Origin of the sequence: Sphaerisporangium sp. NPDC005289 (assembly GCF_040607455.1) — a bacterium.
In the GTDB taxonomy this organism is placed as follows: domain Bacteria; phylum Actinomycetota; class Actinomycetes; order Streptosporangiales; family Streptosporangiaceae; genus Sphaerisporangium; species Sphaerisporangium rhizosphaerae.
Genome location: NZ_JBEXGS010000003.1, coordinates 1 through 114,216, shown reverse-complemented (window position 1 = coordinate 114,216; position 114,216 = coordinate 1). Strand labels below are relative to the sequence as shown.

The following is a 114,216-nucleotide window of genomic DNA, read 5'->3' as shown; positions in this document are numbered from 1 at the left end:
CATCGAGAGCCGCGCACACATCTTCAAGGGGTCTGTTCCAGCGGAGAACCCACGGATCGAGACTGAAGGCCCCGCTACCAGCCGGAATCTCGAAAGTATCCGTATAGATCAGCCAGACCTGATCAGTCGACTGGTCGAAGTGGAACTCGATGTCACCGAACACCCAAATATCTTGGAAGTGCGGCCGTCTCTTCGACATGACCGCATAATCGTCAGGCTCGCCGAACACGTCCCTGATGAACTTGCGCGATGCCCCCAACTCAACAGGACCGAAGCGACCCGACCGGAGCATCGTCAGCAACGAGACGTTCATCATCACAGGTCTCCAGGCAGCATCGATTACAGAGCTCTTCCAAACCTGGTGGCCCTGGTCACCATGGCTTCACGGAGAGCGTAGCGGGATGAGAGAAGGCTCCCGATAAGACAGCAGCGACCAAGATCCGATGCCTAACCGGGAGCCTCGTTGCTGTCTTACCGTGCCTCGATTCCACTGTCCAACCACACCCTGATGCGCCTGGCCGAACTCATCCGCGTTGCGCTGGCGGACGACGTGCACGCCGCCGTCGAGCGCGCATCCCGACTGGCCCACACCATCCTCGACGGCACCCTTATCCCCATCGACCGCCTCGCCGATGAACGGCCGCACTACAGCGGGAAACACAAGCACCACGGGATGAACATGCAACTGCTGGCCGATCCCGCGGGCCGGCTGGTGTGGGCCTCACCTGCGCTGCCAGGCTCCATTCACGACATCACCGCCGCTCGGACGGTCGGCCTGATCGACGCCTTGACCAGCGCAGGCGTGAAGACCTTCGCGGACAAGGGCTATCGAGGTGCGCGCGGCACGATCCGGACGCCGTTCAAGCGGCACCGCCAGCGGCCTTGGTTGTCGCGTGGGCAGCAGGACGTCAACGGGGCCCACGCCCGTATCCGAGCCATCGGTGAGCGTGCTGTCGCGACCTTGAAGTCCTGGAAGGTCCTGACCAAGCTGCGCTGTTGCCCGCATCGAGCGACCGTGCTCGTGCAGGCAATCTTCGTCCTGCAGCTAATCGGAGGGCCGTTGCCCAAGATGAGAAGAGCTCACTGCCTTCTTTTGATGATGTACGTGGCGATGGCGAAAACGACTCCGATCGCGAAAATCTCCTCGCTGTGTGGAAATATCTGCTTCCTGGTGCGCTGAGCGACCGAAGGTGGGGTAGCGGTTGCTGAACTGCGAGCGATCTGTGGTAGAGGGGTGGAGTGTATGAGCGCGACAATGCTGGGGATGGATGCGAGAAAGGTTGATAATGCCAGTATATTGGATAATGGCGGCTCTATGTTTATCACGTAACCAGCGGCGATGGCCGCGGCGCCTGCATAGGAGATTGCGCTTAAGATCTCGAAGGTCGGCGCGGGATTGAGCCGAGGCGGTATCGGGTCGGCTCCAAGGCGTTGACTTCTGCGACGTCTTATCGACAGTTCAATCGTGATCGCCGCGATTATGGCCGTAGGATATGCGACCACCACTGATAGCGGCCATGGATGGAGCGCGTTCCTTGCGTTCAGGTATGCGAGTCCGGTGGCGCCATTGAACACGGCGACGACCAGCGCGGTCGTCCAGACCGTTCCCCTGGAGACCTTGCCCAAGAGCGCGTGATCTTGAGCCGCTCTTGCGTCCTCACCGTCGGTCTTGCGCGTACGTCCGGGCTTTGCGACCGTCTGCGCTCCGAATAACCATGCACCTCCACCGGCAACAGCGACCGCGCCGACTCCCAGGAGAGCGCAGGAGATGAGGAATATGTCCCACGTCCGAGGGATGTCTTTCCCTCCTGAGGTGACCCCGAAGAGGAAGGAGTCCATGGCCAGGATGACGAATGCCGCCCAGAGAAGAGCGAGCGTTCTGATCTTCCGCACGCTGAAGCGCTCTGGCCCGAGCATCATGGTCATGCCTACGAAGGCGAACCCGGCCAGAATGCCCACAAGTTGGGAGTGGGATTCAGCGATCTTGGCCGCATCGAATGGCGCGTTAAGTAGACGACTGTCCGTTTCACAGATGGTCATCATGTAATCAGTATGGATCGCGTTGGGCTGAGATGCGCGAAACGTGCGGCGCTGAAACGTCATTCAGATATGGGATCTTCAGTGGAAACGGTGCATATACCACAAAAGCCGCGCGGGCCGTGCAGCGGTTGGCGCCGGTAATCTGTGCTTCTCGGTATCGGCCGGGCGTTCCAACCGGCGGACGAAGCGTGCATCGATCAAGTGGACCGGGCGGCGGCTGGATCGATCGGGCTGGAAGCGGGGCTCTGGTTGACTTCGCCGGGATCGGGCGCGATCATGATGCGGTCAATTGACCGACAGGTCGGCGCCGTGGTGGTCGGTGGGTGCGCTGGCCGAGCCCGTCTTGTCATGGGCCCGGCCGCATCCTCCGCGTACAGCACGGGTGGTTCTGCGTCGTCGGGTCCATGATCGGACCCGACTCGACCAGGAGAACCCATGTCCGACCACACCCGTGACGCCCGGCAGCCCGAGGCCGGCTATAAGCCTGATCCGGCCGCCGAGACTCAGATGCTCATCGACGCGTTCTTCGTGGCGCTGGCCGATGCCGTCCCCGGCCAAGAGGATCTGATCGCGCGGCTGCGTGCGAAGCACGAGCATCTGCTCACCGCCCAGCGGCACCGCATCCTCGACGAGGCGTCCGCTTACAACCTCGCGCTCAGCCTGGCCGTGCTGGGCGGTTACCAGGAACTCGCACCGCAGTACGGTGACGACGAGCTGCATGCGCTGCTGCGCACGGCGTTCGTCGAGCCGATGCGGGGCACCGTTCAGCAGGCGACCGCCGCCGCGCTGGACACCGCCGCCGACCCGTTCGCCGCGATGGTGGAGATCAGCAGGCTGCGGGAGCGGTACGCCTTCGGCGCCGGATTCACCTTCACCCATCCACGGGACGATGACGGTCACTACGTCGCCCAGGTGGAACGCTGCTACTACCACGACATCCTGTCCGCCAACGGCGCCGCGCATCTCACGCCGGTGTTCTGCGCCTTCGACGCCAACTGGATCGACGTCATCGACCCGGAACGGCACGGCTTCGCGTTCGACAGACCCACCACCATCGGCACCGGCGACCAGAACTGCCCGTTCCGGTTCCGCCGCACCAACACCCCGGCTGAGGACTGACGCCCGGCCGCTCGCTCTTCCTCGATCTCCGCCCGAGGGGGAGCGAGCGGCCCTCGTCAGCGCCCCGCGCCCAGTGGAGGGAGGCTGACGCCCGCACCTGCCCGCACCGCACCGGCTGACAGCGGGCACGCGTCAGCGCCCTGTGGGATCTCTGGCTTGACGGCCTGGTGGCGAGGGACGTCGGACGATGGCTATGTCGCACCAGAGGGTCACGTTCGGACCGTGGTGGGTCGTGCCCCATTCCTTGGCCAGTGCGTTGATGATCTGCAGCCCTCGTCCGCCCTCGGCATCCGGTTCGTCCCGTACGTGGGGTGTGCTGGTCGAGGACCCCTCGTCGGTGACCTCGATGCGAATCGCCGTGTCCGACGACCGGATGGTCAACGTGACCGTGCCGCCGGCCTCTTCTGAATGCGAGTGCCTGAGCGAGTTCGTCACCAACTCGCTCACGGCGAGGACCGCGTCGTCCACCGCTGGATGGTCCTCCCCGAGCAGATCCTGAGTGAACTGCCGTGCCCGCCGCACCGAGGTCCTCGTCCCCACCAGATTGACCGTCGCCGCCCGACCGTCCGCCATCACGTCGCTCCCTCCTCTGTGTGATCGAATGATTACTTACAGCAGAAGATGCGGCATGGAAACTGCAAGAATTGCAGCTCCAACTTCTCCGTTGATCTCGTCCTTCCGGTCGAGGCCGGTGCGCGAGACTGACGCCAAGTCGGAAGGAGTGATGGAGTAGTGGCTCAAGGGCCGAGCGTCCGGCGACGCAGATTGGCGGGTGAGCTGCGAGCCCTCCGGGAACGCGCTGGCCTGACCGGCGATCGGGTAGCCGAGGTCGTCGGTTGGTCGGCGTCGAAGTTGAGCCGCATGGAGACCGCCCGCGTCGGTGTGCGGGCGAAAGATCTACTGCTGCTGTTCGATCTGTACCAGGTGCCCGAAAGCAGGCGAGAGGCGTTGCTGACCCTGGCGCGTACCGATCGCCGCCGGGGTTGGTGGGACATGTACGACTCGATCCCCACTGAGTACGCCAACTACATCAGCCTTGAGGTGGCGGCAAGCGAGATCAAGCGCTATGACTTGCTTCTAATTCATGGTCTGTTGCAGTCCGAGGCGTATGCCCGCTCTGTCATCCGTTCGGGATTGATGTCTCTGGCGCCGGCCCAGGAGGTCGATCGTCGGGTGGAGATTCGGCTGACCCGCCAGGAGACGCTGCGTCGGCCGGATCCGCTGAAGTTGTGGGTGGTGATGGACGAAGCCGCTCTGAGACGGGTCGTCGGCGGGCCTGAGGTCATGCGCGACCAGTGCAAGCATCTCGTGGAACAGGGCGAGCGGCCCAATGTGACGATTCAGGTGCTACCCAACCGTGTCGGTGCGCATCCGGGTGCGGTAGGCGCCTTCTCGATCATGGAGTTTCCTGGCAAGCATGATCCTGCTGTCGTCTACGTAGAGACCATGGCAAGCAGCCTGTACATCGAGGATGATACGGATGTGCACCGATATGGCTTGGTATTTGACCAACTGCGCGCCATGGCGCTCGGTCCGGAGGAATCCCTGGAAATGATCGGGCACATCGCCGAGCAGCTCTAGCCGACAAGACAAGGGGACTTGCGTGTCGCGAACAGCGGAACCGATCATCACTCGAGACTGGCGAAAGAGCAGCTTCAGCGAGGGCGCGAATGGGTGCGTCGAACTCGCCCTCGTGCGGGTACCGGAAGAGGCTGCGCTGTGGAACGAAGAGGGTGGCGAACTTTGCCTCGTGCGCGACTCGAAGAACACGGCGGGGCCGGTGATCGCCTTCAGACCTAGTGTCTGGAGGGCATTCGTCGGCGGCATCAAAAATGGCTGGGCCGATCGGGCGGGGTAGGTCCGCGACGATCCTCGGCGCTTGTCCCTTCCATGGGCGCTCGTCCAAACACCGCTCGAAAGGCGCCTATGCTTCGCCGCACAGGTGAGAGGCTCGCGTTGCCCGAGATGGCGGCCCTTCTGTGCTACCTGGCAGCGGTGGGGGTGCTCACCTGGGTGACCATGGAAGGTCTGCTGGGGGACTCCGCCTACGGATTTGTGCTGATGTTGCTGATGGCCTTCCCCGTGTCGATCGCCACGCTGCTCGTCGAGATTGCCCTGACCCCCATCGTGGAGGCGCAGTCGTACGAGGTCAGGCAGGTCGTCTACTACCTGGAGCTGGCATTACCAGGTGTGATGCTGGCCGTCATTCTGCTCATGCTGCTCAAGAGCGTGCGTAGTCGGGCCGTGGGCCGTGGTCTCGCCTGGTTCGCCGCTGCATGCGTTCTGGTGTCCGGGGTGTTGATCGTTCTCGACGACTGGGAACCGCGCCGTCTGTACGGCTGGCCGCTGCTGGTCTGCGGCCTCGGTATGGCGGCCGGTCTCATCGCGGGGCGTCGAGTTGCCTTGCCCCGAGGTACGGAGAAAGAGTGACCATTCGCGATCGCCGTCGCCGTCCGCAATCTGCCACTTTGCAGGTCCGGAGGAGTGAATGGGTGCCGCAGGACGGTTCACGCTGCTTGAGAGGGTCTGATTCGGCTACTGTGGGTGGCGCATTTCCCGCTCGGGGTCATGAAGTGAAGCCGGGTTAACCTCCGCAGGTGGTGGCCCGGCTTTCGCGTCTCAGGTGGTATGCCGGTTCTCCGTCCACGTGCGGCCGAGTTGCGGCGTGCGAGGTGTCCGTCGCGTACGAGCCGTTTGGCCACGGGTCTGACATCGACGTCTGCGGGGCACAGGTCGACGTCGTCGTTCTCCGAGTCGCGCAACGGGTGGGGCCGCCGGACGCGTCAGTTCCATGAGCCGATTTCGTCACAGGCGGGGCAACCCGGTTCGGCGGTCGATGCGTCACCACGGAGGACAGGCCGGATGGAGTGGCCCCCGGGGTGACGTGGTCGGGGGCCGGTGGGCGGGAGGGCGCGGGTGGCCGATCGGGCGTTGTATGAGGATTTCGTGGTGGCGAGGTCCGATCGGCTGTTACGCACGGCCTACCTGCTGACCCGCGACTGGGGGGTGGCGGAGGACCTGCTGCAGGAGTCCCTGGCCAAGGCGTGGTTCGCCTGGCCGGGCGTGGAGGAGTCCGAGGCGTACGTGCGCAGGGTGCTGGTCACCACCTACACCTCGTGGTGGCGCAGGCGGTGGCGGCGGGAGGTGCCCCGCGACGACTTTCCCGACATGCCCGCCCCGGAGGGGGCCGGCGATCTCGCCGAGCGCGAGGCGCTCTGGCGGGCCGTGGGACGGCTGCCCGCCCGGCAGCGTGCCGTGGTGGTGCTGCGCTTCTACGAGGACCTGCCGGTGGCCGAGGTGGCGCGGCTGATGGACTGCGAAACCGGCACCGTCAAGAGCCAGACGGCCAAGGCGCTGGCCAAGCTGCGCGTGGACGACTCGGTCGTGAAGGAGTTGTACCGATGACCGTACAAGATCTGCGGGACGTCCTGCGCTCCCATGGTGAAGGCCCGGCCCCCGCCAACCCCGTCCGGAACGAGCAGGTCCAGGCACGCATCCGCAGGATACGGCGGCGCAGACGCGCGGTTGCCGCGGGCGCGGCGTTGAGCGCGGTCGCGGTGCTGAGCCTGGTCTTCCTGCCGGGGCGTGCCCAGCCGGGTCCCGACGCGGTGGCGGTCGCCCCGTCGCCAGGCCGGACGTCTACGCAGGGGGCTGGTCCCGCGCAGCGACCGGATCCGCTGCCTGAGGCGTTCACCGCCGCCGACGGCGCCGAGTACCGGCGCCTGGCCGTGGCGGCCGTCGCGGCCGGCGGCTCCAGGAAGGCCACCGTGACGGTGCCGGTCACGGGCGGGCCGCTGGACGTCGCGGCGGCCTGCTCCGGGGGCGTCCGATCAAGTATGGGGGTGCGGATCCGTATCGGCGGCAAGCCGGTGTCCGCGGCCCCCTGGGACCTCCTGCCGTGCGGGAAGGGCAGGCTTTTGGCGCCGCTGACCGTGCCCGGGGGCGCCGGCGAGCGGATCAGGGTCTCCTTCGAGCTGGTCGACCGGCTGGGGGGCTGCGTTGTGGCGAAGGGCTCCTGTGTGCCGCCGGAGAACGGGAAGGTCGCCTTCTCGCTGGCCGTGTACGAGTGGGCGCCGCCCGAGCGCCCGATCGAGCCGCCGGCGCCGCGGGCCCTGCCCGCGCTGCGGGGCTACCGGCTGGCCGACTCCCGGACGGGCACCTGGCCGCGGGACAGGTCACTGGCGTTCGACGTGTTCGGCGATGGAAAGCCGCTCGGCATCGACCAGATCTGCACCGGGGACGTGGCCCCACGACTGTGGTTCACGATCCAGGTGAACGGCCGCCTCGCCTCGCGGGGCACGTGCGCCGTGTGGACGAGCGGGCCGTTCCCGATGGCGCTGGCCGAGCTGGAGGTACCGAAGGGAAGGAAGGCGACCCTCACCGTGAAGCTCAGTATGTCGCCCGAGGCGCCGAACCGCCCGGTCCGGTGGTCGGTCGGCCTCTGGCGCCGCCGGTAGATCGTCAAGAGTCACGGACGTGCGGGGCGGAGGTCATTCGATGACCGGATCGTCCAGTACGTGGGGGAGGACGCGGGCCTGGAAGGCGTCGGGGTCGGGGCTGGACAGGCCGGCCATGGTCACCAGCGCCTTCCACAGCGCCCATCCGCGTGCGCGCCTCCAGGCATCGTCGGACAGGCCGGCCGCCTTGCGGAAGATCTTCCGCTCGTCACCGGTGAAGTACGTCCAGGCCATGACGAGGTCACACGCGGGGTCGCCGACCCCGCAGGTGCCGAAGTCGATGACCGCCGACAGCCTCCCGCCCGTGGTGAGCAGGTTGCCGACGGCCACGTCCCCGTGGAACCAGACGGGTGGGTGCGGCCAGACGGAGGTCAGCGCGCTCGCCCAGACGGCCTCACAGGCGGCCACGTCGACCACTCCCTTGAGCCGGTCCAGGGCGTGCTCGACCTGGTCGCCGTAGGCGCTGAGGTGACAGCCCCGGAAGTAGGAGTGCCGCCCGGCCGCCGGCCCGTGGTCCGCAGGGACGTGCCTCAGCGCGGTCAGGAAGCCTCCGAGGTCCCGTGCCAGATCAGATCGGTCGAGGTCGGTGGCCCCCTCGACGGTGCCTCCGGGCAGCCAGCGCCGTACCGACCAGGGGAACGGATACCCGGCCGCCGGACGTCCCGCCGCGACCACCGCAGGCACGGGCAGGGGCAGATGCGCGGCGAGGACGGGCAGGCAGCGGTTCTCCTTCTCCACGGCGGCGACGTAGCCCTCGGCGCTGGGCAGGCGCACGGCCAGCCGGTCACCGAGCCGGAAGGTCCGGTTGTCCCAGCCTTGGCGGGGCACCGGCTCGACCGGCAGGTCGCTCCACTCGGGGAACTGATCGGAGACCAGGGTGCGTACGAGGTCGGCGGTTATGTCGATCACGGTCAGACCTGGTGCCGTTTCTGTACGACGGTGGTGCGTCCGAGAGCGGGACGAGCGGGGTCCGCGCCCCGCCGGACAGGAAGCCTACGCGCGGAGTGGTGCGGACGACATCCGATTTTCGGACGGGTCCGGTCGGCTCACCTGGCGTGGTGGGCTCAGCAGTGTTGGCCGTTGGCGTAGTCGATGGTCGGGAAGTAGGTCACGTTCTGGCAGAGTAGCTGCCGGACGGGATGGTGATGGTTCCGTAGGTGCCGGTGCCCGACCCGGTGCAGCCGCTGGCGGTGATGTAGTAGCCCAGCAGGTCGGACAGGAGGAACCGGTTGCCGCTCGTGCAGGTGTAGTGGGCGTCCATGGCCATGGCGGGCGCGGCGGTGAGGGCACTCGCGAGCATGGCCGCGGCGCAGACGGCGGCCATGCGCTTGACCAGAGCATTCATCAGGCGCTCCTTCCGGGGGGTACGGACGCGTGCATCCTTACCCGAGGTGCCTTGCCCTGATCTGGTAGGAGGTGTCCAGATGCGGTCAGCTCCCGGACGCGGCACGGCGGTGGTTCGACGGCGGTGGTTCGACGGCGGCGGTCCCGACGGCGAGGGCGTGGCCTACCGGGCCGGTGACCTACTGAGCTCGCGACCTATGGGCCCCGTGACCTGCCGGGCCCGCAACTCCACCCGGCCGGTTCACAGAGGGTTCCGCGTCCAGCCTGGGAGCCGTCAGTGTTCGGCGGTGGGGGCGTAGGTGGGGGTGTAGGTGGGGGTGTAGGTGGTGGCGTAGTAGTCGCAGAGGTCGGTGAGAGGGCAGGTCTCGCAGCGGGGGCGGCGGGACTGGCAGATGGTGCGGCCGTGGACGATCAGGGCGATGTGGAGTTCGTGCCGGATCTCCGGAGGGACGCGGGGGGCCAGGAGCCGGTGCGCCTTCTCGGCGGTGGTGCCGGGCGGGATCCAGCCGAGCCGGCCGGTGACGCGGTGGACGTGGGTGTCGACGGGGAACGCGGGGCGCCCCATCGAGAAGACCAGCACACAGGCGGCCGTCTTCGGGCCGACGCCGGGCAGTGAGGTGAGGTAGGACTCCGCGGCCTGGTCGTCGAGATCGTCCAGGCGGCCGAGGTCGATGCGGCCCTCCCGTTCCTCGATGACGGCCAGGATGTGCTGGATGCGCCGGGCCTTCTGGTCGGCGATGCCGCCGCACCTGATCGCGTCGGCGACCTCGTCGACGGGGGCGTCGGCGGCCTGCTCCCAGCTCGGGAAGCGGGTCTTCAACGTGGCGAACGCCCGCTCGGAGTTGCGGTCGGAGGTGGCCTGCGAGAGCACGGTGGCCACCACCTGGTCGACGACGGGCAGCGCCTTGCCCGGGACGAAGGGCCCCTGCCGGGCGCGCAGCCGGCGGAGCACCTCTTCGATGGTCTCGCGATCGGCCTCGGTCATCTCCCGCCTTCCTCCTCTGCCGTCATCTGCTGCACTGATCGTCTGCCGTTACCCGCTGCCCTGATCATGACGACACATGTGGTGAGTGGTGGCGTGATAGTCGAATCGTCCAGGTGGTTCGCCGGTTCGACCATTCCTGTGACCTCCGACCTGGGCTCATAGTTACCTCACCTGAACGGACGCACCTCGGTGAAGTCCAGGAAGTCAGGTCGATCGTTCCCCTTGGAGGCCAGATGGCGCAACGGACCCGACCGGCGGCGGCGACGCCTCCGCGACCGTCGGCCCGCTGGGGGCGGAGGTGAACGCCGTCCCGCCGGGGCCGTCGGATCGTCTATCTGGTACCTGTGAAAGCCCATGTTACGTGCGGTGACGTGATCAATAGCGTCATCGATATGTGGCGGTGATCCGCCACGGCAAACAGTCGGACGGCATCGTGATGGAGAACCTCGTGACCGACGAAGTACGTCCCGGCCCCGCGACGGGTCCGGGTGCGGTGAGCGCCTGGGTCCGTCTCACGGACACGGGGGTGCGGCTGACCGTCGCGTGCGACGGCGAGGTGGTCCTTGACGGGATCCCGCTGGGGTTCTCGCTGGACGGCGTCGAGTTCGGCCTCAACCCCGAACCGGCGGGCGCCGTGGAGCGCACGGTCCGCGACCGGTTCCGCGCCCGCTCGGGCAAGGCGGTGGGCGAGCACCACTACGAGCACCACGAGACCGTCCGCACCTTCCGCGAGGCCGGCGTCGAGTGGCAGGTGATCCTGCGGACCGGGCCCGACGGCGTCGCCGTCCGCTACGCGTTGCCCGCCCTGGACGGCACCGCCCTGCTGACCGGCGACCGCACCGCCGTCACGCTGCCGGCCGGGGCGAGGAACTGGGTGCTCGACTACCAGACCTGGTACGAGACGCCCCGCTTCGGGGTCGCCACCGCCGAGCTGCCGAGCGGCGCCTACGGGTTCCCTTTCCTGACCCGGCTCGACGCCACCAGGCACGTGCTGGTCACCGAGTCCGGCATCGACGGCCGGTTCTCCGGCGCGCACGCCGAGGTGGGAGAGCCCGGGGCGGCCGGCGAGCGGACGCTGCGCTTCGCGCCGGCCGACGAGGCCGTCGAGGTCACCCGGGGCCTGGTGACGCCGTGGCGGGTCTTCCTGGTCGGGACGCTGTCCCGGCTGGTGTCCTCGCTGTTCGTGGACGAGCTGGCGCCGGCCGCCGCGCTCGAGCTGGAGGAGGCCACGTGGGTGCGGCCGGGCCGCGCGGCCTGGTCGTGGTGGTCGGACTTCTACTCCGGTGCGCAGCTGGAGAAGCAGAAGCACTTCGTCGACGTCGCCGCGAGCCTCGGCTGGGAGCACCTGCTGATCGACTGCGGGTGGGAGGAGACCTGGGTCCCCGAGATCGTCGCCTACGCGAGCCGCCGGGGCGTCCAGGTGCACCTGTGGACCATCTGGCGCGACCTCAACAGCCCCGAGGACCTGCGCAGGCTCGCGCTCTGGCGGTCGTGGGGCGTCGCCGGCATCAAGGTCGACTTCATGGAGTCGGAGGCCAAGGACCGCTACCGCTGGTACGACACGATCCTCGCCGAGACCGCCCGCCTGGGCCTGATGGTCAACTTCCACGGCTCGGTCATCCCGCGCGGCTGGGGACGCGCGTTCCCCCAGGTGATCGGGTACGAGGCGATCCGCGGCGCCGAGTACTACGTGTTCTTCGAGAACCAGGCGCTCACCGCCGCGCACAACGTGATCCAGCCGTTCACCCGCAACGTCGTCGGCGGCATGGACGCCACCCCGGTCGCCTTCGGCGCGGCGAACCGCACGACGAGCGACGGCCACGAACTCGGGCTCTCGGTGGCGTTCGAGTGCGGGATCACGCACTTCGCCGACCATGTCGACGCCTACACGGCCCGGCCCCTCGCGGCCCGGTTCCTGGCGGAGCTCGCGCCGTGGTGGGAGGAGACGGCGCTGCTGGCCGGCGACCCGGACGGCCACGCGGTCATCGCCCGCCGGTCCGGCGACCGCTGGTTCGTGGGGGGCATCGCCACGGGCGGGGCGCGCGCCCTGCACGTGCCGTTCGAGGAGATCGGGGTGGGGGCGGACGCCCAGGTGTGGGTGGTCGGCGACGCCGCGCCCGCGACCGGCGAGGTGCCGGCCACCGGGCTGGCGGAGACCACCACGACCGCGGGCGACGGCATCGACGTCGAGGTCGCCTGCGACGGCGGCTTCGTCGCCATCGTCGCCCCGGCCGGAACCCCGCTGTTCCGGGCCGTGCCGCGCCCCGTGCAGTCCCCGCCCGCCGCGCACCCGGCCGTCGCCGAGGTCGGGCCGGACGGCACCGCGACTATCACGACCGAGGCCGGTACCCGGCTCCGCCTTCCGCCCGGCTGGACGGCCCACCGCGACGGCGAGGGCGGTGGGACATCCGGCCGTGACGGCGAGGGCGGTCGGACGGCCCACCGCGACGGCGAGGACGGAAGGACGGCCCACCGCGACGGCGAGGAAGGGTGGGTGGTTCGCCCCGATCGTTCGCTGGCACCGGGTCGGCTCGGGGTTGTGACGGTCGAGCGGGACGGCGACGGCGGCGTTCCGGTCGTCGCGCACGTCCGCGTCGTGCGCCCGCTGACGCCCGGCGACCACGCGCTGTCCGACCTGCCGATGATCGCCTTCGTCAACGACGACGGTCCCGTCGAACGCGACCAGTCCAACGGCGCGGGCAACCCCGGAGACGGGCGGCCCATGCGCGTGGCCGGCGAGGGCTTCGCGCGCGGCCTCGGCACCGCGCCGTACTCCGAGGCGCGCTTCCACCTCGGCGGGCACGCCGATGCCTTCACCGGCGCCGTCGGCGTGGACGACGAGTCGACCGGCGTCGCCCGGGTCGGCGTCCTCGGCGACGGCCGCGAGCTGTTCACCGCCGTCGTCGAGGCGGGCAAGCCCGTCACGGCGTTCACCGTGGACGTCCGGGGCGTCCAGACCCTTTGCCTGCGCAGCGAGACGGCGACGCCGGACGACACCGGTGTCCACGTCGACTGGGTCGACACGACCCTGCGCGTCGCATCCATCAGCCGATGAAACCGCGCCGGTCACGACGACCGGGGCACAGCACGATCAGAGGAACACCATGAAACGCAAGTGGATGGCCGCCGCGGCGATGGCCGCGGCGGCGACGGTCCTGACCGCCTGTTCGGGCGGGTCCGGCGGCGCGTCGACCTCGTCATCGACGGAGAAGGTCACGCTGACCTACGCCAACTGGAGCGAGGACCAGTCGCCCGCGATGAAGCAGATCGCGGCCGAGTTCGAGAAGGCCAACCCCACCATCACCGTCAAGATCCAGACGCTGCCGTGGACGGAGTACTGGTCGACGCTCCAGGTCGGCGCCGCGGGCGGCACCGCGCCGGACGCGTTCTGGATGCTCGCCGACCACTTCCGCGAGTACGCCAAGGGCGGCCAGCTCCTCGACCTGTCCGGCACGGTGAAGTCGGCCGGCATCGACATGAGCGTCTACCCCAAGGCCGTCTCGGACTCCTACACCCTGGACGGCAAGGTCTTCGCGCTGCCCAAGGACTTCGACACCAACGGCATCTGGTACAACAAGGCGCTGTTCGACGCGGCCAAGGTCGCCCACCCCGACGACACCTGGACCTGGCAGGACGTGCAGGACGCCGCCAAGAAGCTCACCGACAAGGCCAAGGGCGTGTGGGGCATCGCGGCGCCGATCGACGCGCAGGGCGGCTTCTACAACACGATGCTGCAGGCCGGCGCGCAGATCGTCAATCCGGAGGGCACCGCCTCGGACTTCGCCAGCCCGGCCGGCGTCGCCGGCCTGAAGTTCTGGGCCGACCTGCAGGCGGCGGGCGTGTCGCCGACCCTGCAGCAGCTCTCGGACACCGAGGCCGTCTCGATGTTCGAGAACCAGAAGGTCGCCATGTACTTCTCCGGCGCGTACTGGGCCTTCCGCCTGCACAACAACCCCGACCTGAAGGGCAAGGTCGACGTCGCGCCGCTGCCGCAGGGCGTCAAGCGCGCCACCGTCACCAGCGGCATCGGCAACGCCGGGTACGCGGGGTCCAAGCACCCCGAGGAGCTGAAGAAGTTCCTGGCCTTCCTCGGCGGCACGAAGGCGGCCGAGATCCAGGCGGCCACCGGGACGGTGCTCCCCGCCTACAAGGGCACCCAGCAGCCGTGGCTCGACGCGATGCCCGAGTTCAACCTGAAGGTCTTCATCGACGCCATCGACTACAGCGTCCCGCTGCCGGTCGCCGGCAACGCCTCGGAGTGGCAGGGCCTGGCCGCGCAGTACCTGACCCCCGCGTGGAACGGCGACAAGCCGGTGCAGCAGGCGGCCAAGGAGTACCAGGACGCCGTGGACAAGGTGCTCGCGAAGCAATGACGTCCGTCAAGACTGTGACATCGACACCCGTGCGGCGGCCGGCCGGTCGCCGCGCGGGCGTCGGCGAGCCCGGTGGCTGGTGGGCGTTCGCCTTCATCGCCCCGGCGGTGCTGGGCCTGGCCGCCCTTTATCTGTGGCCGTTCCTGTCCACCGTGATCAAGAGCTTCCAGGACGTGCCGGCGTTCGGGCCGGCCACGTTCGTGGGGCTCGGCAACTACACCGAGCTGCTCGGCGACCCGGAGTTCTGGAAGGCGTTCGGCAACTCCGCCCTCTACACCGCGATCATCCTGCTCGGCATCCCGCTCGCCGTCGTGCTCGCCGCGCTGATCGAGCAGGTCGGGCGGGGGCGGGCGGTGTACCGCGTGCTGTTCTTCCTGCCGGTGGTGACGCTCCCGGTGGCCATCGGCATGGTCTGGCGGTTCATCTACAACGGCGACTTCGGGCTGCTGAACACCGTGCTGTCGTGGTTCGGCGTCGAGGACCGGTTCTGGGTCGCCGACCCCCGGTACACCATCTGGGCGTTCGGCGCGGTCGGCATCTGGATGAGCCTCGGCATCAACATGATCATCCTGGGCGCCGGGCTGCAGGCCATCCCGAAGGACCTCTACGAGGCCTCGGCCCTGGACGGCGCCGGGCGCGTCCGGCAGTTCCGCCACATCACCGTGCCGCTGCTCACCCCGAGCATCTTCTTCGTCACGATCCTCAGCGTGATCGCCGCCCTGCAGATGTTCGACCTGATCTTCGTGATGCTGCGCGGGGTGAACAACACCGCCCTGGCCGACTCCAAGACGATCGTGTACCTGTTCTACGAGAAGGCGTTCGTCCAGTTCCACCAGGGCTATGGCGCCGCCATCGCGGTCGTGCTGCTCATCGTGATCATGATCGCCACGGCCCTGCAGTTCCGCCTCCAGAGATCGTGGGTGTTCTATGGCTGAGTCCGCCGCCCGCTCCGGGCCGGGCCGCCGCCGGCGCGGGGGAGCGGCCTCCACCTGGACGATCCACGCCGTGCTCATCGTCGCGGCCGTCGTCATGGTGGTGCCGTTCGCCTGGCAGATCCTCACCGTGTTCAAGACCACCGCCGAGGCGACCAGGATCCCGCCGACCGTCCTGCCGGACGCCTTCTCGCTGCGCTCGTTCGGGACGTTCTTCTCCACCGTGCCGTTCTGGTCGATGTTCGGCGTGTCGGCCGGCGCGCTGGTGCTGCGGGTCGCGGGCCAGCTCGCGGTGGCCTCGCTCGCCGGGTACGCCTTCGCCCGCATCCGCTTCCGGGGGCGCGAGCCGCTGTTCGGGCTGTTCATCCTCATGCTGATGGTGCCGAGCCAGCTGTTCCTGATCGGCCAGTACGACCTGATCCGCGGCCTGAACCTGCTGGACACCCTGCCGGCGCTCGCCATCCCCGGCCTGTTCTCGGCGTTCGGCACCTTCCTGATGCGCCAGGCGTTCCGCACGATGCCCAAGGACTACGAGGAGGCGGCCCGGCTCGACGGCGCCAACACCTTCCAGGTGTTCTGGCACGTCATGCTGCCGATGGCCAGGCCCACGCTGGCCGCGCTCGCCGTGCTGACCGGCCTGTACTCGTGGAACGACCTGCTGTGGCCGCTCATCGTCTCCCCCTCGGGGGAGAACCGGCCGCTGCCGGTGGGCCTCGCGGGGCTGCAGGGACAGTTCGGCACGGACTACCCGACGCTGATGGCCGGGGCGTTCGTGTGCTCGATACCGCTCGTGATCGTCTTCCTGGTGCTGCAACGGCAGTTCTTCGCCGGCATCGCGAGCAGCGGACTCAAGGGATGACGGGGGAGTACGCCCAGTGAACGACGACACCCGCGCGCCGATCCACCTGCGAGCCGGGGGCACCGGCCTGGTCGTCGCCGTGGACGGCGGCCGGCTCCCGCGCATCCTGCACTGGGGGCCGGACCTCGGCCCGCTCACCGGCGACGTGCTGGCCGACCTGCGCAGGGCCGCGCTTCCCGCCATCGGCGACAGCGCGGTGACCTATCCGCAGCCCGTGCCGGTGCTTCCGCAGCTCGCGGAGGGCTGGCTCGGACGTCCCGGGCTCACCGGCGACGACGACGGCCGCCGCTGGGCCCCGAAGTTCCGGGACGCGGCCTGCCACCTGGACGGCGAGGCGGACGGCGGGCCGCTGCTGCGCTGCACCGCGCACGACCCCGAGTACGGCCTCACCGCCGAGATCGAGATCCAGGTGCTCGCCGCGAGCGGCCTGGTCCGGCAGCGGGCCCGCCTCAGGAACGACGCCGCGGCGCCGTACCGGGTCGGGCACCTCGAACTGGCCCTTCCCGTCCCGTCCGAGGCGACGGAGATCCTCGACCTGACCGGGCGGTGGGCGCTGGAGCGCGTGCCGCAGCGCCGCCCGTTCCACGTCGGCGAGTGGGTCCGGGCCTCCCGAGGGGGCAAGCCCGGGCTGGAGCACACGACGCTGCTGGTCGCCGGCGAGGAGGGCTTCGGGTTCCGGCACGGCCAGGTGTGGGCGACGCATCTCGCCTGGAGCGGCGACCAGGTGCTCGCCGCCGAGCGGACGCCCGCGGGCACCAGGCACCTGGCGGCGGGGGAGATCCTGCTCGCGGGCGAGGCGGTGCTCGGGCAGGGCGAGTGGTACCGGACCCCGTGGCAGTACGGGTCGTGGGGCACGGGGCTGGACGAGCTGGCCGCGCGGTTCCACCGGCACCTGCGGTCGCGGCCCGGGCACCCCCGCTCACCACGGCCGGTCGTGCTCAACACCTGGGAGGCGGTCTACTTCCGGCACGACCTTCCGACGCTGACGGCGCTCGCCGAACGCGGAGCCGAGGTCGGCGCCGAGCGGTTCGTGCTGGACGACGGCTGGTTCCTCGGCCGCCGGGACGACACCAGCTCGCTGGGCGACTGGACGGTCGACCCGGACGTGTGGCCGGACGGCCTGGAAGCGCTCGCCGCCCGGGTCCGCGAACTGGGCATGGACTTCGGCCTCTGGTTCGAGCCCGAGATGGTCAACCTGGACTCCGAGCTGGCCCGCGAGCACCCGGAATGGGTCTTCGACGCCGGGCACGGCCCCGGCCTGCCCTCCCGGCACCAGCACGTCCTGGACCTCGGCCACCCTGGCGCCTACGCCCACGTGCTGGAGCGGATGAGCGCGCTGGTGGCGGCCCTCGGCATCGCCTACATCAAGTGGGACCACAACCGGTACCTGCTCGACGCCGGGCACGGCCCGGACGGCAGGCCGGGCGTGCGGCGGCAGGTGGAGCAGGTCTACCGGCTGATGGCCGAGCTCAAGGCCGCCCACCCCGGTCTGGAGATCGAGTCGTGCGCCAGCGGCGGCGGGCGCGTGGACCTCGGCGTCCTCGAGTTCGCCGACCGCGTCTGGCCGAGCGACTGCAACGACCCGCACGAGCGGCTGGAGATCCAGCGCTGGACGGGCCTGCTGGTGCCGCCGGAGATGCAGGGCACCCACATCGGCGCCGAGGAGTCGCACACCACCCACCGCGCCCACCCGCTGGACTACCGGGCGGAGAAGGCGCTGTGGGGACATCTCGGCATCGAGGTGAACCTGCTCATCGCCGACGACGCGACCCGCGCGGGGCTCGCCCGCTGGGTCGCCTTCCACAAGGAGCACCGGAGCCTGCTGCACTCGGGTCAGGTGGTGCACGCCGACCTGCCCGACCCGGCCCTCCGGCTGGAGGGCGTCGTCGCGGCCGACCGGGGCGAGGCGCTGTACGCGTTCAGCGTCGTCGCCCGGCCCGCGACCTGGCCGCCGGGCCGCGTCCGGCTGCCCGGGCTGGACGACGAGCGGCTCTACACCGTGCGGGCGGTGTACCCGGGGGAGCCGCCCGCGGCGGGCGCCGTGCTCCCGCCCTGGCAGCGCGACGGGGTCACCATGCCCGGCCGGGTGCTGCGGCTGGCCGGCGTCGAGGCGCCCTCACTGGACGTCGACCGGTCGGTGCTGCTGCGCGTGACCGGCGCCTGAACGGCCGTGACCGGCGCCCTCGGGACGGTCCCGCGCCGGGGCCTGGCCGGCCCTGGGACGGTCCCGCGCCGGGGCCTGGCCGGCCCTGGGACGGACCCGCCTTCCGGGCCGGCCGGCCGTGACGGCAGGGAGAGGGGGCGCGCCCGCGTCCGGGGCGTCAGCCCTTGGCGCGGTTGCGGTACTCCGTCGGGCTGGCTTCGTGCAGCCGCTTGAAGTGGCGGGAGAAGTAGAACGGGTCGTGGTAGCCCACCTCGCGGGCGATCGCGGCGACCGTCGCGTCGGTCGTGTCCAGCAGGTTGCGCGCCTGGGCCATGCGGAGCGCCGTGTGGTGGGCCAGCACGCCGCCGCCGGTCGCGCGGCGGAACAGCGCGCTCAGGTGGGAGGGGGAGACGCCGACCAGTGACGCCAGGTCGGCGACCCGCACGGTGCCGTCGAGCCGTTCGGCCAGGTAGGCCATGGCCCGCTGCAAAGGGTCGCCGGGCGCCGGCATGACCCGGTCGGCGGCGATCTGCGTGAGGAGCTTCCACGCCGCGCCTGCGGCGCCCATCAGGCTGGCCGGCGAGTGGTCGCGTTCGAGGACGGTGACGATCTCGTCGAGCAGGGCGATCGCCCGGTCCAGCCGCCGGATGGGGATCACCGGCCTGGACGCGCTCACGCCGATCTCACCGACCAGCTCGGCCAGATCGCCGCCCCGGAGGTGACACCACCAGATCGTCCAGGGTGCCTCGGAAGACGCGCCGTAGGAGTGCGGGGCGCCGCGCGGGATGATCAGGGCCGCGCTCGGCCCGACGCGGTGCTGGGCGCCGCCCACGTCCGCCCACCCCGCGCCCGCCGCGCACAGGATGAGGACGGTCTCCTCGGTGCCGTTCGGCCTCCTCATCAGGTGGTCGGTCGCGTTGGGGTAGTAGCCGCAGTCGGTGACCTGAAGGCGTCTGGTCACCGGGCGCGCCTGCGCCTCCGCGGTGACGCGGCGCGGGACGACGGTCAGCCGCTGGTTGCGGAACCCCTCCTGGATCGGCATCGGCTCAGTATGGCATGGACCATCGGATTGTCCAGGCAGTGCCGTACATCCGCCATTCCTCGCGGCCCTCGCCGCCGGTTGACTGGTGGCGCCGGCCACCCGAGACACGTGCCCGGCCGATCACGGAGGCCGTCCAGCCGGGCGGGCTCCTCACGACCTGGGGGATGGAGATCATGGGACGGGGATTACTGGCCGGGAAGGTCGCCGTGGTGACCGGCGCGGCCTCCGGGATCGGCGCCGCGGTCGTGGACCGCTTCCTGTGCGAGGGCGCGCGGGTGATCGCGGTCGACGTGGCCGACCAGGGCCCGGACCGGCCAGGGGTGCTGCCGATCACCGGCGACGTCGCCGACTCCGCGGCCTGGCGGCGGGTCGCCGAGGCGGCGCGCGAGGAGTTCGGCCGGCTGGACGTGCTGCACAGCAACGCCAGCGTGGTGGTGCGCGCCCCCGCCCACGAACTGGCCGAGAGCGACTGGGACCGGCAGATCGCGGTCAACCTCAAGGCGGCCTACCTGGCGATCGGCGCCTGCGTCGGCCTCCTGCGCGACGCGCGCGGCGCGGTGGTGCTCAGCTCCTCCGTGCACGCCATCGCGGGCCTGCCGTCCCACCCCGCCTACGCGGCGGCCAAGGGGGGCCTGGTGTCGCTGGGCCGCCAGCTCGCCGTGGAGTACGGCCCCGAGGTGCGGGTCAACACCGTGCTTCCCGGGCCGATCCTCACCCCCGCCTGGGACGGCATCGGGCAGGAGGACCGCCGCCGCAGCGCCGCCGGCACGGCCGCCGCCCGCTTCGGCCGGCCCGAGGAGGTCGCGGCCGCGGTGACCTTCCTCGCCTGCGAGGAGAGCTCGTACGTGACAGGAGCGTGCCTCGTCGTCGACGGCGGCTGGAGCGCGGTCAAGGACTCGGCGTGACCGGCCGGTACGCCCCGGCCGGCCGGGGACGGAGGGCGCGATGAGGATCACCGGCGTCGAGACGTTCCTCGTGCCGCCGCGGTGGCTGTTCTGCCGGGTGCAGACCGACGAAGGCGTGGCCGGCTGGGGTGAGCCGGTCGTGGAGGGACGCGCGGAGGTGGTCCGCGCGGCCGTGCACGTGCTCGCCGAGTACCTCCTCGGCCGCGACCCGCTGCGCGTCGAGGACCACTGGCAGGTCATGTCCAAGGGCGGCTTCTACCGGGGCGGCCCGGTGCTCTCCAGCGCCCTCGCCGGGCTCGACCAGGCCCTGTGGGACATCGCCGGCAAGGTGCACGACGCTCCCGTCCACGTGCTGCTCGGCGGCCCGGTGCGCTCCCGGGTGCGCATGTACGCCTGGGTCGGCGGCGACGAGCCGGCCGAGCTCGCCGACGGCATCGCCGCCCGCGTCGAGGCCGGGTTCACCGCGGTCAAGATGAACGCCGCCGGCCGGACGTCCCCGATCCCGACGGCCGCCGAGGTCGCCGGCATCGTCGACCGCGTGGCGCTGGCCAGGGAACTGCTCGGCCCGCACCGCGACGTCGCCGTCGACTTCCACGGCCGCTTCACCGCGGCAGGCGCGCGGCGCGTCCTGCCGCTCATCGCGCCGTTCCACCCGCTGTTCGCCGAGGAGCCCGTGCTGCCCGACCGGCCGCACGTGCTGCGCGAGGTGGTGGGCGCGAGCGGCGTCCCGATCGCCACCGGGGAACGGCTGTACTCGCGCTGGGACTTCCGGCCGGTGCTGGAGGCGGGGGTCGCCGTGGTGCAGCCCGACCTGTCGCACGCGGGCGGCATCTCCGAGACCCGCAGGATCGCCGCCCTCGCCGAGGTCTGGGACGCCCAGCTCGCCCCGCACTGCCCGCTCGGCCCGCTGGCGCTGGCCGCCAGCCTCCAGGTGGCCTTCGCCACCCCGAACTTCCTCATCCAGGAGCACTCGATCGGCATTCACTACGACCAGGGCGACGACCTGCTCGGCTACGTGCTCGACCCGGAGGTGTTCCGCTTCACCGACGGCCACGCCGCCCGTCCCACCGGGCCGGGACTCGGCGTGGAGATCGACGAGGCGGCCGTGCGGCGCGCGGACCAGCGTGGGCACGCCTGGCGTAATCCCGTCTGGCGGCACGAGGACGGGGCGTTCGCGGAATGGTGACGACGCTCCGGATCCCCATTCACCCCCGTTTCGACCTGGCGCGCGGCGGCAGGTGGACCTCGCTCGCCGGCGGCGGGCGCGAGTGGCTGTGGTCGCGCCCGGACCCGGCCCGCGCGGACGTGGCCCCCGGCGCGGAGTTCGTCGACGCCGGCGGCGTGGAGGAGTGCCTTCCCACGGTGCGCGGCCTGCCCGACCACGGCGACGCGTGGAGCCGGCCCTGGGAGGGCACGGCGGCGCGGGCCCGCGTGCGCGGCGCCGGCTACGAGCTGCTGCGCCGGGTCACCGAGGAGGCCGGGGCGGTGGTCGCCGAGTACCGGCTGTCGGCCGACCCTGGGTACGCCTTCGTCTGGACGGCCCACGCGCTGCTCGACGTCGGCGAGGACGCGCGGCTGGTCGCTCCCGCGGGCACCGTGACCAGGGTGTACCCGGAGGCCGCCGGCCTGCTGGGGCGTCCCTGGCCCGACGGCGTGCCCTACCTTGAGGGCCGCTGGCCCGATCCGCTGGGCCTGCCGCTCGACCGGTTCGGCCCGTGCGACGGCACCGCGGCGGGCGCGGTGCTGCGCTGCGCCGCCGTCCGGGTGACCGACGGAGCCGACGCGCTGCTGCTGCGGGTGGAGGCGCCCGGCGGGGTGCCGGTGTCCACCGCGCTGTGGCGTAACCTCGGCGGGTTCCCCGCCCGCGCGCCGTACCGCAGCATCGGCGTGGAACCCATGCTCGGCGCGGTCTTCGACTTGGACGAGGCCGGGCAGGGGGACGCGGCGGTGGTCCCGCCGTCCGGCGAACTGACCTGGCGGCTGGTCGTGGCCGCGGAACGGATGAGCGATGCCTGAATCGATCACTGAATCACCCGCTGAATCCCCGCTGGACGGGGCGCGCGAGGCGCGTTTCCTGTCGACGCTGGCCGGACGGCGCCTGGTGGCGATCGTCCGTGGCCGGGACGCCGGCGCGGCGCTGCGCACGGTGCTCACCCTGGTGGAGGAGGGCGTCGAGCTGGTGGAGGTGTCGCTGGTCACCGCCGGCGCGCTGGAGGTCCTCCGCCGTGCGCGCACGGCTCTCGGCGAGGCGGCGGAGCTCGGCGCGGGGACGGTCCTGTCGGCCGCCGACGCCGACGCGGCCGCCGAGGCGGGCGCGTCCTACCTGGTCACCCCGGCCGTCTCCGCGTCCGTCGCGCGGGGCCGGTCCCTCGGCCTGCCGGTCCTCGCGGGCGCGTTCACCCCCACCGAGGTCGTGGCCGCGCTCGGCGCGGGAGCCGCCGCCGTCAAGCTGTTCCCCGCTTCGCTGGGCGGCGAGCGCTACCTGCGCGCGTTGCGCGACCCTTTCCCCGAGGTCGCGTTCGTGCCGGTGGGCGGGGTGGACGCCGCCGCCGCGGCCGGGTACCTGCGGGCCGGGGCGGTCGCGGTCGGCGTCGGCTCGCCGCTGGTGGGCGACGCCGCCGACGGCGGAAGCCTCACCGAGCTCAGGGCACGCGTCCGCGCCTTCAGGGACGCGCTGTGATCGACGTGGCCACCTTCGACGAGACGATCAAGGACGCGCTGTGATCGACGTGGCCACCTTCGGCGAGACGATGGCGTCCCTGCGGGCGCGCGACCCGATCCGGCTCGGCGGCGCCATGCGGCTGTCGGTCGCCGGCGCCGAGTCCACCGTCGCGATCGGCCTGGCCCGGCTCGGCCACCGCGTCCGGTGGACCGGCCTGGTCGGCGAGGACGAGACCGGCGAACTGGTGCTGCGCACGCTGCGGGCCGAGGGCGTCGAGGTGTCCCACGCGCGCTCCGACTCCCGCGGGCCCACCGGGCTGATGCTGCTGGAGCGGCGCGTCGGCGAGTTGACCCGGGTGATCTACCACCGTGCCGGCTCGGCGGCCTCCTTCCTGCGGCCCGAGGACGTGCTGCCCGCGCTCGACCCGCCGCCCACGATCGTGCACGTCACCGGCATCACCCCCGCCCTCGGCCCCGGCCCGGCGGCGGCCGTGCGCGCGGCGGTGGAGTGCGGCGCGCGGGTCTGCCTGGACGTCAACCACCGCTCCCGCCTGTGGGGACGAGAGGAGGCGGCGCGGGCGCTCCGGCCGCTGGCCCCCAGGCTGTCGATCGCCGTCGCCTCGGAGGACGAGCTGGAACTGCTCGCCCCGCCGCAGGCGCTGACGGAGGCGGAACGGGTGGCGGCGCTGCTCGAGGCAGGCGTGGCGGAGGTCGTCGTCAAGCGGGGCGCCGAGGGCGCCAGCGCCTACACCGCGGCCGGGACGGCGCACCGGCCCGCCCGTCCGGTGCGGGTCGCCGACGTCGTGGGCGCCGGGGACGCGTTCGTCGCCGGCTACCTGTCGGCCGTGCTGGACGGCCTGGACCTGGCCGGCCGTCTGGACCGGGCCACGACCACCGCGGCCTTCGCCGTCGGCTCCCCGGGCGACTGGGAAGGACTCCCCGCGCGGGGAGAACTGGACCTGCTCGCCGCCCCGCCCGGCGCCACCCTGAGGTGAGCGGGCCACCGCCGGGCCCGATGCCTGTGGCGTGCGGCGGCGGCGTGCGGCGGCGGTTACGCTGGCGGCCCCGGAGGGGTCACCGGCGGTGGCCGCGAGCGCGAGGAGTACAGGTGACGGCTTCGGCAGGGCGGACGGCCATCGTGACGGGAGCGGCCCGCGGCATCGGGGCGGCGGTGGCGCGGCGGCTGGCGGCGGCGGGATCGCCGGTGGCGGTGGTCGACCTCGTGGAGTCGGACGCGAGCGGGACGGCCGAGCAGATCGAGAGCGCGGGCGGCCGGGCGATCGCCGTCGGCGCCGACGTCGCCGACGCCGGGCAGGCCGCCGAGGCCGTGCGCCGCGTGGCGGCCGAGCTCGGGCCGCCCGCGGTGCTGGTGAACAACGCGGGCGTCACCCGGGACAACCTGCTGTTCAAGATGACCGAGGAGGACTGGGACCAGGTCGTCGACGTGAGCCTGCGCGGGTCGTTCCTGATGAGCCGGGCGGCGCAGCGGCACATGGTCGAGGCCGGCTGGGGACGCATCGTCAACGTGTCGTCGACCTCCGCCCTGGGCAACCGCGGGCAGGCCAACTACGCCGCGGCCAAGGCCGGGCTGCAGGGGTTCACCAAGACGCTGGCCATCGAGCTCGGCCGGTTCGGCGTGACGGTCAACGCGGTCGCGCCCGGCTTCATCGTCACCGACATGACCCGGGCCACCGCCGCGCGGGTCGGTCAGTCGTTCGAGGAGTTCAGCGCGGCCCGGGTCGCGCAGATTCCGGTCGGCCGGGCGGGACGGCCCGAAGACGTCGCGGCGGTCGTCGCCTTCCTGGTGGGCGAGGACGCCGGGTTCGTCAGCGGGCAGGTCGTCTACGTGGCGGGCGGCCCCCGCGGCTGATCCGACGGACGATCCTGAGCGGCCGACCCGCCGGACGAGCCTGAACGGGTGGTCCGCCGGCCGGTCCCGCGCGGAGGGTCCCCGTGCGGCCGGTCGGTGCCCGTGCGCGGCGGGAGCGCCGCCCTCCGGGGAGGGCGGCGCTCCGTGTTACCGGGTGGGGGGGCTGCTACCCGGTGACCAGGGTGAGGCCATAGGCGGAGAGGACTTCGTTGACCGGCTGGAAGAACGTGGTGCCGCCGGAGCTGCAGTTTCCGGACCCGCCCGAGGTCATGCCCTGGGCCTGGCTGCCGGAGATGAAGGAGCCGCCGGAGTCACCGGGCTCGGCGCAGACGTTGGTGCGGGTGACCTCGCCGACCGTGCCCTGAGAGTAGGTGACGCTGGTGTTGCGCTGCAGGACGGTGCCGCAGTGCCAGCCGGTGGTGGAGCCGGACCGGCAGATGGAGGAGCCGACGCCGGCGACGCTGGAGCCGGTGACGGTCACGTTGCCGTACGCCACCTGCGAGGTGGGCGTCCAGTTGCTGTTCACCGCGATGTAGGAGTAGTCGCTGCCCGGGAACACCGAGCCCTGGAAGGTGCCCTGCGCGACCCGGTTGTAGCCGGCGGTGGAGTTGCCGGCCCGGCCGCAGTGGCCGGCGCTGACGAAGCCGGGCGTGCTGCCCTTGCGCACCGAGAAGCCGATCGAGCAGCGGGCCGAGCTGTTGATGTAGTAGGCCTCGCCGCCCCGCAGGTTGTAGAACGTCTGGGGCTGCTCGCTGGACTGCTCGACCCGCACCAGGGACGCGTCCACGCCGCTGGCGGCGATGAAGGCCTGGGCCTCGGCCGGCTGCGACGACTGGACGACCACGCTGTTGGTGGGCACGTCGACGAACCACACCGGGGTCGACTCGTGCGCCTGCGTGGCGGCGGTCCTGTCCAGGGCGGCCTTGGCCGCGTCGAGGGTCGCGAGGCTGTGCGCGACCAGCTTGCCCCGCACGCCGGTGCCCTGGATGCCGTTGAGCGCGGCGGCGTCGGTGGTGGCGACCGTCAGGGTCGAGGAGGTGGGTCCGCTAAGCCAGGAACCGGCGTAACCGGCGCCGAGCTTGTCGGTGTACGACTTCTCGACGCCCATGAACCGGGCCTCGTTGAGAAGGCGGGACTCGGCCTGCTCCTTGCTGATGCCGAGGTCGCGGGTCATCGCGTCGATCATCGCGGGGGCGGGCTTGGGGCTCGCGGCGGCCGGTGCGCGTTCGGCGACGGCCGGGGCTGCCATGAGGGTGAGGACACTGATTGCTAGAGCGCATCCGGCGGTGACCGTGCGTCTGCGGAGCATGGGCTCTCTCCTCGGTGTTTGGGGGGTGTCGTCACCGTAACTGCGCTCACGCCAGGCGCGGAGCTATCGTTTGGTCCCTATCGCCGCGTTATGGAAGCGCGCACGGATGACGGATCGTGCCGTATCGCCGCTCGGGGAGGCGTGGCCACGGGTCAGGGGATCATGCCGAACCTCGGGTTGGCGGCCAGCCAGTCGGTGTAGCGGTCGTTGCGCCGGACGGCCTCGGCGTGCGCGTCCCTGGCGTGGTCGGTGACCAGGGGGGCCGTGCGGGCGGCCAGGGAGTCGGAGTGCCATCCCAGCAGGTGCCTCCAGCGCAGCGGGGTCCCGGCGACGGGCATCATGACCAGCCCGGCGCTCAGCTCGAACGTCGCCTGGCACAGGGCCACGGCCTTGCCCGCCTTGACCAGGTGCAGGCAGGTGGAGACGTCGGTCTCGTACATGTGCCGGGGGACGAACCCGGCGCGGGCGCACGCCCCGGCGAAGCAGTCGGCGAAGCAGCCGTCCCCCGGCGCGACGGCCCAGCCCTCGCCGGCGAGCCCGGACAGCTCCACCTCCTTGTCGCCGGCCAGCGGATGGTCTTCGGGTAAGAGGACGAACACCGGGTCGGTGCCGACGACGGCCCAGGTCATGGCCTCGGCGGCCGGTGGGGCCGACTCCCCGCAGGTGCCGATGAGGGCGAAGTCCAGCCGTCCGGCGCCGACCAGGGTGGTCAGCTCCCGCGCCGACCAGGACGTGCGGGTGCTGATGGGGGTGGAGGGATGGGCGCCGGTGAGGCGTTCGACGAGGCCGCCGAGGATCGGCCCGTGGGTGGCGCCGATGCGGAAGCCCGCGATGCCGGTGTAGGTGTTGGCGAAGCGCACCGCCTCTTCCTGCAGTTCCCGCACGGCGGGCAGCAGGACGCGGGCCCGGGTCAGGACGAGTTCGCCGAGGGGGGTCGGCCGGGCGCCGTTGCGGTCGCGTTCGAAGAGGGCGCCTCCGAGCGTGCGCTCGATCCGTTTGAGCTGCGCGGTGAGCGACGGCTGAGCCAGTCCTAGCTGGGTGGCCGCCTTGGTGACGCTCCCTGCCTCGGCGACCGCGCGCACGATCTTGAGGTGACGGAGCTCCAGATCCATACCGGGAACGTACGGCCGGGATGTTATGCCCGCAATGCCGATATGTCACCAAATCTGACTGCAATTTGTAGGATCATGCTGATCGCGCCGCTGAGCTGGGACGATGCTGCACGGGGTCGCCGAAAAAAGGCGAGTCATCCTCGCCCTGCTCTGTCAAGAAGCGTGAACGGCGGCTCGGCGGCCGGTGCGGCGCGGAGGAACCGGGGCGGCGGCCGCCGGTCGCCCGCTCCGCCCCACCCCAGGTAGAACACGTTTCTATCAATTTGGCGGGCGAGTGAGTGACGGAAGACACACGCAGCACTACGATCGCGGACAACATACGCGCTATTGGACAAACGGTCCGAGTATCCGGCTGTCGGTTAACCCCGGAGGATTTTGATGCGACGCATCACTGGAGTCGTTCTCATCGCGATCGGGGCGTTTCTCATCACGCTGGCGCCGCTCATCCGCTTCTACGCGGCCGGGAAGCTGGTCGCGGCGCCCGCCGACTACTACGGGGTCTCCGAGCTGCGCGCCGACGACGCGCAGTACTTCAGCATCGCCAAGGTGAAGGTGCTCAACGCCAGCCTCGACATCACGGTGACCACGCGCGGCGACGTGGCCGAGGCCAAGGGCGACCGGGTGGTGTGGGACGAGTTCACCGCCGTCAACGACGTCACCAACGGGCAGCCGAACATCCAGATGGACCAGCGGCGCAGCGCCTTCAACAAGTACACGGGGGAGGGCGTCGACTGCTGCGGCGCCAACGTGGACAAGGAGCCGGTCCAGATGACCGGACAGATCTACCTGTTCCCGTTCGGCACCGAGAAGAAGACCTACAAGGTCTTCAACTCCTCGGCCAAGCAGTCCTTCGACGCCGCGTTCGTCGGCGAGGACACCGTCAACGGCCTGCAGGTGTACAAGTTCGAGCAGAAGGTCCCGCCGACCAAGATCGCCACGCTGACCGCGCCCGCCTCGGCGATCGGCATGGACCAGACCGGTGACGTGCAGGTCGACCGCTTCTACGACGGCGTTGTCACCTACTGGGTCGAGCCGGTCAGCGGGTCCCCGGTGAAGCAGGAGCAGCAGCGTCACGAGGTCCTCAAGACCAAGGACGGTGTGGAGCGCTCGGTCGCCCTGGTCGCCACGGCGAAGATGACCCCCGAGACCGTCGACAGGCTGGTCAAGGGCGCCATCGACGGCAAGGACCAGATCACCCTGCTCAAGACCACCGTGCCCCTGGTGATGCTGGTCGTCGGCCTGGTGGTCGTGGTCCTCGGCGTCGTCCTGCTGGTGGCGAGCCGCTCCCGCCGCCGGCCCGTGGGCGCGTAGCCCGCAACGAGATGGCCGCGCACGCACCGAGCGCGGCTTCCACGGTGAGGTGGCCGCGTGCTGGCACTGAGCGTGGCTTCCACGGTGAGGTGGCCGCGTAAACGCACCGGGCGCGGCTCTCCTCCCGTCAGGTGCTGGAGGTGGTCGGCGCCGGGTCGGTGGGTCGTGGCACGGCGATGCCGGCGCCGGTTGCGGCGCCCGGCCGGTCAACGGTCGCGGACGGCCCGGCCAGATCGTTCTGCCGACATGTCAGGCGTGGTGCCCCGATTCGAGTGGAACGTGTTCTCGTAGCGGACCGGTGCCGTGGCGCACGGGCGCCCCGCGTGTGATCACGACTCATTGTTAGAACGCGTTGCAGTTTCCGTCGTGCCGGTCGTACATTCGAGCCATGCGGACACGTGTCACCGACATGTTCGGGATCGAGCTGCCGATCTTCGCCTTCAGCCACTGCCGGGACGTCGTCGCCGCGGTCAGCCGCGCCGGCGGCATGGGTGTGCTCGGGGCCCTCTACTTCACCCCGGAAGAGCTCGAGATGGAGCTCAAGTGGATCGACGACCACGTCGACGGCAAGCCGTACGGCGTGGACGTGGTCATGCCCGCCTCCTACGCCGGAGCCGACCTCGGCGTCGACTCGCCGGAGGACCTGGTGGCCAGGCTCCAGGGGATGATCCCCGACGGCCACCGGGCGTTCGTCGAGAACCTGCTCGCCCAGCACGGCGTCCCGCCGCTCTCCGGCGACGCCGAGGCCGGACGGGTGCTGCTCGGCTGGACCGACGCCACCGCCCGGCCCCAGGTCGAGACGGCGCTCAAGCACCCGATCGCGCTGCTGGCCAACGCGCTCGGCCCGCCGCCCAAGGACGTCGTGGACCTCGCCCACGCCAAGGGCGTCAAGGTCGCCGCGCTCGCCTCGACCCCGCGCCACGCGATCAAGCAGGTCGAGGTCGGCGTGGACGTCGTGGTCGCCCAGGGCACCGAGGCCGGCGGGCACACCGGCGAGATCTCCACGATGGTGCTGATCCCGCAGGTCGTGGACGCCGTGGACGTCCCCGTCCTGGCCGCGGGCGGCATCGGGTCGGGCCGCCAGATGGCCGCGGGCATGGCGCTCGGCGCCGAGGGCGTCTGGACCGGCTCGCTGTGGCTGACCGTCGAGGAGGCCGACACCCCCGAACTGGCCCGGCAGAAGATCCTCGCGGCCACCTCACGCGACACCGTGCGGTCCCGGTCCTGGACGGGCAAGCCCGCGCGGCTGCTCAAGAACGAGTGGACCGACGCCTGGGAGTCGGCCGAGTCGCCGGGCACGCTGCCGATGCCGCTGCAGTTCATGCTGATCTCCGGCGCCCTGCGCCGCATCGGCAACTCCGACGCAAGTGAGCTGGCCACCTTCCCGGCCGGGCAGATCATCGGCGCGATGAACCAGGTGAAGTCCGCCAAGGACGTGGTGTTCGACCTGGTCGAGGAGTACGTCGAAGCCGTCGAACGCCTGGGACGCCTCACCGGCGACTGACCCGAGTCGAGCGCTGAGGCCCCTCGCGGGCGACCGGCCCGGGCCGCACCGCTCCGCGCAGAACCTCTCCGCGCCCGCATCCTTCCGCGCCCCCGTCCCCGTGCGCGCCGTTCCACCCGGCCCGGCCTCCCGGGCGGGTGGCGGCCGTGCGGTTTACTGGGCGGAAGGCGAGCGGAGGGGTGGAAGCGGATGCCGGAGGCGATGGACGCGCCCGAGATCATGGGCAACGTCCCCGGGGCGTACGCCCTGGGCGTGTTCCGCGAGCGGCACCCCATCCTGGTGCGGCAGGTCAGGGAAGCGCTGCCCTACACCCCCGACCGGCTGCGCGCCCTCGACGCGCTGCTCGACGAGGTCGTCCGCGACGTCATGGAGCCGCTCGACGACCCCGACGGCCCCGACGGCACGGCCCACGACCACGCCGCCTGGGCCGCGTGGGGGCGCGGCAAGATCGGCCGGCGCTGGGTGGACGTGCCGTTCCTGTGGGCCGAGAGCTACTTCTACCGCAAGCTGCTGGAGGCCACCGGCTACTTCGGGGACGGCCCGTGGCGCGGCGTCGACCCCTTCGGCCCGGCCAAGCAGGCCGAGCTGCACAGCACGGCGGTGGACGACGAGCTGGCCGCGCTGGACCACGCCGCCACGCTGCCCGAGGACGAGCGGGCCGCCGGGGTGCTGCTGGGGTCGCTGTGGGGCAACCGCGCCGACCTGTCGCACGCGATCACCGCGACCGGCGGGCCCGGGCCGGTGGGCGAGCTGGTCGTCGACGACGGCGCGCTGCTGTGGTCGCTGCTGCGCGACCGCGCGCCGGGCAAGGTCTGCGTGCTCGCCGACAACGCCGGGCGCGAGCTGCTGCCCGACCTGGTGCTGATCGACCACCTGCTCGACCGGGGGCTCGCGGCCGAGGTGGTCCTGCACGTCAAGCCGCAGCCGTACTTCGTCTCCGACGCCACGCCGGCCGACGTGGCGGCGTCCCTGCGGCGGCTGGCCGGCGCCCCCGGGCAGGCGGGCAAGACCGGCGAAAGACTCTGGCAGGCGATGGGCACGGGACGCCTCGCGCTGCGCGCCCACCCCTTCTCCTGCGCGCCGCTGCCCTACAGCGACATGCCGGACGACCTGCGCGAGGAGTTCGCCTCGGCCGCTCTCACCATCACCAAGGGCGACCTCAACTACCGCAGGCTGGTCGGCGACCGGTTCTGGCCGTCGGCCACCCCCTTCGCGGCCGTCACCTCCTACTTCCCCGGGCCGGTCGTCGCGCTGCGCACCCTGAAGTCCGACGTGCTCGTCGGCGTGGACGAGGCGGTGTCGGCCGCCCTGGACGCCTCCGGGCGCTCGTGGCGCACCTCGGGCACCCACGCGACCATCCAGGGCCGCGCCTGACGCCCCTCTCCTCTGTCACGCCTGGGCGAGGATAGCCGCGAGCGGCAGGCGCTGGACGAGCGCCGCCGGAAGCACCGAGGCGAGCACCGCGAGCACGACGGCGAGGACGTAGGCGCCGAGGCCCCCGGCGGCCACCGCCCAGGGCAAGCTCCCGGCGAGCGCGGTCGTCGCCGCGAGGCCGGCGGCCGCCCCCGCGGCGCCGCCGGACAGGCCGATGAGCACGCCCTCCGAGACGACGAGCCTGGCGAGCGAGCGCCCCGTCCAGCCGGTCGCCCGCAGCGCGGCCAGTTCGGCGTCCCGTTCGCGTACGCCGAGGTAGAGCACGTCGGCGACGGCCAGCGTGCCGAGCGCGAACATCACCATGATCGCGGCGTAGTCGGCGGGCCGGGCCTGCAGCACGATCGCGTCCCCGAGGAGCGAGCCGACCACCCGGCCGCGGAAGCCGTAGGTCACCCCGAGAAGCACGGTGAGCGCGAACACGCACACCAGCAGCGTCGAGGCGCCGAGCAGCGTGCGGCCGGGGACCCGGGTGAGGCCGGCCAGGGCCATCCCGGTGACCCCGCGAGGCGAGCGGGCCCGGCGGCTCACCCGCGCCGCCGGGCGCACCGCCTCGACCGGCGGCACGGTCGAGGCGCGCCACGCGGGGACCAGCCCCGCCGCCAGCGCCAGGGCGAGCGCGGCGGGCACGGTGAGCAGGACGCGGGGCGCCGACACCTGGAGCCCGAACCACGACGACACCGGCACGGCGACCGCGGCCGACAGCAGGCCGCCCAGCAGGCCCACGCAGCCGGTCTCGGTCAGCACGCCGCCGAAGAGCTTGCGCCGCGACCAGCCGAGGCAGGCCAGCACGCCCAGCTCGGTGCGGGCGGTCCGCACCGCCGCGGAGGAGGCGTTCACCAGGAACAGCCCGCACACGGCGAGGATCAGCACGAACAGGGCCAGCGACTTGCGGTCGGACTCCCGCAGGATCCGGTAGGCCACCCCCTTGTCGACCCAGCCCTCCTTGACCGTCAGCGCGGGCCGGCCGTAGGAGCCGGCGGGCAGGTCCACGGTGACCGGCCGCGGCGAGGAGCCCATGGTGATGTCGACGTCGAGCCCCGTGGCGGCCACGATGTCGCGGGCCACCTGGCCGATGCGCTCCCTGCTCACCGGGTCGGGCCCGGTCACTCCCGCGACCCGCACCCTGACCACGCTCAGGGGCGCCTTCGCCAGCCGCCCGCCCTGCGTGAGGCCGGCGATCCTCCGCAGGCTCGCCAGGTCGGTCAGCAGCAGCGGCGGCGGCTGCAGGTAGCCCGCGAGATTGTCGGAGGGCAGCAGGCCGCGTCCCTTCAGCAGAGCGCTCGTCCGGTCGTCGCCGGGGACGACCGACGGCGGGTTGTAGGTCTCCATCGGCAGCGAGGACAGGGTAGAGAAGCCCGGGAGTTTTTCGGGGTCGAACCGGCCGACGACCCGCATGGCGTCGTCCCTGACCACGTCACCGCTCATGGCGTTCAGGTCCAGCCGCCGGAACTGGGCGTCGGCCGATCCGATGGGGGCCGAGCCCGCGCCGGCGATCTCGGGGACGATCGACGCGAGGAAGGGGTCCTTCCACACCTTGGGGTCATTGGTCACCGGCACCGGCTTCAGCCGGCCGCCGGCGCCCTTGCCGTACTGGACGGGGCCGGCCGTCCAGTAGCGGGTCATGGAGATGTACTGCTCAACGGACTTGTCGCTGACGGGGTGCTGCCAGGTGTGGAGCATGTCGGCGAAGAACCGGTCGCTGCCGACGGTGACCTTCTTGACGACCGGGCCGTGCTGCCGCGTGACCTCGCTCCGCAGCGTCCTGGCCGGCAGGCCGGACACCACCTTCTCCGCCGTCTTCGCGGGCAGCCTGCTGATGACCAGCTCGTCCTGCTGGTCGGCGTAGGGACGGCCGGCCGCGATCAACGGGATCTCCCCGCGGGGGGTGTCCTGCGGCCGGCCGAGATAGTGGCCGTCCACCATCGCCTTGTCCAGGCCGGCCAGCGCGGCCTCCGCCTGCGGGTCGATCGCGGCGAGCAGCAGGGGGAACTCCTGCTGGAGCAGGATCGTCGCCTCGCCGGGCCGGATCCGCCTCACCTGGGTGAGGAACCGGTCGCCGTCCCCGTTCGCCGTGGACGTGGCGCTGGTGGTGGGCCCGCCGTCGAAGGGGAACGGGCCCGAGCGCGGCGTGAGCCGCTGCCAGTACAGGGATGTCCCGATGGGCACGTCCTTGCCGCGCGTCACCTGTTCGCCGGTGTGCCGCAGCGCCGCGCCGCCCTCCGGCGAGGAGGTCAGCGGGCGCCGGGTGATGTAGGCATAGTGCGGGGCGTACGGGATGCGGGTGAGCCCGCGGTCGGCGACCCGGGTGCGGTCGACGCGCAGCAGAGTGCGCTCCCCTTCGCCCAGCACGTCGGTCACGGGCACGTCGACCATCCCCGTGCCGGTCATGTAGCCGATCATGCCGATGGGCGCGGCGACCTCGATGCCGTCCAGCTTCTTGATGCGCTCGTACTGAGCCTGGGTGATGCCACCGTGGATGCCCGACAGGTAGTTGGCCCGCACCAGGCCGGACGACCGCTCCAGCTCCGTCGCCGACCCCTTCGGGCGGACCAGGATGTCGTACTGCGCGCGGTAGTTCTTGTCGACCGTGCCGACAATGCGCAGCCGCTGGGTCTCGGCCGTGCCGGTGAGGACGGTGAAGGCGGTGGCGGCGACCAGGATGCCGAGCAGGAGCACCAGGGCGCGCCCGGCGCCGTGCCGCAGCCGCGAGGCGGCGAGCCGGATCACCCGAGCCGTCCGATGCGGTCGAGCACGTCATCGGCCGGCGCCACCCGCTCGTCGCTCACGATGCGGCCGTCCTGGAGCCGGACCAGCCGGTCGCAGGCGGCGGCCACCTCGGGGTTGTGCGTCGCGATGATCATCGTCATGCCGTACCGGCCGCGCAGCGCCGCGAGCAGGTCCATGATCTCCTCTCCGGTGGCGCTGTCGAGGTTGCCGGTCGGTTCATCGGCGAGCAGCAGAGGAGGGTTGCCGATGAGCGCACGGGCGATGGCCACCCGCTGCTGCTGGCCGCCGGACAGCTCGCCCGGCAGCGCCCGCTCCCGGCCGTCCAGGCCGGCGGCTTCGAGCAGCTCCCGCGCCCGCGCCTTCCTGTCGAAGTCCACGCGGTACGGAAGGACGGGCGCGAGCACGTTGTCCAGCACGCTGAACGCGGGAAGCAGGTGGAAGCGCTGGAAGACGAACCCCACGCGCCGCCGGTGCGCGTCCAGCCCTTTGCGGGGGAGCGGCCGGTCGTCGACCACCACCTCGCCCGCGTCGGGCAGGTCCATGCCTCCGACGAGGTGGAGCAGGGTCGACTTGCCCGCTCCCGACTGGCCCATGAGCGCGACCGCGCTGCCCGGCTCGAACTCCACGCTGACGTCGTCGAGCGCCTTGGCCGACCCGTAGATGCGGCTGACGCCCCGTAACGCGACTCCTGCTCCCATGCCTCCATACATTGTCACAATGTAGGGAGCGTTATCGATAGATTGCGGCAATCTAGGGGAAGGTCGGAAAGATGCCGCTGAGTCACGCCGTACTCGCCCTGCTGGCCGAGGGCCCGAGCCACGGGTACGAGCTCAAGAGCCGCTTCGAGGCGGCGATCGGCCCGCAGTGGGGCGGCCTCAACATCGGCCACCTCTACCAGATCCTCGACCGGCTGGTCAGGGACGGGCACGTGACGCGCAGTCACGTGACGCAGAACGACCGGCCGGACAAGACGCTCTACGAACTGACCGGCGGTGGAGCCGAGGAGCTGAGCTCCTGGGTCGCGACGCCGCACGTCCGCGCGTCCGGCTTCCGCGACGAGATGTTCCTCAAGCTGCTCGCCGCGACCCGGCTCGGCGCCGGAGCCCTTTCGGACTACACCTCGGCGCAGCGGCAGGCCTGCCTGTCAGACCTGGCCGGGCTCACCCGGCTGCGCCGCGAGAACGCCGCCGACCCGCTCGTCGCCCTGCTCGTGGACGCCGCCATCGCGCACACCAAGGCCGACCTCCAGGTGATCGACGGCGCCGAGCGGCGCCTGGCGTCCCTCGCCGAGCAGGCCCGTCCCGTGCCTGCGGCCGGCGCCGCCGAGGCCGGCGGCGAAGCGCCGGGCGCGACCGCCGTCCCCTGACCGGCGGACTCCGTCGCGGTCACCGGACCGACGTCCCCGCGCGACGGGGGGTCGAGCGGTGGGCAATTCGTCCGGTCAGGGCTTCGTGCGATGGGGCTGGTGTACGGCCGGAGGGTCATTCGCCGCGGTAGACGGCGGGGCGTTTGTCGCGGAAGGCGCGTGAGCCTTCCTTGGCGTCCTGGGAGCCGATGACCGGCCAGCCGATGGCGTCGGAGACCTTCAGGGCCTCCGGCTCGGGCATGCCGAGCGTGTCGCGGTAGGCGCGCAGGATGGCCTGCACGGCGAGCGGGCCGCAGGCGGCGACCTGGTCGGCGATCTCCCGCGCGGCCGTCAGCGCCTGGCCGTCCGGCACGACCCGGTTGACCAGGCCCATCGTCAGCGCCTCCTGGGCGGTGACGGGCCTGCCGGTCAGCAGGATGTCCATGGCGAAGGCGTAGGGGATCTGCCGCGGCAGCCGGACGGCGCTGCCGCCCATGGGGAACAGCGCCCGCCTGGCCTCGAACAGGCCCAGCGTGGCCGACTCGCCCACCACGCGCAGGTCGGTGCCGACGAGCAGTTCGGTGCCGCCCGCGACGGCGTACCCCTCGACCGCGCAGACGATCGGCTTGGCGGGCAGCGCGTCGCCGTCGCGCAGCAGGCCCTTCCAGTGCACGTCGGGGATCTCCTGGGCGCGCCGGGCCACCCGCTCGTCGGCGGGCGGCGCGCCCATCGCCTTGAGGTCGGCGCCGGCGCAGAAGGTGCCGTTCGCGCCGGTGAGGATGCCCACCCGCACCTCCGGCTCGGCGGAGATGTAGGCCCACGCGTCGGCGAGCCCGACCAGCATGTCGGTGGACAGGGCGTTCCTGGCCTCCGGGCGGTCCATCGTGACGATGACGACGTGGCCGTCCCGCTCGACCCGGCAGTGCTGGGTGCTGATGGGCAGGAGCTCCATGGAGGACACCTTCCTGGGTTGAGCGGTCCTATCAAGCGCTTGTTCGACGTGGCCGTCCGGGGTTAGTCTGCCGCTGCGAACTAGAACAGATTCTTGTTCGTGAACCTGCCGTAACGCCAGGGTTGTCGGGAAACCGAGAACGTGCTTCACTTCGGCGCATCCGGGAAGGTACGGCGCAACCGGACAAGGGAGTTCCCATGGGCTCGCTCGGCTTCTGGAGGCTCGCGCAGGCCGATCCCGGCTGGATCGCCGCCGTGGACCCCGACGGCACGCCACACCCCGCCGGCGAGCTGCTCGCCCGCGCGAACCGGTTGGTCCACGCCCTGCGCGGCCTCGGGCTGCGGGCCGGGGACGGCGTGTGCGGCCTGGTGCCCAACGGCGCCGACGGCCTCACGCTCTACCTGGCCGCGCTCCAGGCGGGCTGGTACTACACGCCGATCAACTGGCACCTGACCGGACCCGAGATCGCCTACATCGTCGCCGACAGCGAGGCCAAGGCGCTGTTCGTCCACGAGCGCTACGCCAAGGAGGGGGCCCGAGGCGCGGAGGCCATCGACGCCGGCCGCCGGTTCTCCTTCGGGCGCGTCGACGGCTTCCGCACGGTGGACGACCTCACCGCCGGGTACCCGGACGCGCCGCCGCCGGACCGCACCGCGGGCGCGACCATGCACTACACCTCCGGGACGACCGGCAGGCCCAAGGGCGTCCGCCGCCCGCTCAGCGGCCTGGACCCCGACGACGGCGCCGAGCTGATGACGTTCCTGCTCTCGCTGTTCGGCATCACGCCCGGCCCGCCGAACGCGCACCTGGTGACCTCGCCGAACTACCACACCGCGGTCACGCAGTTCGGCGGCACGGCCCTGCACATGGGGCACACGCTCGTCTACATGGACAAGTGGGACGCCGAGGAGATGCTGCGGCTGTGCGAGAAGCACCGCGTCACCAACTCCCACATGGTGCCGACCCACTTCAAGCGGCTGCTCGCCCTGCCCGACGAGGTCAGGAATCGCTACGACCTGTCCTCGCTGAAGTGGATGATCCACGCGGCCGCGCCCTGTCCCGTCCCGGTCAAATGGGCCATGCTCGACTGGTGGGGCGACTGCGTTTACGAGTACTACGCGGCCACCGAGGGCGGCGGCACCATCGCCACCCCTGAGGCGTGGAAGAAGCACCCCGGCACGGTCGGTTCGGCCTGGCCGATCAGCGAACTGCTCATCGTGGACGACGACCTGCGCCCGGTCCCCACCGGCACCCCGGGCACCGTCTACATGAAGATGGCCGGGGTCCGCTTCGAGTACAAGGGCGACCCTGACAAGACCGAGGCGGGCCGCCTGCGCGACCACTTCACCGTGGGGGACATCGGCTACCTGGACGAAGAGGGTTTCCTGTACCTCTGCGACCGCAAGGCCGACGTCATCATCTCGGCCGGCGCCAACATCTACCCGGCGGAGATCGAGAACGAGATGATGGTCCATCCCAAGGTCGCCGACGTGGCCGTCTTCGGCATCCCCGACGACGAGTGGGGCGAGCAGATCAAGGCCGTCGTCGAGCCGGCGGCGGGCGTCGCGCCGGGCCCCGAGCTGGCCGAGGAGATCCTGCGCTCGCTGGAGGGCCGGCTGGCCCGCATGAAGTGGCCGCGCACCATCGACTTCATCGCCGAGATGCCGCGCGAGCCGAACGGCAAGCTCCTCAAACGCAAGCTCCGCGACCCGTACTGGGAGGGCCGAGACCGTGCCATCTGAAGGGCCCCTCCCCTGGAAGCCCGAGACCGCGACGCCCGGGACCGCGCATCCCGGGGGCCTGCCGCCCCTGCAGAGCCCGGTGGCACCGCCGGTGCCGCTGGTCGCCGAGCACGTGCTGGAGTTCCCCGGCGGGTACACCCGCACCACCGGCCCGGTGATCGGCCGCTTCCTCACCGAGCTGCGCGACGGGCGCATCGTCGGCGTGCGCACCGCCGACGGCCGCGTCCTGGTGCCGCCGCTGGAGTACGACCCGGCGACCGGCGAAGCGGTGACCGATGAGTACGTCCAGGTCGGCCCGGGCGGCACCGTCCAGAGCTGGGCCTGGGTGGGCACGCCCCGCAAGGGGCACCCCCTCGACCGGCCGTTCGCCTGGGCCCTGGTCAAGCTGGACGGCGCGGACACCGCGCTGGTGCACGCCGTCGACGCCGGTACGGCCAAGGCCATGCGCCCCGGGCTGCGCGTACGGCCCCGGTTCAGGCCGGACGGCGAGCGCGCCGGCCACATCACCGACATCGCCTGCTTCGTGCCCGAGGTCACCACGATCACCGCGCACGTCCGCAGCGAGTACCGCGTGCAGCCCGGCCGCTCGCTGACCCGCTTCCTCGAGGGTGTGCGGGACGGGGTCTTCATCGCCGGGCGCTGCGCCCGCTGCGACAAGGTCTACGTGCCCTACCGCACCTCCTGCCCGGAGTGCGGCTCGACCATCGCCGAGGAGGTCGTGCTGCCCGGCACCGGCACCGTCACCACCTTCGCCATCAACAATCTGCCCGACCCCCGCGCCCCGCAGGTGCCGTTCGTGTCGGCCTACATCCTGCTCGACGGCGCCGACGTCCCCATGATCGCGCTCATGGGCGACGTCCCCGCCCACGAGGTGCGGCAGGGCATGCGGGTGAAGGCCGTCTGGGTGCCCCCCGAGGAGCGCACCATGTCGATGAGCAACATCAGGTGGTTCGCCCCCACGGGCGAGCCGGACGTCCGGCTGTGAGGGGAAGGTCCGCGTGCGTGAGGTGGCGGTCATCGCGTTCGCCCAGACGAGGCACACCGGTGAGGACCAGGGCCTCAACGAGCCCGAGCTCATCGGGCCCGTCATCCAGGAGGTCAAGGAGCGCACCGGCCTGACGCGGTTCGGCTTCACCTGCTCGGGAAGCTGCGACTACCTGGCCGGGGCGCCGTTCTCGTTCGTGTCCGCGCTGGACGCCATAGGCGCCTGGCCGCCCATCTCCGAGAGCCACGTCGAGATGGACGCCGCCTGGGCCCTGTACGAGGCGTGGGTGCGGCTGCAGCACGGCGACGTCGACTCGGCGCTGGTCTACGGCTACGGCAAGACCTCCATGGGCGACCTGCGCGAGATCATGACGCTCCAGCTCGACCCCTACTACCTGGCGCCGCTCGGGCTCGACCAGGTCTCCTACGCCGCACTCCAGGCGGACGCGGTCGGCGCCACACCCGCCGAACTGCGCGAGATCGTCCGGCGCAGCCGCGCCGACGGCCGGGCCAACCCGTACGCGCTCGACCTGCCCGACCCCGGTGACTCCGGTGGTCCCGGTGACGACGAGTACGACGTGCGGCCGCTGCGCGCGAGCGACATCGCGCCCATCACCGACGGCGCGGCGGCGATCGTCCTGGCCGCCGGAGACCTCGCCAAGCAACTCGGCGAACGCCCCGCGTGGATCACCGGGATCGCCCACCGCGCCGAGCCGCACTACCTCGGCATGCGCGACCTCGCCCGGTCCGTCTCGGCCGCCGACGCGGCCCGGGCCGCGGGCGTCGGCAAGGGACCCGTCGAGGTGGCCGAGCTGCACGCCCAGTTCAGCCACGAGGAGGTCATCCTGCGCGAGGCGCTCGGGCTACCGCCCGGCACGGTCGTCAACCCCTCCGGCGGCCCGCTCGCCGCCAACCCCGTCATGGCGACCGGGCTCATCCGCATCGGCGAGGCCGCGCGGCGCGTCATGGACGGCACCGCGAGCCGCGCCGTCGCCCACGCCGCCTCCGGGCCGTGCCTCCAGCAGAACCTCGTCACCGTCCTGGAGGCCTGACCATGGGAAACCGCTGCGCCGTCATCGGGGTCGGCCAGACCAAGTACCAGACCAAACGCCGCGACGTCTCCATCGCCGGCCTGGTCCGCGAGGCCGCGCTGCGCGCCCTGGAGGACGCCGGGCTGACCTTCAAGGACATCGACGCCGTCGTCATCGGCAAGGCGCCCGACCTGTTCGAGGGCGTCATGATGCCCGAGGCCTACCTCGCCGACGCGCTCGGCGCCGCGGGCAAGCCGGTCACCCGCGTCCACACCGCGGGGAGCGTCGGCGGCTCGACCGCGCTGGTCGGCGCCTCCCTCGTCCAGGGCGGCGTGCACGACCGCGTGCTCGTGGTCGCCTTCGAGAAGCAGTCGGAGTCCAACGCCACCTGGGCGCTGTCCACCCACCTGCCGTTCACCGCGTCCTTGGTCGTCGGCGCCGGGGGGTACTTCGCGCCGCACATCCGCGAGTACATGCGCCGTTCGGGCGCCCCCGACCACATCGGCACGCTCGTCGCCGTCAAGGACCGGCTCAACGCGCTCAAGAACCCCTACGCGCACCTGAGGATCCCGGGCATCGACCGGCGGATGGTGGAGTCCACGCCGATGCTGTGGGAGCCGATCCGCTACCTGGACACCTGCCCGTCCTCCGACGGGGCCTGCGCCATGGTGCTGGCCGCCGAGGACAAGGTGACCGGCACCCCGGCGTGGATCCACGGCGGCGCCATGCGCTCCGAGCCGATCTTCCGCGCGGGCCGCGACACCGTGAACCCGCAGGGCGGCAAGGACTGCGCCGCCGACGTCTACCGCCAGGCCGGGATCACCGACCCGCTGCGCGAGATCGACGTCGCCGAGGTGTACGTGCCGTTCTCCTGGTACGAGCCGATGTGGCTGGAGAACCTCGGCTTCGCGGGGGAGGGCGAGGGGTGGAAGCTCACCGAGTCCGGCGCCACGGCGCTCTCCGGCCACATCCCCTGGAACGCCTCCGGGGGCGTGCTCAGCTCCAACCCCATCGGCGCGTCCGGGCTGATCCGCTTCGCCGAGGCGGCTCTGCAGGTCAGAGGCAAGGCGGGCGAGCACCAGGTCGAGGGGGCGCGCCGCGCGCTCGGCCACGCCTACGGGGGCGGCGCGCAGTTCTTCGCCATGTGGATCGTCGGAAGCGACAAGCCGTGAAAGGCGCGTCGCATGCCGGGGGATGAACGGTGAGCCCGTTCCGGGCCACCATGGAGCGAGCACATCGGGGGGCAAGCAGTGAGGGCCGCCGGCGACCAGTTGTGAGGAGTCCCCGATGGAGTTCAACCACGCCGACCTGTTCGAGGGATTGGCCGACGCGATCGGGGACCGCGTGGCCGTCGTCTGCGGAGAGGCACGCCTGACCTACGCCGGGCTGGAGGCGCACGCCAACCGCCTCGCGCACTTCCTGATGGAACGCGGCGTCGGCCCGGGACGGCACGTCGGCATCCAGATGTACAACGGCGTCGAGTACATCGCCGCGCTGCTCGCCACGCTCAAGATCAGGGCGGTGCCGGTCAACGTCAACTACCGGTACGTCGAGTCCGAGCTGCTGTACCTCTACACCGACTCCGACATCGTGGCGCTGCTGTACGACACCGAGTTCGACGACCGGGTGGCCGCCACCGCGCCGAAGTGCGCCAAGCTGGAGACGCTGGTGGCCGTCGGCGGCCGGTCGCGCGTCGAGGGCGCCGTGCCCTACGAGCAGGCCGTGGTCGGCCGGCCGGACGGGCGGGAGGGCTTCCCCCGGCGGTCGGGCGAGGATCTCTACATCATCTACACCGGCGGCACGACGGGCATGCCCAAGGGCGTCATGTGGCGCACCAGGGACCTGTTCATGGCCTTCGGCGGCGGCAACCCCTACGGCGAGCCGCACAAGGAGCCGGGCCAGGTCATCGAGACGGCGGTGAGCTCCAACCCGATCATCATGATGCCCGCCGCGCCGCTGATGCACGGGGCGGCGCAGATGGCCACGTTCATCTCCTGGTGGATGGGCGCCACCGTCGTGTACACGCGCAAATTCGACGCCGCCGAGGTGCTGCGCGCCATCGAACGCGAGAGGGTCCTCACCGTCAACATCACCGGCGACGCCATGGCCCGGCCCCTGGCCGACGAGATCGCCGCCGGCGGCTACGACCTGGCGTCGCTGATGGTGCTCAGCTCGACCGGCGCCATCCTCACCGGCGCCGTGCGCGACCGGTTACAGGAACTGCTGCCCAACGTGATCATCATGGACAGCTTCGGCTCCACCGAGTCCGGCTACACCGCCTCCGCCGTCGCCGGCTCCTCCCCGGAGTCGGGCCTGAAGTACAAGCCCAACGCCACCGCCACCCTCGCCGTCCTGAACGAGGACCTGCGACCGGTCGTGCCGGGCTCGGGCGAGATGGGCACCGTCGCCAAGGCCGGCGACATCGCCTTCGGCTACTACAACGACCCGGACAAGACGGCGCGGACGTTCGTCACCGACGCCGCGGGCACCCGCTGGCTGCTCACCGGCGACCTGGCCCGCGTCGAGGAGGACGGCACCATCCTGGTCTTCGGGCGCGGCTCGCAGTGCATCAACACCGGCGGCGAGAAGGTCTTCCCCGAGGAGGTCGAGGCCGTGCTCAAGGGCCACCCCGCCGTCTTCGACGCCGTGGTCACCGGCGTCCCCGACGAACGGTGGGGCAGCCGCGTCGCCGCCGTCGTCGAACCCCGCGACGGCGCCCGGCTCACCGCCGAGGAACTCGACGCCCACTGCCGCGGGAAGCTGTCGGGCTACAAGGTGCCCCGCACGTACGCCTTCGTCGAGCACATGGTCCGCACCCCCGCCGGCAAGGCCGACTACCGCTGGGCCCGCCAGGTGGTCACCGAGACGTCGTAGTCACTCACCCACGTCCCCCGCCATGCCGCGTGGGGACCACCCGCCATGTGCTGGTGGGGCCCCGGCCGTCAGGGCGTGACCGGGCCGAGGACGCCTTCGGCCAGCCGGGTCAGCGCGGCGATGATCCGCTCGGCCGGGTAGCCGTGCTCGTACCGCTGGTGCAGGTAGACCTCCGGGGCGAGCGGTGCGAGCAGGACGTCGACCAGCGGCTCGGGGTCCTCGGTGCCGGCCGCGACGAGCAGCACCCGCACGTGACTGCTCCAGAAGCGGTAGGAGCCCGGCGCGAAGCGCGACCGTCCCACTTCGGCGCCGAGCAGCAGCGGAGCGTGCTCTTCCAGCAGGCCCACCATCGCCGCGTAGAAGGCGACCAGCCGTTCGGCCGGTGGGGCGCCGGGGCCCAGCGGCGGATCGCCGCGCAGGATGTGCTCCTGCAACCGGCGCTCGTGCTCGTCGAGCAGCGCCAGGGCGAGGGAGGCCACATCGGGGTAGCGGCGGTAGAGCGTGGCGCGGCCCACCCCCGCCGCGCGGGCGACCGCCTCCATGGTGACCCCGCCGGCCGGTGGGGCGGCGAACAGCTCCGCGGCGGCGGCCAGGATGCGCCGGCGGTTGCGGGCCGCGTCCGCGCGTTCGGCGAACGTGCCGGACTGACCCAGCACGGGAAGGTCAGCGGTGCTCACCCGGCCGGTCCCTCCCTCGAAGCGGCGCTCTCCGCCGGCAACGTTAGCAAACCCGCCCGCGCCGCCTCCGCAAGTGGACGGCATGTCCGGTTGTCCGGTACCGTGATGACAACCGGACAAGATGTCCACTTTACCGGAGAGGAAGACGATGACCGGGCTCGCATCGACCGTCGTCGGCGCTCGCAAGGCAGGAGTGCGGCTGTCGCCACGCGGCTGCGACGCCATCGAGCAGCCGGGCATGCCGCCACACCCCCGCGAACACCCGCGTACGACTCCCGCCGGCGGCCGGGAAGCGCCCGGCGAGGCGCCCGGCGAGGCGGAGGTGGCGTCCCGATGAGCTGGGTCTGGCTGGTGACGGCCGGCCTGCTGGAGGTCGCCTGGTCGCGGAGCATCAAGCCGACCGAGAACTTCACCCGTGTGCTCCCCACGGTGCTGTGCCTGGCGCTGGCGGTCGCGGCCGTCTACCCTCTCACCCTCGCGATGCGCACCATCCCGGCCGGAACCGCCTACGCCGTGTTCGTCGGCATCGGCGCCGTCGGCGCCATCGCGCTCGGTGTGATCGTCGACCACGACCCGCTCACCCCCGGGCGGCTGGCGGCGCTCGCCCTCATCGTCGCGGGCGTCATCCTCGCGCGCCTGGTCACCGCGGGCTAGCCTCGGTGGTCTGGGTGATCCAGTCGATCCAGGTGATCGCGGTGATCTCCGGTGATCTGTCGGTGCGGCGGTGCATCGTCGGTACGGCGATGTCGATCCGGGGGTTCCCCGTTCGTCTGTGTACCGAGACCAGCCCGAGGAGGACCGGCGCACGCCCTCGTACGTCGCCGTCCGCGGGCATCTCGCCCAGTTCACCCACACCGACGTTGAGGGAGTCTTCATGTCAGAACCGCGCACCTGGGTCACCGGCCTCGGGCTGGTCGAGTCGCCACGCTGGCACGACGGCCGCCTGTACTTCTCCGACTGGACGGCGCGCGAGGTGATCGCGCTCGGCATGGACGGCGCGCAGGAGGTGGTCGCGCGCGTCGACTCGCTTCCCTTGTGCACGGCCTTCGATCCCGACGGGCGCATGATGGTCGTCGACGCCGCGCGGGGGCTGTTGCTGCGCCTGGAGCAAGACGGCTCGCTCGTGACCCATGCCGACCTGTCCGGCCTCGCGCGCGGCTGGAACGACATCGTCATCGACGGCCGGGGCAACATCTACCTCAACCGCGCCGGCTTCGACATGCTCGCCGGAGCGGCGTTCGCCCCGGGGAACGTCGTGCACGTCGCCCCCGACGGCTCGGCGCGTCAGGTGGCCGACGGCATCGCCTTCCCCAACGGCATGACCGTGACCGGGGACGACTCGACCCTGATCGTCGCCGACTCCTACGGCCACAAGCTGATGGGGTACGACATCGAGCCCGACGGCGGCCTGTCGGGCGCCAGGGTGTGGGCGGACCTCGGCGACGCCGCCCCCGACGGCATCTGCGCCGACGCGGAGGGCGCCGTCTGGTACGCGGACGTGCCTCACCGGCGTTGCGTACGCGTGCGCGAGGGCGGGCAGATCGCCGAGACCGTCGAGCTCGACCGCGGCGCCTTCGCCTGCGAACTCGGCGGCCCGGACCGCTCGACGCTCTTCATCGTCGCGGCCGAATGGCGAGGCATGCCAGACCTGGTCGCCCCCGGCACCGGCCGCGTCCTGTCGACCCAGGTGACCACCCCCGCCGCCGACCGGCCCTGACCTCCGAGCGACAAGCGCCCGAGCGCCGATTGCGCGAAGCGGGCCGAGGCTCGGGCCATGCCTTGTGTGGCGTCGCCGCGTGGAAGGTCAGGCTTGCAGGGTGGGGTAGTCGATGTAGCCGGTGTCGTCGCCGCCGTAGTAGACGGCCGGGTCGGGGGTGGTGAAGGGGCCGCCGGCCTTGAGGCGGGCAGGGAGGTCGGGGTTGGCGATGAACAGGCCGCCGAAGGAGACCAGGTCGGCGACGCCCTCCTCGACCACCTTGATCTCCTCGGGCGGGGTGTGCCCGGTGCTCTTGACGTTGAGCGCGAGGGGGCCGGAGAACAGCTCGCGCACCGTGGCGGTGAACGCGCGGTCGTGCTCGATGAGGTGCAGGTAGGCCAGGCCGACCGGTTCCAGCTCCGCGAGCAGCGCCCGGTAGGTCGGCTCGGGGTCGGGGTGGGCGGTGGCCATGCCGTTGAACGGCACCTCCGGCGACAGGCGGATGGCGGTGCGTGAGGCGCCGATCTCGGCGGCGACCGCCCGGACCGTCTCCACGGCGAAGCGGATGCGGTTCTCGACGCCGCCGCCCCACTCGTCGGTACGGTGGTTGGTCCCCGGCGCCAGGAACTGGTGGATCAGGTAGCCGTTCGCGCCGTGCAGCTCGATCCCGTCGAAACCGGCCTCGATCGCGTTGCGGGCCGCCGCCGCGAAGTCGGCGATGGTCTGGCGTATCTCGCCGGAGGTCAGCGGGCGCGGGGTGACGAAGTCCTTCAGGCCCTCGGGGGTGAAGGCCTGGCCTTCCGCGGCGATCGCCGAGGGGCCGACCGGGACGAGCCCGTCCGGCAGCAGGTCGGGATGGCCGATGCGGCCGCTGTGCATGAGCTGGGCGAAGATCGTGCCGCCGGCGGCGTGCACGGAGTCGGTGACCTTCCGCCAGGCGGCGACCTGCTGCTCGCTGTGCAGGCCGGGCGTGTTCATGTAGCCCTGGCCGACCACCGAGGGCTGGGTGCCCTCGGTGACGATGAGCCCGGCCGTCGCGCGCTGGGTGTAGTACCGGACGGTGGAGCCGGTGGGCGAGTTGCCCGGCCCGAAGGCCCGGTTGCGCGTCATGGGCGCCATGACCAGGCGGTTCGCCAGCTTGAGGCCCGACAGGTCGATGGGGTCGAAGGCGGTCGTCATGGGGGGACTCCTCGATGGTTATATGGCCGACCAAGTAATTACCCACAGTTCCTTGGTCGACCAAGCAACGGATGAAGGCCACCTTAGTACATTCCTTGGCCGACCAAGTAATGGTCGGGAGATAAGCTTGCGCCATGACGTCAGAGGTGCCCGCCCACAGCGACAGGGCCTGTCACGGTCCTGAAGGCGGTGGCCCGGTCACCAGCACCCTGGCCAGGGTGTTCAGGCTGCACCGCATGGCGGCGGGCAAGGCTCTGAGGCAGACCCGCCTGTACCCCGGGCAAGAAATGCTGATGATGCATCTGTGGCGGGCCAGGGACGCCGTGCGGCAGTCCGAGCTGATCAAGCTGCTCGAACTCGACCAGTCGACGGTCACCAAGATGCTCCAGCGCCTGGAACAGGCCGGGCATGTCCGGCGCCGCCCCGATCCGGCCGACCGGCGGGCCGTGCTGGTCGAGGCCACCGACGCCAGTTGCGCGCTCAAGGCCGAGATCGAGGACGCCTGGTCCTCCCTGGAGGAGCGCACGCTCGCCGGGCTGGACGCCGCCGAGCGCGCCGCCCTCTCGCGGCTCCTGGCGAGGGTCGAGGCCAACCTCTGCCATGAGGCGGCGTACGGCGAAGGCGGCTGCGCCCTGCACACCGGCTGACCCCGGAGGTCAGACCTTGCGGCCGGTGTCGCCGGAGAAGGCCGCCAGTGCGCCGAGGCCGATGTAGACCAGACCGCTGGCCACGTCCAGGCGGCGGGCGGCGATGGACGAGCGGCGCAGCCGGCCGGCGAGGGCGGCCGACAGCAGCGCGTAGGTGCCGTCGCTGGCCATGCCCAGGGCGATCCAGATCAGCCCGAGCAGGACGATCTGCGGCGCGACCGGACCGAGTCCCGGGTCCACGAACTGCGGCAGGAAGGCCAGGAAGAACAGCGCCGTCTTGGGGTTGAGCACGTTGACCACGAAGCCCTCGCCGAACATACGCGAGCGCGAGACCGGCTCGGCCTCCTTGGCGAGCGCGCCGGTCCGGGCGAACAGTTTGCGCAGACCGAGGTAGAGCAGGTACGCGGCGCCGGCGTACTTCACCGCGGTGAACGCGGTTGCCGAGGCGGCGAGCAGCGCGCTGACGCCGAGCGCGGCGGCCACCACGTGGACGACCGAGCCCGCGTGGATGCCCGCGACCGACACCAGCCCGGCGGCCCTTCCCTGCGCCACGCTGCGGGTGACGATGTAGACGACGGCGGGTCCCGGGACGAGCAACAGGGCGAGCGTCGCCGCGGTGAAGACGGCGAGCGCGGTCATGGATGGCATGTCGCCGATGGTAGGAATCATCCCGCCCCCAGGTCCATCGATTTCCGTCCCCCGGGCCGCCTTAGGGAACGGCGTCGGCGAGGGCGGCCAGGAGGGCCGCGGTGGCCGGCGGCTCCGGCGGCTCACCGTAGGTGGCGGCGAAGACGTGCCTGGTCGAGCCGGGGATGGCGCTCGTCCGCACGTCCGGGTGGCGGTGGGCGGCCAGCGCCAGGCCGGGCAGCACGGTCACCCCGAGCCCGGCCGCGACCATCGCCTGAACGGCCACGTAGTCGTCGGTCGTGAAGGCGATCGAGGGCGCGAAGCCGGCCGCGGCGCACAGCTCGAGCAGATGGCCGCGGCACCGGTCGCAGCCGCTGATCCACTTGGCGCCCGCGTACGCGGCCGGCGAGCCGTCCGCGGCGGTCCCGGGTGGGGTGACCAGGAAGCCGGGGTCGTCGAACAGCGCGGTCAGCCGGACGCCGTCCTCTTCGGCCGGGGTGGGCGCGGGAGCGGTGGCGTACCGGAAGGTGACCGCCACGTCGACCTGGCCGGCGCGCAGCATGGCCAGGGCCTGCGGCGGCTCGGCCTCGACCAGGCGCAGGTCCAGCCCGGGATGCTCCCGGGACAGGCGTACGGCCGCGGCGGGCACGAACGTCCCGAGCGCGGAGGGGAACGCGGCCAGGCGCACGCGGCCAGCGCGCAGGCCGACGTGCGCCGCCAGCTCCGCCGAGGCGGAGTCGAGCCGTCCGATGATCTCGGCGGCGCGGTCGGCGAGGACCAGCCCCGCCTCGGTCAGCCTGATGCCCCGGCCCACCCGCTGGACCAGCCGAGCCCCCGTCTCGGCCTCCAGCCGGGCCAGGTGGTGGCTGACCGACGGCTGGGAGTAGTGCAGCTCGCGGGCGGCGGCCGTCACCGAGCCGTGCCGGGCGACGGCGTCCAGGACGCGGAGCCGCAGCATGTCGAGCATCCATCAACCATATCTATGGATCGCGTCGCGCATTGGCATTGGACCTATGAAAGCGCGCGGGACAGGGTGGTGCCCATGCCGATCGTGTCCTGTCCTCCGGCGCCGCCGTCGTTCACCGACGTCCTGCGCGCCGCCCGCGTCATCGCCCCGCACCTGCCGCCGACGCCGATGTGGTTCTACCCCGTGCTCGACGCGCACGTGGGCGCCGAGATCCACGTCAAGCACGAGAACGCCCAGCCGACGGGCGCGTTCAAGGTCCGCGGCGGGCTCAACCTGCTCGCCCACCTGCCGGCCGGCGCGGAGAAGGCCGGGGTGCTCACCTACTCCACCGGCAACCACGCCCAGTCGATCGCGTACGCGGCCCGGATCTCCGGGGTTCCCTGCACCGTCGTCATGCCGGAGAACCCGAATCCGGCCAAGGTGGCGGCGGTGGAGGCCCTCGGCGCGGCGGTCGAGATCCGCGGCGCCACGATGGTCGAGACCGGCGCCTACGCGCGAGCGCTCGCCGAGGAGCGCGGCGACCGGCTGATCAGCCCGGCCGGCGACCCGGACCTGATCGCGGGCGTCGGGACGCTCTACCTGGAGATGTTCACCCGGCAGCCGGACCTCGACGCCGTCTTCGTCCCGGTGGGCTCGGGCACCGGCGCCGCCGCGGCCTGCCTGGTCGCCCGCGCGGTCGCCCCGCGCTGCCGCGTGATCGCCGTGCAGTCGTCGCTGGCGCCCGCCGCCCACGACGCGTGGCGCTCCGGCGAGCCCGCCGGGCGGCCGGTCCAGACGGTGGCGGAGGGCCTGGCGACCGGCTCGTCCTTCGCCCTCCCGCAACAGCTGATGCGCGGGCTGGACGACTTCCTGCTCGTCCACGACGATGACCTGCGCGCCGCCCAGCGCCTGCTGCTCACCAAGGCCCACACCCTGGCCGAACTGGCCGGCGCCGCCGCCCTGGCCGGGCTGCTCGCCGTCAGGGAACGGTTCACCGGGCGCAAGGTCGCCGTCGTCTGCACGGGCGCCAACGCCGGCCCGGCCGAGATCGAGCGGCTCCTGTCCTGAACCGGTGGTTCCAGAGGGGGCGCGTGCGCGTTGGTCGAGATCGACCGGCTCCCCTCCTGAACCGGTGGCTCAGGAGGGGGCGGCGTCCTCACCGGCCGCGGCGGACAGGAGCTCCGGTCGCAGCACCCGGGAGGCCCCGATGATCTCGATGCCGAGCAGGAAGCCCTGGGCGTCGAAGTCGAGGATGACGTCTCCGCGCAGGTCCTCGTCCTCCACGGGGACCTGGACCGAGGCCTCCCCCTCGTCGATGTGGTCGACCAGGTAGACGTACGCGACGTCGTTCTCCTGCTCGTATTCGATGCGCAACTGGCTCCTACTTCCTCTTCCAGAAGGTCGTGACGATCTTCCCGGTGTGCTTGTTGACGACGACCCCGATCTTGTTGCCTTCGTGGACGACCGTGTCGGACGTCCGGCCCGGCTTCTTCCTCCCCGTCGCGATCGCCTGCTGCACCATGTCGTCGCTGATGCCTCGCTGCCCCTGACGCTGCGAGGCGTGCCGGGAGGTGCCGCCCCCGCTTCCGCCCTTCTTCTTCCCCATCTTCATCATGAGGTCGTCGAGCGGGTTGCCGGCCTCGCGTCCCGGCACCCGGGCCGTGCCCCGCACGCCCAGGCGCCCGCCGGCGCCGGCCAGGGCGGGGGCGCCGCCCATCGGGCCGCGGGCGTTGCGCAGGATGCGTTCCAGAGGCTCGGTGACCTTGCGGGCGAGGCCGGGGGCGAGCACCCGGGCGCCGCCCTCGCCGGCCTCGCGCAGGATCCTGCCCATCGCGGCCCGCGTGGCGAGCACGGTGGCCGTGGCGGTGCCGAGAGCGAGCGGGCCGCCGGCGAGCATGCTGGTCGCGAGCTTGACCGTGGCGGCGGCGGCCTGCGAGATCACCGCGATCTTCGTGCCGGTGACGACGGTGGCCGTGCCGTCGAGCAGGACGGGCGCGTAGGAGCTCGCCCGCGTCGCCAGCCCGAGGTGACCGGTGCCGCCGGTCTTCTCCCAGTGGCCGGCCAGTGCGGTCGCGGACGCGCCCTTGTAGTCGGCCCCGGTCGTGCGGACCACCTGGTCGGCGCCCTCGGAGGAGGTCGCCGACTGGGCGGTGAGCCGGCGCCAGGAGTCCGCCTCGTGGCGGATCTTGCTCTCGCTGATGTTGGGCCAGGGGACTCCGGCCATGTTGAGCATGCCGGAGGCCCAGGGCGGAAGCATCACGTCCATGTGACGCCCAGGTCCCCGTCCAGTCCGGCCATGCCGCCGACCAGGTCGTCCTCCACGTACGAGACCCGCCCGCTCGCGGTGGTGAGCCCGTCCCCGGTGGCGGTGATCACCTGGCCCATGTGCGTGTAGGTGGCGAGCGCGGTGTTCTTGCACTCGGCGTAGGCCGAGATGAGCGGGCTCAGCAGCCCGTCATCCCCCCATGACCGGGGGTCGTTCTCCAGCAGTCCCCGCACCGCCGACGCGTACTCTTCCCCGTGCGCCCGGAGGTGGGAGCCGGACGCCGAAAGAGCCCCGTGGGCCATGTCGAATCCCCGTTCCATGGTCGCAGGCTAGCCATGATCGGCCACGATTGCGCCACATTCCATTGTGAATCCCGACATCTGGCGTTTACGGCGGTCATTGGTACCGATCAGCGCCCTTCTCGCCGGTACCATCCTCACCAATGGCGCCGTCCCCGCGTTCCGGCGCCGGGTGAGGGAGCGTGTGGTGTCCGATGACCTCGAGCATCTGGAGCGGATCGTCCGCCAGACCGAGGAGGTGATGCGCGGCTTGCGTCAGGCGCAGGCCGCGATCGGGCGGGTCACCGGCGAGGGGGAGGGCGCGGGTGGCCTGGTGCGCGTCGTGTCCGACGGCAGGGGACGGCTCACCGACGTCCGGTTCGACCCGCGCGTCATGCGCCTGGACCCCGACGAGCTGGGCAGACAGGCGCTCAGGGCCGTCCAGGACGCGCAGCGGTCGGCCGTGCGCGCCTCGGAGGAGATCATCGAGCGCGCCCGCGAATCCGCCGAGGGGTTCCCCGAGCCGCTCGACGAGCGGTTCGTGCGGCGCCGGGTCGAACAGGTCGCCCGCGAGATCGAGTGACGGCGGGGGCGCCGGCAAGGAGTGATCGATGGACAGGCTGGACGCCGACCCCGCCAACTGGCGGGACGGCGAGCTGGAGAAGGACGCCGAGCGTGCCGCCCGCATCCTCGCGTGGGTCGAGGAGGGGCAGCACGAACTGGAGGCGATCACCGGGGAGGGCGAGGCCGCGGACGGCCAGATCAAGGTGGTCACGGGCTCCGACGGGCTGGTGCGGGACATCGCGATCACCCGGCGGGCCATGCGCCTGGACAGCGGGTCGCTGGCGGAGGAACTGCTGGCCGCCGTCCACCGTGCGCAGGACGACGCCGAGCGCAAGGGCCGGGAACTGCTCAACGAGGCGCTCGGAGAGGTGCTCCCGGCGGGTGCGTCCGACGTCGAGGCCATCGAGGAGCAGTACGCCCGCATCCTGGACTACTTCGACCGCCCCTGACCGGCCGGGATCCGGCACGACCGGCCAGGACCCGGGGCGACCGGCCAGGACTCGGGACGACCTGCCGCGACCGGGGTCGAAGGGCCCGGCCGCGGTCCGGCCCGGGAGCGCCCGGCCGATGGTCAGGCGCGGATGAGGAAGCGGCGCAGCACCGGCGCGACCCGTTCCGGGGCGCCGCGCTGGGCCGCGTTGCCCGACGCGCTGTGGCCGAGCCCGGGCAGCTCGGCCCGCTCGGCGTGCGGCAGCACCTTCGCCAGGGCATCGGCGGCCACCCGCATGTACGCAGGGCTCCTGCCGCCGACGAGCAGCAGGATCTCGGCGCGCGTGGCCCTGAGGTCCTCCAGCTCGCGGCTCTGCTCGGCGACCAGCCGGACGTCATGGCGCAGCGTCGGCGCGAGCGCGCGGAAGGGCACGTCGTCCGGCCCGGCGTCGCCGTCCTCGCGCGCCATCAGCTTGGTGGTGAGCGCCTCCAGCAGCCGGCGGGGGACGTAGTCGAACACCTTGGGCCCCATCTGCGTGCCCTTCATGCCGGTGACCAGCGCCGCCGCCGTTTTGCCCTCGGCCAGCTCCCGTTCGTGCCGCGCCAGCCAGGCCAGGGACGGCGAGCCGTCGATCGGCAGCGGCGGATCGAAGACGACGGCCCTGGTCACCGCCGGGACCGACAGCGCCGTGCGCAGGGCGACGACGCTGCCTGAGCTGACGCCGAACAGCAGCCGGGCGCCGGTCTCCTCCAGCAGGGCGGCGACGTCCGCCACCTCGGTGCGCAGGCCGTGCCCCTCGCGGTGCGGGCCGCTCAGCCCCCGCCCGCGACGGTCGGGCAGGTAGCAGGTGAAGTCGGAGGCGAGCGCCTGAGCCAGCTCGATGTGGCTGACGGAGGACTCCATGGCGCCGTGGAGGAGCACCAGGCCGGGACCGCGGCCGAGCCGCCGGTAGCCGATGGTGGTGCCGTCCGCTGAGGTCACCGAGCCGGTGGTCACGGTGGTCGTCGTCGGGCCGGTCGTTCTCGGGTTGGTCGTCGTCGGGTTGGTCGTCGCGTCGGACATGGTCTCTCCCATGGTCGGCGCGGGACCGGAGGATCCGGTCCCGCGCGTGTCGGTCGGCATGCGTGCGAACCGGCCCATGCGGGGGAGCCCAGCTATCCTTGCGGTTGCCACCTTGCGGCCGGGTTCCGTCGCCACGGGTCTCGGTTCGAGGTCGAGCCCGGCGGGGTGTTCCCGCACCCCGCCGGGCGTCATGGTCGTCGGTCGTGCGTCATTCGGTCGTGCGTCATTCGGTCGTGCGTCATTCGGTCCGGGTCCGCCGTGCTGCCCCTTTCGGCGATGTCGGCCAGGTCGGGCGGTATGCGGCCCGTCCGGTGATAGTCCCGCCACCCGGCCTGGCCGGGGAAGGAGCCGGCGGTCAGCTCCTCCAGCAGCGCGCTCACCCAGGCCGCCTCGGCCTCGCGGACGGCCAGCTCGTACTCGTCCTCGATGAGGAACAGCCGGGGGACGTCCTGGCGGTCGTGGTCCAGGGCCTCGCGCCGGGTGGTGGTCTCCTCCGCGAGCAGACGCAGGCGCCGCCGCAGCAGCCCGGCCACCTCGTCGGGCGGCAGGCTCCCCATCACCGAGAGCCCGGCCTGGAAGCTCGACCATTCAGGCTCGGGATCGGACAGCAGCTCGCGGGTCCAGTCGCGCATCTCCTCCTGCCCGGCGTCGGTGATGCGGTAGACGGTGCGCTCGGGGCGGCCGCCCTGCCGGGTGCTCTCGACCGCCTCCAGGAAGCCGTGGCGTTCGAGATTGCGCACCACCGTGTAGAGCGAGCCCCATTTGACCCGCATGTCGTGGTCCTTGCCCCGCGCCCGGAGCATCGAGGCCATCTCGTAGGGGTGCATCGGCCGCTGCACGACGGTGCCCAGGATGGCGAGGGCCAAGAGATTGCCGACCTTGCGCCGCTTCGCCACCGCGTGATCCCTCCTCTATTCGTCCACGATTACTCGTTCACGAGCATACGGCGGCGGCTATGCCGGTGACAAGACCCCTTCCGCCTGCGACCGTGTCCGGGGCGGGTCGTAAGCTCGCGGCATGAGCGGTTTCGAGATCGGCACCGACGGTCCGCAGGTGATCGTCGTCGGGGTCGACGGCTCCGAGACCTCCATGCGCGGCACCGCCTACGCCTGGGGGCTCGCCCGCCGCCAGGGCTCTGAGCTGATCTTCGTCTACGTCGTGGTCACCAGCCCGATCACCGCGCTCATCCCCGACGCCTCCGTCAGCGCCATCCAGGCGCAGGAGGAGGCGGGCGCCGAACTGCGCGACCGGCTCGCCAAGGTGGCCGAGTCGATCCAGCCGTGGGTGCGCCACACCTTCCGCATCGAGCGCGGCGACGCCGCCTCGGTCCTGATCCGCGTCGCGAACGAGGTCAGGGCGGACGCCGTGGTCGTCGGCTCCTCGGCCCAGGCCGGCCATCGGCTGATGGGCTCGGTGGCCGTCCGCCTGGTCCGCGCCGGCCGCTGGCCGGTCACCGTCGTCCCCTGACCCGCATCCTGACCCGCGCCCCGCGCCCGGACGCGTGCCCCGACCCGCGGCCGTACTCGCGCCTTCGGTCCGGGCCGATGATCCACTCTGACCCACGCCCGTGATCCTCGGTGAGCCGTTCGCTGAACGTTTCAAGCCGTTCACACATGTGAAACAGATCCCAAGATGAGGAATCGGCGACCGCCCAGCTAGGAGGCCGTGGCCGGCATTTCTCCACGGGAAAGACTTTCCGCGTCCTCACCAGGCGGGTTGACAGCCATGAGGGCGATTTTTACCTTCAACTCGTTCGCTTACATGTACGCCATACACATATGTGAACAGTATGGCGAGCCCTACGAACCCCGAGGAGTGATCGTGGGCGTGATCGTGAACAGAAGGCGGGCGGGCGCCGTGCTCGCCCTGGCGGCGGCCTCAGGTGTGGCGCTGGCCGGCGGCATCGTCGCCGGAGTGCCCGCCTTCGCGGCGCCGGCGTCGGGCGCCGCGCTCCAAGCCGCGATGGCCGCCCCGACCGACCTGGTCGGCTGGGCCACCCAGGGCGGCGGCACCACCGGCGGCGGGAACCTCTCGCCCACCAACGTCTCCAGCGCCTCGGCGCTGACCTCCGCGCTGTCGTCGTCCAGCGCCGCGGTGATCCGCGTCTCCGGGACGATCTCCTGCTCGGGCATGCTCAAGGTCGCCTCCAACAAGACCGTCCTGGGCAACGCGGGAGCCACGCTGGTCGGCTGCGGCCTCAACGTGACCAAGGCGTCCAACGTGATCATCCGGAACCTGACCTTCCGTGACTGGAACGACGACGGCATCAACGTGCAGTACTCGACCCGGGTCTGGCTGGACCACAACACCCTCAGCCACGGCCACGACGGCGCCATCGACATCAAGCGCTCCAGCGACTACGTCACCGTCTCCTGGAACCGCTTCTTCAACCACGACAAGACCATGCTCCTCGGCCACAGCGACGACAACGCCTCCGAGGACGTCGGCCACCTGCGCGTGACCTACCACCACAACTTCTTCGACGGCACCAACCAGCGTCACCCGCGCGTGCGCTTCGGCAACCCGGTGCACGTCTACAACAACTACTACGCCAACGTCGGATCCGGCGGAGGCTACGGCGTGGCCTCCACCGAAGGCGCGGGCGTCCTGGTCGAGGGCAACTACTTCGAGAACACCGCCGACCCGTTCCACCGCGGCGAGGCGTCGTCCGGGCCGGGCAGTCTCGTGGCCCGCAACAACTTCTTCGTGAATTCGGGCGCGGGGGACGCCGGCGGCAGCGTGGCCTCCATCCCCTACTCCTACTCGCTCGACACCGCGTCGAACGTCAAGTCGATCGTCACCGCGAGCGCCGGCGCCGGCAAGATCAGCGTCTGACGCCGTTCGTGCGAACCGGACCCAGCGGTCACTGAAACAAGGAGAGAACAAACGTGAGCCTCATCATGAGGACGAGGAGGACGGGCAGAATGCTCGTCCTGACCGTCGCGGCCGGCGTCGCGCTGGTGGCGGGCGTCACCGGCGCGGGCATGGCGGCCGCCGCGGCGCCGACGTCCGGCTCCTACACCCTGGTCAACGCCGGGAGCGGGCTGTGCCTGGACGCGCCGGGCGGCTCCGACGGCACCCAGCTGGTCCAGTCGTCCTGTAGCGGCGGCGGCAACCAGATCTGGACGCTCGCGTCGGCGAGCGGCGGCGTCACGCTCAAGGCCGGCGGCACCGGCAAGTGCGCGGGCGTCAAGGACGCGAGCACCTCCGCGGGCAAGGCCGTGCAACTGGAGAGCTGCTCGGGAGCCTCCTCGCAGTCCTGGCAGCTCACCGAGTCCGGGTCCGACTACCGCGTGGTCAACGCCAACGGCGGCAAGTGCCTGAACGTCAAGGACAGCTCGACCAGCCCGGGCGCGCTCATCCAGCAGAACTCCTGCGACTCGGTGACCAGCAAGCAGTGGAGGCTGGCGCCGGCCGGGTCGACCCCGACTCCGACGGCCACGCCCACGCCCACCCGGACCCCCACGCCGACGCCCACCCCGACGGGTGGCGGCGGCACCATCCCGACCTTCCCCTCGCCGAGCGGCTCGGTGAAGGTCGACGCCACCATCCAGGTGTCGGGCACCTTCGACGGCGGGATGAAGCGCTACTACGGCATCGGTGACGGCGGCCAGAGCGAGAGCCAGGACCCGGTGTTCGAGCTGGCGGCCGGCTCGACGATCAAGAACGTCATCATCGGCGCGCCGGCCGGTGACGGCATCCACTGCAACGGCAACTGCACGATCCAGAACGTCTGGTGGGAGGACGTGGGCGAGGACGCCGCGACCTTCCTCGGCGGCAACGACTACTACGTCACCGGCGGCGGCGCCAAGTCGGCCTCGGACAAGGTGTTCCAGCACAACGGCCCGGGCACCGTCCACATCAGCGACTTCTTCGTCGGCAGCTCCGGCAAGCTGTACCGGGCGTGCGGCAACTGCTCCAGCTCCTACCAGCGCCACGTGGTGATGAACGGCATCGTCGCCCAGAGCACCAAGGTGCTGGCCGGGATCAACACCAACTGGGGCGACACCGCGCGGTTCAGCAACATCACCGTCTACGGCAGCGCGAGCAGCACCAGCATCTGCGACAAGTACAAGGGCGTGCCCAAGGGCAGCGAGCCGACGAAGATCGGCAGCGGCGCCGACGGCGTGAACTGCATCTACTCGTCCTCGGACATCACCTACAAGTGATGCCCGCGAACGGCAGGAGCCCCCGTGCCGCGCCGGCACGGGGGCTCCGCCGTTCACCGTGAATGCCAGGCCCCGCGTGCCCCAAGGGCTCGAAGGCTGGACGGTTCGAAGGCTCGAACGGCTCAGATCGCTCCGTAGTCGGCCAGGAACAGGGCCTCGGCGGTGGCGGCGCGGCGCAGCTCCTCGATGACCAGGCGCTCGTTCGGCGCGTGGATGGCGGCGCCGTCGTCCTCGGCGCCGAACAGCAGGATCTCGGCCGCCGGGTACTGCTTGAGCAGCGTGGCCACCAGCGGGATCGAGCCGCCCGAGCCGATGTCGCGCGGCGCCCGGCCGAAGGCGCGCTCCATCGCCCGGTCGAGCGCGGCCCTGGCCCGGCCGCCGCCGTCGGCCTGGAACCCCGAGCCGAGGACCAGGTCGGTCACCGACGCCTCCACCCCCCAGGGCGCGGCGTGACGCAGGTGCTCGGCCACGTCGTTCGCGGCGGTCTTGGGGTCGCCGGACGGGGGGACGCGGACGGTGACGCGGGCCCGCGCCACCGGCTGGACCGCGTTGATCGCCCCCTGCACCGACGGCACGTCCAGCCCGGTGACCGTGATCGCGTACGAGGCCCAGAGGCGGTCGGCCAGCGAGCCGGAGCCGACCAGGGACACCCCGTCCAGCACGCCGGCGGTCGCCCGGAACTCCTCCTCGGCGGGGCCGGCGCCGAGGAAGACCCCGCGCGGCAGCCCGGGCACCCGGACGTCGCCGTTCTCGTCGTGCAACGAGGCCAGCATGCGGATCAGCGCCGCCAGCGCGTCGGGGGCGGCGCCGCCGAACGAGCCGCTGTGCACCGACTCGGCCAGGGTGCGCACCTCGACGGTGAAGGCCGCCATCCCGCGCAGCGACGTCGTCACTGTCGCGTCGCCCACGCTGGGGTTGCCGGTGTCGGCCACGATGATGGCGTCGGCGCGCAGCAGCTCGAGGTTGCGCTCGACGAACTCCTCCAGGCGCTCGCCGGCGTACTCCTCCTGGCCCTCGATGATGACCTTGATGCCCACGGGGAACCGGCCCTGGAAGGACCGCAGGGCCAGGACGTGCGCCAGCACGCCCGACTTGTCGTCGGCGACGCCGCGGCCGTACAGGGCGCCGTCGACGAACGTCGGCTCGAACGGGGGCGTGCGCCACAGCGCGGGGTCCCCGGCGGGCTGGACGTCGTAGTGCGCGTACAGCAGCACTGTCGGGGCGCCGGGCGGGGCGGGCGCCTCGCCGTAGACGGCGGGGAAGCTTCCGTCGACCGGGATCTGCCGGACCTGCGCGAGCCCGGTGCCGCGCAGCAGTTCCTCGGTCATCGCGGCCGCCGCGTACACCGGCTCCTCGGGATGACCGGGGAAGGCGACCGAGGGGATGGCGGCGAGCCGGGTGAGCTCCTCCACCGCCCTCGGCATCTCGGCTGCTACGGCGTTCTCGATCTGATCAGGAGTCACGGCTGTCTGTTCCCCGTATCGGCTGAGTTCTGATTCGACACATTGCATCACAGTCAGAACGCGCGTCGTGCCCTCTCCGAGGTCCGGGGGGTCCTTCGGGGAGATCGGGAAAGCGACCGGTCCGCGGTATGTCCTCGTGTGCCGGGCGGCCTCGTCCGGCGGGACGCGTTACATCGGTTCCGCGTGCCCACCGGGGATTCGCGTTCAACACACCCACACGGATTTCGTCGTTGTTACATACCGATATCGCGGATTCCGAAGTTCTTGCATAGTGTCGCCACGCAACCAGTTGTAATCACCCGTGTGGAACATGCACACTGAGGGCAGTCGAGATCACGAGGAAAGATAGCCATGACGCGACCTGAGACCGACACGGCCGCCGTCCTGAAGGCAGCGCAGGACAACCTGTGGCTGCACTTCACCCGGCACAGCGCCCACGACGCCGCGCAGGTGCCGACGATCGTCCGGGGCGACGGTGCCTACATCTACGACCTCAACGGCAAGCGCTACCTCGACGGGCTGTCCGGCCTGTTCGTCGTGCAGATGGGGCACGGGCGGGCCGAACTGGCCGAGGCGGCGGCCAAGCAGGCGCAGGATCTCGCGTTCTTCCCCCTGTGGTCGTTCGCTCACCCCAAGGCCGCCGAACTGGCCCAGCGCCTGGCCGGCCTGACCCCCGGCGACCTCAACCGGGTGTTCTTCACCACCGGCGGCGGCGAGGCCGTCGAGTCGGCCTGGAAGCTCGCCAAGCAGTACTTCAAGCTCGTCGGCAAGCCGCTGAAGCACAAGGTCATCAGCCGGGCCATCGCCTACCACGGCACCCCGCAGGGCGCGCTGTCGATCACCGGCATCCCGGCCTTCAAGCAGTTCTTCGAGCCGCTGGTGCCGGGCTCGGTGCGCGTTCCCAACACCAACCACTACCGCGCCGACGAGATCACCGGCATGCCGGGCATGAGCCCGGAGCAGTTCGGCCGCTGGGCCGCCGACCAGGTCGGCAAGGCCATCGAGATGGAGGGCCCCGACACCGTCGCGGCCGTCTTCGTCGAGCCCGTGCAGAACGCCGGCGGCTGCTTCCCGCCGCCGCCCGGATACTTCCAGCGTCTGCGCGAGATCTGCGACCAGTATGACGTGCTGCTGGTCTCGGACGAGGTGATCTGCGCCTTCGGCCGGCTCGGCACGATGTTCGGCGGGCAGAAGTTCGACTACGTCCCCGACATCATCACCTGCGCCAAGGGCCTGACCAGCGGATACTCGCCGATCGGCGCGATGATCGCCTCCGAGCGGCTGTTCGAGCCGTTCAAGTCGGGCGCCACGATGTTCGCCCACGGCTACACCTTCGGCGGCCACCCCGTCTCCTCGGCGGTCGCGCTGGCCAACCTCGACCTGTTCGAGCGCGAGGACATCCTCGGCCACGTGCAGCGCAACGAGCCGGTCTTCCGCGCCACCCTTGAGCGGCTCCGCGACCTGCCGATCGTCGGCGACGTGCGCGGCTCGGGCTACTTCTACGGCATCGAACTGGTCAAGGACAAGGACACCAAGCAGACCTTCGACGAGGCCGAGTCCGAGCGGCTGCTGCGCGGCTTCCTGTCCAATGCCCTGTACGACGCCGGCCTCTACTGCCGCGCCGACGACCGCGGCGACCCGGTCGTCCAGCTCGCGCCCCCGCTCATCTGCGGCCCGAAGGAGTTCGACGAGATCGAGTCGATCCTCCGCTCGGTGCTGACCGAAGCCTGGAACCGCCTGTAGCGGCCGTTCCGGCGTCCTGCCCGTGCCTGGAAGCCAAGGCCCTTACCTCGTTCCGGCACTCTCACAGTCTCGCCATTCCCGAAAGGACTCCGTAATGAAGATCGGCGTGCCAGCCGAGGTCAAGAACCACGAGTACCGGGTCGCCGCCACCCCGGCGGGCGTGCACGAGCTCGTCCGCCACGGCCACGACGTCTACGTGCAGCGCGACGCGGGCCTCGGCTCGCAGATCCCGGACGAGGAGTACCTGTTCGCGGGCGCCAAGATCCTCGACAGCGCGGACGCGGTCTGGGGCGAGACCGACATGGTGCTCAAGGTGAAGGAGCCCATCGCCGAGGAGTACCACCGGATGCGCGAGGGGCAGGTCCTGTTCACCTACCTGCACCTCGCCGCGTCCCGTGCGTGCACCGACGCGCTGCTGGAACGCAAGGTCACCGCCATCGCCTACGAGACCGTGCAGGCGGGCGCCGCCCTGCCGCTGCTCGCCCCGATGTCGGAGGTCGCCGGGCGGCTCGCCCCGCAGGTGGGCGCGTACAACCTGATGCGCTTCAACGGCGGCCGCGGCGTGCTGCCCGGGGGAGTCCCCGGCGTCGCCCCCGCCAAGGTCGTCGTCATCGGCGGCGGCGTCTCCGGCCTCAACGCCGCGCAGATCGCGGTCGGCATGGGCGCCGAGGTCACCATCCTCGACGTCAACGTCGACCGGCTCCGGCAGATCGACGCCATCTACCAGGGCCGCCTGAAGACCATCGTCTCCACCCGGTACGCCATCGAGCAGGCCGTGGTCGAGGCCGACCTGGTCATCGGCGCCGTGCTGATCCCCGGCGCCAAGGCCCCGACCCTGGTCTCCAACGAGCTCGTCTCGCGCATGAAGGCGGGGTCGGTGCTGGTGGACATCGCCATCGACCAGGGCGGCTGCTTCGAGGACTCCCGGCCCACCACCCACGCCGAACCCACGTACAAGGTGCACAACTCTGTCTTCTACTGCGTGGCCAACATGCCCGGCTCGGTGGCCAACACCTCGACCTACGCGCTCACCAATGCGACGCTGCCGTACGCGGTCAAGCTGGCCGACCTCGGCTGGCGCGAGGCCCTGCGCGCCGACCCGGCCCTCGCCCTCGGCCTCAACACCCACGCCGGCCGCCTCACCTACGCCCACGTCGCCGAGGCCCACAACCTCCCCCACGACCCGGTGACCGCCGTCCTCAACTAGCCGGACCAGCGCCACCAGCCGAACCGGCGCCACGCCCTCGCGGCCGGGCCGGCGATCGTCGGAGCTTCACCGCCGCCGGCGATCGTCCAAGCTGCACTGCCATCCGTGCGGGGCCGCGGGGGTGGCGCCGTTCTCGTGGTGTCACGGAGTGCCGGGCGGGTCCGACGGGTTCGCGTACTGGTCGGTGAGTTCCTGGCCGATTCTGGCCAGTTCGGTGCGGACCGATCGGGGCTCTACCACTTCGAGCATCGCGCCCCAGCCTGCCAGTTGTTCGGCGATCGAACGGGCCGTGTGCGCCGCCACGCGGACCCGGACCCGCCCGTCGGCCCGCTCATCCTCCTGGGCGGCGACCTCGCAGTGCCGTCCGAAATGGGAGCGGAGCACCGGGAGGAACCGGGCGTCCACCAGCACCACGGCCGACACCAGGGATCGCCGCTGCTCCATCTCCGCCACCACGCGCGACCACTCCGCCGAGAGGTCGAAGTGCTCGGGCCGCTCCGCGGGCAGATCCGTGACGTCCGCGGACGCGATGCGGTCCAGGCGGAAGGTCCGCTGACCGGCTTCGGTGCCCGCGATGAGGTACCAGATCCCGTCCTTGTCGACCAGACCTAGGGGATCGACCAGGCGCTCCGTCGAGCGTCCCCCCTTGCCGGTGTACGCCAGCCGCACCTTGAACCGGCGCACGACGGCGTTCCGCAGCGGTCGCAGGAGGGCGGGCGCTTCACGGTCCGCCTCGCCCCAGTCCGCCGCGTCGGACACGACCGCCCGGGACGCGGCCTCGGCGTCCGAGCGGAACGTGGCGGGCAGGGCGCGGATGAGCTTGCGCAGGGCGGAGGTCACCTCGGGCTCGGCCGAACTCGCCGGACCCAGGAGCAGGAAGAGGACCTGGGACTCGGCCGCGTTCAGCCCGGTCAGGTCCGTGCGGGCGCCACCGACCAGCGACCATCCTCCGCCGCGTCCCGGCTGCGGGTAGACCGGGATCCCGGCGGCGGACAGGGCCTCCAGGTCACGGCGGGCGGTGGCCACGGAGATCTCCAGCCGCTCGGCCAGCTCCGCGGCCGTCACCCTGCCGCGCGCCTGCAGAAGCAGAAGAGCAGCCACCAGCCGGTCAGCGCGCATGTTCCCATCATGGCTCTAAAAGTGCTCAATCGGTGAGCACTTTGGCGGGGACGATGGTCACATGACCGCGAGAGAGGAAGCCGAAATGCTGCGAGGACTCACCACCGTCACGTTCTACTCGCCCGACTTCGAAGCCACCAAGCGCTGGTACACCGAGCTGTTCGGCATCGCGCCCTACATGGACACCCCCGCGTACATGGAGTGGCGCATCGGCGACTACGAGCACGAGTTCGGCGTCATCCACAGTTCCTACGCCGGCACCGAGCTGGCCAGGACCGCCGCCCCCGACACGATCGGACGAGCGGCGGGCGCCGTGGTGTTCTGGCACGTCGACGACGTCCCCGCCGCCCTGGAGAGACTGGTGGCGATGGGAGCCAAGGAGCACGACGCGCCGCGCGACCGCGGCACCGGCTTCATCACCGCCTCGGTGATCGACCCATGGGGCAACGTCCTGGGCCTGATGTACAACCCCCACTACCTGAAGGTCCTGGGCTCAGCTTGAGCTTCAGCTCTTCACGCAAGCCGTACTCGGGCTCTTGAGGTGCGTAATCACTGGTCCGAGCGATAAATGCTTCCCACAATGGCGCTCGGGCTTCCGAGGTGCGTGAGGCATGGTCCGAGCTTTCGGCGCGCTTCGCGCAAGGGCGCTCGGACCGTGTTGTCTCGGGGGCACGCCCCCGCACCCCCAACGAGGGGCCTGCCGGCCCCTCGCGCTCCCCGGTCCTTCCTACTCCCCGGTCCTCCGACCTGCTGGTTCTCGCGCTCCCCGGTTCTCGCGCTCTCCGGTTCTCCGACTCCCCGGTTCTCGCGCTCCCCGGTCCTCCGAGCCGCCTCCATCACTTATCGCCCACCACGCAGGCCCAGTTGAAGGCGCCGCGGCGGCGGGTCGTGGTACGGCGAATTCGGCGCCGCACTACGGCGCACACGCCGCGGACGCTCACCCTGCCCGCGGCCTGGTCATCGCGGGCAACGTCGCCGCCTTCGTCCTGCTGTCCGCGGCGACCGTCCTGTCGATCTGCAAGCCATGGGGAAGAACGCCCTGGGGCCGCCGCAACGCCGCCCGCCGCCGGCAGAGCAAAGCTCCACGCGACCGGCAGCGCCTCTCTGAACGGACGTGACGACGCACGCGGCAGGGATCGCCGCCGTGGCCGCGATCACGCGTGCCGCGTGGGCCGCCTCCTCGGCGGCGACGGGTGATGCCGTACCCAAGCTCACCCCTCACCCACCAGCACGAGCCCTCATCATGGCCTTCGCTCCGGCTCCGCATCACGCGTCTCATGGCGGAGCGGTGTCGTCTGGGCCATGGAGGCGAGGAGGCGGAGCTTCTCGTCGCTCTGGCTGCCCTGGTCGGCGTAGTAGAGGACCAGGATCAGGTCGTCGACGGGAAGCTTGTCACGGTGCAGGCGCAACTCGCCGACGACGGGATGGTTCACGATGGTGGTGCCGCCGTCGAGGCTGCGGACGTCGTGGCGCGCCCAGAGAGTCCGGAACCGCTCGCTCGACAGGGCGAGCTCTCCCACCAGCTCCACGAATCGCGGGTCGTCGATGTCGTCGCCGATGGACTTCCTGAAGGCGGCGACGAACCCTTCCGCCGAGCGCGCCCAGTCGTGCTGGAAGGCCTGCTCCTCGGGGTCGAGTATCAGCGACCGGAGACGGTTGTACCCGGGCTGGAGGCGTGGAGACAGCGCGACCGCGAGCCGGTTGGACGCGAGCACGTCGAACGCCCGCCCTTCCACGAACGCGGGCACCTGCACGCTCGCCAGTAGCTGGTGCAACCGCGCGGGCACCCGTTCGGGCCTCCTGCGCCGCCGCGGCCTCGGACGGGAGGCGGCCAGGCCGAGCAGGTACTCCTGTTCGAGCTCGTCAAGGTGCAGGACCCGCGCGAGTGATTCGAGGACCTGCGGCGAGGGGTTGTTGTCACGGCCGCGCTCCAGCCGCAGGTAGTAGTCGCCGCTGATGCCCGCGAGCATGGCGACCTCCTCACGGCGAAGCCCGGGAACGCGGCGATTGGCACCCGCCGGAAGCCCGGCCTGCGCCGGAGTGACCAGCGCCCGGCGGGCACGGAGGTAGCTCCCGAGCAGGTTGGCGCGGTTGTCCTCGCTCATCTCAGCATCGTAGGTCAGGGCCTGGTCGGCTAAGGGGGCCCTGACAGGACCCTGGAAGACGGGGGCATCCCCTCCGGCCGGAGAACCGCACGACACTGAAGGCGTCGCCGCACAGGAGAAGACCTGGGCGAGCCGGGGCGCGCTCGCGCGCAGGCCACGACCGGTGTCCGGCGACATCATCGACCGCGCCCGCCGGCCCGCCGCCGTCGGCGCCGTGGACAGGAGGAACAATGGACATCACCGACCGCACCGTCTTCATCGCCGGCGCCACCTCGGGGATAGGCACGGAGCTCGCGCGCCGCTTCGCCGCGGCCGGCAGCGCCGTCATCGTCGGCGGCCGGCGGACCGACCTGCTGGACCGGCTCGCGGACGAGGGGTTCGCCACCGTTCCCATCGACGTGACCGACGGGGCCGGCGTCGAGCGGGCCCGCGACGCCATCCTCGAGAGCCACCCGGACCTCGACACGATCGTGACGATGTCCGGGGTCATGATGACCGAGGACCTGCGCGATCCCGGGCACTTCGGCGCCACGGAGAAGACGATCGACACCAATCTCCTCGGCACCATCCGCGTCGTCGACGCCTTCACCCCGCATCTGATCGGGCGCGGCGCCGGCACCGTCATCACGGTCACTTCGGGCATCGCGTTCCTGCCGTTCCCGCCCATGCCGGCCTACGCCGCATCCAAGGCCGGCGTTCACGCCTACTCCGAGGCGTTGCGGGCGCAACTGGACGGCACCGGCATCGAGGTCTGCGAGCTCGTCCCCCCGGCCGTCGCCACCACTCCGGAGCAGGCACGGCGCAATCCCCGGGCGCTCGACCTGGCCGCGTTCGCCACCGAGGTGATGGACCTGCTCCGGGCCGACCCCACTCCGCGCGAGATCCTCGTCAAGGGCGTGCTGATGCACCGCTGGGCCGAGCGCGACGGCACCTACGACGAGTTGGTCGCCCAGCGGTCGCAGGCACTCGCGATGCTCCCGGCCCGACAGTGAGCACGACAACAGAGAAAGGAACACCAGTGAGCGAACTCGCACTCGTCACCGGCGCCACCTCCGGAATCGGCAGGGCCTTCGCCGAGCGGCTGGCGGCCGACGGCCACGACCTGCTGATCGTCGGCCGGCGCAAGGAGCGACTGGAAGAGTTCGCGGAGACCCACCCCGATGTCGATGTCCGGGTGGTCCACGCCGACCTGTCCACCCCCGCGGGCATCGACGCGGTAGCCGGGATCTGCGCGACCGAATCGCTGACCATGCTCGTGAACAACGCCGGGGTCGCCCACTACATGCCGCTCGCCGAGCTCCCCGCGGACAAGGCGGCGGAACTGGTCAACGTCAAGATCCTCGCCCCCACGCTGCTCACCCGCGCCATGGTCGCGGGCATGCAGGAGCGCGGCGAAGGCACGATCGTCAACGTGGCCGGCATGATCGCCTTCAGCGGCCCCGCCCCGCACTCCCAGATGCCACGTCGCGCCGTCTACGGTGGGAGCCTGGCCTACCTCGTCGCGATGTCCCAGACCCTCGCCGCGGAGCTCGAGGGCACGGGCGTCGCCGTCCAGGTCGTGTGCCCGGGCGTGGTGGCCACCGAGTTCCACGAGCGCCAGGGCCTCGACATGAGCGAGGTGCCCCGCATGACGGTCGAGGACGTGGTCACCGCGAGCCTGCGCGGCCTGGAACTGGGCGAGACCGTCTGCGCCCCGGGCGTCGAGAACGCCGCCCTGCTGGACGCCGTCTTCCAGGCCGACCTGGCCGCCTTCGCAGGCCAGAGCCCTCACCTCGCCACCCGCTACCGCGACACGAACGCCCTGCCCGGCGACTGACGTCACCGTTCGGGTGGAGAGGTCGTCAGCTGGGCTCCCACAGTTCGACCCGGTTGCCCTCGGGATCGGTGACCCAGCCGAAGCGGCCGACTCCCTCCATGTCCTCGGTCTCCTTGGCCACGTCCGCTCCCTTGGCGCGCAACTGCGCGAGCATCGCGTCCAGGTCGCGGACCCGGAAGTTGAGCATCGTCCGCTGGGCGCGGGAGCCGAAGTACTCGGTGTCGGACTCGAAGGTCGCGAACACCGTCACCCCGGCCTCCTGACGCCACAGGCCGTTCTCACCGGCGTCCAGGCCCAGGCAATCGCGGTACCACGCACCCAGGGCCGCCGGGTCGGTGGCCCGCATGAAGTATCCGCCGATTCCAAGCACACGTTCCATGGCGCCATCCTGCCAGGACCGCGTCGCCCGCTAGGCGCTTCGTCCCGATCGGGGAGGAACTCGGTACGGCGGGAATCAGGTGAGGCCGAGGCGTTTGCGGAGTTGGCGGGAGGTGGCGAGGACGTGCTCGATCTCGGTGGGCGTGGGCCAGGGGGCGCGGCCCGGCCTCAGCAGGGTCATGCGCACCGAACTGAGGTGCTCCAGCGCGCCGGCGTGCAGGCCGCTGCGCTCGGTCAGCCAGCCGACCACGTCCACCGGCTCGCGGAGGCGGCGGGTGAGCAGGTCCCAGGTGCCGAGGATCTCGGTGAGCTCGGACATGTGCAGGACGGTGCCGCCGCGCCTGCCCGCCGCCGCGACGGCGAGTTCGGCCCGGGCCACGAGTTCGGGCTCCACGGGACGGTCCCAGGTCTGCGCCGCCGGCGGAACGGGCGCCGCCGCATGGAAGCTGGAACCGGCGTGGCGGGCGTCCGGGCTCGTCACCCGCGACCGAGGAACGGACGGCCGCGTCCCAGGAGTGGACGGCCGAGTTCCAGGGGTGGATGGTCGGGTTCCAGGGGCGGACGGTCGGGCGTCGGCGGTGGAGGGTGGCGTCTCTGGGCCGGATGGCGACGGAGTCCCAGGAGATGGCGTGGATTCGCCGGTCGGGCCGGGGCGTGGCCATGGGGCGCTGGACGGGGGATTCACCACGAGCCGGACGGTGTCGAGTTCCGCCGCCGCGCCCGGGTGGCCGTTGGCGGCGGCCTGGCGCAGCCAGTGCTCTCCTCCTCGCAGGTCGTTGTGCTCGGCGATGAGCAGCAGGCCGAAGTTGTAGGCGGCCTCGGCGTCTCCGCTCGCGGCGGCGCGGCCGAACCAGTGGCTCGCGGCGCGCGGGTCCTCCAGTTCGACGCAGACGAAGCCGGCCATGCGCTGGTCCTCGACCCGGCCCAGGTGCGCCGCGCGCTCGAACCAGGCCCGCGCCGTGCGCAGGTCGCGCCGGGCCAGCGCGAGCCTGCCGAGCTGCGAAGCGGCTCCCGGGTGGTCCACCTTGGCGGCCAGGCGGTACAGGGCCTCGGCGCCCTCCGGGTCGCGGTCGGCGTGCAGCAGGCGTCCGAGGTAGTACGCGGCGTCGGAGTGCCCGCCGCGGGCCGCGTACTCCCACCACGCGCGGGCCTGGGCCTCCTCGCCGGAGGCGTAGTTCAGGAAGGCCAGGTCGTGGGCGGAGGCGAGGTCCCCGGCCGAGGCGGCGCGGTGGTGCCAGTCGCGGGCCGCGATGGTGTCGCCGACGTCCTCGCACAGCAGGGCGAGCCGGCGCGCGGCCGGACGGGAGCCCGCTTCGGCGGCGGTCTCGAACCACATGCGGGCGCCGCGCACGTCGCCGCGCTGCTCGAGCAGCAGCGAGGCCAGGTTGACGGCCGCCTCGGCGTCGCCGGCGCCGGCGGCGATCTCGTACCAGGTGATCGCCTCGTCGAGGCTGCCGTGCTTCTCGTGCCAGATGCCGAGGTTGTAGGCGCTGTCGATGTTGCCCGCTCCGGCGGCCCGTTCCCACCAGTGGCGCGCCGCCGACCGGTCGCCGCGCTGGGCGTACAGGCGGCCGAGCCGGTGGGCCGCCATGGAGTCGCCCGCCTGGGCGGCGCTGAGCAGTTCGCCCTCGGTGCGCTCGGGGAGCGGCGGCTCGGACGCGCGGGGAACCGGCACGGCGGGCCACGTGACCGCCTCCGGTTCGCCATGCCACCACGTCATGGGGGAAAGAGTCGCACGTGATCCAAAGAGATGGAACATAATCGACTGCTTCTTGCCGTCCGGCGGAACGCGTTTGACCCGCTAGCCTCCCTGGCCAGGGTGGGTGGGGTTCTCGGGCGGGTCCGCCACGCCAGGTTTGTTTATGTTGATAATTCCGACATACATCCCCATCCCGCATACATAGCGGAGCGTTCCCGGATTCTGCGGCGCCAGCCGTACGGTGAAGGCGCCGCTCTCGGGAAGCGTGAGGTCCCGGCCCTGGAGGGTGACCGACCGCGTGCATCCCCGGTTGCCGCGGGTGCGGAAGACGATCTCCGTCGGCCGCCCGGCATCGACGGCGGCGATGCCCGGACGGTACCCGTGGTCGGTCGACCAGATGGTGAGCACCTGCGTGCCGTCCGCCCGGACCACCGCCCGCGCCGCCTCCGGCCCGCCCCGCCCGGCCCCCGAGACGGCGGAGACGGCGTTCCGTGGGGTGTCGGGGCCGCCGTCGGCCGGTGGCCAGCCGCCCAGGCGCAGACCCGCGACGACCGTCGCCGCGCCCGCCACCAGCGCGCCCGCCGCCGCGACGGCCGCGAGCCTCCTCGCGGCCACCCGGCGGACCAGAAGCCCGAGGACGGCGAAGCCGGGTGCGGTTCCGGCGACGAACCCCGCCATGACGGCCGCTCCGCCGAGCCACGACCCGCTGGAGACGGCGACCGTCTCGGTGGTGAGCGTCACTCCGCAGGGGATGAGCACGGTCGCACCCCCCAGTGACGCGGGCCGCGCCAGCGCCCCCCACCGCTTCGCCCGCTCCCACCGCCCGGACGGGCCCGGCACGCCCGCGCCGTCCGGGCAGGCCGGGCGGCGGCTCTCGGGGCCGTCGAAGGGGGAAGCCGGAGAACCGGCGCGGCGCGGAACCGGGCCCTCCGCGCAGTGCGGGTCGCGAGGACCCGCCGAGTGCGCGCCCGGGGATCCGGCGGGGCCGGGAGGAGACGGGCTCGTGGAGCAAGGGGGGCCGGGGCTCCGGCTGAGCGCGAGGCGGACGGCGTAGACGACGACCGCGATGCCGGCTCCCACCAGCAGCGCCGCGCGGACGGGCGGCGGGAGCCGTACGGCGTCCCCAAGCAGGCCGAGCAGCGCGCCGGCCGCCGCGTGAGAGAGCAGCCGCCCTCCGATGAATGCCGGAACGACGCCGCGTCCGCCCCGTCCTCGGGCGAGGCCGATGAGGACGCCGCCCTGGACCGCCGTACAGGACGCGGTGCCGGCCACCAGACCGGCGGCGAGCCCGCCGGCGAACAGGGCCGCGGGCGTCACGCCCGTCCGGCCCGGGACGGCCTAGCCGGTCGCGGTGCGTTCGGCCGCACGCGGTCCTCTCCGTAAGGAGTCACTAGCGGAAGGTAACCGATGATGGCGGTGACGAACAGTGACAGTGCGATAACCGTCCGGCCGTGTCCTGCCGAGTCCAGGGGGTGGACGCGGGAGGCCTCCACCCTCGTGCGGTGCGCTCGGTGTACGGGAAGCCCACCTCGTGCGGTGCGCTCGGTGGACGGACGCCCCGCCCCCTGAGGCGCGCCGGGTGGGCGGGGCGTTCCGCGGGTGTCAGGTGGCGGCGCCCTTGAGTACCGACATGCGCTCGAAGTACTCCTCGTCGCTCAGCTCGCCCCGGGCGTACCGCTCGGCCAGGATCTTCTCGGCCGAGGTCGTCGGGGACGCCGCGGCGCGGGCCGCCCACGGGGGAGTGCCGCCCGCGAACGGCGTCCAGCCCCCCTTGCGCGACCGGAAGACCAGCACGACCAGCGTCACCCAGAACAGTCCCCAGAAGATCGGGATGATCGGCCACCACGGGCCGGGTCCCCAGTGTGCGTACGGCATCTGTCGCTCCTCGTTTCGTTCGGATGCCTCAACACTCCTCCGCGCGGCCTCGCGCGGCATCGCCCCGCGGGCGCGCCCCGCGCTACCGCGCCCGATGGCGCACGCTTCTCCGCCCTACCACCGGCGTCGTACGGCACCCGCTCACCCGCCTACCGCCGGCGTCGCAGGGCGCCGCCGGAGGGGGCAGGGGATCAGATCCAGCCGGGTTTGACCAGGCCGGACTCGTAGGCGATGACGACGAGCTGGGCGCGGTCGCGGGCGGCGAGCTTCATCATGGCGCGGCTGACGTGGGTCTTGGCCGTGGCGGGAGCCATGTAGAGCTTGGCGGCGATCTCGTCGTTGGTCATCCCGGTGCCGACCAGCGTCAGCACCTCGCGCTCGCGCTCGGTGAGCTGATCCAGGCCGGCCGTCGTCCTGGGCTCCTTGGCCCGCGAGGCGTACTCGGCGATCAGCCGCCGGGTGACGCTCGGCGACAGCAGCGCCTCGCCCGCCGCGACGACGCGGACGGCCTGGATCAGCTCGGCCGGCTCGGTGTCCTTGACCAGGAAGCCGCTGGCGCCACCGCGCAGGGCCTCGAACACGTACTCGTCCAGCTCGAAGGTCGTCAGGATGATGACCTTCACGGCCCCGGGCATCTTCCGCGTCGCGGTGAGCCCGTCCATGCCGGGCATGCGGATGTCCATCAGCACGACGTCGGGTTTGTGCCGCTCGGCGAGGCGGACGGCCTCGGCCCCGTCCGAGGCCTCGGCGACCACGGTCATGCCTTCCTGGGCATCGAGCAGGGCGCGGAAGCCCGCGCGCACGAGGGCCTGGTCGTCCGCCAGCAGTATCTTGATCACTCGGTGTCCTCGGAGGGGTCGGTTTCCGCCGCGGGCGGGATGGGGAGCACGGCCTCGACGCGGAAGCCCTGCCCGTGCGGGCCTGCCGTCAGGGTTCCGCCAAGGGCGGTGGCGCGCTCGCGCATGCCCGGGATGCCGTTGCCGCCGCCCTCTCCGGCGAGCGCGCCGGGCGCGGTGGCGCCGCCGTCCTCGACCAGGACGGTGAGCCGGTCGTGGCCGTAGGCGAGCGTGACCGTCGCCGGGGCGCCGGGCGCGTACTTGGTCGCGTTGGTGAGCGACTCCTGGACGATGCGGTAGGCGGCGCGCTCGACGCCGGGCGGCAGCGGCCGGGGTGCGCCGGTGACGCGCTTGGTGACGTCGGGTCCGCTGCGCTCGATCAGCTCGTCGAGCTGGCTCAGGTCGGCGGTGGGCGAGCGCGGAGCGTCGTCGCGCAGGACGCCGAGCAGCGAGCGCATCTCGGTCAGCACGTCCTTGCTGGCCTGCTTGATGGTCGCGAGCGCCGTGCGGGCCTGCTCCGGGTGATCGTCGATCAGGTGCAGTGCGGTGGACGCCTGGACGTGGATGAGGGAGATGCTGTGCCCGAGCACGTCGTGCAGCTCCTGCGCCATGGACAGGCGTTCCTCGCTGGCCTGCCGCCTGGACTCCTCCTCGCTCACCCGTTCGCGCTCGGCGCGCTGGTCGCGGCGGCCGCGGACCACCTCGGCGACGGTGAGCACCACCAGGATGATGGCGCCCACGCTCGCGTGGTGGAACCACCCTTCCCTATGGGGCAGCAGCCAGGTGGCGTAGGCGACGAAGAACAGCCAGACGGCGCCGCCGGCGAGGTAGGCGGAGCGCCGGTGCCCCATCTGCACGGTGTTGAAGATCGCGATGATCGGGCTGAGGAACACCGGCCCGTAGGGATAGCCCCTGTACACGTAGAAGGCGGTCAGCGCGACGATCGACCACAGTGTGAGCACCGGGTGGGCGCGGCGCGCGGACAGGGCCAGCGGCCCCAGCGAGAGCAGCAGGAAGCCGAGCGGGTCGAGCGGGAGGCGGGTGAGCGGGTCGCCGGGGTGCACCTGGCCTCTCTGCGCGGCCATGGTGCCCCAGATCTGCGCCATGCCTGCCAGCAGGGGCAGCATGGGATCGACCCAATGGGGAGCTTTGGCGCGCACCCGTGAACGGTACGTCAACCCGCTGACCAGCGCATCCGCCCAGAGTGGCAGGGGTGTCTACCGTGCCCGGTGTACGAGCGGGGGCCAGGGGATCGTTGTTGACCCCGGTTGTGATGCTGTGAGTCAATGCTGGTGCGATCTAGGAATGAGGTCCGCCATGAGCCTTCGCCGCATGACCGTTCCCCTCGTCGGGGTCGCCGCCTCCCTCGCGCTCGTCGCCCCGCCCGGCGTCGCCGCGGCCTCGCCCGCGCTCGGCGGGCCCCCGCACGGGCAGCCGGCCGCCAAGGTCCCGGTGGCCGAAGGGTACGGCGGGGCCGTCTCGACCGTCGACCTGGACGCCAGCAAGGCCGCGCTGAGCGTGCTGAAGCGCGGCGGCAACGCGATGGACGCGGCGGTCGCCGCGGCGGCCACGCTCGGCGTCACCGAGCCGTACTCCGCCGGTCTGGCCGGCGGCGGGTTTCTGGTCTACTACGACGCCCGGCGCGGGAAGGTGATCTCGATCGACGGGCGCGAGAAGGCGCCCCAGGCGATGACCGAGACCTCCTTCCAGGAGAACGGCGCCGCCATCCCCTTCGCCGACGCCGTGACCAGCGGCCTTTCCGCGGGCGTGCCGGGCAGCGTGGCGCAGTGGGAGCTGGCCCTGCGCCGCTACGGCACCTTCTCGCTCAAGCAGGCGCTCCAGCCGGCCGTCGACGTGGCGTCGAACGGCTTCACCGTCGACCAGACGTTCTACGACCAGACGGCGCAGAACGCCGACCGCTTCGCCGCGTTCACCTCCACCGCCGCCCTGTACCTGCCGAACGGCGCCCCGCCGCCCGTGGGGTCGGTGTTCCGCAACCCCGACCTGGCCGCGACGTACCGCGAGCTGGGCCGGCGGGGCGGCGAGTGGCTGTACGGCGGCCGGCTCGGCGAGGAGGTCATCGCCACGGTCAAGAGGCCGCCGGTCAAGCCCGGGTCCACCCGGGTGGTGCGGCCGGGCCTGATGGAGCTGTCCGACCTTCGCGCCTACCGCGCCCTGGAGCGTCCGCCGACCAAGGTCGGCTACGGCCCGATGGAGGTCTACGGCATGGCGCCGCCGTCCTCCGGCGGCTCGACGGTCGGCGAGGCGCTGAAGATCCTCCAGGCGCTGCCCAAGGTCGGCCTGCACGAGTACCTCGAGGCGTCCCGGCTGGCCTTCGCCGACCGCAACAAGTTCGTGGGCGACCCCGCCTACGTCGACGTGCCGCTCAAGGAGCTGCTGTCCGACGGGTTCGCCAAGGAGCGCGCCTGCCTGATCGGGGACGTCGCGATGCCGAACCCGGCCGCTCCCGGCTCGCCCGACGGCTCCTACGCGGGCTGCCAGTTCGAGGGCACGGCCGTCCCCAGCGGCGACCCGGCGCCCGCGAAGGGCGCCGAGGGGCAGGCCGAGAAGCCCGAGGGGCCGGAGACCACCCACCTGGCGGTCACCGACCGCTGGGGGAACGTGGCGGCCTACAACATCACGATCGAGCAGACCGGCGGCAACGGCATCGTCGTCCCCGGCCGCGGGTTCCTGCTCAACAACGAGCTGACCGACTTCACCTTCGGCCCGGCCCCCGGCGACCCGAACCTGCCGGCCCCCGGCAAGCGGCCCCGCTCGTCGATGGCGCCGACGATCGTGCTGAAGCACGGCAGGCCTCTGCTCGCGATCGGCTCGCCGGGCGGCGCGACGATCATCACGACGGTGCTGCAGATCCTCGTCAACCGGTACGAGTTCGGCATGTCGCTGCCGGACGCGGTCGCCGCGCCGAGGGCGAGCCAGCGCAACGCCGCCGCGACGCAGGCCGAGCAGGCGTTCATCGACCGCTACGGGGCCGAGCTGACCGCTCGCGGCCACACCCTCACGCTCGTTCCCGGACCGCCGGTGGGAGAGATCGGCGCGGCCACCGGCCTTGAGTTCCTCGGCAAAGGCAAGGTCCAGGCGGTCGCCGAGCCGTCCCGCAGGGGCGGAGGCAGCGCGCTGGTGGTCACCCCCGCCCGGCCCTGACGGCCCTGACCCGCACGACCCGCCGGCCGGGTCGCGCGGGTCAGCCGATCAGCTCGAAGTCGCCGGACTTCACGGCGCGGGTGCGCGCCCAGAACTCGAAGGTGAAGCCCGGCCAGATCGCGCGGTTGGTGCCCTTGCCGTCCAGGTACCAGCTCGTGCATCCGCCCTCGGACCAGACCAGGCGCCGCAGCCGCCGCTGGAGCCGTTCGTTGTAGGCGCGCTCGGCTGAGGGCCGCACGTCCAGAGCCCTCGCGCGGGTCGCCGAGAGCAGGCGCAGGCACGACATGACCAGGCGCACCTGAGCCTCGATCATGAAGACGACCGAGGTGTGGCCGAGGCCGGTGTTCGGGCCGAGCAGTATGAACAGGTTGGGGAAGCCGGCGGTGAGGGTGCCCAGGTAGGCCCGGATGCCGTCCCGCCAGGCGTCCTGGAGCTTCAGCCCGTCCCTGCCGATGATGGGGTGCTGGGCCAGCGACTCGGCGACCTTGAACCCGGTGCCGTAGATGATCACGTCGACGGGGTGCTCGCGCCCGGTGGCGTCGACGACCGAGTGGTCGCGGATCTCGGTGATGCGGTCGGTGACCAGCTCGACGTTGTCCCGGCAGAGCGCCGGGTAGTAGTCACTGGCCAGCAGGATGCGCTTGCAGCCGATCGTGTAGCCGGGCGTCAGCCTGGCCCGTAGCTCGGGGTCGGCCACCTGGGAGGCGAGGTGCCGCCGGGCGACGGCCTCGTGGACCTTCATCAGGCGAGGGTCGACGGCGAACCCGAGGGCACGGGTCTCCAGCAGCCAGTAGATGCCGTCGCGCAGCGCGCGGTCCGCCGGCGGGAACCTGCGAAGCGTGCGCCTGGTCCGCTCGGTCAGCGGGATGTCCGGTTTGGGCTGGATCCACGGCGCCGTCCGCTGGAAGACGCTCAGCTTCTCCACCACGGGGGCGATCTGGGGGATGAACTGGACCGAGGAGGCTCCGGTGCCGACGACCGCGACGCGCTTGCCGGTCAGGTCCACCGAGTGGTCCCAGCGGGCCGAGTGGAAGGCCGGTCCGGCGAACGACGCGCGCCCGGGGATCTCGGGCACGGAGGGGACGTGCAGCCCGCCCATGCCGGCGACGACCGCGTTCGTCGTGAAGGTCCCGCCGTCCTCGGTGCTCACCAGCCAGCGGCGCTCGCGGTCCTGGTACTCCAGCGCGGCGACCTTGGTGCCGAGGCGGAGGTGCGGCGCGAGCCCGTACTTCTCCGCGCATGTCCGCAGGTAGCCCCAGATCTCCCCCTGCGGGGCGAACAGGCGGGTCCATTCGGGGTTGAGGTCGAAGGAGAAGGAGTACATGGGGGAGGGGACGTCGCAGGCGCAGCCGGGATAGGTGTTGTCCCGCCAGGTGCCGCCGAGCTCGGAGTCCTTCTCCAGGACGACGAAGTCGTGGTAGCCGGCCTGCTTCAGCTTGATCGCCATGCACAGCCCGGCGAAGCCGGCGCCGATGATGGTGATGCCGGGGCCCTTGGCCGCCGTGCCGTCGGCGTTGGCGGGGCCTGTGGCTGCCATGCCGTCTCCCTACCCGGTATTGGATGAGCCATCCAATTGAAGCGCGGCCCGGGACGCGCCGTCCATCGTTTCACGGTGGTCCGATCCACGATACGGGCTGCCGTGCCGTGCCCTCGCGGACCCTCGCGGGCCCTCGCGACTCTCGGGGGACCGCACGCAGACCCCGGCTCGGGGCTCTCGTGGGCATGGTGAAAGCGCCGACGGCGGTCGCCGACGGCGCGAGGCACCTGTCAGGTGGTCACTTCACGAGCAGGAAGACCACCACGGCGATCACGATGACGGCGGCCACGGCCGCCACGATGGGGACCAGGCGGGACCGCTGCGGCGCGGCGGCCTCCGGCTCCTGGCGCTGGGCGAAGGCCTTGAACTGCTGGGTGTTACCAGCAGGATCAATCTGAGGTTCCGACATGGAAGGAACTTTAGCCATCCCCAGCATGGCTTGACGCCCTTTATGCCAGTTAGGAGTCAGTCCAAGGGCGGGAGGCCCGACCGGCGGGCGGGACCGCGGGCCCGGACGGATAGCGTGGTGGCATGCTGCGGACGCTGCTGTCGCCCCGCCTCGTGGGCCTGCACCTGGTCACGATCGTGCTGGTCGTCGCGTTCGCCTTCCTCGGCCGCTGGCAGCTCGGGGTGTTCGAGGAGTCCGGGCGGCCGCACGCCGTCGCCGACCCGGCGCCGGTCGCGCTGACCACGCTGGTGCCCCCCGGCGGGCGCATGCCCGCCGCGGCCGGCGGCCGCCGGGTCGCCGCCCAGGGCGCCTACGACTCCTCGCGCCAACTGCTGGTGGCCGAACGCGCGCCCACCGTCGAGACCGGCGGCGGCGCGGCGACCGGCGGGGACGACGGCTACTGGCTGCTCACGCCGCTCACGCTGGCCGACGGGACGGTGATCCCGGTCGTCCGCGGCTGGGTGCCCTCTCCCACCGACCCCGCGACGGCCGTCCCGGACGGCGCGGTGACCGTGAGCGGGCGCGTCCTGCCGCCCGAGCCGACCGACTTCGCCCGGCGGCGGACGGCCCCGCTGCCTGCCGGGCAGGTGGCCACGGTCTCCACGGCCGAGCTGGTCAATCTCTGGCGGGGCGTCCGGCTGCGGGACGGATTCGTGGTGGCCACCGACCAGACGGGGGCCGTGCCGCGGGCCGGGTCGGCCGTGCGGGCGGTGGCCGTGCCGCCGCCCACCGAGAGCGGCGGCTTCACCTGGCGCAACCTCGCCTACGCCGCCCAGTGGTGGATCTTCGCGGGGTTCGCGGTGTTCATGTGGTTCCACTTCGTCCGCGACACGGTGCGCGCGGCCCGCCCCGGACACGCCGCCGGCGGCGAGGAGGATGACGGCGAAGGCGGCTCCGGCGAGGACGGCCCGGGCGCCGCCGGACCGGAGGACGTCGCGGCCGCTGGACGGAAGGACGTCGCGGCCGCCGGACCGGAGGATGTCGCGGCGGCCGGACGGGAGCACGGCGCGGCGGCGGAAACCGCGGGTGCTCCGGCCGCGGGCGCTCGGGCTGCGGGCGCTCGGGCCGCGGGCGCGTCCCCGCGGGAGTGACCGCCCTCCCTCCGGGATATCGTGTGGTGACCGCTCAGCTAGCGAGGTAATGATCGTCGTGGAATCCGCGCTCAAACCGTTCCGGGTATTGGCCTACATCGTCGGCTGCATGCTGCTCGTCCTGGTGGCGGCCATGGTCGTGAAGTACGGCTTCGACAACGCCACCCCCGTCGCCGTCGTCGGCCCCGTGCACGGCTTCGTCTACGCGGTGTACCTGCTGACCGCGCTCAACCTCGGGCTGAAGGCCCGCTGGTCGTGGCCGTACACCCTGGGCGTGCTGCTCGCCGGCACCATCCCGTTCCTGTCGTTCGTGATCGAGCGCAAGGTGACCGAGCGGGTGCGGCGGCAGCTGGCGGTCGCGGCGGCGTGAGCGCCATCGCGTGACAGGACGGAGCGCCCGTCCGGTCACGCGGCGCGGCCGGACCGGGCGGATGCCGCCGGGCCGCGGCCCTGGCCGGGGTGCTCCCCGGGTGGTCAGCCGCCGATCTGGCGCCTGCGGACGCGGCGCAGCCGGGCACGCTGGGACTCGTCCAGCATGAAGTAGGCCGCCACCGGGCCGCCCAGCAGGACGATCACCAGGATCCAGGCCACCAGCGAAGGCAGCAGGAGAAGGGCGAGGATCGAGGCGATCGCCGCGCCCACGTAGTACTTCGACAGTGGCGACATTGCCGGGCCTTTCTGTTCGCCGGACGGGGGAGGTCCCCACCGCCCATTCTGCGTCGTCACCTCAACGAGCGGCCGCCGGGGCGGAGTTCCGCCGGGCACCGCCGGCGAGGGGCAGTGGCGTGTCGCGGTCCCGGCCGCGGGAGTCGCCGGAGGAGCCGGGGCACGGTCGTGAGAGCCGCCGGAGGAGCCGGGGCGCGGTCGTGAGGGCCGCCGGGGTCGCGCGGCCGGCAGAGCCTTCGGCGTCGTGGCGTCAGGTGCGGGCTTGTCGTGGCGTCAGTCGGCGAGGGCTTTCAGCGTGGCCTCGCCGCACGGGTCGCTCTCGGTGCTGACCGGGACGAGCGCCACCTCGTCCACACCCGCCTCCTCGTAGGCGTCGAGGCGGTCCATGATCTCCACAGAGTCGCCGATCAGGGCGACCGCCTCCAGCATGCCGTCGGGGATGGCGGCCAGCAGCGCGCGCGGGTGAGGTTCGGTGCGGGCGTAGGCGACGACGTCCTCGAAACCCGCCTGGGCGAACATCTCGCGGTAGCCCGGCGCGTACAGATAGGGCACCAGGGCGCGCCGGATCTGCTCGATGGCGGCCTGGTCGGGGTCCACGGCGGCGGCGACCCAGGCGGCGACCCTGGTCGTGGGGGAGAGCAGCCGCAGGTCGGTGATCAGGCGGGCCGCCGAGGCCGGCGTGAGCAGGTTGAGCACCATGCGGTCGGCCAGCGCGGCGGCCCCCACGGCGGCCGGGCCGAAGGCCGCGACGCTGATCGTCGAGCGCGGGGCCGCGAGCCGCAGACGGTACCCCCGGCTGGCGACGTGCGCGCCGGAGAAGTCGGACCTCTCGCCGTCGAGCAGCGGCCGGAGCGCCTGGACGGCCTCGCGGAGCGCCGCCGCGGAGCCGGACCGGGACCTGCCGTGCCACTCTTCCACGACCACGGGTGTGGAGGTGCCGAGCGCGACGCCCACCGGCCTGCCGGTGAGGTCGGCGACGGAGGCGGCGCCCATCGCGATCATCATGGGGTCGCGCACGTTCACCGCCAGCGGGCCGACGGTGAGCGCGGCCCGCCGCGTGCGCGCGCCGATCGCCGTGGCCAGGGCGAAGGCGTCGTAGGTCGCCATTTCCCCCACCCATATCTCCGGATAGCCGTGCTCGTCCGCGATCTGCGCGGTGAGCACCGCCTCGCCGGCCGGGCGATCCTGCCATAGCCCGACGGAGACGCTGAGCCTCATGTGTAACGCTCCTGCCATCGCCCGGGGGAGCCGCGACGCCTCGCACGGCACGCCCCCGCCACCGTCCTTGCGAGGCGTTCAGTCAACCCCATGAAAGACCGGCCCCACCACTGTCGTGCTGGAGGCGTCATCAGTCGGTTATGGGGCCGAATCATCGGAGCTGTCCGGCTCCGTGGCGGTGGTGCGGACGTGGGAGGGAACGGCTCGTGGGACGAGGTGGACGGGTGTCCGCCGGGCCCTGTCCGCCCCGCCTCGTCCGCGACCGTCGCCATCGCGGCCGTCGCCATCGCGATCGGCTCCACCGCCATTCTTGGAAACTACGATGAAAAAAGTCAGCTCGCAATCTCACTCGATCGGCGGCCCGATGGGAGAGCCGGAGAATGTGACTTAGAGTTGACGCGGTGAACACCAAGGAGTTATCGGTCGCGGCCGGAGTTCATTCGGCCGAGATCGACCAGAAAGTCGCACAACATCCCGCATCTAGGGTGAATATCACCCAAAAGGGATACCATCCCGAAAATCCGCTGTCCTGGCCCGCGGCCCTGCACGCCGAGGCCGATGGCGCGGACACCGATCTCAGTGCCTTCGGCCGTGCCCTGGGCATGCTCGGCGACCGCTGGGTGCTGCTCATCATCCAGCGCGCCTTCCTGCTGCACGTACGCACCTTCGCCGGGTGGCGCGACGAGCTCGGCATCTCCGAGTCCGTGCTCGCCACGCGCCTGAAGGAACTGGTCGGCCACGGCATCCTCGCCCCCGTCGCCTACCGCGACGGCCGAACCCGCTACGAGTACCGGCTGACCGGCGCGGGCCTGCGCCTGTGGTCCTTCCTGCTCGCCATCCACGGCTGGGAACGCGACTGGGCCGACGGCCCCAACCTGCTCGGCCCGACCCACGACATCTGCGGCCAGGACGCCCGTCCCTACCTGGCGTGCGGGGCCTGCCGGCGTCCGGTCGGCGCCCGCGACACCGCGACCGAACTCGGGCCGCGCACCTCGTTCGTCCGCATCGGCCTGCCGCGTCACCATCGCCGCACCCTGCGGGGCGGCGACCACGTCGGTTACTGCCCGCACTCGATGGAGATCCTCGGCGACCGGTGGAGCACGGCGGTCCTGGCCGCCGCGCTGCTCGGCGTCAAACGGTTCGTCGACTTCCAGAGCCGGCTCGGCATCGCGCCCTCGGTGCTCACCGAGCGGCTCAAGCGGTTCGTCGAGGTCGGAGTGCTCACGGCCGACTCCTGCCGTCTCTACCGGCTCACCGAGAAGGGGCTGGCCTTCTTCGAGGTCTTCGCCTTCCTCGTCGAGTGGGCGCAGCGCGAGCTGCCGGTCCCCGAGGACGCCCGGCTGGTCATCACCCACAGGTACTGCGGCGAGGTCCTGACGCCGGTGCTGGTCTGCCTCGCGTGCGACGGCGTGCTGGAGCGCAGGCGCATCCACTTCGACCTGACGGGGTACGTGCCGCCCGCGCGACGCGAGCATCCCCGCCGTGACCGGCCGCCGCCCGCGTCCCCCGAGCCGTTCCCCGTCGCGGGGCACGTGAGCTGAAAGATTCAGCCGGCTCACAGGCTCGTCCGAGGTCGGTGAACGGGCGAGGGCGGTGTCGTTGACAGGCGGTGGTCAAGCGGACGACCATCGGCGATCGAGCGCGGCGGAGCGATCCCGGTCCGGCGCGTGGGAGCGCTCCCACTTTGTCAGCGGCCTGCAGAAAGTGAGCTGTTCCATGAGTGGTCCCCTGTCCGGCCCCCCGGCCTCGCCGCCACCGTCGTCCGTATGGCCCGCCTTCCGCCGCTTCGGAAGGCGGGAACTTCTCGCGGTCCTGGCCGCGGTGACCGCGGTCGCCGCCATGCTGCTGCCGGTCCGCGCCGCCTCCGCGGCGGACCCCGTGTGCAGGGTCGCCTACACCGTGAACCAGTGGGCCGGAGGGTTCACCGCCTCGGTCAAGGTCACCAACCTCGGGTCCGCGGTCACGAGCTGGCAGCTCCGCTGGGTGTTCGGCGGCGACCAGAAGGTGTCCAACGCCTGGAGCGCGACGGTCACCCAGTCGGGGACCGCCGTGACCGCCGCCAACGCCTCCTACAACGGCAACCTGGCCACCGGGGCGTCGGCGGACTTCGGCTTCCAGGGCACCTGGGCCTCCGCCAACCCCGTCCCGTCCGACTTCACCTTCAACGGGGTCAACTGCAACGGCACCGGTCCGACGCCCACTCCCACCCCGACGCCGACCCCCACGCCCACACCCACGCCCACCGTGACCCCCACCGTCACGCCGACGCCGACGCCGACCCCCACGCCCACGCCGACCCCCACGCCGACCCCCACGCCCACGCCCACGCCGACGGTGAGCCCGCCGCCCGGCTGTAACGGCGCCGTGGTGTGCTCCGGCTTCGAGGACCAGACGTCCTCCTCGCCGAGCGGGGACTGGCAGGTCGTCACGCCGAACTGCTCGGGCACCGGCACGGCGACGATCGACTCCTCCACCACCCACAGCGGCGGCAAGTCGCTGAAGATCAGCGGCGGGGGCAACTACTGCAACCACATCTTCGTGGGCACCACCAAGAACGTCTCCACGATCGGCCCCGTGGTGTACGCGCGGATGTGGGTGAGGCACACCACCGCCCTCCCCGCCACGCACGTCAGCATGATCACCATGGCGGACTCGGCCAACGGCAACAAGGACCTGCGCATCGGCGGGCAGAACAGCGCGCTGCAGTGGAACCGCGAGTCCGACGACGCCACCCTGCCCGAGCAGAGCCCCACAGGGGTCTCGCAGAGCAGGCCGCTGCCCACCGGCCGCTGGGTCTGCCTGCGCTACCAGATCGACACGACCAAGCAGGCGATGAGCACCTACCTGGACGACCAGGAGGTCCCCGGCCTGCACCTGGACCAGACGCCCACCCGCGACATCGACTCCCAGTGGCTCAGCCGCACGACCGCTCCGCGCCCGGCGACCCTGCGCCTGGGCTGGGAGAGCTACGGCAGCGACTCCGACACCATCTGGTACGACGACGTCGCCTTCGGCTCCTCCCCGCTCTCCTGCTGAACCCGTCACGCCCACCGGCCGGTGGGCGTGACGAACGATTCGCCGCCCGATCCGCGAAGGGCCCGGGACGGACCACTCGTCCGTCCCGGGCCCTTCGTCCGGTCCGCAGGGTCCCGGTCCTTCTCGGCGCGGCCGGACGCGCGCCGGCCTGCCGCACCGGAGGCGGCCGGTGCTCGCCGCGCGATCGGGTGCGCGGGCGCCTGGACCGGGACTTCGGCGGGGATTCTCAGCCGCCGGCCGGTTCCGGCTCCCGGGGCGCCCCGGCGCTCGCGAGCCACCTCTCGTGGGCTTCGCTCAGCCGCCGCCACAGCCGCTCCTTGCGCTCCGGGGCGACATCGTCCAAGGTCAGGCCGAAGACGTCGGCCAGCGCCTCGAAGTAGTCGCGCCGGCCCGACAGCACCGAGGTCCCCTCCTCCGAGCCGATGCGGCTCAGGCTCAGGCCGCGCAGGCAGTCGACGCCCGCGGCGTCGCGCCGCTGCACCGACATCACCGACCGGAAGCTCGACTGCGGCGAGGCCGACAGTTCCTGGTGCTTCACGGCGAAGGCCGACATCTCGGCCGGCTCGGCGCGGAAGTCCATGCCGACGAAGCTGCCGCGCGGGTCGTGGTCGAACCGCAGGCCGCCCGGCTCGGCCTCGGAGGGCCGCAGCCGGTACTCGAAGGGGCCCTGCCGGTGGACGCCCTCGACGAGCGGGAGCGGTTCGTGAAGGGCGTCACCGAGGCCGACGTCCACGAACCACACCCCGTCCGGGCACCGCTCCGCGGGCAGCCCCGACACGGTGAGCGCCAGGTGGTTGCCGGTCACGCCCACGGGGGAGTCCGCCCCGCCCTGCACCCCGCCCACGTGCCGGGCCACCCGGTACCCCAGCGCCGCGAGCAGCAGCGACAGGGCGCCGTTCAGATGGAAGCAGTAGCCGCCCCTGCCGCGCAGGATGCGCCCGGCGGACTCCAGCGGCTCCACCGAGGTCGGCTCGTCCATCCAGATGTGGAAGTACTCGTACGGCACGCGCTCGACGTGCGCCCGGTGCAGCCGCACCAGGGACTCGACGCTCGGCGGCCCGTCAAGCCCGCCCAGGCCGATACGGCGGAGATAGGTGGAGACATCCAAAGATCGCGTCACGGGGCAAGCTAATCAAGCTGCATCAGATCTGCACATATGCCTTCGGATAGTCTGCACGACCGGGTTCTAGGCTTCCCACCGTGACAGACCAGCGACGCATCCTCGTGGTCGAAGACGACAACACCATCGCCCTCGCCGTGCGGAGCCGGCTCATGGCCGAAGGCTTCGACGTCCGCATCGCCGACGACGGCGAGGAGGCGCTGGCCGCGTACGCGAAGGCCGAACCGGACCTCGTGGTGCTCGACCGCCTGCTGCCCGGCCTCGACGGCCTGGAGGTGTGCCGGCGGATGCAGGCCGCGCGGCCGGTTCCGGTGCTGATGCTGACCGCGCTGGGCGAGGAGACCGACGTGCTCGTCGGCCTCGGCGTCGGCGCCGACGACTACCTCACCAAGCCGTTCAGCATGCGCGAGCTGATGGCCAGGATCCACGCCCTGCTGCGCCGGGTCGAGCGGGCCGCCCAGCTCGCCCACGAGGACACGGTGATCCGCGCGGGCGACGTGGAGATCAACACGGCCGAGCGCAGGGTCTTCGTGCGCGGAGTGGAGGCGCAGCTGACGCGTACCGAGTTCGACCTGCTCAGGCGGCTCGCCGAGCGCCCCGGGCACGTCTTCGAACGCGAACGGCTGCTGTCGGACATCTGGGGCTTCTCCGAGGCCGCCGCCACCCGCACCGTGGACAGCCACGTGCGCTCCCTGCGCCGCAAGCTCGGCTCCGGCATCGTCCGGACGGTCCACGGCGTCGGCTACGCCCTGGTCAAGCCATGAGCCCCCGTCCCACGCCGAACGGCCCGCGCCCCGGGGGAAAGGAAGGCGCGTCGTGAGGCCGCTCGACTTCCTGGGCCGGGTGAAGATCAAGATCGGGCTGGTCATCCTGCTCGCGGTGGCCACGGCCTTCGCGCTCAACGAGTACGGCCGCTCGCTGGGGGTCGTCCCCTGGGCCCGCATGGGGCTCGCCGCCGTCCTCAGCCTCGGAATGGTGCAGCTCGTCGGCCGGGGGATGACCGGGCCGCTACGCGAGATGGCCGCCGCCGCCCAGACGATCGCCAAGGGGCGGTACGGCATGCGCGTCAGGGCCACCTCCCGCGACGAGGTGGGCGAGCTCGCGCGGGCGTTCAACGCCATGGCGGCCGACCTCGGCGAGGTGGACCGGCAGCGCCGTGAACTGGTGGCCAACGTCAGCCACGAGCTGCGCACCCCCATCACCGGACTGCAGGCCGTGCTGGAGAACCTCGTCGACGGCGTCTCCTCGCCCGACAACGCCACCCTCAGCACGGCGCTCACCCAGACCGAGCGCCTCGGCCGGCTGGTGGCGCAACTGCTCGACCTGTCGCGGCTGGACTCCGGCGCGCGGCCCATCGAGCCGGAACCCGTCGAGCTGGGCCCGCTGTGCGCCCAGGCCGTCCGGGAGGCCGGGCTCGCGCGCGAGGAGGTGGCGCTGTCCAGCTCGGTGCCCGCCGCACTGGGCGTCCACGCCGACCCCGCGCTGCTCGGCCAGGTGCTGGCCAACCTGCTCGACAACGGCGTCCGGCACAGCCCGTCCGGCGGCGCGGTCCGGCTCGAGGCCCGCCCGGCGGGCTCCGGAGTGCGGCTCAGCGTCACCGACGAGGGGCCCGGCATCCCCGCGCCGGAGCGGCCCCGGGTGTTCGAGCGGTTCTCCCGCCTGGACGCCGCCCGGGCGGCCGACGCGGGCGGCGCGGGCCTCGGCCTGGCCATCGTCAAGGAGATCGTCGAACTGCACGGCGGCTCGGTGCGGGTCGCCGACACCACCTCCGGCTGCCGCATGGTGGTCGACCTCCCCGGAAGGACCACGGTCATGAGCGACCTCCCCGACGACCCGCCCGGCGACCCCGCGTCCAGGTCCGGTGATCCCGAGTCCAGGTCCGGTGGTCCCGCGTCCAGGTCGGGTGATCCCGTGTCCAGGTCCGGTGGTCCCGCGTCCAGGTCGGGTGATCCCGTGTCCAGGGCCGGTGGCGCCGAGCCGGGGCCGCCGCGCACGACACCTGCCCCGGTCGGGGCGGCCCAACCGTCCGGCGCCGTCCAGCGGTCCACGACGGAGGCCCGGTCGCGGCACGATCCCGGAACGGACGCACCCTCGAGCACCGCCGAAGCCCCGGACGCCCCGACCGGCGACACACCTTCGATCTCCAGGCCGGGCGCCGCCGCCCTTCCGCCCGGCCCGCGTGTCCCGGCGCGGGCCGGCGAAGACACGGAAGATCCGAAGGAGGAGGCCGTAGGCATCGCGGAGCAGTCCGCCGTGTCCGCCATGTCGGGCGTTCCCGATGCTCCTGACGCTCCGGCCGTCCTCGTCGTGCCCCGGAGGCCCAAGCCGTCCGGGGAGCCGACGGCGCAGCCGGTGCCGGGCGCGGCGGAGTCACCGGCCGCGATCTCAGACTCCATCGCCGCGCGACCGCTCACCACTGCGGCACCTCGCACCGTCGCCGAGTCCGGCACCGGCGCGGAGTCCGGCACCGTCCGGGAGTCCGTCGCCGCGGCCGAGGGCCGGACCGCGAGCGGATCGTTCTCCGCCGTGAAGCCGCCCGTCCAGGATTCCCGGCCGCCCACGCAGTCCGGCGCCACCACGGGGGCGCCGCCGGACTATGTGCCGCCGCCGTTGCTGCCGCGCCCGGCGCTCCCCCCGACGCCCCGCTGGCTGCTGCCCGTGGCGGCGGCGGTGGGTCTGCTCGCGGCGATCGCCCTGCCGGACGCGCGGGCCGGGCTGGGCGTGGTGCTGGTGGCCGTCGCCGCCGGCGCGGCCGTGCTCCCGGCGGCGCGCCGCCGCATCACCCCATGGACGGCCGCCTTCGGCCTGCTGGCGTACGCCCTGGTGGCGGTGGCCCTGGTCCGCGACGCCGAGTGGCTGGTCGGCCCCTCGCTGCTCGCGGGGTTCGGCCTGGCGGCGCTGGCGGTTTCCGGCGCGGGGCGGGGCTGGCCCGGCGTGATCCGCGGAGGGCTCTCGGTGGTCCTGGCCGTCTTCCCGCTGCCGTGGTTCCTCCTGGAACCGATCAAGGCCGTCGACCGCAGGCGCACCCTGGCGCCGATGCTCGCCGGGCTGGTCATCACGGCGGTGCTCCTGCTGGTGTTCGGCGTGTTGTTCGCCTCGGCCGACGCCGTCTTCGCCTCGTTCGTCTCCGAGGTGTTCACCGCCCCCGCCTGGGCCTCGTCCGTTCCGGTGCGGCTGGTGCTCTTCGGGGTGTTCGCGGCGCTGGTCGGGGCCGCCACGCTGGTCGCCCTGCGCCCGGCGGTCGAGCCGGCCGGCCGCCGGGCCCGCAGGCGGGTGAGCCTCGTTTTGTGGACCATCCCGCTCGGCGCGCTGGACCTGCTGTTCGCCGCCTTCGTGGCCGTGCAGATCAGCACGTTGTTCGGCGGGAACCGGCGGGTGATGGAGACCGCCGGGCTGACCTACGCCGAATACGCCAGATCGGGATTCTTCGAGCTGGTCACGGTCAGCGTCTTCGTGCTCGGCCTGGTGGCGGTCGCGACGGCGGTGGTGGCCGCGCAGGGTCGCGAACGGCTGCTGCTGGCCGGCCTGCTCGGCGTCCTGTGCGGGCTCACCCTGGTGATCCTCGCCTCGGCGCTGCACCGCCTCGGGCTCTACATCGACGCCTACGGGCTGTCCAGCCTGCGCGCCTCGGTCGTCGCGGCGATCTGGTGGCTGGCGGCGGTGTTCGCGCTGGTGCTGGTCGCGGGCGCCATGCGGCTGGCGCGGCGGGACGCGGGCTGGCTGCCGCGCACCGTGGTGCTGGTGACGGCCCTGTCGCTGCTGACGTTCGCTATCTGGAACCCCGACCTGCGGGTCGCCGAGTCGCAGCTCGGCATCCGCAAAATCTCGGAGCTCGATTTCAACTACATCACCGACCTCAGCGCCGACGCCGTGCCGGCCATCGACGGGTTGCCCCCTCAGGTGCGCGACTGCCTGCTGTCACAGATGTCGTCGGTGCGGCGGCTGAGCGCGCGGGACGGCTGGAACGGGTGGAACCTGGCGCGCGAGCACGCCCGTGATCTGCTCGGCGACCGGCCTCCGATGGAGCCGTCCTCGGCGTGCGGGGAGGATATAAGGTCGCCTGGGACATAGGTCAGACACGGGCGGGCTCGTCGAAAGGCACGGCTGCGGTGCACGGTTCGGTATACGTCTACGTCGAGGACGTGCGCGACGAGGGCGCCGGGCGGGTCCTCGACCGCATCGCCGGCTACGGCGTGCGCGAGGTGACGGTCGCCGCCGCCTACCACGGCGCCCGTGACGTCACCCCGCACGGCGCCTCGCGGGTGACCGTCCGCTCCGACGGCGTGCACTTCCCGCCGCCCGCCGACCTGTTCACCGGCCTGCGGCTCGCGCCGCCCGTCCAGCCGGGGGCCGAGCGCGAGCCGCTCGCGGCGCTGCGCTCGGCCGCGGCCGAACGGGGCATGGCCCTGCACGGCTGGGCGGTGTTCCTGCACGACCTGACCCTCGGCCTGGCCAACCCCGACGTCACGGTGCACGACTGCTTCGGCGGGCGCGGCTTCCCCGCGGCGCTGTGCCCGGCCCATCCGGACGTCCGCCTGTACGCCGTCGCCCTGGCCAGGGCGACGGCCCGGCAGGGCGTCGACAGCGTGGTCGCCGAGTCCCTGCACTTCGGGGGGTTCGCCCAGGGGTACCAGCAAGAGAGGTGCTTCGTCCCGCTCGGTCCGATGGACGAGTTCCTGTTCTCCCTGTGCTTCTGCACGTGGTGCATGCGGCGGGCGACCGATCTCGGCGTCAAGGCGGAGGTCGCCCGCGAGGAGTGCGCGCGCATCGTCGGCGGGGTGCTCGACGGCGACCCGCCCGCGCAGGGCGAGGTCACGCGGGCCGCGCTGACGGCGTACGCGGGGCCGGACGTGGTGGCCTACGCGCGGGCCCGGTCCGAGACGGTGACCTCCCTGGTCAGCGAGGTGTCCTCCGCCGTCGCCGCCGAGGGCGCCACGCTGACCTTCCTGGACGGCACCGGCCACCGCAAGGGGTACGCCGATGGGCTGCCGCCCGCCGGGCTCGCGGCGCACGACGCCTGGCAGCTCGGGGTCGACCTGGTGGCGCTGGGCGACCTGGTCCCGTCGTTCGGGGTCCTCGCCTACGCCAGGGACGCCGCCAGGGTCGCCGACGACGTGGGCGCCTACCGCCGCTCGGTCGGCAACGACAGGGAGCTGCGCGTCGTGCTGCGCCCGGGCAGGCCGGACACCGACTCCGAGGAGCGGCTGGCCGCGAAGGTCCGCGCGGTGCGGGCCGCGGGCGGCGACGCGGTGGACTTCCACGCCTACGGGCTCGTGCCGTACAGCGTCCTGGACCGCATCCCCGGAGCCCTCGGCCGCGAAGCCTGATCCCCGCCCACGGCACGCGATCGCGGAGGGAGAGCGCTCTCCGGCGGTGAGCCGACCGGGTGCGCGGTGGTTGCGGTGCTTTCAGAACGGTCCGTTCGCGGCAGCCCGCCGGGGCTCAGCTCGTGAAATGGGGCTTCCGCGGTGTCCTGTCCCGTCTTGCCTGGTCAGCGAGGTAGGGCGAGCCGCGTCCACGGTGGTCGGCGCGATGAACGATAGAGAGCGCTCTCACGATCTTCGAGAAACATTTTCTCGCTGTTGACACTGGTTGTGGAGGCATCTAGCGTCAGCGGCGCTGAGAGCGTTACATCCACGTTACGTCGACGAGAACACCTGGTTCCCCGCCGTCGCGGACCTCGAACGGCCGTCGGGCCCGCGCCACCGAGCCGCCGCCGGTCGCCGCCCTATCGCGGGCGGCGGCCGGTTCACCCCCCACGACGAAAGCCTCTCCGCATGACCTGTGACCTGACCTCGAACCACCGCGACTCCGGCGTCCCCGGAAACCGCCGAGCGAGGCGACGGTCCGCCGGGACGGCCGCCGCCGTCCTGCTCGCCGGACTGCTCGTCACCATGCCCGCCGCCCCCGCCGACGCCGCCACCGTGTCCGTAGGGGCCGGCGGGTACACGACCGACCTGCCCGCCGGCGCCTCCGGCCCGGCCGACAGCACCGGCGCGCCGGTGACCCCGAAGGTCACCTCGGCCGTCACCGCCAAGGTGCCGACCAACGACTGGTGGTCGTCCCTGGCCTTTCAGCGCTACGCGGGCAACCCGTACTCGGAGAACATGTACGCCCATCCGCTGACCTTCCACGCCGTCGCCGGCGGGCTCGAGGTCGGCTACCCCACCACGCCGGGCATCGGCGCGACGCAGTACGACTACGCGCACGCCCGCGACCTGACCCTCGGCGTCACCGGGCTGAACGCGCCCCGCACCCAGGTCGACGGCTGGTCCGACTGGACGGTGACCCCCTACTGGTCCGACGGCGCCCGCACGCTGCGCGCCACGATCGGCCACGGGCTGCCGTTCGTCTACGCCACCCCGAGCGGCGGGGACGGACGGGTGGACTTCGTAGCCACCCCGACCATCTGGGCCGACCGCGGCAACGTCCTGGGCGCCACGGTGAACGGCCACGACTACGCCCTGTTCGCCCCCACGGGGACCGACTGGGCCATCTCCGGCACCGCGGCCACCGTCGCCCTCGGCGGCAGGAACTACCTCAGCGTCGCCGCACTGCCCGCGCGCGGCGCGCTGGACCTGTTCGCCAAATACGCCTACTCGTTCGTCACCGGGACCACGGTGAGCTGGTCCTACGACGAGGCCGCCGCCCGGCTCACGACCACCTACACCGCCGCCACCAGCGCCAAGGAGGGCACCCAGACCGGCACGCTCCTGGCGCTGTACCGGCACCAGTGGCAGGCCACCTCCGACCCGCTCACGAGCTACACCTACCTCTCGCCGCGCGGCACGATGAAGCTGCGCGAAGGCGCCTCGTTCAGCACCCGGCAGACCTTCCACGGCGTCCTGCCGTCCCTGCCCGATCTCGGCGCCTACGACCGGGCCCGGCTCGGCGACTTCGTCCGGCAGGAGGCCGACGCCGCCGACCCGTACAAGGGCGCCGGCGACACCTACTGGGCGGGCAAGGCACTCGGACGGCTCGCCCAGCTCGTGCCCATCGCCGACCAGCTCGGCGACACCGCCTCGCGCGACAAGCTCCTCGGCCTGCTCAAGACCAAGCTGCAGAGCTGGTTCACCGCCGGCGGCGAGCAGTTCCGCTACGACGCCACCTGGGGCATCCTGACCGGCTACCCGGCCTCCTACGGCAGCGACACCGAGGTCAACGACCACCACTTCCACTACGGCTACTACCTGATGGCCGCCGCCACCGTCGCCCGCTACGACCGGGCGTGGGCCGCCGACGGGCAGTGGGGAGGCATGGCCAAGCTGCTGGCCAAGGACGCCAACAACTGGGACCGTTCGGACACCCGCTTCCCGTTCCTGCGCAACTTCGACCCGTACGCGGGCAACGGCTGGGCCTCCGGCCACCAGGGCTTCGCCGCGGGCAACAACGAGGAGTCGTCCTCGGAGGGGATGAACTTCGCCGCCGGAGCGCTGCTGCTGGGCGCCGCGACCGGCGACACCGCCCTGCGCGACCTCGGCATCTACCTCTACACCACGCAGGCGGCCACCATCGCGCAGTACTGGTACGACGTGGACGGCGCGGTGTTCCCCGCGGGTTTCGCGCCGGACACCGCCGGCATGATCTGGGGCGACGGCGCCGCCCACGCCACCTGGTGGACGGGCAACCCCGAGGAGATCCACGGGATCAACTACCTGCCCATCACCGGCGGCTCGCTCTACCAGGGGCTCTACCCGGCCAAGGTCAGGGCCGGGCTGGCCGAGATGGAGGCCGAGAACGGCGGGCCCGCCGTCGAGTGGCGCGACGTCATCTGGCAGTACCGCGCGCTCGGCGACCCCGCCGCCGCCAAGGCGAACTGGGACGCGGGCTGGACCTCCTACAGCCCGGAGTCCGGCGACTCCAAGGCGCACGCCTACCACTGGATCTACAACCTGGCCAGGCTCGGTACGGTCGACGCGGCGGTCACCGCCGACATCCCGACGGCCGCCGTCTTCAGCCTGAACGGCACGCGCACCTACGTCGCGCACAACTTCGGCGTCTCGGCGCGGACGGTGACCTTCTCCGACGGAAAGCGGCTGGACGTGCCGGCCGCGTCCACCGCGACCAGCGCGGGCGGCGGCGGCCCCACGCCCACGCCGACTCCCACCCCCACTCCGACCCCGACCCCGACGCCGACTCCCACGTCTGGGGGCCCGGTGCGGTACCTGCTCGGCGGGGGAGGGCTCGGCGCGGCCGCCGGGACGGCCGGGGCCGACACCGTCGCCTCCGCCGGTGGCGTCAACCACGACGGCACCCCGGCCAACCCGCTCGTCTACACCGCCGGCGGCCTCACCATGACCTCCACCGGCGCCGCCACCGCGTTCGACCTGTACTTGGACGCCGGGACCGCGGTGGGCAACGGCGTCCAGGCGCGGGTCTCCTACGACCTCACCGGAGACGGCTCCTACGACCGGGTCGAGACCTACCGCTACTTCGCCACCGACCCGGTCGCGGGCTGGGAGCACTACACCCAGGCCGCCGGGCTCGCCTCCTCGACCGGCGCCCTCGGCAACCTGGTCAACGGCCGGGTGAGGGTCGAGGTGTGGAGCGCCATCGGCGTCAACCCGACCTCACTGGGGGTCGGCAGCCGCTCGGTCCTGACCCTTCCGTTCCGCTGACCACGCGGCTCCGTCACCGGCCCGTCCAACCAGCCTGAGCAGCCGCCCCGTCCGCTCTGTCCGACCCGTCTCACCTGTCTGACCCGTCGGACAGAGCCGCCGCCCCGTCCGCTCTGTCCGACCCGTCTGACCTGTCTGACCCGTCCGACCCATCTGACCTGTCCTACTCGTCCCACTCGTCCCCGAGAGATGAGGAGCATCATGGGCATGACCACCGATTTACCGGTGCGCCGCCGCTCGCGGCTGCGCGCCGTGCTGGCCGCCGCCGGAGCCGCCGTCCTCCCGATCATCGCGCTGACCCTCGGCGGCGGGCCCGCCGGGGCCTCGGTCCCCGCCACGCCGAGCGGCTGGAACCTGGTGTGGAGCGACGACTTCAACGGCTCCGCCGGGGCGATGCCCTCGTCGGCCAACTGGATCATCGACACCGGGTACAGCTACCCGGGCGGTCCCGGCAACTGGGGCACCGGCGAGATCCAGAACTACACCGCCAACGCCTCCAACGTGAGCCTGGACGGCGGCGGAAACCTGCGCATCACGCCCGTCAGAAGCGGCTCGGGGGAGTGGACCTCCGCGCGCATCGAGACCCGGCGCACCGACTTCAAGCCGGCGGCCGGCACCGTCCTGCGCATCGAGGGCCGCATCCAGATGCCCGACGTCACCGGCGACGCGGCGCTCGGCTACTGGCCGGCGTTCTGGGCGCTGGGCTCGCCCTACCGGGGCAACTACCAGAACTGGCCGGCCATCGGCGAGTTCGACATCATGGAGAACGTCAACGGGATCAACTCCGTGTGGGGCGTCCTCCACTGCGGCACCAACCCCGGCGGCGCCTGCGGCGAGACGAACGGCATCGGCGCCAGCCGTGCCTGCCCGGGCTCCAGCTGCCAGTCGGCCATGCACACATACCGCTTCGAATGGGACCGTTCGGTCACCCCCAACCAGCTGCGCTGGTACGTCGACGGGCAGCAGTTCCACAGCGTCAGCCAGAGCCAGCTGGACGCCACCACGTGGAACAACATGACCGGCCACGGCGGATACTTCCTGCTGCTCAACGTGGCGATGGGCGGCGCGTTCCCCAACGGGGTCTCCGGCCGCTCCACCCCGACCTCGGCCACCGTGTCCGGACGCCCCATGGTGGTCGACTACGTGGCGGTCTGGCAGAGCGGCGGCACCACCACCCCGCCCCCGAGCTCGCCGCCGCCCAGCTCGCCGCCGCCGGGCGGCGTCGACGCCCGCTCCACCATCCAGGCCGAGCGGTACCAGGCGCAGTCCGGCACCCAGCTGGAGACCACCACCGACAGCGGCGGCGGTCAGAACGTCTCCTACATCGCCAACGGCGACTGGCTCCGCTTCGACGGGGTGAACTTCGGCTCCACCGCCGCCCGGCAGTTCGTGGCCCGCGTCGCCTCCGGAGCCCCCGGCGGCGTCAGCGGCCTGATCCAGGTGCGGCTCGACAGCCTCACCGCCGCACCCGTCGGCGACTTCGCCGTCGGCAACACCGGCGGCTGGCAGAGCTGGCGCACCGTCCCGGCCAACATCTCCGGCGTCACCGGAACCCACACCGTCTACCTCACCTTCGCAAGCGGCCAACCCGCGGACTTCGCCAACCTCAACTGGTTCACCTTCACCAGCTGACCCCCGTCAAGACCTGAGCCTCGACCGGCCCCGGTCCGGCCGAGGCTCGGGATGGCGCATGCCCCTGCGGTGACCACAGTCCTTCATCGGGTCGGGCTCTGTACCGGGTTCATGCAGGATGTGATCGGCGCCGGGTCGGTGGGGCGTGGTACGGCGGTGACGGCGCCGTCGTGCGGCGGGTGGCCCGTTCTGCGGCGGCCGGTGGCGTCGTTGCCGGGCTGCCGATGGTGGCGTCGTTATGCTGGGCCGATGAAGATCCGGACGGTCGGCGCGGTCCGCGGCGCCCTGCCGGCGGCACTGGCGTTGACCCTGGCCGCCGGTTGCGCCTCGTCAGAGGGGGCGTCACCAGGGATGTCCGGCGCGGCCTCGCCCGCGACCTCCGAGGGGGCTTCGCCCGCCGCGTCCGAGGCGGCCTCGCCTGTGACGGGCCTGCGGGTGAGCAGCCCGGCGTTCGGGGACGGCGCGGCCATACCGCGCAAGCATGCCTGCGCGGCCCAAGGAGGCCAGGACGTCTCGCCCGTGCTCGCCTGGTCCGGCGTCCCGTCCGAGGCGCGCGAGCTGGCGGTCGTCGTGGACGACCCGGACGCGCCCGGCGGCTCGTACATCCACTGGATCGTGACCGGCCTGCCCGCCTCGCTGACCGGCCTCGGCCAGGGAGCGACGGAGGGAAAGACGCTGCCCGGCAGCGGCGGCGCTCCTTCGTACGCCGGCCCGTGCCCGCCGGGCGGCACGCATCACTACCACTTCATCGTGTACGCGCTGCGCGACCGGTTTCAGCCGGTCGGCGACCCGCGGGCCGTGTACGCCCGGCTCAAGAAGGCCGCCATCGCCTCCGGCGAGACGGTCGGCACCTGGACCCGGCGCCCCTGACCGAACATCCGCCCGCTCGGGGCGCGCGGTCAGAACGGTGGACGGCGTCCGCGCGGCTGGACGCGCCGTCGAGTCGCCCGAGGACCGGCCCGGGCGGTCAGCGGGAGCGGGCGCCGCTTCCGGCGAGCGCGGTGGCGACGCCCAGTCCGAGGTAGACGCAGCCGCTGACGTACCGCAGCGCCCTGTGCCTGCGGCGCAGCAGCCCGCTCAGCGTGCCCGCGCCGAGGGCGTACACCATGTCGGCGGCGATGCCGAACATCAGCAGGGTCAGCCCGAGAACCACGATCTGCAGGGCGGGCGACCCGGCCGCGGGGTCGACGAACTGGGGGAGGAAGGCCAGGAAGAACAGGATGACCTTCGGGTTGAGCACGTTGACGATAACGCCTTCGAGGAAGACCTTGCGCAGCGGCTGGGTGGCCGCCGCGCGCGCCGCGGCGCCGTCCCCCGAGGCCAGTGTGCGGATGCCGAGGTAGACCAGATACAGGGCGCCCGCCCACTTGACGGCCGTGAACGCCGCCGCCGAGCGCGCGATCAGATACGAGAGCCCGGCCGCCGCCGCGGCGATGTGCAGCAGCGTTCCCGTCTCCACCCCGACGGCCGAGGCCACCGCGGCCGCCCGTCCCTGCGCGATGCCGCGCGCGGTGATGTACAGGTTGTTCGGGCCGGGGACGACGACCAGCACCAGCGCGGCCACCGAGAAGACCACCAACGTCGATGCAGAGACCATGCCCGCGACCCTAACCTCCACCGGACCAGCAGAAGTGGTCCATAAACATCCCTTCCTCTCAGTCCAAAGCCTGCTTGACGACGAGCGGCACCGTCGCCGAACGGCGGGTCCGATCACCGGCACTCACCTCCGTCCAAGTCCGGGGTGCTTCGACAGGAGGTCCGCGACCTCGGTCGCCTGCTGCCACGGCCGGCCGAGGTCGCGGAGGGTGTCGGTTGCAGATGAAGCTGTCGGTGTCCGCGTGTTGTTGTCGGTGCTCGTGTCGGTGTTCAGCTTGAGATGTCGGCCGTCGATATCTGGCGAAGCCAACGCACCACAAGCCGGTTCACCGACAACAGACCTGACGACGCCACGGGGCTGCCGACGCTGTGTTTGAGATTCCAGGCACTTACCGTCAGTCCACACGCGCCCAGAAATCGTACGGGTCCTGCCCAGGGCGGAATCCGTGCGCCTCTGCCATGTCCGCCGCCTCCCGGAACCTGTGAGCGACGAGGGATGGGTCGTGGGCGTCGCTGCCGAAGCTGACCGCCGGTCCGCCCTCCTCGTGCCACCATCGCAGGATCACCGGTGACAGCGGCAACCTCGTGTTGATCTCCAGCGCCCGCCCCGACGAGGCGGTCGCCCGCAGCGCATGCCGGAACTCCTCCTCGAAGGCCGGCGGATCGAAAGGCCCAGCCTCCGTAGGCCAGGACCGCACTGGGTAGTCGATGTGGGCGAGCACGGAGAACACATCGCTCCCTGCCGCCAGTCCGGCAACCTCGGCCAGGTACTCCCGGATGACCTCGGCCGCAAGCCGGTGATCGTACAGCCCCCACGGTTCCGCGAACCCGTCGCCGTCGGGCAGGCAGTGCAGAGATCCCAGGATCCTGTCGAACCGCCCGGCCGCGAGTACCTTCGCCACGGCCTCGGCGTGCCAGTGCGGCTCCCCGACCTCCAGCCCACTCAGGATCCGTAGCCCGGGGAAGCGCTCGCGACACCGCTCGATCGAGTCCAGATACCCGTCCACGTCGAACGCCGGAGGGCTCAACACCCCCTCCGGCGAGCTCAGCGACAGCAGATGAGCGTCATCCGCGGAACCGATGTTCAACGACGTGTGGTCGAGGTGTTCGGTGAAGGCGATCGCCGGGAGCCCAAGCTCCACCGCCCGCGCGCAAGCGTTCTCCATCGAGGCATTCGGGGCGTCCCAGGACCACTCGCTGTGCACGTGACTGTCTACAGGCAACATCACAAAAGCACCGTAGTGGACGATCACGGGAAGTGGCCTTGAAGGGGAGGAGACGCCGATCGTCAGTCCACCGACAACAAGACCTGAACGACTCCACCCGAACCTGTCCGCATCAACATGTCGGACTACGGGTCATGCGTGTCCGCTTCGACAACATCACTTGGAAGGGACAGAGGGGAAGGCAGGGCATGGGCGGGTTGTGGCGGCTCTGCGGCGATTCCGGGTTCTGTCGGGTGGGCGTGCGATACTCCCCAACGTGGTGTGGCGGGAGGCGGGCAGCGCTCTTGTGGGGCGGTCGAGTGAGCTCGGTCGCCTCGTCGGGGTGCTCGACGCCGCCGCCTCTGGGCAGGCGGGGGTGGCCGTCGTCAGCGGCGACGCCGGCATCGGCAAGAGCCGCCTGGTCGCCGAGCTCGTCGCCCTGGCCCGGGCCCAGGGTTTCGCCGTGCTGACCGGCCAGTGCGCCGAGCTGGGTGACGCCCTGCCCTACCTCCCCCTCGCCGACGCCCTTCGCGGCGCGGCCGGCGACTCCGGCCTGGCGCAGGCCATCGAGGCGCGCCCGATGCTGCGCAGGCTGACGCCCGGCGCCTGGCTCGACTCCCAGCCCGCGGCCGGTTCGGGGCTCACCCAGCAGCAGCTCTTCGGCTCGACGCTCGACTTCCTCGCCGAGGCCTCGGCCGGAAGGCCGGTCCTCTTCGTGCTCGAAGACCTCCACTGGGCCGACCGGTCCACCCGTGACCTGCTGGTCTTCCTCAGCCGCATGTTGCAGCACGAGCGGGTGTGCCTGCTCGGCACCTACCGCACCGATGACCTGCACCGGCGCCACCCGCTCCGCCCCCTGCTGGCCGAGTTGCAGCGCCTCCCGTCGGTCACCGCGGTGCGCCTCGGCCCGCTGGACGCCGACGCGCTGTCCGACCACCTGGTGGCCCTCGGCGGCGCCGACGCCAGGGCGATCGGCGACATCATCACGCGCGCCGAGGGCAACCCCTTCTACGCCGAAGAACTGCTCGCCGCCGAGGGCCTGCCGTACAACGTGGCCAACCTGCTGCTCGCGCGCGTCGAACGGCTGTCGGAGCCCGCGCAGAGCGTGCTGCGGGCCGCCGCGGTCGCCGGCCGGCGCATCGACCACGACCTGCTGCAGAAGGTCTCCGGCCTGCAGGACATCGAGCTGGAGGAGGCCATCCGCGAGATCGCCTCCCGAGGGCTGATGCTGCCCGACGGCGACTACGGCTACGCGTTCCGCCACGCCCTGCTCCAGGAGGCCGTCTACACCGATCTGCTCCCCGGAGAGCGCGCGCGGCTGCACAGCCGCTTCACCCGTCTGCTCGACTCGCCGGCCGAGCTCGCCTACCACTACCTGGCCGGTCACGATCTGCCCGGCGCTCTCGCCGCGTCCGTGGCGGCCGGACGGCGAGCCGACCGGCTGGGCGCGCCCGTCGAGGCCCACGACCACTACGATCGGGCTCTCGCGCTCTGGCAGCGCGTCCCCGACGCCGAGCGGGTCGCGGGCATCGACCGCGTGCGGCTGGCGCTGCTGTCCGCCGCCGCGGCCGAAGAGAGCGGAGCCACCCACCGGGCCGTCGCCCAGATACGGGAGGTCCTGGCCGTCGAGCGGCCGACGGCCGAGATCTGGGAGCGGCTCGCGTACTACCTGATCGACGCCGGGGACGACGCCGGCGCCGTCGAAGCCGCCAAGACCGCCGTCCACCTGGCCACCGAGGCCGCGGACGAGGAAGACGACCACGGTCCGGCGGACGACCAGGCCGAACGGCGTCAGGTCAAGAACTGCCGGGCCGCTCTGCTGTCCAGATCCCTGGCGACGTACGCGCGTGCCCTGGTCTGGAGTCCCCAGCACGGCGAGGTCGAGCAGCTCGCCGGCCGCGCGCTCGAAGCCGCGCGCGCGTCGGGCGTGCGCGACGCAGAGGCCAGCGCGTTGATCACCCTGGCCGTCGTCGCCGACATCGGCGGCGACCGGCAGCGGGCCGAGGACGTGCTGACCACCGCGGCCGCCGGCGTGCCCTCCGGCAATCTCTCCATCGACCTGCGTGCCATCTTCAGCCTCGCCAGGGTGCAGTACGACCGCGGTAACCTCGCCGATGCCGCCGCCACCGCCGACCGCGGCGTCGACCTGGCCCGAGAGACCGGCCTGACCTGGAGCAACTACGGCACCGACCTGCGCTTCCTGCGGCTGCTCATCCACTACACGGCCGGAGAGTGGGAGCAGGCGGGTGAGCTGGCCGCGGGGTTCGCGGCGCGGGTGGGCAGGCTTCCCGAGGCATGGTTGTCGGGGTACGCGCTGTTCGTGGAGGTCGCGCGCGGCGACCCGATCGTCGAGGAACGCATGGTCTGGCTCAGGCCGTTCTGGCGCGACCCGCTGGTCAGCTACATCTCCCGCACCCTGGCCGCCGAGCACGCGCTGTGGAACGGCGACCCGCGCTCCGCCATGGAGCACATCGACGCGGTGATCGCGGTGCTCGAGCCCTTCGACCCCGGCATGATCCGCGTCTGCGCCACCGGCCTGTGGGCGCTGGCCGAGCTCGGGCAGCACCCGCCACGCGCCGACGACCAGGCGAAGGCCGACGACATGCTGCGGCGCGCCCACCAGGCGGCGACCCTCGGGCCCGGCTCGGGCACCCGGGGCGCCATGGGGGTCGAAGGCCGGGCATGGCTGGCCAAGGCCGAGGCCGAACGGCGGCGAGCCGGCGGCGACGCCGATCCCGCGGCCTGGCGGGCGGTCGTGGACGCCTTCGACTTCGGGTCGGTCTACGAGGTCGCACGGGCGCGCTGGCGCCTCGCCGAGGCCCTGCTCGCCACGGCGGACCGCGACGAGGCGTACGCGCAGTGGCGGAAGGCCGTCGACACGGCCGCCGCGCTCGGCGCCGCGCCTCTCCACCGTGCGCTCACCGACCTCGGCCGCAGGGCCCGCTTCCCCTCCCCGTCCAAGCAGGACACCACGGACGCCGCGTCCCCGGAAGCGACGTCATCGTCCTCGTCTTCCGCCGCCTCCGCCGCCTTGGCCGCACCGCCGGCCGACCACGACGGTCCCGCGGTCTCCCTGACCGGCCGCGAGCAGGAGGTGCTCGCCCTGGTCGCCGCCGGCCTGTCCAACCGCGAGATCGCCGAGCGGCTCTTCATCACGCACAAGACCGTGAGCGTGCACGTCTCGAACATCCTCGCCAAGCTGGGCGTCTCCTCCCGCACCCAGGCCGCCGCCTACGCCCACCAGCGCGGCCTGCTCCCCTGAGGCCGCCACCCGCCTCGCCCAATGTCCGGTCGGCGCGGTTCCAGCCTTACTCCAGGATGCGCAAGCGGCACTCCCGCAAGCGGCACTCCCGCAAGCGGCACTCCCGCAAGCGGCACTCCCGGAAGCGGCACTCCCGCAAGCGGCACTCCCGGAAGCGGCACTCCCGGAAGCGGTGCCTCGGAGGGAACGCTCACAGGAGAATGCTCCGGAAGACACGGGAGAATGCTCCGGGAGACGGTGCCGGCGGGGGTAAGGGGCCGCCGGAACGCGGCTGCCGGGCATGATTCCGAGAGAGGGCGCCCCATTTGAGACGTTCCCCTTGGGACGATCCTCAGGCGACGATCACCCTGGGAACGGTGCTGTCTCGGGGTCCTTCATGAAGGACCGCTCTCCGAAGGAGTGAGGACCAGGTCGCGGACGATCTGGATCAGCTCCGCCGGGTCGAACGGCTTGGTGAGGTAGGCGTCCACCCCGATGCCGAGGCCGCGCTTCTTGTCCTCTTCCTGGGCCCTGGCCGTGATCATCATGATCTTGATGTGGCGCAGGCTCTCGTCGGCGCGCAGCTTGGTGGCGGTCATCCAGCCGTCCAGGCGCGGCATCATCACGTCCAGCGTGATCACATCGGGTTGGACGGACGCCACGCGATCAAGGCAGTCCTGCCCGTCCGTCGCCGTCTCCACCTGGAACCCCTCCAGGCTGAGATTCACGGCGATGAGCTGCCGGATGACCTCGTCGTCGTCCACGACCAACACGCGTCCCAGAACCTCTTCCACGGCCGCGAGGCTAACCCCTGAAAGCCCTCCCCGCGACCTTTTCCCCCAACTCAACCCCCACGGCCACGCGATCAGACACCGCCCTTCCCCGACAGGCAGGGCAGAACGCCCACCCCGGCCACGCAACCCCCGCACCAACCGCTCACCTCCCAAGACGAACCGCTCATCCCTCACGACGAACCACGCTCTCCGGGCCGCCGCGCCCCTCGTTCCGAAGCCCGTGACCTCACATCGACGCCGCCTCCTCCCCCCCTCTTCCGCAGCGATGCCACGCCGGAAGGGAACCCGCCGGCATCGCCGACCCACCTTTTATGAACCGATTCCCCATGCCGCTTGTCCACAGCCTGACGCTCCAAAGCCCCCGCCGTGCTGAATCGCCGCAGCTCATTGGCTACGTCAGTCGCATTCACCGCTGAGTGGCCATCGACCTTCGTCCACAGAACGCCGTTCGGCCCAACCGCCGGCAGCTCTCGAAAATCACCCTTGGGCTTGATTCGCCATCGAGCCCAAGGAGGGCACCGTGATCACGATGCTCGTCACCACCGTCCTCATCACGGGGACGGCACTTCCCCTCGTCGCTTCGGCCGCTCCCCGCCCCCCGCTGACCCGATGCACGCAGATCCGCCGGCTGCCCACTCTCCACCACCTCACGGCCCCACCTGCCCGTCGATCGTCCGGCGTTCTCACGGCATGCGTCGGCGAGAGCCCGGGAGGCCTTCCTGTGGCCCGGTCGTCGCTCCATAACCGCCCGTGGCCGCCTCACCGCCAGATCGACCCCTACGGCACACCAGCCGCTCGTCTGTGGACCTGGCCGGTGCGTGACCTCCTGCCGGGAGAGATCGACACCAGCACGCCGGGCGAGGGGCATCTCGCGCGGCAGCAGGTCGGCGCCCGCACCGACGGAGGCCTTCTGCTGCGCATCCACCAGCCGGCGCTCGTCGACCGCCGTGGCCCGCACGCCGGTTCACCCGAGGCCGCCGAGTCCGGTCAGCCGCCCGGCGCCGATCGTCCAGCGCGAAGTCTTCCCGTGTACCGACGCCCTCCGCGTGTGCCCGACCGAGACCGGTCTCGGTCGGCGCCTGACGGCGGCGGACGCCGGCATCGGGAGGCTCCCGACCCGGCATTCCCTCGATCGACGCCAGACGACGCGGCCGGAGCGGCGCGCTCCCAGCGCCGAGGCGGCGCCGCGCCGACGGCTGCCCGGGCGGTCCCCACCTCCCGCCGTCCTGCCGGCGATCGGTCGGCGTCCCGCTCGCGGCAGGTCACTGCCGGGGCCATCGCCGCGCGAGCGGCTGTCAAGAAGATCGGCACCCCGTACGTCTGGGGAGGAGGGTCACGGAACGGGGCCACGAAGGGCGGGTTCGACTGCTCGGGTCTGGCGCTGTACGCCTGGTCCCGGGCCGGGGTCTCCCTGCCTCACTACACGGGCAGCCAGTTCACCAGAGGCAGCAAGATCCCCTTCTCCCGGCTCAAGGAGGGTGACCTGGTGTTCTTCGGAGGAGGCGCCGGAGACCCCACTCATGTCGGTATCTACCTCAAGAAGGGGATGATGGTCCACGCCCCGAAGTCCGGTGACGTCGTGCGCACCGTCGATTTCGCCCACTCGGCCTACTACCGGGCGCGCTACCGAGGCGCCATCCGCCCCGGCAAGTAAGTCCTTTCGTCCGCACCCACGATCTCGCACCAGGCGATCCACCCCGGTCCCAGCACGGTGGCCCGGCAGACCCCACTGCCCCGATCCACACCGCACGCGCGAAACCGTCGCCAAGCCCCGAGTACCACAGGCCGACCCCGCCGATCCGGCACACCACGACGATTCGCGAGGTCACAACCAGGCCCAAGCCACCCGGAGCTCCCACGACGGACCGGGGCACCCGCCACAGCGAAATCGACAGCCGAGCGGTTCACCTGGTCACAGCAGCCCCAGTCACCTCCAGAGCCCCACGACGAGACGGGCGACTGCCAGGACAAGACGAGCAGCGACACGGTTTGACTTCCCGCCCTCTCCGGAGCCGGAGCGACGAGGGGGGTGGCTGTCGGGACAAGACCAGCAGCGACACGGTTTGAACTTCCCGTCCGCTCCAGGGCCCGAGCGGCGGGTGGGTGGCTGTCGGGACAAGCTCGGCGGCGGGACGGTTTGGACTTCCCGTCCTCTCCAGAGTCCGAGCGGCGAGGTGGGCGGCTGCCGGGACAAGACTAGGAGCGAGACGGTTTCGACTTTCCGCCCTGGGTCGGCGCCGTCGGGGTGGGGCCTTCTCGGTGGCTTCGCGGGGCTGGTCGCGGGGCATGGTTCGGCTGGCGCGGGTTTCTGAGTAACGGAAGACCGCCAGATGCTGGTAGCCTTACCACTCGTTGAGCCCCCTTAGCTCAGGGGATAGAGCACCGGCCTCCGGAGCCGGGAGCGCAAGTTCGAATCTTGCAGGGGGCACACGATCTTGACCAGCGGATCCATCCGCTGAGCAGGGCGAACAGCACAGCAACGGGCGGGTCTCCAGTCTCACGGAGTCCCGCCCGTTCTCATTGACGCCGCTGGCTGTGGACCAGTTGTGGACCACACGCGTGCTTCCGTAGTGATCTCCGTGTGGGGATGAGTCAACGCTCGGTCCTTGGTGTTGTGCATGTGTGGTCAATGCCGATCGTCCCCTCTTGTCGTACATGCCTGGTCCATCTCGATAGCCCGAGGCGATCAGGGGCGTGGATCACGAACGGGGGTGCGGAGTGACCGGTCGGCCAGGTCACGACACAGGGTGCGGGGGCAGCCGACCGGTGGGGCATGGCACAGAGATGCGGGGCGAGCAGGCGGGGTGGATCACGAGGCGGTGCGCGGGGCCGGCGCGCGGGTGGTGCGGAAGCGGGCGCGGTAGGCCGTGGGCGGCACGCCCAGTTCGCGGACGAACGCCCGCCGCATCGTCTCCGGAGAGCCGAACCCGATGCGGCGGGCCACGACGTCGAGCGGCCTGTCACTGGTCTCCAGCATGTTGCGGGCGCTCTCCAGGCGGGCCAGCTCGACGTACCGGGCCGGGCTGAGCCCGGTCTCCTGCCGGAACAGGCGGGTGAGCTGCCGCACGCTGAGTCCGGCGCGCGCGGCCATGGCGGCCAGGCCGTGGTCGCCGGCCGGGTCGACGGCCACGGCGTCCAGCACCGGGCGCAGCGGCGCGCACCGCTCGCCGCCGGCGAGCAGGCGGACGCTGAACTGCGACTGGCCGCCGGGCCGCTGCATGAACACGACCAGGTGCTTGGCGACGGTGCGGGCGAGGTCGGCGCCGTAGTCCTGCTCAACCAGCCCGAGCGCCAGGTCGATGCCCGAGCTCACCCCCGCCGAGGTGACGATGTCGCCGTCCCGGACGAAGATCGCGTCCCGGTCCACCTCGATGCCCGGATACGCCCCGGCGAGCCGCTCGGCCAGCTCCCAGTGCGTGGCCGCGCGGCGGCCGTCCAGCAGCCCGGTGGCGGCCAGGACGAACGCGCCGGCGCAGACCGAGGCGGTGTGCCGGGCGCGGCCGGACAGCCGCCGCACCTGGTCCAGCAGCGGCCGGTCGGCGGACGCCGCGTCCACGTCGGGGCTGCCCGGCACGAGCAGGATGTGCCCGCCGTCGCCGAGCTCTTCAAGGGCCACGTCGACGCCCAGCCGGATGCCTCCGCTGGTCTTGATGTCCCGTCCGCCGAGTGAGGCGATGAGCGGCCGGTAGCCGGCGCCGTGCTCGACGGCCATGGTGAACACCTCCAGCGGCCCGGTCACGTCCAGCAGGCGGACGCCGTCGTACACGACGACGACCACGGTGCGTCCCTCATGCTCGTGCGGCGTGGCCATGGCTTCAGTCTGCTCCCCGCCTCGGACGACCCGCGGCACCGCGGTGCGCGGGCCGGCCTCGTGCCCCACCGGCGGAGCCGCCGATCGTGACGGGAGTGTCGCCGAACATGGTTCCTCCATATCAGGACGCGGCGTGCTCGCGCTGGAAGAGCGCGGTGAGCGCCGCGATGACCAGCAGGCCCGCCGACAGCCACAACCCCCGCGCGATGCCGCCGTCTCCGTCGGACAGCAGGCCCGATGCCAGCGGGCCCCCGGCCTGCCCGACGGAGAAGGCGACCGTCAGCAGGGCGATGCCCGCCGTCCAGCCGGTCGGCGGCAGCATGCGCCGGGCGATGAGGGTGGCCGCGGTCGGTCCCGCCATGAACCCGGCGCCGAAGACCACCGCCGACAGCAGGGCCGAGAACGGGCCGGGCGTCATGAGCAGCACGGGCAGTACGCCCGCGAACACCAGCGCCGCGACGAGTGCCGTCGCCCGGCCGCCGCGCAGCCGTCCGGCCAGGCGGCTCCAGACGACCAGCGTGGTGACCGCCGAGGAGAGCCCGAGCACGACGAAGAACAGCGCGGTCATCGAGGCGCCGAGCCCCTGAGTCCTCAGCATCGCGATCACGAAGGTCATGTAGCTGACATATCCGGCGCCGAACAGGACGTACCACGCGAAGGTCGGGCCGAGGCGGCGCAACTGGTGACGGGCCAGGACGGCGGCTTGCGTGCCGGCGGAGTCGGGGACGCGCCTCGCGCCGAGCCAGGCGGGCAGCAGCGCGACCACGGCGGCGGCGCCCATGAGCAGCCAGCCCAGCCGCCAGCCGTCGTCGCCGGCCGACAGCGCGGCGGGCACGACGAGCCCGGAGATGACCACCCCGACGCCGACGCCGGCCATGTACACCGCGACCGGCAGTGCGGAGCGGCGTCGCGGGGCGCCCGCGGCGACGCGGGAGACCAGCGCCGAGCCGATGACGAAGGTGACGGCCGTGGCCAGCCCTCCGATGAACCGCAACGCCAGCAGCGCGGAGAAATCCGCCCACGCGGCGGTGGCGAGCAGTGCGAGCGCGCTGAGGGCCAGGCTCCAGAGGAACGCGGCGCGGTCGCCGAGCCTGCGCGCCCAATGGACGGCGGACGCGGCGCCCAGGATGTACCCGGCGGCGTTGGCGGTGTTCATGCCGCCGGCCTGCGCGTAGGTCCACCCGAGGGTGTGGTGCATGGAAGGCAGCAGCAGGGCGTAGGCGAAGCGGGTGAAGCCGAGCGCGACCACCGGCCCGGTGGCCAGGCCGAGCGCGATCAGCACCTGCCGGGCGACGCCCGCGCGCTGATCCTGGGGCGAAGAGGTGACCGCGGTCATGTACGGCCTCGGCCGCGCGTGAGCCACATGGTGATCGTCCTTCCGGTCGGTTTCGAGGCCATCGATGCCTCAAGGCGCCGGAGAGCACCACCCATGGCCGTCGATCCGGCCATCCGTCCCTCGGATCAGGCCATCGGTCTCATCGGTCTCAGCGGAACGGTCGACGTGGACCAGGCCCTCGCCGAAGGTGCGAAGAACGCCCACCGCATCCCGTCGAGAGCGGGTATCACCAAGTGGACTGACCGCAATGCGAATGGTGAGCTGGACGAGCGGGCCTGGGGGACATGCATGCAAGCACCTTCGAGCGCAAGGATCGTTTGACGCTCGCGGGTTGTGGGCCATCTAGGCGCTATGCGCTCTGGGCTGTGGAGACGCTGGTCCTTCGCTGGTCATGGGGCGGGTCGGCATGGGTCTTCGAGCGGGAGCGAGTCGGGGACCTCAGGTGTTCTGGCGGCTGAGGGTGCGGGTGATGGTCGGCAGGACCGCGATGGACAGGGCCCAGCCCAGTGCCTTCAGGGCGATGGACATGGCCAGGCCGGGACCGTGGGGGGAGAAATGGTCCTCCAGGCCGAACGGAGAGCTCGGCAACAGTACGTCGAGGCTGAAGAGCGCGGCGTTCACCACATGGTCGGCGCTTGGAATCGGCACCGCCTGGCCGATGAAGACCGCGGTCCCGATGGCCCATGCCGCGATGAGCCAGCAGAGAGCGCGCAGCGGCACGTAGCCGTACCCCGCTATGGCGTCGTAGAGCCAGCCGATGGTCCTGCGGGGCCAGACCAGCCGGTGACGACGGTCCCGGTTCTTGGCGAGCAGCACGATGCGCGCGTCCCGGTCGTGCCCGAGGCCGCGGTAGTACCGCGCGAGCTGCTCGTACGGCTGAGGGTGGTACCGCTGTGGACTGCGCCGCAGCCAGGCGATCCTCTCCGCGACCGGCGGTTCGGGATCCGGGTCGAGGTCGTCGTAGACCAGGCCGTTGAGGTGTGTCGGGGTCTTCAGCGAGGTGCTCAGGGTGCTGAGCCGCGCGTTGGTGAGGTTGACACTGCCGGTGATCTTCGAGATCAGGACCAGTGTGTCGATCCGGGCGCCCTCGCAGGTCACCGCCCGCCTGCCGGGATTGCTGAGTTCGGCCCCGGTGAAGTCGGCCGTGCCGGCGATCTGCGCGCCCTGCAGGCGGATCCCCCCTTCGGCGGTGAACCCGTCGCGGAAGAACATGTCCTGATCGACCGCGATCCGCTGGCCGCTCACCGCGCCCCCTCCGGGGTTGCGGATGGTGGCGCCGTTGAAGGAGATCTGGCCGTGGACGCGGGCTCCGGCGAGCTTCACCTCGCCGGAGGTCGTGAACCCGTTCTCGCAGAACATGTTGAGGTCGACGACCATGCCGGCGGCGGAGAGCGCGGGCCGGTCCTGGGGGGCGAGGATGACGGTGCCGCCCAGATCGAGGTTGCCGCCGACATGCGCGCCGGCCAGCCGCACCTCGCCGATCCGGCAGGAGGTCAGCCCCAGCGGTCCGTCGGTCCGGATCCGGTTGGCGTCCAGGCCGGGAATCCGGCAGGCGGAGACCGACAGCCGCCGTACGTGCGCGTTCTCCACGTCGATCGGCTCGTCGAACCAGCACCGCCGGAAGATGACCTCCGCCGCGATCTCTCCGCCGTTCAGGTCCAGCCGGCCGGTGATCCGGGCGCCGCGGAGGGAGAGCCTGGTGACGCCTCCGCCGTCGCCGCCGCGGCCCCTGAGCAACAAGGCGCTGATGACCTCCGCGCGGACTCGCTGGTCAGGGTCGTACTCGTCCGGGTCGAATCCTTCGGCCGTCGGGTCGGCCGTGCCGATGTCGACCCGATCGCCGTCCGGGAACGCCTTCCAGAGCCGCCGCTCCGCGTCCGTGCGCAGGTCGTTCGGGTGCACCGTCTCTTCCTTCTGTCAGAACCGGCAGTGCAGGGGATCGGTGAACACGGGAGGAGGGCCGGACAGGGCCGCGCGGATCGACTGTTCCAGGATCGAGTACGGCGAGCCGTCCGCCCGGTCGAGGCGGAGAGGTTCGCGCAGACCTGTCTCGGTGTTGCTGATGAAGCGGGGTGGGCCGGTGTGCTTGTAGCCGCGGGTGTGGAACAGCAAGGGATGACCGAGGACGACGTCGCCGGCCGAACCGGTGATCTCGCGGAAGTTGCCGATCGGCTCGGCCAGCACCGCGTCGAACAGCTCCAGGTGGGTCATGCCCTCGGGGTGGGCGGCGAGCACTCTCGCGGCGCGGCGGTGGGAGCCCTCGGACACGATGGTGCCGCCGCCGCGCGGCTCGATGTCGGAGAACAGGCCGATCAGCAGCAGTCCCTGCCGGGGCGCGTCGATCGTGTGGCGGAACCAGTTGCCGTCCACGTGCCAGCCGTACGGGGGTACGCCGTACGGCCGGTCGGCGCCGTGCGCGAAGTTGACCGGCCAGAAACCCCAGCTCCGCTCGCCGCGCCAGCGTCCGGGGCCGAGCAGTTCTTCGACGGCCGCCGCCACCTGGCCGGTGAAGCAGGCGAGCACCTCGGGCGTGTGCAGGCGCTCCTCGATGTCGTACCCGGGCGGCCACGTGGCGGGGTCGTCGCGCAGGATGCCGGCCTTCTCCGCCATCCGCCGCCAGACCCGGTCGCGGGCGGCGGCCGCCTGCCGCGCCGTGAACGCGCCCGGAAGGACGCACAGGCCACGCTCGACGAAGCTCTCGATGCGCGCCCGGCCCAGCATGGTCACCAGTACAGCAGCCAGCGGCCGGCGCACCACACCCCGTGTCCCTGCAGGGTGAGCCGCTCGTCGTCGGGTTCCACCTGGCCGACGGGGGCGACCTGGTGCAGGATGTGGCCCGAGTGCACGGCCATCGTGCCCACCGTGTACGGGACGTAGGTGCGGGTGTGGAACCGCAGCAGATCGGTGGCGCCCTCGACCCAGCCCCGCCGCCGTGCGAGCTGGAACTGCTCGTAGGTCGCGTCCCACACGTTCAGCCCGCCGCCGGCGACGGGCAGCCGGATCGGCAGCGTGAACGACAGCAGCCGTTCGAGGTCGGTGCCCGGGGGCCAGTCGAAGGCCCGGTACTGCAGGTCGAAGTGGATCGGCGCCCGGGGTTTGGTGAACACCGCCGCGGCCAGCCAGACGTGGAAGCCGGGCAGTGCCAGGTCCTCGGGGTAGCACACCGGCGACCCGAGATGCTCGCCCAGCACTTCGGCCAGGCGCTCGTACAGCCAGCCGAACCGCTCCCGCAGCACCGGCCGCGCGGCCCGTGCCCGCGCCCGGTACTCTCCCGCCCGCGGGTCCTGGGCCAGGTCGAGGTAGCTGGGCGGCCCCAGGGTGAAGAACGCGGTGGGCTCGGGTCCCCGGGGCAGCCAGTGATCTCGCAGGTCGTGCACGGTGTCGCGGACGGCGGCGCTCTGCTCGCCGGTCAGGACCGGGACCGATTCCACTACGCGGCCCCCTCTTCCAGCAGGGTCAGCAGCGACCTGGTGACGGCGCCGCCCAGCCTGCGGTCGTACCAGTCGTATCCGGGCATCGGATTGACCTCCAGGCACCAGTGGGTGCCGTCGTCGGCCACCTTGAGGTCCCACCCGGCGAACGCCAGCCCGAAGTCGCGGGTGCACGCGGTCATCCGGGCGGCCAGCGGGCCGGGCAGTTCGCACAGGCTGAAGGCGACCTCCCCGGCGGGAGCCGCGCGGTAGTCCACGACGGGAGAGATGATCCGCTCGGCGTGCACGCGGTCGCCCACGACGTGTGCCCGTACGTCGGCGCCGGTGACGTAACGCTGCACGTGCACGGGCCCCTGCCGGGAGTCGAACCCGGCGAAGTCGCCCGGGCCGACGAGCCTGCTCGTCGCCCGCACTCCGGACACGGCCTTGACGATCGTCGGCCCCGCCGCGGCGAACGCGCCGAGACGGGCCCCGTCGGAGCTGGTCAGGCTCTCGGGCACGGCGAAGCCCGCCTGTGCGATGGACCACTCGTGCAGGGGCTTGGCGCCGTTGTCGGACCCCGCCCGGTTCACCACCAGGCCGGGGATGTGGTCGAGCCAGGCCGTCAGGCCGGTCACCAGGCTCTGCCAGGCCACGGCGTGACGGGGGTCGTCCTGGAGAGCGGCCAGGTCGATCAGCCGGCAGAAGTAGGACGCGCGCGGGTCGAGTTCGTGCCTCCCGCTCGGGGTCGGCAGGACGCTGTGGCCGTCGTCGGGGATGGCCAGCCGCCAGGCCCGTTCGGCCACCACCTCCCGCAGGTCGATCGCCACGACGGGCGCACCGGCCCGCTCGGCCTCGGCCACGAAGTGGGTGAACGTGGCGTCGCCGCCGACGCCGATGGCGTAGATCATGGGAACAGCGCCTTCACCAGATGAGGGCCGAGGCCCAGCCAGACCATGCGGAGCTGCTCCAGGGCGGGGAACGGCTCCACGTTCACCAGCCGGGCGGACGCCAGGTCGGGGGCGAGCCGCCAGGTCACCGCGGCCAGGTCGAGGCCGAGCCGGGCGACGATGCCGATGCTGCGCTCGGTCAGGTCCAGATCGTCCAGGTCGGCGGTGGTGCACCGCCAGGCGTTCCCGCCCAGCACCACGACGCCTTCGAAGACCGGATCGGCGTCCGACCACCGTGCCCGGAACGGGCCCTCGGCCGTCATCGCGTCGGTCCACGGCGCCGTGGCCCCGGTGCCCTCGTCCCGCACCCACCAGGTGGCCTCCGCGTCCTCGCCCGCCGGTGGAGGCGTGGGCGCAGGCGCGGGCGGTGCCCCCGCGAAGACCTCCACGGAGCCGCCGGAGACCCCCGCGCGGAGCTCGGTCAGGGCGGCCGAGACCGAGACGCGGCTGCCGAGCCCCTGCGGGGTGGGGCGGTTGATCACCGGGGCGGGGGTGAGCGCGGCCACCGCCCACAGCTGGGCCAGGCACTCGCCGTACTGGAACTCCGCGTCGAAGCTGACGCGGAGCGGCGGGGGAGGGGGGAGGCGCAGGACCAGGGGGCATTCGGGCGTCACGGTGGCCACACCGTCGCGGACCGAGACGGTGAACATCTGGGCCGCGTCGAACACGTCCAGGACGCGTGCCTCGTGCCCGCTCTCGGTGACGAATTCCGCCACCTCGATCGCGACCTCGTCTTCGGGGTCGGCGACGATGATCAGTTCTGGGTCGGCGGTCCCGGATGGCGCGGACTCAGATGACAAGGCCGTTCCTCCTCAGGAACCGGTTGAACCGGGACGCGCGGAGCGCCGCGATGGTCTCGTCCTGCTCGCCGGACGGTGACGCGGGGGACGTCGTCAACCCCGCCTCCGGGCCCGCCGGGGATCGCCCGGGCGGCGGCGCGTACGCCTTCGGTCCGCCGGTGGGCGTGGGCCAGTCCCGGCCGTCCTTGCCGTCCTTCCAGTCCTTGGTGTCCTTGCCGTCCTTGGTGTCCTTCCAGTCCTTCAGGTCTTTGCTGTCCTTGTAGTCCTTCAGATCCTTGTAGTCCTTGTTCTCCTTGCTGTCCTTTCCGTCCTTCGAGTCTTTGCTGTCCTTATAGTCCTTGGAGTCTTTCGAGTCCTTACTGTCCTTGCCGTCTTTGCTGTCCTTGAAGTCCTTGAACTTGGCGACCCCCGGCCGGGCGAGGGGCGGCACGGAACCGGCGGGTTCCGGGAAGGCACGCCCGCCCGCGGGCAGCCGCCACAGCGCCGCGGTGACGTCCCTGCGTTCGGACGCCGCCAGGAACGGCATCACCCGCGACTCGTCCACCGTCCATGACATCAGCCCGTTCTCCCCGTCGTCGATCCGAGTCGATCGTGATAGCCGCGCAACGCCGTCGCCAGCCGTCGCTGGGACGCCCTGTCGTGCGGGTTGAGGTTGCAGACCAGGTGGTCCACGCCGAGGTCGCGGTACGCCAGCAGGCCCTCGGCCACCTGCTCGGGCGACCCGGCCAGCACGGGATGGTCCTGCGGCCCGGGCTCGCCCACGGAGACGTTGACGCCGAGGGTGACGCCCAGCGTGCCGGGGGCGCGGCCCACCTCCGCCGATGCCTCCTTGAGGCGGGACAGCGCCTCACCGGCGGTCTCCGGCGGGCCGAACCAGCAGCCGTTCCACAGGTCGGCGTGCTCGGCGGCCAGGCGCAGCATGCGAGGACCCCGGGCGGCCACCAGGACGGGAGGACCGCCCGGCCGCGGCCCGCGTGGCCGCAGCTCCCCGCCGCGGACCCAGTGGTGCCGTCCCTCGTACCGGTCCAGTTCGCCGGTGCGGAGCAGCGGCAGGATGATTCCGAGTGCCTCCTCGAACCGGTCCACCCGATGGTCGAAGGGGATGCCGAAGGCGTCGAACTCCGGCTGGTGCCAGCCGCAGCCGAGGCCGAGGATCAGCCGCCCCCCGCTGACCTCGTCCAGGGTGACGGCCATCTTCGCCAGCACCGCCGGGTTGCGGAAGGCCGTGCACAGCACGAGGGTGCCCAGCTCGACCCGTTCGGTGGCCTCGGCCAGCGCCGCCAGCACCGTCCAGGCCTCCCAGATGCCCTCGGTGGGCAGGCCGGGCTCGCGGAAGAGCAGGTGATCGTAGACCCAGACCGACTCGAACCCGGAATCCTCCGCCCGCAGGGCGAGATCACGGATCTCGACGTAGGACGGCTGCTTCCACGGGTACTCCGCCACTGGCAGGACAAGGCCGATCTTCAACGCCCCTCGCATTCACGACCGCACGACGTGAACACCCCCGAACCAAGCGTCACTATATGCCGGAAAGCGGCCGCCGGGAATGGCCGCGGGCCGGTCCGAATGGTCGCGGACCTCCGGTCGCCGCAGCGGTGACGGCCGGCGCGTTACGTCCAGGATCGGCCGGCCTCGAATTCGAGCGTGGCGTCACATGGAGGGACGAGCTGAAAATTTCAGGTCGAAGTTTCGTGCGTGATTCGGCGCGGGTTCGAGGAGTTTCCGCAGGCCGTATCGGGTGCCGGGGTGTGTAGAAGGAAGCACTTAAGTCAGGGGTTTCTCGAAAGTTTCATGATGGCCTTGACACATTTCGGAGGCGTTTCCACACTGAGTCCCCGAGGTGGTCGCTCCCTGCCTGCTGCTGGTCCGGCGGCGGAGAACGCCCGTCTCCGACGTCCTCGTGGTGTGCGTTCCCGGTTATGGGGTGGCGTCGATCCCACAGGACGTCGCCGCGATTCCGCTGTTCCGTGACTCAGTTGTGGAGGCTCAGGCATGAGCACAAACGCCACCCCCTCAGATGGACGCCGGCGGCCACGCGGCGCACGCCGCGCCCTGATCGCCGGCGCTCTGGGCGCCCTCGGTCTGACCACCGTGCTGATCGCGCCGGGTACCGCCGGTGCGGCCGAGAGCACGCTGGGTGCGGCGGCCGCGCAGAGCGGGCGGTACTTCGGTACCGCGATCGCCTCGGGCAAACTGGGCGACTCGCAGTACACCACCATCGCGAACCGTGAGTTCAACATGGTGACGGCCGAGAACGAGATGAAGATCGACGCGACCGAGCCCAACCAGAACCAGTTCAACTTCAGCGCCGGTGACCGCGTCTACAACTGGGCCGTGCAGAACGGCAAGCGAGTACGCGGCCACACCCTCGCCTGGCACAACCAGCAGCCCGGCTGGATGCAGTCCATGTCGGGCAGCGCGCTGCGCAACGCCATGATCAACCACATCAACGGCGTGATGGGCCACTACAAGGGCAAGATCGCCTACTGGGACGTCGTCAACGAGGCCTTCGACGACAACAACGGCGGCCGCCGCGACTCCAACCTCCAGCGCACCGGCAACGACTGGATCGAAGTCGCCTTCCGCACCGCCCGCGCCGCCGACCCGGCCGCCAAGCTCTGCTACAACGACTACAACATCGACAACTGGTCCTGGGCCAAGACCCAAGGCGTCTACAACATGGTCCGCGACTTCAAGTCCCGCGG

The 114,216-nt window shown here is 71.9% G+C and carries 103 protein-coding genes, 1 tRNA gene and 2 pseudogenes (1 of these 106 only partly in view); 58 read left to right on the top strand and 48 right to left on the bottom strand.

The features are described from left to right. Positions 1–316 carry the 5' portion of a hypothetical protein gene (locus ABZT47_RS06230; protein WP_354836798.1) on the bottom strand. The gene continues 134 nt to the left of window position 1, outside the view, so only the first 316 of its 450 coding nucleotides appear in the window; the start codon lies at positions 314–316; the stop codon falls past the left edge of the window. A 147-nt stretch (positions 317–463) separates the two neighbouring features. Between ABZT47_RS06230 and ABZT47_RS06225 the strand changes: the two are divergent. Then, positions 464–1,042, top strand: a pseudogene (locus ABZT47_RS06225) (transposase family protein); the annotation flags it as partial. 38 nt (positions 1,043–1,080) lie between these two features. Here ABZT47_RS06225 and ABZT47_RS06220 read toward each other — a convergent pair. Further along, positions 1,081–2,043: a hypothetical protein gene (locus ABZT47_RS06220; RefSeq protein ID WP_354836796.1), complete on the bottom strand. Its 963-nt coding sequence runs from the start codon at positions 2,041–2,043 to the stop codon at positions 1,081–1,083. Positions 2,044–2,475: 432 nt separating this feature from the next. Here ABZT47_RS06220 and ABZT47_RS06215 point away from each other — a divergent pair, with 432 nt between their 5' ends. Then, entirely contained in the window at positions 2,476–3,159 is a 684-nt protein-coding gene (locus tag ABZT47_RS06215) for an L-2-amino-thiazoline-4-carboxylic acid hydrolase (protein WP_354836794.1), read from the top strand. A 132-nt stretch (positions 3,160–3,291) separates the two neighbouring features. On the opposite strand, the gene ABZT47_RS06210 is transcribed toward ABZT47_RS06215, so the two are convergent. Beyond that, positions 3,292–3,732, bottom strand: coding sequence for an ATP-binding protein (locus tag ABZT47_RS06210; protein WP_354836792.1), 441 nt, complete (start codon positions 3,730–3,732; stop codon positions 3,292–3,294). A gap of 159 nt (positions 3,733–3,891) precedes the next feature. Between ABZT47_RS06210 and ABZT47_RS06205 the strand changes: the two genes are divergently transcribed. From ABZT47_RS06205 to ABZT47_RS06185, 5 genes are all read left to right on the top strand, one after another. Continuing rightward, positions 3,892–4,740 (top strand): helix-turn-helix transcriptional regulator, encoded by an 849-nt coding sequence (locus ABZT47_RS06205; protein WP_354836790.1) that lies wholly within the window; start codon positions 3,892–3,894, stop codon positions 4,738–4,740. Positions 4,741–4,762: 22 nt separating this feature from the next. Then, positions 4,763–5,017, top strand: a complete 255-nt coding sequence (locus ABZT47_RS06200; RefSeq protein ID WP_354836788.1) for a DUF397 domain-containing protein — start codon at positions 4,763–4,765, stop codon at positions 5,015–5,017. Between the two features lie 107 nt (positions 5,018–5,124). Beyond that, positions 5,125–5,589 carry a hypothetical protein gene (locus ABZT47_RS06195; protein WP_354836786.1) on the top strand — a complete coding sequence of 155 codons (465 nt, stop codon included), beginning with the start codon at positions 5,125–5,127 and terminating at the stop codon, positions 5,587–5,589. A 468-nt stretch (positions 5,590–6,057) separates the two neighbouring features. Next, a complete protein-coding gene (locus ABZT47_RS06190) occupies positions 6,058–6,564 on the top strand; it encodes a SigE family RNA polymerase sigma factor (RefSeq protein ID WP_354836784.1) in 507 nt (168 codons plus the stop codon). Continuing rightward, positions 6,561–7,616: a hypothetical protein gene (locus ABZT47_RS06185; protein ID WP_354836782.1), complete on the top strand. Its 1,056-nt coding sequence runs from the start codon at positions 6,561–6,563 to the stop codon at positions 7,614–7,616. The genes ABZT47_RS06190 and ABZT47_RS06185 overlap by 4 nt, the downstream gene beginning before the upstream one ends. Before the next feature lie 33 nt (positions 7,617–7,649). On the opposite strand, the gene ABZT47_RS06180 is transcribed toward ABZT47_RS06185, so the two are convergent. The 3 genes from ABZT47_RS06180 to nth all read right to left on the bottom strand — a co-directional run bounded on the left by ABZT47_RS06180 (position 7,650) and on the right by nth (position 9,945). After that, positions 7,650–8,525, bottom strand: coding sequence for an aminoglycoside phosphotransferase family protein (locus tag ABZT47_RS06180; protein WP_354836780.1), 876 nt, complete (start codon positions 8,523–8,525; stop codon positions 7,650–7,652). A gap of 199 nt (positions 8,526–8,724) precedes the next feature. Continuing rightward, positions 8,725–8,961 carry a hypothetical protein gene (locus ABZT47_RS06175; RefSeq protein WP_354836778.1) on the bottom strand — a complete coding sequence of 79 codons (237 nt, stop codon included), beginning with the start codon at positions 8,959–8,961 and terminating at the stop codon, positions 8,725–8,727. Between the two features lie 273 nt (positions 8,962–9,234). Continuing rightward, on the bottom strand, positions 9,235–9,945 hold the full coding sequence (gene nth / locus ABZT47_RS06170; RefSeq protein ID WP_354836776.1) for an endonuclease III: 711 nt from the start codon (positions 9,943–9,945) through the stop codon (positions 9,235–9,237). Positions 9,946–10,393: 448 nt separating this feature from the next. Between nth and ABZT47_RS06165 the strand changes: the two genes are divergently transcribed. Genes ABZT47_RS06165 through ABZT47_RS06145 form a run of 5 tightly spaced genes read left to right on the top strand, consistent with a single transcriptional unit; the run spans position 10,394 to position 18,273 of the window. Continuing rightward, positions 10,394–13,000: a glycoside hydrolase family 97 catalytic domain-containing protein gene (locus ABZT47_RS06165; RefSeq protein ID WP_354836774.1), complete on the top strand. Its 2,607-nt coding sequence runs from the start codon at positions 10,394–10,396 to the stop codon at positions 12,998–13,000. 49 nt (positions 13,001–13,049) lie between these two features. Next, entirely contained in the window at positions 13,050–14,318 is a 1,269-nt protein-coding gene (locus ABZT47_RS06160) for a sugar ABC transporter substrate-binding protein (RefSeq protein ID WP_354836772.1), read from the top strand. A 14-nt stretch (positions 14,319–14,332) separates the two neighbouring features. Continuing rightward, positions 14,333–15,253, top strand: coding sequence for a sugar ABC transporter permease (locus tag ABZT47_RS06155; RefSeq protein WP_354836770.1), 921 nt, complete (start codon positions 14,333–14,335; stop codon positions 15,251–15,253). Then, on the top strand, positions 15,246–16,109 hold the full coding sequence (locus tag ABZT47_RS06150; RefSeq protein ID WP_354836765.1) for a carbohydrate ABC transporter permease: 864 nt from the start codon (positions 15,246–15,248) through the stop codon (positions 16,107–16,109). The genes ABZT47_RS06155 and ABZT47_RS06150 overlap by 8 nt, the downstream gene beginning before the upstream one ends. 16 nt (positions 16,110–16,125) lie before the next feature. Then, positions 16,126–18,273 (top strand): alpha-galactosidase, encoded by a 2,148-nt coding sequence (locus ABZT47_RS06145; protein ID WP_354836763.1) that lies wholly within the window; start codon positions 16,126–16,128, stop codon positions 18,271–18,273. Between the two features lie 157 nt (positions 18,274–18,430). Here the strand turns inward: ABZT47_RS06145 and ABZT47_RS06140 are convergent, their stop codons facing one another. Further along, positions 18,431–19,294, bottom strand: coding sequence for an AraC family transcriptional regulator (locus ABZT47_RS06140; RefSeq protein ID WP_354836761.1), 864 nt, complete (start codon positions 19,292–19,294; stop codon positions 18,431–18,433). A 173-nt stretch (positions 19,295–19,467) separates the two neighbouring features. Here ABZT47_RS06140 and ABZT47_RS06135 point away from each other — a divergent pair, with 173 nt between their 5' ends. The 6 genes from ABZT47_RS06135 (at position 19,468) to fabG (ending at position 24,730) form a co-directional block, all read left to right on the top strand. Next, on the top strand, positions 19,468–20,199 hold the full coding sequence (locus ABZT47_RS06135; protein ID WP_354836759.1) for an SDR family NAD(P)-dependent oxidoreductase: 732 nt from the start codon (positions 19,468–19,470) through the stop codon (positions 20,197–20,199). Positions 20,200–20,239: 40 nt separating this feature from the next. Further along, on the top strand, positions 20,240–21,385 hold the full coding sequence (dgoD, locus tag ABZT47_RS06130; protein ID WP_354836757.1) for a galactonate dehydratase: 1,146 nt from the start codon (positions 20,240–20,242) through the stop codon (positions 21,383–21,385). Further along, positions 21,379–22,215 (top strand): hypothetical protein, encoded by an 837-nt coding sequence (locus ABZT47_RS06125; RefSeq protein ID WP_354836755.1) that lies wholly within the window; start codon positions 21,379–21,381, stop codon positions 22,213–22,215. The genes dgoD and ABZT47_RS06125 overlap by 7 nt, the downstream gene beginning before the upstream one ends. Further along, positions 22,208–22,879: a bifunctional 4-hydroxy-2-oxoglutarate aldolase/2-dehydro-3-deoxy-phosphogluconate aldolase gene (locus tag ABZT47_RS06120; protein ID WP_354836753.1), complete on the top strand. Its 672-nt coding sequence runs from the start codon at positions 22,208–22,210 to the stop codon at positions 22,877–22,879. Before ABZT47_RS06125 ends, ABZT47_RS06120 begins: the two co-directional genes overlap by 8 nt. 40 nt (positions 22,880–22,919) lie before the next feature. Next, a complete protein-coding gene (locus ABZT47_RS06115) occupies positions 22,920–23,855 on the top strand; it encodes a sugar kinase (RefSeq protein WP_354836751.1) in 936 nt (311 codons plus the stop codon). 113 nt (positions 23,856–23,968) lie between these two features. Next, entirely contained in the window at positions 23,969–24,730 is a 762-nt protein-coding gene (gene fabG / locus ABZT47_RS06110; RefSeq protein WP_354836749.1) for a 3-oxoacyl-ACP reductase FabG, read from the top strand. A 166-nt stretch (positions 24,731–24,896) separates the two neighbouring features. Here the strand turns inward: fabG and ABZT47_RS06105 are convergent, their stop codons facing one another. Both ABZT47_RS06105 and ABZT47_RS06100 read right to left on the bottom strand, forming a co-directional pair. Next, a complete protein-coding gene (locus ABZT47_RS06105; protein ID WP_354836747.1) occupies positions 24,897–26,039 on the bottom strand; it encodes a S1 family peptidase in 1,143 nt (380 codons plus the stop codon). Between the two features lie 152 nt (positions 26,040–26,191). Next, entirely contained in the window at positions 26,192–27,151 is a 960-nt protein-coding gene (locus ABZT47_RS06100) for a LysR family transcriptional regulator (RefSeq protein WP_354836745.1), read from the bottom strand. Between the two features lie 378 nt (positions 27,152–27,529). Here ABZT47_RS06100 and ABZT47_RS06095 point away from each other — a divergent pair, with 378 nt between their 5' ends. The 3 genes from ABZT47_RS06095 to ABZT47_RS06085 all read left to right on the top strand — a co-directional run bounded on the left by ABZT47_RS06095 (position 27,530) and on the right by ABZT47_RS06085 (position 31,340). Continuing rightward, positions 27,530–28,462: a DUF3068 domain-containing protein gene (locus ABZT47_RS06095; RefSeq protein ID WP_354836743.1), complete on the top strand. Its 933-nt coding sequence runs from the start codon at positions 27,530–27,532 to the stop codon at positions 28,460–28,462. 388 nt (positions 28,463–28,850) lie between these two features. After that, the gene (locus tag ABZT47_RS06090) at positions 28,851–29,966 is read left to right on the top strand and encodes a nitronate monooxygenase family protein (RefSeq protein WP_354836741.1); all 1,116 of its coding nucleotides are present in this window, start codon (positions 28,851–28,853) and stop codon (positions 29,964–29,966) included. A 189-nt stretch (positions 29,967–30,155) separates the two neighbouring features. Continuing rightward, positions 30,156–31,340 carry a damage-control phosphatase ARMT1 family protein gene (locus ABZT47_RS06085; RefSeq protein ID WP_354836739.1) on the top strand — a complete coding sequence of 395 codons (1,185 nt, stop codon included), beginning with the start codon at positions 30,156–30,158 and terminating at the stop codon, positions 31,338–31,340. Positions 31,341–31,355: 15 nt separating this feature from the next. On the opposite strand, the gene ABZT47_RS06080 is transcribed toward ABZT47_RS06085, so the two are convergent. Then, positions 31,356–34,127, bottom strand: a complete 2,772-nt coding sequence (locus tag ABZT47_RS06080; protein WP_354836737.1) for an FtsX-like permease family protein — start codon at positions 34,125–34,127, stop codon at positions 31,356–31,358. Next, a complete protein-coding gene (locus tag ABZT47_RS06075) occupies positions 34,124–34,825 on the bottom strand; it encodes an ABC transporter ATP-binding protein (protein ID WP_354836735.1) in 702 nt (233 codons plus the stop codon). Before ABZT47_RS06075 ends, ABZT47_RS06080 begins: the two co-directional genes overlap by 4 nt. Before the next feature lie 71 nt (positions 34,826–34,896). Between ABZT47_RS06075 and ABZT47_RS06070 the strand changes: the two genes are divergently transcribed. After that, complete coding sequence (locus ABZT47_RS06070; RefSeq protein WP_354836733.1) at positions 34,897–35,493, top strand: PadR family transcriptional regulator; 597 nt, start codon at positions 34,897–34,899, stop codon at positions 35,491–35,493. Positions 35,494–35,608: 115 nt separating this feature from the next. On the opposite strand, the gene ABZT47_RS06065 is transcribed toward ABZT47_RS06070, so the two are convergent. Next, positions 35,609–36,424 (bottom strand): crotonase/enoyl-CoA hydratase family protein, encoded by an 816-nt coding sequence (locus ABZT47_RS06065; RefSeq protein ID WP_354836731.1) that lies wholly within the window; start codon positions 36,422–36,424, stop codon positions 35,609–35,611. Positions 36,425–36,621: 197 nt separating this feature from the next. On the opposite strand from ABZT47_RS06065, the gene ABZT47_RS06060 reads away from it, so the two are divergent. The 5 genes from ABZT47_RS06060 (at position 36,622) to ABZT47_RS06040 (ending at position 43,055) form a co-directional block, all read left to right on the top strand. Next, positions 36,622–38,166: an acyl-CoA synthetase gene (locus ABZT47_RS06060; protein WP_354836729.1), complete on the top strand. Its 1,545-nt coding sequence runs from the start codon at positions 36,622–36,624 to the stop codon at positions 38,164–38,166. A gap of 97 nt (positions 38,167–38,263) precedes the next feature. Then, positions 38,264–39,151, top strand: coding sequence for an OB-fold domain-containing protein (locus ABZT47_RS06055; protein WP_354837597.1), 888 nt, complete (start codon positions 38,264–38,266; stop codon positions 39,149–39,151). 13 nt (positions 39,152–39,164) lie between these two features. Further along, a complete protein-coding gene (locus ABZT47_RS06050) occupies positions 39,165–40,202 on the top strand; it encodes a thiolase domain-containing protein (protein ID WP_354836727.1) in 1,038 nt (345 codons plus the stop codon). Between the two features lie 2 nt (positions 40,203–40,204). Continuing rightward, entirely contained in the window at positions 40,205–41,353 is a 1,149-nt protein-coding gene (locus ABZT47_RS06045; RefSeq protein ID WP_354836725.1) for a thiolase domain-containing protein, read from the top strand. Between the two features lie 115 nt (positions 41,354–41,468). Beyond that, entirely contained in the window at positions 41,469–43,055 is a 1,587-nt protein-coding gene (locus ABZT47_RS06040; RefSeq protein ID WP_354836723.1) for an acyl-CoA synthetase, read from the top strand. A 68-nt stretch (positions 43,056–43,123) separates the two neighbouring features. Here the strand turns inward: ABZT47_RS06040 and ABZT47_RS06035 are convergent, their stop codons facing one another. Beyond that, the gene (locus ABZT47_RS06035; protein ID WP_354836721.1) at positions 43,124–43,732 is read right to left on the bottom strand and encodes a TetR/AcrR family transcriptional regulator; all 609 of its coding nucleotides are present in this window, start codon (positions 43,730–43,732) and stop codon (positions 43,124–43,126) included. 148 nt (positions 43,733–43,880) lie between these two features. Here ABZT47_RS06035 and ABZT47_RS06030 point away from each other — a divergent pair, with 148 nt between their 5' ends. From ABZT47_RS06030 to ABZT47_RS06020, 3 genes are all read left to right on the top strand, one after another. Further along, positions 43,881–44,069, top strand: a complete 189-nt coding sequence (locus ABZT47_RS06030; RefSeq protein WP_354836719.1) for a hypothetical protein — start codon at positions 43,881–43,883, stop codon at positions 44,067–44,069. Next, a complete protein-coding gene (locus ABZT47_RS06025) occupies positions 44,066–44,386 on the top strand; it encodes a multidrug efflux SMR transporter (protein WP_354836717.1) in 321 nt (106 codons plus the stop codon). Before ABZT47_RS06030 ends, ABZT47_RS06025 begins: the two co-directional genes overlap by 4 nt. 220 nt (positions 44,387–44,606) lie before the next feature. Next, a complete protein-coding gene (locus ABZT47_RS06020) occupies positions 44,607–45,449 on the top strand; it encodes an SMP-30/gluconolactonase/LRE family protein (protein WP_354836715.1) in 843 nt (280 codons plus the stop codon). Positions 45,450–45,536: 87 nt separating this feature from the next. On the opposite strand, the gene ABZT47_RS06015 is transcribed toward ABZT47_RS06020, so the two are convergent. Then, positions 45,537–46,607: an alkene reductase gene (locus ABZT47_RS06015; protein ID WP_354836713.1), complete on the bottom strand. Its 1,071-nt coding sequence runs from the start codon at positions 46,605–46,607 to the stop codon at positions 45,537–45,539. A 134-nt stretch (positions 46,608–46,741) separates the two neighbouring features. On the opposite strand from ABZT47_RS06015, the gene ABZT47_RS06010 reads away from it, so the two are divergent. Next, on the top strand, positions 46,742–47,254 hold the full coding sequence (locus tag ABZT47_RS06010) for a MarR family winged helix-turn-helix transcriptional regulator (RefSeq protein WP_354836711.1): 513 nt from the start codon (positions 46,742–46,744) through the stop codon (positions 47,252–47,254). 9 nt (positions 47,255–47,263) lie between these two features. Here the strand turns inward: ABZT47_RS06010 and ABZT47_RS06005 are convergent, their stop codons facing one another. Further along, positions 47,264–47,902, bottom strand: a complete 639-nt coding sequence (locus ABZT47_RS06005; protein WP_354836709.1) for a LysE family translocator — start codon at positions 47,900–47,902, stop codon at positions 47,264–47,266. A gap of 61 nt (positions 47,903–47,963) precedes the next feature. Further along, positions 47,964–48,848: a LysR family transcriptional regulator gene (locus ABZT47_RS06000; protein ID WP_354836707.1), complete on the bottom strand. Its 885-nt coding sequence runs from the start codon at positions 48,846–48,848 to the stop codon at positions 47,964–47,966. 75 nt (positions 48,849–48,923) lie between these two features. Here ABZT47_RS06000 and ABZT47_RS05995 point away from each other — a divergent pair, with 75 nt between their 5' ends. Continuing rightward, positions 48,924–49,895, top strand: a complete 972-nt coding sequence (locus tag ABZT47_RS05995; RefSeq protein ID WP_354836705.1) for a pyridoxal-phosphate dependent enzyme — start codon at positions 48,924–48,926, stop codon at positions 49,893–49,895. Between the two features lie 69 nt (positions 49,896–49,964). Here ABZT47_RS05995 and ABZT47_RS05990 read toward each other — a convergent pair whose 3' ends face one another. The 3 genes from ABZT47_RS05990 to ABZT47_RS05980 are packed head-to-tail and all read right to left on the bottom strand — an operon-like array spanning position 49,965 to position 51,413. Next, positions 49,965–50,201 (bottom strand): DUF2283 domain-containing protein, encoded by a 237-nt coding sequence (locus ABZT47_RS05990; protein ID WP_354836703.1) that lies wholly within the window; start codon positions 50,199–50,201, stop codon positions 49,965–49,967. A 7-nt stretch (positions 50,202–50,208) separates the two neighbouring features. Further along, positions 50,209–51,093, bottom strand: coding sequence for a DUF4258 domain-containing protein (locus ABZT47_RS05985; protein ID WP_354836701.1), 885 nt, complete (start codon positions 51,091–51,093; stop codon positions 50,209–50,211). Next, on the bottom strand, positions 51,084–51,413 hold the full coding sequence (locus ABZT47_RS05980) for a hypothetical protein (protein WP_354836699.1): 330 nt from the start codon (positions 51,411–51,413) through the stop codon (positions 51,084–51,086). Before ABZT47_RS05980 ends, ABZT47_RS05985 begins: the two co-directional genes overlap by 10 nt. Positions 51,414–51,579: 166 nt before the next feature. Between ABZT47_RS05980 and ABZT47_RS05975 the strand changes: the two genes are divergently transcribed. Together ABZT47_RS05975 and ABZT47_RS05970 are read left to right on the top strand one after the other, a co-directional pair. Continuing rightward, positions 51,580–51,954: a YbaB/EbfC family nucleoid-associated protein gene (locus ABZT47_RS05975; RefSeq protein ID WP_354836697.1), complete on the top strand. Its 375-nt coding sequence runs from the start codon at positions 51,580–51,582 to the stop codon at positions 51,952–51,954. 28 nt (positions 51,955–51,982) lie between these two features. Then, positions 51,983–52,384: a YbaB/EbfC family nucleoid-associated protein gene (locus tag ABZT47_RS05970; protein WP_354836695.1), complete on the top strand. Its 402-nt coding sequence runs from the start codon at positions 51,983–51,985 to the stop codon at positions 52,382–52,384. Between the two features lie 122 nt (positions 52,385–52,506). Here the strand turns inward: ABZT47_RS05970 and ABZT47_RS05965 are convergent, their stop codons facing one another. Then, positions 52,507–53,427: an alpha/beta hydrolase gene (locus ABZT47_RS05965; protein WP_354836693.1), complete on the bottom strand. Its 921-nt coding sequence runs from the start codon at positions 53,425–53,427 to the stop codon at positions 52,507–52,509. A gap of 188 nt (positions 53,428–53,615) precedes the next feature. Beyond that, entirely contained in the window at positions 53,616–54,323 is a 708-nt protein-coding gene (locus ABZT47_RS05960) for a PadR family transcriptional regulator (RefSeq protein WP_354836691.1), read from the bottom strand. Between the two features lie 121 nt (positions 54,324–54,444). Here ABZT47_RS05960 and ABZT47_RS05955 point away from each other — a divergent pair, with 121 nt between their 5' ends. From ABZT47_RS05955 to ABZT47_RS05945, 3 genes are all read left to right on the top strand, one after another. Beyond that, positions 54,445–54,894 (top strand): universal stress protein, encoded by a 450-nt coding sequence (locus tag ABZT47_RS05955; protein ID WP_354836689.1) that lies wholly within the window; start codon positions 54,445–54,447, stop codon positions 54,892–54,894. Positions 54,895–55,248: 354 nt separating this feature from the next. After that, complete coding sequence (locus ABZT47_RS05950; protein ID WP_354836687.1) at positions 55,249–56,262, top strand: right-handed parallel beta-helix repeat-containing protein; 1,014 nt, start codon at positions 55,249–55,251, stop codon at positions 56,260–56,262. Positions 56,263–56,351: 89 nt separating this feature from the next. Continuing rightward, positions 56,352–57,596, top strand: coding sequence for a pectate lyase (locus tag ABZT47_RS05945; protein WP_354836685.1), 1,245 nt, complete (start codon positions 56,352–56,354; stop codon positions 57,594–57,596). A 122-nt stretch (positions 57,597–57,718) separates the two neighbouring features. Here ABZT47_RS05945 and ABZT47_RS05940 read toward each other — a convergent pair whose 3' ends face one another. Further along, the gene (locus ABZT47_RS05940; RefSeq protein ID WP_354836683.1) at positions 57,719–59,059 is read right to left on the bottom strand and encodes a M20/M25/M40 family metallo-hydrolase; all 1,341 of its coding nucleotides are present in this window, start codon (positions 59,057–59,059) and stop codon (positions 57,719–57,721) included. A gap of 351 nt (positions 59,060–59,410) precedes the next feature. On the opposite strand from ABZT47_RS05940, the gene ABZT47_RS05935 reads away from it, so the two are divergent. Beyond that, positions 59,411–60,802 (top strand): aspartate aminotransferase family protein, encoded by a 1,392-nt coding sequence (locus ABZT47_RS05935; protein ID WP_354836681.1) that lies wholly within the window; start codon positions 59,411–59,413, stop codon positions 60,800–60,802. Between the two features lie 94 nt (positions 60,803–60,896). Next, positions 60,897–62,009, top strand: coding sequence for an alanine dehydrogenase (gene ald, locus ABZT47_RS05930; RefSeq protein ID WP_354836679.1), 1,113 nt, complete (start codon positions 60,897–60,899; stop codon positions 62,007–62,009). A 141-nt stretch (positions 62,010–62,150) separates the two neighbouring features. On the opposite strand, the gene ABZT47_RS05925 is transcribed toward ald, so the two are convergent. Next, positions 62,151–63,128 (bottom strand): WYL domain-containing protein, encoded by a 978-nt coding sequence (locus tag ABZT47_RS05925; protein WP_354836677.1) that lies wholly within the window; start codon positions 63,126–63,128, stop codon positions 62,151–62,153. Between the two features lie 85 nt (positions 63,129–63,213). On the opposite strand from ABZT47_RS05925, the gene ABZT47_RS05920 reads away from it, so the two are divergent. Then, a complete protein-coding gene (locus ABZT47_RS05920; RefSeq protein WP_354836675.1) occupies positions 63,214–63,630 on the top strand; it encodes a VOC family protein in 417 nt (138 codons plus the stop codon). Between the two features lie 739 nt (positions 63,631–64,369). On the opposite strand, the gene ABZT47_RS05915 is transcribed toward ABZT47_RS05920, so the two are convergent. Next, positions 64,370–65,233 (bottom strand): helix-turn-helix transcriptional regulator, encoded by an 864-nt coding sequence (locus ABZT47_RS05915; protein WP_354836673.1) that lies wholly within the window; start codon positions 65,231–65,233, stop codon positions 64,370–64,372. A gap of 230 nt (positions 65,234–65,463) precedes the next feature. Between ABZT47_RS05915 and ABZT47_RS05910 the strand changes: the two genes are divergently transcribed. Together ABZT47_RS05910 and ABZT47_RS05905 are read left to right on the top strand one after the other, a co-directional pair. Continuing rightward, complete coding sequence (locus ABZT47_RS05910) at positions 65,464–66,225, top strand: SDR family NAD(P)-dependent oxidoreductase (protein WP_354836671.1); 762 nt, start codon at positions 65,464–65,466, stop codon at positions 66,223–66,225. A 26-nt stretch (positions 66,226–66,251) separates the two neighbouring features. Continuing rightward, positions 66,252–67,049, top strand: coding sequence for an SDR family NAD(P)-dependent oxidoreductase (locus ABZT47_RS05905; protein ID WP_354836669.1), 798 nt, complete (start codon positions 66,252–66,254; stop codon positions 67,047–67,049). A 25-nt stretch (positions 67,050–67,074) separates the two neighbouring features. Here ABZT47_RS05905 and ABZT47_RS05900 read toward each other — a convergent pair whose 3' ends face one another. From ABZT47_RS05900 to ABZT47_RS05875, 6 genes are all read right to left on the bottom strand, one after another. Then, on the bottom strand, positions 67,075–67,428 hold the full coding sequence (locus tag ABZT47_RS05900; RefSeq protein WP_354836667.1) for a VOC family protein: 354 nt from the start codon (positions 67,426–67,428) through the stop codon (positions 67,075–67,077). Positions 67,429–67,503: 75 nt separating this feature from the next. Then, complete coding sequence (locus ABZT47_RS05895; protein WP_354836665.1) at positions 67,504–69,147, bottom strand: sel1 repeat family protein; 1,644 nt, start codon at positions 69,145–69,147, stop codon at positions 67,504–67,506. Between the two features lie 81 nt (positions 69,148–69,228). Next, positions 69,229–70,443 (bottom strand): sulfite exporter TauE/SafE family protein, encoded by a 1,215-nt coding sequence (locus tag ABZT47_RS05890; RefSeq protein ID WP_354836663.1) that lies wholly within the window; start codon positions 70,441–70,443, stop codon positions 69,229–69,231. A gap of 285 nt (positions 70,444–70,728) precedes the next feature. After that, positions 70,729–71,001 carry an SHOCT domain-containing protein gene (locus ABZT47_RS05885; protein ID WP_354836661.1) on the bottom strand — a complete coding sequence of 91 codons (273 nt, stop codon included), beginning with the start codon at positions 70,999–71,001 and terminating at the stop codon, positions 70,729–70,731. A gap of 191 nt (positions 71,002–71,192) precedes the next feature. Continuing rightward, positions 71,193–71,840 (bottom strand): response regulator transcription factor, encoded by a 648-nt coding sequence (locus ABZT47_RS05880; protein WP_354836658.1) that lies wholly within the window; start codon positions 71,838–71,840, stop codon positions 71,193–71,195. Further along, positions 71,837–72,997, bottom strand: coding sequence for a histidine kinase (locus ABZT47_RS05875; RefSeq protein ID WP_354836656.1), 1,161 nt, complete (start codon positions 72,995–72,997; stop codon positions 71,837–71,839). Before ABZT47_RS05875 ends, ABZT47_RS05880 begins: the two co-directional genes overlap by 4 nt. Before the next feature lie 172 nt (positions 72,998–73,169). Between ABZT47_RS05875 and ggt the strand changes: the two genes are divergently transcribed. After that, entirely contained in the window at positions 73,170–75,002 is a 1,833-nt protein-coding gene (gene ggt, locus ABZT47_RS05870) for a gamma-glutamyltransferase (protein WP_354836654.1), read from the top strand. Positions 75,003–75,042: 40 nt separating this feature from the next. On the opposite strand, the gene ABZT47_RS05865 is transcribed toward ggt, so the two are convergent. After that, on the bottom strand, positions 75,043–76,539 hold the full coding sequence (locus ABZT47_RS05865) for an NAD(P)/FAD-dependent oxidoreductase (protein ID WP_354836652.1): 1,497 nt from the start codon (positions 76,537–76,539) through the stop codon (positions 75,043–75,045). A gap of 238 nt (positions 76,540–76,777) precedes the next feature. Further along, a complete protein-coding gene (locus ABZT47_RS05860) occupies positions 76,778–76,948 on the bottom strand; it encodes a hypothetical protein (protein WP_354836650.1) in 171 nt (56 codons plus the stop codon). A gap of 122 nt (positions 76,949–77,070) precedes the next feature. Between ABZT47_RS05860 and ABZT47_RS05855 the strand changes: the two genes are divergently transcribed. Next, positions 77,071–78,078: an SURF1 family protein gene (locus tag ABZT47_RS05855; RefSeq protein WP_354836648.1), complete on the top strand. Its 1,008-nt coding sequence runs from the start codon at positions 77,071–77,073 to the stop codon at positions 78,076–78,078. A 49-nt stretch (positions 78,079–78,127) separates the two neighbouring features. Continuing rightward, entirely contained in the window at positions 78,128–78,448 is a 321-nt protein-coding gene (locus ABZT47_RS05850; RefSeq protein ID WP_354836646.1) for a DUF3817 domain-containing protein, read from the top strand. 104 nt (positions 78,449–78,552) lie between these two features. Here ABZT47_RS05850 and ABZT47_RS05845 read toward each other — a convergent pair whose 3' ends face one another. Further along, the gene (locus tag ABZT47_RS05845; protein WP_354836644.1) at positions 78,553–78,744 is read right to left on the bottom strand and encodes a hypothetical protein; all 192 of its coding nucleotides are present in this window, start codon (positions 78,742–78,744) and stop codon (positions 78,553–78,555) included. 273 nt (positions 78,745–79,017) lie between these two features. Beyond that, a complete protein-coding gene (locus tag ABZT47_RS05840) occupies positions 79,018–79,962 on the bottom strand; it encodes an LLM class F420-dependent oxidoreductase (protein ID WP_354836642.1) in 945 nt (314 codons plus the stop codon). A gap of 485 nt (positions 79,963–80,447) precedes the next feature. Between ABZT47_RS05840 and ABZT47_RS05835 the strand changes: the two genes are divergently transcribed. Beyond that, positions 80,448–81,503 (top strand): helix-turn-helix domain-containing protein, encoded by a 1,056-nt coding sequence (locus ABZT47_RS05835; RefSeq protein ID WP_354836640.1) that lies wholly within the window; start codon positions 80,448–80,450, stop codon positions 81,501–81,503. A gap of 175 nt (positions 81,504–81,678) precedes the next feature. Beyond that, a complete protein-coding gene (locus ABZT47_RS05830) occupies positions 81,679–82,998 on the top strand; it encodes a cellulose-binding domain-containing protein (protein ID WP_354836638.1) in 1,320 nt (439 codons plus the stop codon). 226 nt (positions 82,999–83,224) lie between these two features. Here the strand turns inward: ABZT47_RS05830 and ABZT47_RS05825 are convergent, their stop codons facing one another. Further along, positions 83,225–84,118, bottom strand: coding sequence for an arylamine N-acetyltransferase (locus ABZT47_RS05825; protein WP_354836636.1), 894 nt, complete (start codon positions 84,116–84,118; stop codon positions 83,225–83,227). A gap of 80 nt (positions 84,119–84,198) precedes the next feature. Here ABZT47_RS05825 and ABZT47_RS05820 point away from each other — a divergent pair, with 80 nt between their 5' ends. The 6 genes from ABZT47_RS05820 (at position 84,199) to ABZT47_RS05795 (ending at position 95,238) form a co-directional block, all read left to right on the top strand. Then, on the top strand, positions 84,199–84,882 hold the full coding sequence (locus ABZT47_RS05820; protein WP_354836634.1) for a response regulator transcription factor: 684 nt from the start codon (positions 84,199–84,201) through the stop codon (positions 84,880–84,882). A gap of 52 nt (positions 84,883–84,934) precedes the next feature. Next, entirely contained in the window at positions 84,935–88,189 is a 3,255-nt protein-coding gene (locus ABZT47_RS05815; protein ID WP_354836632.1) for a DUF4153 domain-containing protein, read from the top strand. 38 nt (positions 88,190–88,227) lie between these two features. After that, positions 88,228–89,445, top strand: a complete 1,218-nt coding sequence (locus ABZT47_RS05810) for a hypothetical protein (RefSeq protein WP_354836630.1) — start codon at positions 88,228–88,230, stop codon at positions 89,443–89,445. Between the two features lie 450 nt (positions 89,446–89,895). Further along, positions 89,896–92,736 (top strand): glycosyl hydrolase, encoded by a 2,841-nt coding sequence (locus tag ABZT47_RS05805; protein WP_354836628.1) that lies wholly within the window; start codon positions 89,896–89,898, stop codon positions 92,734–92,736. A 207-nt stretch (positions 92,737–92,943) separates the two neighbouring features. Beyond that, entirely contained in the window at positions 92,944–94,368 is a 1,425-nt protein-coding gene (locus ABZT47_RS05800; protein WP_354836626.1) for a glycoside hydrolase family 16 protein, read from the top strand. Positions 94,369–94,617: 249 nt separating this feature from the next. Continuing rightward, a complete protein-coding gene (locus tag ABZT47_RS05795) occupies positions 94,618–95,238 on the top strand; it encodes a YbhB/YbcL family Raf kinase inhibitor-like protein (RefSeq protein WP_354836624.1) in 621 nt (206 codons plus the stop codon). 97 nt (positions 95,239–95,335) lie between these two features. Here ABZT47_RS05795 and ABZT47_RS05790 read toward each other — a convergent pair whose 3' ends face one another. Together ABZT47_RS05790 and ABZT47_RS05785 are read right to left on the bottom strand one after the other, a co-directional pair. Next, positions 95,336–95,965, bottom strand: coding sequence for a LysE family translocator (locus ABZT47_RS05790; RefSeq protein ID WP_354836622.1), 630 nt, complete (start codon positions 95,963–95,965; stop codon positions 95,336–95,338). Between the two features lie 394 nt (positions 95,966–96,359). Beyond that, positions 96,360–97,217 (bottom strand): PHP domain-containing protein, encoded by an 858-nt coding sequence (locus ABZT47_RS05785; protein WP_354836620.1) that lies wholly within the window; start codon positions 97,215–97,217, stop codon positions 96,360–96,362. 229 nt (positions 97,218–97,446) lie between these two features. On the opposite strand from ABZT47_RS05785, the gene ABZT47_RS05780 reads away from it, so the two are divergent. Then, complete coding sequence (locus ABZT47_RS05780) at positions 97,447–100,431, top strand: AAA family ATPase (protein ID WP_354836618.1); 2,985 nt, start codon at positions 97,447–97,449, stop codon at positions 100,429–100,431. Positions 100,432–100,477: 46 nt separating this feature from the next. Here the strand turns inward: ABZT47_RS05780 and ABZT47_RS05775 are convergent. Then, positions 100,478–100,591, bottom strand: a pseudogene (locus ABZT47_RS05775) (pentapeptide repeat-containing protein); the annotation flags it as partial. A gap of 214 nt (positions 100,592–100,805) precedes the next feature. Next, the gene (locus ABZT47_RS05770) at positions 100,806–101,204 is read right to left on the bottom strand and encodes a response regulator (RefSeq protein WP_354836616.1); all 399 of its coding nucleotides are present in this window, start codon (positions 101,202–101,204) and stop codon (positions 100,806–100,808) included. A gap of 814 nt (positions 101,205–102,018) precedes the next feature. Here ABZT47_RS05770 and ABZT47_RS05765 point away from each other — a divergent pair. After that, the gene (locus ABZT47_RS05765) at positions 102,019–102,858 is read left to right on the top strand and encodes an NlpC/P60 family protein (protein ID WP_354836614.1); all 840 of its coding nucleotides are present in this window, start codon (positions 102,019–102,021) and stop codon (positions 102,856–102,858) included. A gap of 702 nt (positions 102,859–103,560) precedes the next feature. Next, a tRNA-Arg gene (locus ABZT47_RS05760) sits at positions 103,561–103,632 on the top strand. A gap of 381 nt (positions 103,633–104,013) precedes the next feature. On the opposite strand, the gene ABZT47_RS05755 is transcribed toward ABZT47_RS05760, so the two are convergent. Then, the gene (locus tag ABZT47_RS05755; protein WP_354836612.1) at positions 104,014–105,015 is read right to left on the bottom strand and encodes a GlxA family transcriptional regulator; all 1,002 of its coding nucleotides are present in this window, start codon (positions 105,013–105,015) and stop codon (positions 104,014–104,016) included. Between the two features lie 121 nt (positions 105,016–105,136). Next, a complete protein-coding gene (locus tag ABZT47_RS05750) occupies positions 105,137–106,378 on the bottom strand; it encodes a YbfB/YjiJ family MFS transporter (RefSeq protein ID WP_354836610.1) in 1,242 nt (413 codons plus the stop codon). On the opposite strand from ABZT47_RS05750, the gene ABZT47_RS05745 reads away from it, so the two are divergent. Further along, complete coding sequence (locus ABZT47_RS05745) at positions 106,379–106,672, top strand: hypothetical protein (protein ID WP_354836608.1); 294 nt, start codon at positions 106,379–106,381, stop codon at positions 106,670–106,672. A gap of 117 nt (positions 106,673–106,789) precedes the next feature. Here ABZT47_RS05745 and ABZT47_RS05740 read toward each other — a convergent pair whose 3' ends face one another. Genes ABZT47_RS05740 through ABZT47_RS05710 form a run of 7 tightly spaced genes read right to left on the bottom strand, consistent with a single transcriptional unit; the run spans position 106,790 to position 112,978 of the window. Beyond that, entirely contained in the window at positions 106,790–108,253 is a 1,464-nt protein-coding gene (locus ABZT47_RS05740) for a hypothetical protein (RefSeq protein WP_354836606.1), read from the bottom strand. 15 nt (positions 108,254–108,268) lie between these two features. Continuing rightward, complete coding sequence (locus tag ABZT47_RS05735; protein WP_354836604.1) at positions 108,269–109,078, bottom strand: hypothetical protein; 810 nt, start codon at positions 109,076–109,078, stop codon at positions 108,269–108,271. Beyond that, positions 109,075–109,782, bottom strand: a complete 708-nt coding sequence (locus tag ABZT47_RS05730) for a hypothetical protein (RefSeq protein ID WP_354836602.1) — start codon at positions 109,780–109,782, stop codon at positions 109,075–109,077. Before ABZT47_RS05730 ends, ABZT47_RS05735 begins: the two co-directional genes overlap by 4 nt. After that, a complete protein-coding gene (locus tag ABZT47_RS05725; RefSeq protein WP_354836600.1) occupies positions 109,782–110,672 on the bottom strand; it encodes a hypothetical protein in 891 nt (296 codons plus the stop codon). The genes ABZT47_RS05730 and ABZT47_RS05725 overlap by 1 nt, the downstream gene beginning before the upstream one ends. After that, positions 110,669–111,511, bottom strand: a complete 843-nt coding sequence (locus ABZT47_RS05720; protein ID WP_354836598.1) for a hypothetical protein — start codon at positions 111,509–111,511, stop codon at positions 110,669–110,671. The genes ABZT47_RS05725 and ABZT47_RS05720 overlap by 4 nt, the downstream gene beginning before the upstream one ends. Then, entirely contained in the window at positions 111,501–112,067 is a 567-nt protein-coding gene (locus ABZT47_RS05715; protein ID WP_354836596.1) for a hypothetical protein, read from the bottom strand. The genes ABZT47_RS05720 and ABZT47_RS05715 overlap by 11 nt, the downstream gene beginning before the upstream one ends. Then, positions 112,067–112,978: an LLM class flavin-dependent oxidoreductase gene (locus ABZT47_RS05710; protein WP_354836594.1), complete on the bottom strand. Its 912-nt coding sequence runs from the start codon at positions 112,976–112,978 to the stop codon at positions 112,067–112,069. The genes ABZT47_RS05715 and ABZT47_RS05710 overlap by 1 nt, the downstream gene beginning before the upstream one ends. A 525-nt stretch (positions 112,979–113,503) precedes the next feature. Between ABZT47_RS05710 and ABZT47_RS05705 the strand changes: the two genes are divergently transcribed. Next, on the top strand, positions 113,504–114,216 hold a 713-nt coding region (locus ABZT47_RS05705; protein WP_354836592.1), incomplete at its 3' end, for an endo-1,4-beta-xylanase.

Excerpts from the sequence above, each read along its gene's own strand:
- ABZT47_RS05790 (WP_354836622.1), bottom strand. The coding sequence starts at position 95,965 with ATGGTCTCTGCATCGACGTTGGTGGTCTTCTCGGTGGCCGCGCTGGTG.
- ABZT47_RS05805 (WP_354836628.1), top strand. The coding sequence starts at position 89,896 with ATGACCTGTGACCTGACCTCGAACCACCGCGACTCCGGCGTCCCCGGA.
- ABZT47_RS05885 (WP_354836661.1), bottom strand. The coding sequence starts at position 71,001 with ATGCCGTACGCACACTGGGGACCCGGCCCGTGGTGGCCGATCATCCCG.
- ABZT47_RS06105 (WP_354836747.1), bottom strand. The coding sequence starts at position 26,039 with ATGCTCCGCAGACGCACGGTCACCGCCGGATGCGCTCTAGCAATCAGT.
- ABZT47_RS05900 (WP_354836667.1), bottom strand. The coding sequence starts at position 67,428 with ATGGAACGTGTGCTTGGAATCGGCGGATACTTCATGCGGGCCACCGAC.
- ABZT47_RS06150 (WP_354836765.1), top strand. The coding sequence starts at position 15,246 with ATGGCTGAGTCCGCCGCCCGCTCCGGGCCGGGCCGCCGCCGGCGCGGG.
- ABZT47_RS06185 (WP_354836782.1), top strand. The coding sequence starts at position 6,561 with ATGACCGTACAAGATCTGCGGGACGTCCTGCGCTCCCATGGTGAAGGC.
- ABZT47_RS06025 (WP_354836717.1), top strand. The coding sequence starts at position 44,066 with ATGAGCTGGGTCTGGCTGGTGACGGCCGGCCTGCTGGAGGTCGCCTGG.
- ABZT47_RS06175 (WP_354836778.1), bottom strand. The coding sequence starts at position 8,961 with ATGAATGCTCTGGTCAAGCGCATGGCCGCCGTCTGCGCCGCGGCCATG.
- ABZT47_RS06085 (WP_354836739.1), top strand. The coding sequence starts at position 30,156 with ATGCCGGAGGCGATGGACGCGCCCGAGATCATGGGCAACGTCCCCGGG.
- ABZT47_RS05895 (WP_354836665.1), bottom strand. The coding sequence starts at position 69,147 with ATGACGTGGTGGCATGGCGAACCGGAGGCGGTCACGTGGCCCGCCGTG.
- ggt (WP_354836654.1), top strand. The coding sequence starts at position 73,170 with ATGACCGTTCCCCTCGTCGGGGTCGCCGCCTCCCTCGCGCTCGTCGCC.
- ABZT47_RS05865 (WP_354836652.1), bottom strand. The coding sequence starts at position 76,539 with ATGGCAGCCACAGGCCCCGCCAACGCCGACGGCACGGCGGCCAAGGGC.
- nth (WP_354836776.1), bottom strand. The coding sequence starts at position 9,945 with ATGACCGAGGCCGATCGCGAGACCATCGAAGAGGTGCTCCGCCGGCTG.
- ABZT47_RS06030 (WP_354836719.1), top strand. The coding sequence starts at position 43,881 with ATGACCGGGCTCGCATCGACCGTCGTCGGCGCTCGCAAGGCAGGAGTG.
- dgoD (WP_354836757.1), top strand. The coding sequence starts at position 20,240 with ATGAGGATCACCGGCGTCGAGACGTTCCTCGTGCCGCCGCGGTGGCTG.
- ABZT47_RS06195 (WP_354836786.1), top strand. The coding sequence starts at position 5,125 with ATGGCGGCCCTTCTGTGCTACCTGGCAGCGGTGGGGGTGCTCACCTGG.
- ABZT47_RS06095 (WP_354836743.1), top strand. The coding sequence starts at position 27,530 with ATGCGACGCATCACTGGAGTCGTTCTCATCGCGATCGGGGCGTTTCTC.
- ABZT47_RS06120 (WP_354836753.1), top strand. The coding sequence starts at position 22,208 with ATGCCTGAATCGATCACTGAATCACCCGCTGAATCCCCGCTGGACGGG.
- ABZT47_RS06020 (WP_354836715.1), top strand. The coding sequence starts at position 44,607 with ATGTCAGAACCGCGCACCTGGGTCACCGGCCTCGGGCTGGTCGAGTCG.
- ABZT47_RS06070 (WP_354836733.1), top strand. The coding sequence starts at position 34,897 with ATGCCGCTGAGTCACGCCGTACTCGCCCTGCTGGCCGAGGGCCCGAGC.
- ABZT47_RS06040 (WP_354836723.1), top strand. The coding sequence starts at position 41,469 with ATGGAGTTCAACCACGCCGACCTGTTCGAGGGATTGGCCGACGCGATC.
- ABZT47_RS05715 (WP_354836596.1), bottom strand. The coding sequence starts at position 112,067 with ATGTCATGGACGGTGGACGAGTCGCGGGTGATGCCGTTCCTGGCGGCG.
- ABZT47_RS06000 (WP_354836707.1), bottom strand. The coding sequence starts at position 48,848 with ATGCTCGACATGCTGCGGCTCCGCGTCCTGGACGCCGTCGCCCGGCAC.
- ABZT47_RS05840 (WP_354836642.1), bottom strand. The coding sequence starts at position 79,962 with ATGAGGCTCAGCGTCTCCGTCGGGCTATGGCAGGATCGCCCGGCCGGC.
- ABZT47_RS06210 (WP_354836792.1), bottom strand. The coding sequence starts at position 3,732 with ATGGCGGACGGTCGGGCGGCGACGGTCAATCTGGTGGGGACGAGGACC.
- ABZT47_RS05860 (WP_354836650.1), bottom strand. The coding sequence starts at position 76,948 with ATGTCGGAACCTCAGATTGATCCTGCTGGTAACACCCAGCAGTTCAAG.
- ald (WP_354836679.1), top strand. The coding sequence starts at position 60,897 with ATGAAGATCGGCGTGCCAGCCGAGGTCAAGAACCACGAGTACCGGGTC.
- ABZT47_RS05955 (WP_354836689.1), top strand. The coding sequence starts at position 54,445 with ATGAGCGGTTTCGAGATCGGCACCGACGGTCCGCAGGTGATCGTCGTC.
- ABZT47_RS05755 (WP_354836612.1), bottom strand. The coding sequence starts at position 105,015 with ATGGCCACGCCGCACGAGCATGAGGGACGCACCGTGGTCGTCGTCGTG.
- ABZT47_RS06060 (WP_354836729.1), top strand. The coding sequence starts at position 36,622 with ATGGGCTCGCTCGGCTTCTGGAGGCTCGCGCAGGCCGATCCCGGCTGG.
- ABZT47_RS06135 (WP_354836759.1), top strand. The coding sequence starts at position 19,468 with ATGGGACGGGGATTACTGGCCGGGAAGGTCGCCGTGGTGACCGGCGCG.
- ABZT47_RS06215 (WP_354836794.1), top strand. The coding sequence starts at position 2,476 with ATGTCCGACCACACCCGTGACGCCCGGCAGCCCGAGGCCGGCTATAAG.
- ABZT47_RS05855 (WP_354836648.1), top strand. The coding sequence starts at position 77,071 with ATGCTGCGGACGCTGCTGTCGCCCCGCCTCGTGGGCCTGCACCTGGTC.
- ABZT47_RS05985 (WP_354836701.1), bottom strand. The coding sequence starts at position 51,093 with ATGGACGTGATGCTTCCGCCCTGGGCCTCCGGCATGCTCAACATGGCC.
- ABZT47_RS05800 (WP_354836626.1), top strand. The coding sequence starts at position 92,944 with ATGACCACCGATTTACCGGTGCGCCGCCGCTCGCGGCTGCGCGCCGTG.
- ABZT47_RS06125 (WP_354836755.1), top strand. The coding sequence starts at position 21,379 with ATGGTGACGACGCTCCGGATCCCCATTCACCCCCGTTTCGACCTGGCG.
- ABZT47_RS06090 (WP_354836741.1), top strand. The coding sequence starts at position 28,851 with ATGCGGACACGTGTCACCGACATGTTCGGGATCGAGCTGCCGATCTTC.
- ABZT47_RS06045 (WP_354836725.1), top strand. The coding sequence starts at position 40,205 with ATGGGAAACCGCTGCGCCGTCATCGGGGTCGGCCAGACCAAGTACCAG.
- ABZT47_RS05920 (WP_354836675.1), top strand. The coding sequence starts at position 63,214 with ATGCTGCGAGGACTCACCACCGTCACGTTCTACTCGCCCGACTTCGAA.
- ABZT47_RS06160 (WP_354836772.1), top strand. The coding sequence starts at position 13,050 with ATGAAACGCAAGTGGATGGCCGCCGCGGCGATGGCCGCGGCGGCGACG.
- ABZT47_RS06015 (WP_354836713.1), bottom strand. The coding sequence starts at position 46,607 with ATGACGACCGCCTTCGACCCCATCGACCTGTCGGGCCTCAAGCTGGCG.
- ABZT47_RS05915 (WP_354836673.1), bottom strand. The coding sequence starts at position 65,233 with ATGAGCGAGGACAACCGCGCCAACCTGCTCGGGAGCTACCTCCGTGCC.
- ABZT47_RS05965 (WP_354836693.1), bottom strand. The coding sequence starts at position 53,427 with ATGTCCGACGCGACGACCAACCCGACGACGACCAACCCGAGAACGACC.
- ABZT47_RS05995 (WP_354836705.1), top strand. The coding sequence starts at position 48,924 with ATGCCGATCGTGTCCTGTCCTCCGGCGCCGCCGTCGTTCACCGACGTC.
- ABZT47_RS05980 (WP_354836699.1), bottom strand. The coding sequence starts at position 51,413 with ATGGAACGGGGATTCGACATGGCCCACGGGGCTCTTTCGGCGTCCGGC.
- ABZT47_RS05970 (WP_354836695.1), top strand. The coding sequence starts at position 51,983 with ATGGACAGGCTGGACGCCGACCCCGCCAACTGGCGGGACGGCGAGCTG.
- ABZT47_RS05850 (WP_354836646.1), top strand. The coding sequence starts at position 78,128 with ATGATCGTCGTGGAATCCGCGCTCAAACCGTTCCGGGTATTGGCCTAC.
- ABZT47_RS05925 (WP_354836677.1), bottom strand. The coding sequence starts at position 63,128 with ATGCGCGCTGACCGGCTGGTGGCTGCTCTTCTGCTTCTGCAGGCGCGC.
- ABZT47_RS06100 (WP_354836745.1), bottom strand. The coding sequence starts at position 27,151 with ATGGATCTGGAGCTCCGTCACCTCAAGATCGTGCGCGCGGTCGCCGAG.
- ABZT47_RS06005 (WP_354836709.1), bottom strand. The coding sequence starts at position 47,902 with ATGCCATCCATGACCGCGCTCGCCGTCTTCACCGCGGCGACGCTCGCC.
- ABZT47_RS05935 (WP_354836681.1), top strand. The coding sequence starts at position 59,411 with ATGACGCGACCTGAGACCGACACGGCCGCCGTCCTGAAGGCAGCGCAG.
- ABZT47_RS05795 (WP_354836624.1), top strand. The coding sequence starts at position 94,618 with ATGAAGATCCGGACGGTCGGCGCGGTCCGCGGCGCCCTGCCGGCGGCA.
- ABZT47_RS05845 (WP_354836644.1), bottom strand. The coding sequence starts at position 78,744 with ATGTCGCCACTGTCGAAGTACTACGTGGGCGCGGCGATCGCCTCGATC.
- ABZT47_RS05830 (WP_354836638.1), top strand. The coding sequence starts at position 81,679 with ATGAGTGGTCCCCTGTCCGGCCCCCCGGCCTCGCCGCCACCGTCGTCC.
- ABZT47_RS06075 (WP_354836735.1), bottom strand. The coding sequence starts at position 34,825 with ATGGGAGCAGGAGTCGCGTTACGGGGCGTCAGCCGCATCTACGGGTCG.
- ABZT47_RS06065 (WP_354836731.1), bottom strand. The coding sequence starts at position 36,424 with ATGGAGCTCCTGCCCATCAGCACCCAGCACTGCCGGGTCGAGCGGGAC.
- ABZT47_RS05910 (WP_354836671.1), top strand. The coding sequence starts at position 65,464 with ATGGACATCACCGACCGCACCGTCTTCATCGCCGGCGCCACCTCGGGG.
- ABZT47_RS06220 (WP_354836796.1), bottom strand. The coding sequence starts at position 2,043 with ATGATGACCATCTGTGAAACGGACAGTCGTCTACTTAACGCGCCATTC.
- ABZT47_RS05725 (WP_354836600.1), bottom strand. The coding sequence starts at position 110,672 with ATGATCTACGCCATCGGCGTCGGCGGCGACGCCACGTTCACCCACTTC.
- ABZT47_RS05945 (WP_354836685.1), top strand. The coding sequence starts at position 56,352 with ATGCTCGTCCTGACCGTCGCGGCCGGCGTCGCGCTGGTGGCGGGCGTC.
- ABZT47_RS06010 (WP_354836711.1), top strand. The coding sequence starts at position 46,742 with ATGACGTCAGAGGTGCCCGCCCACAGCGACAGGGCCTGTCACGGTCCT.
- ABZT47_RS05745 (WP_354836608.1), top strand. The coding sequence starts at position 106,379 with ATGGTGATCGTCCTTCCGGTCGGTTTCGAGGCCATCGATGCCTCAAGG.
- ABZT47_RS06140 (WP_354836761.1), bottom strand. The coding sequence starts at position 19,294 with ATGCCGATCCAGGAGGGGTTCCGCAACCAGCGGCTGACCGTCGTCCCG.